The organism is Arthrobacter sp. RT-1 (assembly GCF_003367205.1).
In the GTDB taxonomy this organism is placed as follows: Bacteria; Actinomycetota; Actinomycetes; order Actinomycetales; family Micrococcaceae; genus Arthrobacter.
Map to the genome: position 1 here is coordinate 1 of NZ_QRGQ01000008.1, position 88,145 is coordinate 88,145.

An 88,145-nucleotide genomic window follows, 5' to 3' on the forward strand; every position below is an offset into this window, starting at 1 on the left:
ACAGCACCCGCTGGCCCCCTCGCCGGAAAAGTACCGGCCCCTCGGACGGACGTGCTGATCACCGTCCCGGTGTTCGCCCTACTTGGCCTCACCGATGAACCGGCCATGCTCGATGGCCACGGGCCCATCCCGGCCTCGATGGCACGGGAACTGGTCGCGGACGGGGCAACCTCCTTCTACCGGGTCCTGGTGGACCCGCGGGACGGAACGCCTTTGGAGATCGGCCGCACCAGCTACCGGCTCACGAAAGCCATGAAACAGGCACTCCGCCTCAGAGATGGCAGATGCACCTTCCCCGGCTGCAACAACCACACCCTGGACAACGAAGCAGACCACCTCACAGCATGGCAGCACGGCGGAACCACCGGAATCAGCAACCTGGCACAGCTCTGCCCCAAGCACCACCGGCTCAAGCACAACAGCGCCTGGACCCCCACACCGGCCACCAAAAAAGAGCCGCCCGGCTGGACCTCACCCACCGGCCGCAAATATCAAAGCGAACAACCTGACTGGGAACCACCCATCGGGCCCGACAAGCTGCAGGATCAGTCGCGGAGTGCCCTGCGGCATCCCCAAGAAGCAGGCGAGCCGGACCCCTCAACCGCCGACGGGTGGCCACCACAGGAATGGCTGGATTCGGCCCCGCCCTACTTCGAGCCACCCTGCGAAGAACCAGCAGGCGAAAACCTCATCGACCCTGACGACATCCCGCCCGACTCCCCCATATGGGATGAGCCCGTGTGGAACGACTTTTATGCCATGCCGTTCGTCCTCCCGCAGGACCCGGACAAGGACTGGGCCCTGAGCGGGTGGGCCCTGCTCCAGACCTGACCACGCCCGAGGACACTCAACGACGGCTGAGGACATGTCCAGCGCGGGACGTGGACAGTGAGTCAGGAACTACGGCTGGTGGTGCTCGATCAGCCAGCCAGCCATCTGCTGCGCACGCCTGTTGGCCTGCATGTCGCCTTCAGTAGCGGAGATGATGGACCCCTTCATGAGGATGTGCCATGAACGGGCGAACTCCTCGGGGCGCACCAGTCCTGCTTCTTCCGCCAGGACCTGCACATGTCCCCTGATTTTGGCCAGGTAATCAATGCTCGCCTGCCCCAGCGGGTGGGCGGGCCCCATCTCCAGCAGGATGTTGATGAAGGAACAGGCTTCGAAGTCCTCCCGGAGGAACCAATCACCAAAGACGTCGAAGATGGCCAGCAACTGTTCAGCAGGGGTGTTTCCGCGGCGCCGGGCCTCCGAAACAATCGCGTTGACGGTCCACTGCTTGTCACGCTGCTCAAGGAATGCCAGAACCAATGAGTCCTTCGAGGGGAAGTGCCGGTAAAAGGTTGCCTTGGCCACTCCGGACCGTTCGATCAGTTCGTTGACGCCGACGTCGCGGACACCGCGCCGCGAAAAAAGCTCGTATGCGACCGCCATGATGCGTTCCGCAGAACCGGCAGGAGTCATTGCCGCCACCGCCGGAGGAGACACGGGGGACGCTGAAAACTCTGACTCAGGATTCATCGCACTTTCAGTCTATCGCGGGGAAGACAGACCGGTCTTTCCCGCTGTAATGTTTTTCCTATGCGCAGTGCTTAGGACACCGTGGAGGCCATAAACCGGCCGCTTCGGATTGGTGCAAGGAGGCCCCGATGTCAGCAGAGCGGTTGTTCCAAAGCGTACCTTCGGACCCCGACCCTTGGATGGCCGGTGACACGCCTGCCGAAATCCGCGAGTTCGCCATCCAGTCCCTCCGCTGGCAAGCCCAGGAAATCATCGACGAGATCCTCCGCAGCAATGAACCCGCCGAAGAGCTCTCCCGTGCGAGGCTCCGCCGCTGCGTCGCCAAAAACCCGGGCCGGCCCGAACGGGCGCTCCTGGAACAGCTGATGACCAACCGGGACGTCCCGGGACTATAACAAAGGCCGGTCATGAACTCAGCGGCGCGTTGTCGATCAGCCGCACCGGCCCCACCTTGGCGGCGATAAGCGCCAGCCCCTCGCCCCGGAACGGCGTTTCGCGGCAGTTTTCGGCCAGCGGCTCGAGCGTGGCCGGATCCACCACGTCGAAGTAGTCCAGCGCCACCAGGGGCTGGGACTCCACCAAACGGACGGCTGACTCAAGATCCAGCGGCTCCCGTGCGGCAGCCCGCTCCCCAAGCAGCCGGAGGGCCCGGGACAGCACCAGCGCGGCCTCCCGCTCTTCGTCCGACAGGAAGCGGTTGCGGCTGGACAGGGCCAGGCCCTCCGCTGAACGGACCGTGGCAATCCCCACGATCTCCACCGGAAAATTCAGGTCCGCCACCATGCGCCGCACCAGCGCCAGCTGCTGGGCATCCTTCTGGCCAAAGTACGCACGGTAGGCGGGAAGGCCTGAACCATCCGAATCACCCCCGGCCAGCCCCGCGGCGGGCATGCCGTAATGCAGCAGTTTGGCCACCACCGTCAGGGCACCGTCAAAGTGCCCGGGACGGGAAGCGCCCTCCCACTTCTCCCCCAGCCGGCCGGACGTTACGCGCACCAGCGGCTCACCCCCTGGGTACACCTCCTCCACCGACGGCGCGAACGCAAGGTCCACGCCCTCGGCTTCCAGCAGCGCCAGGTCTGCCTCCAGCGTGCGCGGGTACCGGTCGAGGTCCACGGCGTCGCCGAACTGCAGGGGGTTGACGAAGATGCTGGCCACCACCACGTCGTTCTGTTCGACGGCGGTGCGCGCCAATGCGGCATGGCCTTCGTGGAGTGCACCCATGGTGGGCACCAGGCCCTGGGAAGCACCCTGCCTGGAAGTCAGCAGGCGTGCGCTTTCGGCGTGCAGATCGGCAACCGTCGTGACGAGTTTGATGGGCATGGTCAGTCCTCCCTCGGTTCGAGGGCCTTGCGCAGCCCCTCCAGCTGGTCAGCTTTCAGCAGGCCGCGCCCTTCGGCGCGCAGGGCTGTGGCGCGTGCCATCGCGAGGTAGGCCGCCAACACGTCACCTTGCCCGCCGCCGTCGAACTCCCGCAACGCCTCCGCATGCGCCTGCACTGTTCCCACATCGCCGCGCGCCACAGGGCCAGTGAGGGCGGATTCCCCGGAGGCCAGAGCGTTCTCCAAGGTTGCGCGCAGCAGCGGACCCAGCATGCGCCCGGGCAGGTCAACGCCCACCTCAGCCAACAGTTGCGAGGCTTGCGCCACCAGGGTGACCAGGTGGTTGGACCCGTGCGCCAGGGCCGCGTGGTACAGCGTCCTATCCGCTTCGGCGATGGCCACGGGCTCCGCGCCCATCTCCACCACCAGCGCCTGCGCGATGGGAAGCATGGCGGCGTCGGCCGTGACACCGAAGGTGCAATCCAGCAGGCGCGTCAGGTCAAGGCTCATCCCGGTGAACGTCATGGCCGGGTGCAGCGCCAACGGGACAGCGCCTGCAGCCCGCACCGGATGCAGGACACCCACCCCGAACCTGCCCGAGGTGTGGGCCACCAGCTGGCCTGGCTGCCAGGCGCCGAGCTTGGCCAGACCCTCCACCAGGTCCGGCAGGGCGTCGTCCGGCACCGCGAGCAGCACCAGTTCCGCCCGCTCCACAATGTCCTGCACCTCAAGGATGGGGACGCCGGGGAGCAGCGTTTCGGCCCGTTCACGGCTCGCGTCGGACACCGCTGAGACACCGACGACGGCGTGTTCCGCCGCGCGCAGGGCGGCGCCGAGGACCGCGCCCACTTTCCCGGCGCCAATGATTCCGACGCCGAGGCGTCCGGGTTTAGCCATGCTGCGGGCCTTCCTGGGTTGGGGCTTGCGGCGCCCGGGTTTCGACAGGCTCAACCACCGGGACCGCCACCTGCCGCAGCCACTGTTCCGTTGTTTGCCGTTTCCTGGCCAGCCGGGCGCGTGCCGACTGTTCGTTGAAGAGGGCCCGCGCCTCGTCCACGCCGGCCTGGGTCAGCCGCGGCGCGACAGGGCCGGCGGTGGTGTGAAGCACCAGGTCGGCAACCCTGAACCGCCGTGCCAGCGGCCCTTGGTGCAGTGCCATGGATTGGGTTCGCTGGTGCGGAACCACCACGAGCTCCCGCCACCAGCGGCCGGAGCGGATGAGCAGGGCGGTGTCCGTCGCGGCAAACCCGTTCCGGCGCCATCCCAGCGGGGCAAGTATCCGGGCCCGGCGCGGCGTGGTGACGAATCCGCCGTCGGAATCCAGGCCGGTGAGCCCGGCACCAAAAACGTTGGCAGGCTGGGCAGTGCCTGGATCCGGCAGCACCAGGGCGAGCATGTTCATGGCGTCCTCGAGCTTGCCGACGGGCAGCAGGGTGGTGCGGGAGGTGCCCTCTCCGGCGTTTTCCACCAGGCCGTAACCGGCGACGTTGACCTGCATCCTGTACCAGCCGAACGGACGCCACAGGGGCGGCTGGGCAATCTTGAGTGCCTGGATCCGGCCGGGCGGCAGCGTCTGCGCCTGCGTGTCCAGCAGCCCGTACCGCAGCCTGATGCCGTCCGGCGAAATGGCTGCCGTGAAGTTGTAGCCCTTGTTGAAGAGGGTCCAGTAGCTGGCCGCGAGGCCCAGCGCGGCCGGAATCAGGTAAAAGTAGAAGCTCTGGTTGTCCGTGACGGCGGAAAGAACCACGGAGGCCACACCGCCCACCGCCACGAAAAAGCTTTGTTCGCTCAGCAGCAGCGAACCGACAAGGCGCGACGGCGGCACCGACAGGACCGGGTATTCCGGCGCCTCGGGCGCGGCCTCGCCAGGGCCCTCGACGCCGGTGCTCACCCCGGCGGCCCGGGCCAGGATGGTGGCGCGGAGCTGCCGGGCGTCGTCCATCTTCAGGTAGGCCAGCCGCACGGCCGACTCCCCGGCGTCAGCAACCTCGAACTTGAGTTCGGCCAGGCCGAAGATGCGCGCGAGCAGGGGCTGGACGATGTCGATGGCCTGGACCCGGTCCAGCCGCGCCTGCCGTTGCTGGCGGAAGAGGAAGCCGGTGTTGACCCGGACGTAGCCGCCGGACACCTGGTACTTGGTGAAGTACCAGGTCAGGACGAAGCCCAGGACGGCGATCAGCAGCATGGCCGCACCGCCCGCCAGCAGCCACGGCGCCCGGCCTGCCAGCTCGTCCGTGAACACCGGCCGCCCCTGCAGCATCCGCTCGAAAATATCGCGGCCAAAGAAAAAGCCGATGGCGGCCAGCGCTACCCAGCCGCGGACAAAAGGCGACGCCGGGTGCACACGCAGCCACCCGTCGTCGGGCCCGGCACCGTCTGCGGCAGCCGATCCGGCGGGCAGCGGCGAACTGCCCGGCGCCCCCGTACCGGGGACCTGCCCGTCAGCGGTCACAGTCCTGCCAGCCTGGCTTCGCCGCGCGCCGCCAGCTGTTCGCGGAGCCGCGCGCCTTCGGCGGCGGGCAGGCCCGGGATCTTGGCATTGGTGCCCGGCGCGGCAGTGTGCAGCTTGAGCGTGCACAAACCCAGCCCCCGTTCCACCGGGCCCACACCGATGTCCACGTACTGCATCCTGCCGTAGGGAACGGCCATGGTGCGCTGGAAGAAGATCCCGGTCCTGACCAGGAGGTCGTCGTCGCGCTCGGCATAGCCGATGGCCCGGACCTGGCGCGGGATCAGCACGAGGCGCCAGAGAGCCAGCACCAGCATCCCCGCCGGAAGGGCGACGGCCAGCCACAGCGGCGGCCAGCGCCATACGCCAAGGAGGACAAAGAGCAATGGCAGGGAGAGCAGCAGTACCGCGACGAGGTTGCCCACGGCCCACTCCACCAGCCGGACGGTGATGTACTTGGGCGAGACGCGCTGCCAGGCGATGCCCGGCGGATCAATCGCCTCGGTATGCATATTCGCCTTCCCCCGCGGCTTCGCCACGGACCTGGCGCCCGGGCTTGCCGTCAACACCCTTGGTGTCGCCGTCCTCCGGGGGAATCTTGCAGAAGCGCTCCACCAGGAGGCCAACCACGATCATCACCAGTCCCCCGCCGGCCATGGCCAGGGCCAGCCAGGTGATGCCCTGGTCGCTGCGCAGGCTCCAGATCCGCAGCTGGTCCAGGAAGATGCCCACGTGCCAGCCCAGCAGCACGGTTCCGGCGTAGGCGCACGCCTGGGCCAGGACCAGGGTGCGGGCCGCCAGCAGCGGATCGAGCACCGTCTTCTTTTTGGCGTTCGCGTTCGTGATGCTGTTGCGCCACCTCAGGACCCGGATGCCCAGGATCAGGGTGATGGCGACGATCACGCCCATCGTGGCCAGCGCCGTAGCGGGCAGCACGGGAGTGGCCATGCTGTACCGGCTGGTCACCACGGTGGCCGCCCAGCCCGCGACTGCCAAAATGATGCCGATCAGCATGAGGCGCAGCGGGTTGATGGGCTTCATCGTTCTTCCACCGCCCCGGCAGTGGGCATGCCGTCGAAGTCGCCGAAGCCATCGAACGGAGCAAGATCGCCGTAGTCCGCCGCCCGGGCGGCCAGCGCGCTGATGCGTTCACCGTTCAGGGTTGCCGCGGGTTCGATCAGCGACCACGGGTACAGCACAAAGGCGCGTTCGGCGGCGCGCGGATGCGGCAGGGTCAGCACGGGGTCGTCGCTGCGGAGGTCGCCGTAGGTGATGACGTCGACGTCGAGCGTCCGCGGCCCCCAGTGCACCTCGCGGACACGGTGGTGCTTGTTCTCCACCGCCTGGCAATGTGCCAGCAGTTCCAGCGGAGCCAGGCTGGTTTCCGCGGTGATGACCATGTTCAGGAAGTCGGGCTGGCCTGCCGGGCCGCCCACCGCCTTGGTCTGGACCACCGGGGACACCGCCAGGAGGCGCACCTCCGGCGGGTCGACAAGATCTGCGACCGCCTCGGAGAGGGTGTCGTTCCGTTCCCCCAGGTTGCTGCCAAGAGCCAGCACTACCTTGGCATAACCGGCATTCACGGTGTCCCCCCGTTGAAGGTTGACTCCCGGCGGACGGAATTCCCGGGGACTGGATTCCCGCGGTGGACGGTGACGGCCACGTCGCCGAAGGGAACCTCGATGGGCGCCTGCGGTTTGTGCACGGTGATCTCCACGGCGTGGAGCCGGAATTCGGCCAGCAGGCTGTCCGCGATCCGGACGGCCAGGGCTTCGATCAGGTTCAGCGGCTCGCCCGAGACCCATTCGGTAATACGCTGGGCCACCTCGCCGTAGTGCGCGGTGTCGCGGACGTCATCGGACTCCGCCGCCGCGGCGAAATCCAGGTAAAGCACTGCGTCCACAACAAAAGGCTGGCCCTCGCGGCGTTCAAAATCAAACACTCCGTGATGGCCGACGGCGGTCACACCGGTCAGCGTAATTTTGTCCATGGGTCCCCCGGCCCTACTGAGTTTTGGGTACTGCGGCCATGCGGGCGGCAACCTTGACGGCGTCCAGGCTGGAGCCGACGTCGTGCACGCGGACGGCCCAGGCGCCGCGGTAGGCACTGATGGCGGTGATTGCGGCGGTGGCGCCGTCGCGCTCCTCCGGGGACGCGGACTTGCCGGCCACGGTGAGCAGGGTTCCAAGGAACCGCTTGCGGGACGCTCCCACCAGCACCTTGTGGCCCAGGCTGTGCAGCTGGTCCAGGTTCTGCAGGAGTTCCCAGTTTTGCGCATCGTTCTTCGCGAAGCCCAGGCCCGGATCGATGATGATCTGGTCCTGGCTGACGCCGGCGGCATAGAGCTTGTCCCGCACCCCGGCGAGTTCAGCCACTACGTCCCCAGCCACGTCCGTGTACTCGGCAAGGGAATTCATGGTGCGGGCGTCGCCGCGGCGGTGGGTCAGGATGTACGGAACCTTGGACGCTGCCACAAGCTCTGCCATTTCCGGTTCGATGCTGAGGCCGGAGATGTCGTTGATGATGGCGGCCCCGGCTTCCACAGCGGCCGCGGCGGTGGCGGCATGGGTGGTGTCGATGCTGACCAGCGCACCGGCCTTGACCAGCGCCTCAATAACGGGGATGACGCGGCGCTGTTCTTCTTCGGGGCTGACGTCTTCGGCGCCGGGCCGGGTGGACTCTCCCCCGACGTCGATGATGTCCGCACCGGCGTAGAACATGCGCAGGCCGGCGGCGATGGCGGTGTCGGACGTGGCGTGCTTGCCGCCGTCGCTGAAGGAATCAGGGGTGACGTTCAGGATTCCCATGACCAGGGTGCGGTCGGTGGGCAGGTCTTCGAAACGGGCGGCCGGCCGCGGTTTGCGCAGGATGGGCAGCGGCGAAGTTGCGGGCCCGGTTCCCGGGGCTGCAGCGAGTGAGTCCATGGTCTGTTTGTTACCTTCCGAGGATGAGGCTCATGGCTTCGGCGCGGGTGGCCGGGTCATGAAGCTGCCCGCGGACCGCACTGGTGACGGTCTTCGCTCCGGGCTTGCGGATACCGCGCATTGACATGCACATGTGTTCGCATTCAACAACGACGATGGCGCCCCGCGGCTTGAGGTAGCGGACCAGCGCCTCAACGATCTCAGTGGTGAGCCGCTCCTGCACCTGCGGGCGGCGGGCATAGATGTCCACAAGCCGGGCCAGCTTGCTCAGCCCGGTGACCTTGCCCTCATGCGAGGGGATGTAGCCGACGTGGGCCATGCCGTGGAACGGCACCAGGTGGTGCTCACACGTGGAGTAGAAGGGGATGTCCTTGACCAGGACCAGTTCCTCATGGTCAAGGTCGAACGTGGTGGACAGGACATCCGCGGGGTCATGGTGCAGCCCGGCAAAAACCTCGGCGTAGGCTTTGGCCACCCGTTTGGGGGTGTCCACCAGGCCGCCGCGGTCCGGGTCTTCACCGATGGCGAGAAGGATCTCCCGGACGGCCGCCTCGATCCGGGGCCGGTCCACTTTCTGGTGCTTGGAGTGGGAGGATCCGTCCTCCGCCGGGTATCCGGCGGAGGCGGGAACGTCGTCGTCGTCGAAGTGAGTCACAGAGAAAGCTTAGCCGCGAAGGGTGTCCGGCCCCGATTCGGGGACGCCGCCCTGAAACGGTGCGTCTTCCGTTACGCCCTGCGGATGCGGAGGGTTGGCGTCCAGCGGCTCGTCCAAACGGGCCTGCTTGGCTTCTTCCTGGGCCTCGCGCTCGGCCCTCTCCTGGCGGCTTTCCACGGGGCCGGCCATCTGGACGGGGCGGGTCTCCTTGGACAGCCATACCTCGCGGAAGTCGCGCTTGCGGATGTCGCGGAAGATGTCGGCGATCTCGGCCTGGTTCAGGGTCTCGCGTTCCAGGAGTTCGAGCGCCAGCCGGTCCAGGACCTCGCGGTTCTCGGTGAGGATGGCGTAGGCCTCGTCATGGGCCTGGTCGATGAGGCGGCGCACTTCCTCGTCCACCACGTAGGCGATCTGGTCGGAGTAGTTGCGTTCGTGGCCCGCATCGCGGCCAAGGAACGGCTCGCCGCCGCCCTGGCCGAGCCGGACAGCGCCCACCCGCTCGCTCATGCCGTACTCGGTGACCATCTTGCGGGCGGTTCCGGTGGCCTTTTCGATGTCGTTGGAAGCGCCGGTGGACGGATCGTGGAACACGATTTCTTCGGCCACGCGGCCGCCCATGGCGTAGGCCATCTGGTCCAGGAGTTCGTTGCGGGTCACGGAGTACTTGTCGTTGTCCGGAACCACCATGGTGTAGCCCAGGGCACGGCCGCGGGGAAGGATGGTGATCTTGGTGACGGGCGCGGAGTTGCGCAGGGCTGCCGCCACGAGCGCGTGTCCGCCTTCGTGGTAGGCGGTGATCTTGCGCTCGTGTTCCTTCATGACGCGGCTGCGCTTCTGCGGGCCGGCCATCACGCGGTCGATGGCCTCGTCCAGGGCGCGGTCGTCAATGAGGTTGGCGTTGGAGCGGGCCGTGAGCAGCGCGGCCTCGTTGAGGACGTTGGCAAGGTCGGCGCCGGTGTATCCGGGCGTCTTCTTGGCCACGGCCTTCAGGTCCACGCCGGGCGCCATCGGCTTGCCCTTGGAGTGCACCTGCAGGATCTGGTCGCGGCCGATCAGGTCCGGCGCTTCCACGCCGATCTGGCGGTCGAAGCGGCCCGGGCGCAGCAGTGCGGGGTCCAGCACGTCGGGGCGGTTGGTGGCGGCGATGAGGATGACGTTGGTCTTGACGTCGAAGCCGTCCATTTCAACCAGCAGCTGGTTGAGGGTCTGTTCGCGTTCGTCGTTGCCGCCGCCGATGCCGGCGCCGCGGTGGCGGCCGACGGCGTCGATTTCGTCCACGAAGATGATGGCCGGGGAGTTCGCCTTGGCCTGCTCAAAGAGGTCGCGGACACGGGAGGCACCCACACCGACGAACATTTCGACGAAGTCGGAACCGGAGATGGAGAAGAAGGGAACGCCGGCCTCACCCGCGACCGCGCGGGCCAGGAGGGTCTTACCGGTGCCTGGCGGGCCGTAGAGCAGCACGCCCTTGGGGATCTTGGCGCCGACGGCCTGGAACTTGGCCGGTTCCTGCAGGAATTCCTTGATTTCCTGGAGTTCCTCCACTGCTTCGTCAGAACCGGCGACGTCGGCGAAGGTCACCTGCGGCATGTCCTTGCTGACCATCTTGGCCTTGGACTTGCCGAACTGCATGATCTTGGAGCCGCCGCCCTGCATCCGGGTCATCAGGAACCAGAACAGCGCGCCGAGCAGGATGACCGGAATCAGGAGGGAGAGGAGGCCGGAGAACCAGTTGCTCTCGATGGGCTGGTCCGTGTAGCCGCCGCTGAGGTCAGAGGCGGTGACTGCCCTGACGATGTCCTCGGCGCGGGCGTCCACAAAGTAGAACTGGACGCTCTTGCCCTTGTCCTGCCCTTCCAGGTTCAGGTTTTCCTTCAGCGTCAGGTCAACACGGTTTTCACCATCGAAGATCTTTGCCTGCTCCACCTGGTTGCCGGAGAGCAGTTCGAGGCCCTTATCGGTGTCAATCCGTGCCGCACCGCCGGGAGCCAGCGTTGCAAAAGCCACAAGGAGCAGACCGACCACAACGACGATCCAGATGCCCGGGCCCTTGAAAAAGTTCTTAGCTTTCATCTGTTCGGGGGCTGGCCCCGTCCCTTCTGGTAGTGCTGCACGGCGAGTAGTTTGCGCGCGTGATGGTGCTGCGTCAGCTTCTAGCTATACACCGTCCGGAGTAGATCACGCATGATGGAAAGCAAAAGTTCCCTGTGGGCGTAGCTACACGGAGGGGTGGGGCCTGTGCGGTGGTCCTACTGCCGCGGCGGCGCAACGGACTCCCGGATGACCAGCGGACACTCCAGGGTGGTGGTTCCGGCGTCGGGGTCATCGCCGCCGGTTCTGCCTTCGAGGGTGTCGATCAGGTGGTTCACGGCCCAGGCGCCCATTTCGTAGTGGGGCAGCGCCACGGTGGTCAACCCGGGGTGGAGGCTGCCGGCAATCAGGGCCTGGTCGTCGAATCCGACGACCGACAGGTCGCCCGGGACGGACAAGCCCCAGCTCGGCTGCCGCTCGGTACGCCCCCATGGCCATGCGGTCGTTGTAGCAAAAAAGGCCCGACGGCGGGTTGCCACCGCTGAGGATCCGGCCGGCTGCCGTATATCCCCCGGCGGCATTGGACGAAACCGCCACAACAGGGGCGGCTTCGCCGTCGAGGCCTGCCCGGGTCAGGGCCTCCCGGAAACCGCGGAGCCGCTGCGAGGTGGAGGGCACGTCCTCCGTGTTGTTAATGAACCCGATGCGCGTGTGGCCGGCGGCGAGAAGGGCATCGACTGCAGCCGTGGCGCCGCCGTGCTCGTCCGGCACAACAGCCGGAAAGCCGCCGTCCGCGGTCACAGCATCCACAAGGACCGCAGGCACCCTGGCGAGGTTGGCGGGCGCCTCAAGGTACCGGTGGTACATGGTGGCGTAGAGGATCGCGTCCACCTGACGTTCCAGTACGGCCTCGACGTCGCTTTCCCGGGACGCCCGGCTCGCCGATCCCGCGGTGTTGATGACCATCAGGGTGTAGCCGCGGGCGCGGGCGGCCTCATCCGCGCCGAGGATGATCCGGCCGGCGTGCGGGGTGGTGGCGACGTCCTCGCTGACCAGCCCGAGCACCCCCGTGCGGCGGCTGCGCAGGGCCTGCGCCACGCGGTTGGGACCGTAGCCCAGCTCCAGGGCCGCGGCCTTCACCTTGCCGCGGGTTTCCGGGCTGATCCGCGCGTAGGAAACGTCGTTCAGGACGTGCGACACGGTGGTGGCGGACACCCCTGCCGCCAATGCCACATCCTTGATGCCGATGTTCCTGTTCAGCCGGCCTTCCCTTTCATACGACGCTTCGTAGGGCGCGGAAGGTGGCTTACTCGTAGACGTGCGGCGCGAGGGTGCCCACAAAGTCCAGGTTGCGGTACTTCTCGGCGTAGTCCAGGCCGTAGCCGACAACGAACTCGTTGGGGATGTCGTAACCGACGTACTTGACGTCGATCTCCACCTTGGCGGCCGTGGGCTTGCGGAAGGCGGTGCAGATTTCCACCGAGGCGGTGCCGCGGGATTCCAGGTTGGTCTTCAGCCAGGAGAGCGTGAGGCCGGAGTCGATGATGTCCTCGACGATCAGCACGTCCTTGCCCATCAGGTCCGTGTCCAGGTCCTTCAGGATGCGGACCACTCCGGAGGACTGCGTGCCGGAGCCGTACGAGGAAACAGCCATCCAGTCCATGGAAATGTGGCTGTGCAGCGCACGGGCCAGGTCAGCCATGACCATCACGGCACCCTTGAGCACACCGACAATGAGGATCTCGCGGCCTTCATAGTCCTTGTCGATCTGGGCAGCGAGTTCGGTGATCCGCTGCTGGATCTGTTCCTTGGTGTAGAGAACGTGCTTGAGGTCTGCCTGGACGTCGTTTGAATCCACCAATGGCTCCTGTGTAGATGCGGGGTGCGACTATTTTGTGGGCGGTTTTTGAGGCCGGAACACTAGCTTCCCACAGCGCGGCCCTTCACGGGGAACGGAGCCGGGGTTATCCGAGCCGGCAGGCCGGCCGGCGGCGGGCGACGCGTCGAGCTGCGCGAGGGACAGCCGGTAGGCGCTCACCCCGCCCGGAAGTTCAACGGGGCCCGCGGAGCCCTGCCTCCTCAGCAGCGCCTCCGCCGCCAAAAGGCGCTTGTAGCTGGGCTGCTGCCCGCCGACGTCGGCCGCTGCCTTGGCGATCACCCGGAACCTGATGGCGGGGGCCAGGGAGCGCAACGCCTCCTCGGGAAGGCTGACTTCCGGCCCGTTCCGTTCGGCCAGGGAGGCGAAGGTGGCTTCCGCCACATCCTCGAGGTAGTCGGCGTCCAGCTGCAGGATGGAAGCCGTCCGGGCAAGGGATTCGGCGACGCCGGGCCCCAGTTTTTCCTCCAGGTGCGGGAGGACTTCGGTGCGGGTTCGCGACCGGGCGAAGGACGGGTCCGTGTTGGTGGGATCGTGCCAGGGGTCCAGCTCCTCCACCTCGCAGATCTCTTCCGTGTCCGCCCGGCGAAGCCCCAGGAACGGCCGCAGCAGGATGCCCCGGGCTGGCCGCATTCCGGCCAGCGAACGGGTACCCGAGCCTCTTGCCAAACCCAGCAGCACCTGTTCAGCCTGGTCGTCCAGGGTGTGTCCGAGCAGGATGGCCTCCGCGCCCTGGCCGGCCGCAGCCGCTTCCAGTGCTTCATGCCGGGCGTCCCGGGCCGCGGCTTCCGGGCCCATGCCGGTGCCCGCCACGGTTACGGCCCGGATTTCCACAGGGGCCAGCCCGAGGTTCTGCAGCACCTCCGCGGTGTGCGCGGCCACTTGGCCTGAGCCTTCCTGCAGCTGGTGGTCCACCACCACCGCGCCTACCGTTACGGGGTGGCCATCAACATGGCCACGCCGTGCGAAGTAGGCCGCGACAGCGGCGAGCGCCAGGGAGTCCGGCCCGCCGCTGCAGGCCACCAGGACGTGATGCGGATAGCCGGCCCCGGCGAGTGCCTCCTGGACCATTTTCCGCGCGGTGCCGACGACGGGCGCCAGCCTCCCGGGCCGCCGCCGGCCGCTGCTTGCCGGGGAAGGAAGGGAAACGCGGGGAACGTCAGGCAATTACAGGCCCATCCGGTCCAGCCACAGCTTGGCGTCGTGGATCTCCGGTTCGGTGGGCAGGTGGTCAGCGGACTCCCAGACCCTGTTGAAGCCGTCCATTCCCGCAACGTCCACCACGGCGCGGACGAACCGGGCGCCGTCGGAGTACTGGCGCATCTTGGCGTCCAGTCCAAGGAGGCTGCGGATAAACTTCTCGATCACGCCGCGGTCCTTGCCGCGGTCGTTGAACCGCTGCCGGATGGTCTTGACGGACGGGACGATGCTGGCATCCACACCATCCATCACCACGTTGGCGTGGCCCTCCAGCAGGCTCATGACGGCGGTGAGGTGCGAGATAGCAGCCTTTTCCTCCGGGTCCTGCAGCAGGTCCAGGATGGCCCCGCGGCCGGGAGTGTTTCCGGTGGCGGAGCGGTCCTTGAGCGAGCGGGCTGCGGCGGTTGCCCGCTCCATCAGCGAATCGACATTGCCCAGCAGGTGTCCGCTCAGGTCGTCGATCTGCTGCAACATGTGGTGGCGTAGCCAGGGCGCGGCGGCGAACTGCACCCGGTGGGTCTGTTCGTGCAGGCACACCCACAGGCGGAAGTCCTCGGGCGCGACGTTCAGTTCGCGTTCCACGGAGATGATGTTCGGGGCCACGAGCAGGAGCCTGCCCCCGGCGGGCGCGTTGGAGCCCTCGGCCAGCGCGGCGAAGGGATCGTACTGGCCAAGGACCTTGCTGGACAGGAACGCCAGGACGGCGCCCAGCTGGCTGCCGGTGATGGCGCCGCTGACGCTGGCAGCTGCCGGGCTGAGGGAGCCGCGGCGGTTTTCCAGCATCTTTTCCATGGCGGGCTTCAGCATCACGGCGAAGCTCTGGGTGTTGGCCTTGGCCCACGAGGCACGGTCCACCACCAGCACGTTGGAGTCGCGGAGGTCCCTGGCAGCTTCCAGCCCGCTGATTTCGTGGACGTGCTCCACCGAGGCGTCCGCGAGCCGGCGCAGGCTGTCCACTGCCTCGCCGATAGCGGCATGGCCCAAATCAGGCCCGGCAGGAGCCAGCCGTGCCGCGGTGGACGCGGCAAGGTCCCAGTTGATCAGGGCCTGGGCCGGATTGGACAACGTTTGTGCTGACGACTCACCTGCAGTGGACTCCATAAGTCCCATCAGAACACAGCAGGCCGGGGATCGTCCTTAAGTTCGCTCACCGGCGAACCACGGCGGCGGCAACCACGCAGCTAGCGGCAGCCGCAGGCGGCGAGGGCTGTTGCGGCCCGGTCCAGGGCCACCCTGTTGCCCGCGGCACCCGGGGTGAGACCGTTTCCGATGAAGGAGAACACCAGGAGCCGCCCGTCCGCATCCACCACGTAACCGCTCAGCGCCAGCACCGTGTTCAAGGTTCCGGTCTTGGCGCGCACCAGCCCGGCGCCGCCCGCCGTCGATTCCTCCCCGTATCTCGCGTCCAGGGTGCCTGTCAGGCCGGCAACGGGAAAACCGTCCAGTGCCTCGCGGAGCCTGCTGTCCGTGCCGGACGTGATGGCGCGGACCACCTCAGCGAACTGGCGGGCCGAGACCTGGTTGCCCATGGCCAGCCCGCAGACATCCACAAGTTGCATGGAGTCCGAGGGGATTCCGGCCTCGGCAAGCTGCGCGCGGACGGCCGCCGTGGCGCCGTCGTTGCTGCCCGGCTGGCCGGCCGCGACAGCAGCCATCCGGCCCAAAGCCTCGGCCAGGTAGTTGTCGGAGACCTGCAGCATCAGGTCAACCTGCTCCGCGACGGTGGCCGACTGCACTTCCGCCAGGACCGGCGGGGTGGCAGTGTCACCTGCGGGCGCGGGTGCACGTTCGACGGCGGCGGCCACGGTCAGTCCCGCCGCGGCACCCGCCTCACGCAGCCGGGCGGCGAATTCCTCCGCTGCCGTGATGGCGGAATCCGGCGGGCGCGGCCCCGTAGTGACGGCAGGATCGAAGCGTGCCGAATGCAGCGCCAGCGGGTACAGCGGGGCCACCTCACCGGCAGCCACATCCCCGGCCTGCCACGCCGGATTAAGGACGGGGCCGGTGAAGAGGGAATCGTCCACCAGAACCTTGATCTCCCCCGCTGTTCCGGCAGCCTGCAGCGCCGCAGCTGTCTGGGCCGCCAGCGTGGCCAGGCCGCCGTGGCCCATCACCTTTTCACCGGCCGATTCACCGGCGCCGAGCAGGACGTCGCCGCCGCCCTTCAGGACCACCTGCCCGGCTATGGGGCCGGCGGTCACGGTGGTGCTGAACCGGCGGTCCGGGCCCAATGAGCGCAACGCGGCGACCGCGGTCAGCAGTTTCAGGTTCGACGCCGGCACGCGGCTTTCGGAGCCGCCCCGGTCAAAGAGAACCTGGCCGGTCACCGCATCCTGGACCAGCCCCGTGAAAGTACCGCCGCCGTCGGTCTTCAACACCGGGTCCAGCCGGGTGGTGACCGCCTCCGGGGACGGAATGTCCGCGGAGGCATCCAACGGGGCAAGCCCCTCAGGGGCTGACAGTGTGGCCGGAACCTGCTGCCATTCGGGAGCCGGCGGTGCGGGGGCAGGGGGCTCGGGTTCGAGGAAACCGGGGGCCACCAGCAGGGCCGCCGGGACGGCGAGGGCAACCAGGATCGCGGTGAGCAGGACCGCCGGCCAGGAGCTTTTCACGGCTGCCAGCCAGCTGTCCGCAGCCCGCCGGACGCGGTCCATCCACGCGTCCGTGACGGTTGTTTTGGTCATGCTGGTGCCGGTCCTCAAGTCCTGAAATATCCCCACAAGTTCCTGATTCCAGGGCCTCTCGCGATATCCTCAATAGTAGTCGGCGGCACGGACACTCCTTTTTGTGGGCCCGTCAGATGTGCCGCGCACCCCCTGCAATTGCCGAGGAGCATTCCATGAAGCATGACGTGACCATCGAGATCCCCAAGGGATCACGCGTCAAGTACGAAGTTGACCACGAGACCGGCCGCGTCCGCCTGGACCGCGTCCTCTTCACCTCCATGCAGTACCCCACGCACTACGGGTACTTCGAAAACACCCTCGGCGAAGACGGCGACCCCTTGGATGCACTGGTGCTCCTGCAGGACTTCGACCTGCACCCGGGCGTCATCGTGGAGTCCCGTCCCATCGGCGTCTTCAACATGACGGACGACGGCGGCGGAGACGCCAAGATCCTCTGCGTCCCGGTTGACGCCCGCTTCGACCACATCCAGGAAGTCAGCGACGTCAACGACTTCCTGATCAAGGAAATCGAGCACTTCTTCACCCGCTACAAGGACCTGGAGCCGGGCAAGTGGGTCAAGGCCGAGGGCTGGGGCGACCGCGCCGCCGCCGAAGCCGAACTGGAAGCCTCCATCAAGCGTTACGTGCCCACCGGCCACTAGTTTCCACCGTCTCCCTCATCGCTTCGCTCGGTCAGGGAACCCTGACGGCGTGGGCCCAGCCATCGACGCGGGGTCACTCCGCGCCCAATCCGCCGCCGGATTTGGGCCGGAAGTGACTCCGCGTTGTTGCTTAAGGGTTGTGGTTTAAGGTGGGTTCGGTGAACTCCGCACCTGTTTTCAGCCCGCCCTGCGGACCCGTCACCGGGTGGCGGGACGGGGATGTCCTCCGCGCCACCGGCATTCCCTATGCCACGGCCGCCCGGTTCCAGCCGCCCGTCCCGGTGCCGGACTGGAGCCAGCCTTTTGCTGCCACCTCGCCCGCACCGGCCTGCCCGCAGGGGCCAGTCCCGTTCCTCGATGACGTCCTGGGCACCCGGTACGGCGAGCTCCCCGGCAGCGAGGACTGCCAGAACCTGTCCATCACCTTGCCTGCGGACGTGTCCCCGGATGAACGGCTGCCCGTCATGGTGTGGATCCACGGCGGGTCCTACACCACCGGGTCCGGCGACCTCGCCATCTTCGATCCCGCAGTCCTGGTGGCCGAGAACCGGGTGGTGGTGGTTTCGGTAACCTACCGGCTGGGACTGTTCGGGTTCCTGGCCACGCGCACGGGCCGCCCGGGGAACCTGGGACTGCTGGACCAGCTCGAGGCGTTCCGCTGGGTCCGGCGCAACATCGCAGCGTTTGGCGGTGACCCCGGCCGGGTCACCGCATTCGGGCAGTCCGCCGGCGGCGACGCCATCGCCCACCTGATGGCCACCCCGGAAGCGCCGAAGCTCTTCCAGCGTGCCATCATCCAGAGCGCACCGCTGGGCATTGCACGCGGCCGGGCCAAAATGAACCATGCCATGGGGATCGCCGCGGAGGCCGTCACCGGGGAAACTCCGGCCATGGACGTAGTGGAACGGGAGAACCACGTGGCCCAGGTGGCCCGCAGGTTCGGGATGCTGGCTGCCATGCCGTTCGGGACCCAGTACGGGCATGAACCGCTGCCGGAGGAAGCCGGAATCGAGGAGGCCTGGAACCGCTCAGCTCCCGGGATCGAGGTGCTGATCGGGCACACGTCCGAGGAAGCCAGGCTGTTCCTGCCCCGCAGCCCGCACCTCAGCAGGCTCGGCACGGTGCCGGTGGTGGGTGATGCGGCGCTGCGGGCCATCAACTGGGTTGTCACAGAGACCGTCTACGGCTGGGCTGCGCGGAAGTTCGCCCGCCGGCACACCCGGGCGGGCGGGAATGCGCACCGCTACATCCTGCACTGGCACGCCCCCGGCAACATCTTCGGCGCCGCCCACACCATTGATCTCCCGCTGCTGTTCGGCAACCGGAGCACGTGGGACGGGGTGGGGCTGATCGCCGGCGCCGGCTGGGAGGACGTAAACGCTGTGGGCCGGCAGCTGCGGGCGCTCTGGGCGGGCTTTGCCCGGGGTGAAGACCTTGGTTCGGAGGGCGGGATTCCGGGCGCACTCACCTACAGGTCGGAGCACCGGCCACCCCACCCGCGTCAGCGGCCCCGTGTGCTGGCAGCCGTGCTGCGGATGGTTTCCACCAGGATGTCCTGGCGCTGGAAGTAGGCGTTGTGGCCGGCGTCCTGGACGACCACGAGGCGCGCGCCCGGCACCGTAGCGGCAACATGCTCTGCCCCGCGGCGGATGCGCGGCCTTTCCTCATCCCCGATCAGCAGCGCCAGCGGGCTGGAGATGGATTCCAGTCCCCGCTGGAACGAGTCCACGTCCTGCGGGTCGGCGCTGAGGAACTCGCCCTGGCTCTGTTCCAGGCTCCGCGGGTGGCGTGCCGCTTCAATGGCGGCACCGGTGGACCGGACCCGGATGTAGCGGGCGTAGTCCAGCGGGTTTTCCGCGATCCACCGCTCCGTGAAGGAATTTCCAACACCCAGCCAGATCCGTTCGTCTGCATCAAGTGAGCTGAAGACCTCGAACTTCTCCGGCTCGCCAGGCTGTCCCGGAGGCGGCACCACCAGCGGCCAGCCCATGCCGCACACCACCAGGGCAGCGGCACCGCCAGGGTTGCGGACGGCCCAGCGAAGCGTGGTCATGCCGCCCATGGATTGCCCCACAATAACCGGGTTCTCCAGGCCGAGGGAGCCCAGAAAGTGTTCAAGCTCTGCGGCCCGGTCAACCAGCGGGCCCTGCCGCGGGGAGTTCGAGGACCAGCCATGGTCGTAGGTGTCGTAGGACAGGACCCGGAAGTCCTGCTCGACTTCGGCGATGATCGGCTCCCAGCAGGCCGCCGCCGAGGCGTGGCCATGCAGGAGCACCACCGGCTGGCCCTTGCCTGAGTCCGTGTAGTGGATGTCGTTGCCGAGTACATCAAGCCATGGCATGGAAATGATCCTTTCGGGGCCGGTCAGCCGGGTGGCGCACCACCCACCAGCCTTTCAGAAGCGGGACAGGGCGTCATCCGGCGTCCACTGCGGTAGCGGGGTTCCCGGAGGTAGAGTCTGGTCACGTGAAAACGCTCGGAGTGGATCTGGCAGCCGCCACGAAGAAGACCGCGGCGGCGGTCATCGAATGGCTCCCGGGTTCTGCACGGCTGGTGCACCTGTCCCTGGACGTGGACGACCGGGAGATCGTGGAGCTGTTCGGCGCCACGGACATGACCGGCGTCGACTGTCCGGTGGGCTGGCCGGACGCACTCATTCCGTTCCTTACCGGACACCTCGCCCTCAACCCGGCGCCGGTTCTGGAGCATGACGGGATAGCGGGCCGGCGGCTGTTGGCGTACCGCGACACCGACCGGTTCGTGACGGGGCAAACAGGCCTCATCCCGCTGAGCGTTTCGGCAGACCGGCTGGCGCATCCGGCCATGCGGTGCGCGGTGATTCAGGCAAAAATCGCCGCGCTGCACGGGCCCCAGGCGAGGGATGGCTCCGGCCGCCTGGCAGAGGTCTACCCGGCCGCATCGTTGAAAATCTGGGGGCTCAACGGGCGCGGCTACAAGGGCCGCGCCGAGACAGAACGCCTGAGCCTGCTGCTTGACAGCCTCACGGCGCAGGCGCCGTGGCTGGACCTGGCCGGGTACGGGAACAAACTGGCCGGATCGGACGACCTGTTTGACGCCGTCGTCGCTTCCCTTACCGCCCGCGCGGTGGCCCGCCGGCTGACCCTGGTGCCGGACCGGGCCCACGCGGCCGCCGCCCGCACGGAGGGCTGGATCCACCTGCCCTCCGCGGGACTCGACACATTGGTGGGCTAGGACCGCGCTGCTCCGCTAGGAAAGCTGCCAGTTCCGGATCTCCTCCGGGTCCTCGCCGTCCGTCCGGGTGTGTTCAAAGGCCCGCATGCGGCGGTCCTGGAGGTCCTGCCGCAGGAGCGAGTGCTTCTCGGCCAGCCCCGGCACGCGGTCGATGGCGTCGATGGCCAGCTGGAAGCGGTCAAGGCCGTTCAGCATGGCCATGTCGAAGGGCGTGGTGGTGGTGCCCTCTTCCTTGTAGCCGCGCACGTGCAGGCCTTCCTGGTTGCTGCGCCGGTAGGCCAGCCGGTGGATCAGGGCGGGATAGCCGTGGTAGGCGAAGATGATCGGCTTGTCCCTTGTGAAGATCCCGTCAAAGTCGCGGGCCGGGAGTCCGTGCGGGTGCTCGCTCTCGTCCTGCAGCCTCATCAGGTCCACCACGTTGACCACGCGGACTTTCAGCCCCGGCGCACCTTCCCGCAGGAGTTCCGCGGCGGCCACGGTCTCCACGGTGGGCACGTCGCCGGCGCAGGCCAGCACGACGTCGGGCTCCTCGCCGGGCACCTCGGACCCGGCGAAGGTCCAGATCCCCAGCCCCCGCCGGCAGTGGTTCGCGGCGTCCGCCGGCCCCAGCCAGGTGGGTGAAGGCTGCTTCCCGCTAACCACGATGTTGACGTAGTCCGTGGACTCCAGGCAGTGCTCCATCACGGACAGCAGCGTGTTGGCGTCCGGCGGGAGGTACACCCGGATGACCTCCGCCTTCTTGTTCACGGCATGGTCGATGAACCCGGGATCCTGGTGTGAGAACCCGTTGTGGTCCTGCTGCCACACATGCGAGGACAGCAGGTAGTTCAGCGAAGCCACGGGCTGGCGCCACGGCAAGGTGCGGTGCACCTTCAGCCACTTGGCGTGCTGGTTGAACATGGAATCGACAATGTGGATGAAGGCCTCATAGCAGCTGAAGACGCCGTGCCGGCCGGTGAGGAGGTAGCCTTCCAGCCAGCCCTGGCACAGGTGCTCGCTCAGCACCTCCATGACCCTGCCGGACCGCCCAAGGTGCTCGTCGACGTCGTCAATCCGGTACTGCCACACCTTGTCCGTGACCTCGTAGACGTTCTGCAGCCGGTTGGACGCCGTCTCGTCCGGGCCGAAAAGCCGGAACGTTTCCTTGTTCAGCGAGATGACGTCCCGCATCCAGGAGCCCAGGGTGATCATGGGGCTGACCCGTTCGGTCCCCGGCTGCGCAACCTCGACGGCGTGGTCCCGGTAGGCGGGCAGCTTCAGGGCGCGCCGGAGCACGCCGCCGTTCGCGTGCGGCGTGGCGCTCATCCGGAAGTCCCCCGTAGGGGCACCCTCGGCGACGTCGGGCCGGAGCCGGCCGTCGCCGTCGAACAGATCTTCCGGCCGGTAGGACTGCAGCCACTCCTCAAGCTGGCCCAGGTGCCCACTGTTGGTGCGGACCTCGGAGAGCGGGACCTGGTGGCTGCGCCACGTGCCCTCCACCTGCAGCCCGTCCACGTAGCGCGGCCCGGTCCATCCCTTCGGCGAGCGCAGGACGATCATGGGCCAGCGCGGCGCGCCGTCTTCCCCTGCGTCCGGATCGGCCGAGGGGGACCGGTGCACGTCCTGGATGGCACGGATGTCCGCGAGGCACCGGTCCAGCGCCTCCGCGAAGTCCCGGTGCGCCTTTTCCGTGGCGGCCGGATCGTCCACCGTGACGAAGTACGGCTCGTGGCCGTAGCCCCGCAGCAGCTGTTCCAGCTGCTGTTCGGGCATCCGCGCCAGGACCGTGGGGTTGGCAATTTTGTAGCCATTGAGGTGCAGGATGGGCAGTACGGCGCCGTCGGCCGCGGGGTCCAGGAAGTTGTGCGAGTGCCAGCTGGCGGCCAACGGTCCGGTCTCCGCCTCGCCGTCGCCAATGACGACGGCGGTGACCAGCTGGGGATTGTCGAACACCGATCCGTAGGCGTGCGCCAGGGAGTACCCGAGTTCGCCGCCCTCGCTGATGGAGCCGGGGCTTTCCGGGGCGGCATGGCTGGGGATTCCGCCGGGGTAGGAGAACTGGCGAAAGAGCTCGGCCAGGCCCGCTTCGTCGTTGCCCACGTGGGCATAGATCTCCGAGTAGGTGCCTTCCAGCCAGGCATTGGCGACGACGGCGGGGCCGCCATGGCCGGGACCCGCCACGAAGAGCATCTCGGTGGAGTCGCGGCGGATGACGCGGTTCAGGTGGGCGTAGACGAAGTTCAGCCCCGGGGTGGTCCCCCAGTGGCCCAGCAGGCGGGACTTGGTGTGCTCAGCCTTGAGAGGTTCGCGCAGCAGGGGGTTGGCCCGGAGGTAGATCTGGCCCACCGAAAGGTAGTTGGCTGCCCGCCACCAGCGGTCGACGAGTTCGAGTTCTTCCTGCCCCATGCTGCCGGCCATAACCATCCTCACGTCGGGTGCGCCGCCCGTCAGCGGCCGTCCCTTCATCGCAACAGATGGACCGGGCTGAGGCAACCTCTGCCCATGCTTTGCTGCCACCATCTCCTATTTGACCAGCCGTAATACAGAGATTCCCTGATTCCTGCTTCCGGGTAGTGTGTACCCAGAATGTTCACGCTGACAATCAATCAAACGGACGTCCGGCGCGATGGGGACCGGGTACCGCAGTTGCTCAAGGACCTGCGGCACATCCCCGCGCGCCTGGACTTCGACCGCTCGGTGGAGGATGAAGTCCAGGGCATTGTTGACTCTCCGAACCAGGCGGTGGATGCCGCATTGATCGCGCTGCGCAGCGGTTCCTGGTATGTGGGGATCGGCGTTGGCCCTGTCAGCGAGCCGCTTCCCAACCAGATCAAGGATGCCTCCGGCCACGGCCTGGTCTATGCCCGGCGTGCTGTGGACCGGCTGCGCAGCAGCAAGGAGCGGGTTCCGGTGGCCGTGGAAGGGCCGCTGGCGGATATTGCCCATGACGCCGAGGCCGTGCTGCGGCTCCTGGGGCATATTGTCCACGACCGGTCCGAGGCGGAGTGGCGCGTCCTGGACCTGCTGACGCCCGGCGTGCGCGGGCAGCAGAAAGCCGTGGCGCAGGAACTGGGCATCACCACCCAGGCCGTCAGCAAAGCGGTGGCGCGGGCGCAGTGGAACGAGGAACACGCCGCCCGTCCCGCGGCAGCCAGGCTGCTGGGCTTGATCCTCGAGGTGCGCTAAGGCGTTACCCCGGTGCCTTGCAGTGTCCTGCGGAGGATCATGGGGATGACGCCGCCAACGACCAGCAGTTCACATTCGAGCCGGGTTTCCACGGCCGCGGCGGCTGTGAAGGCTTCTTCAGTCCCGTCCGCGCGGACAATTGTGGCCGGGATGCCCGCGCGGGGGCTGATCCGTTCTTCGGCGGCGTCCAGCATGATCCGGTCGCCGGGTTTCAGGCTGAAGAGCGCGTCCCGCATCGCCGCCGGCATCACGAGCGGGAGGATGCCCATGCCGATGAGGTTGGAGCGGTGGATCCGTTCAAAGCCGGCGGCGATGACTGCGCGGACCCCGAGCAGCCGCTGGGCCTTGGCCGCCCAGTCCCGCGAGGATCCCATGCCGTAGCGCTCGCCGGCCACCAGGACCAAGGATTCGCCCTCGGCCCGGTAGCGCTGCGCCGCGTCCCAGATGGGCATGCTGTCCCCGGAGGGCGCGTGGATGGTCTGGCCTACCGGAGCTTCCGGGTGCAGGAGGTTCCTGACGGACTTATTGTGGAAGGCGCCGCGGACCATGACTTCCCAGTTGCCGCGGCGGGAGGCGAAAACGTTCAGGTCGGCCCTGTCCTCGCCCCGGTCCACGAGGAAGTCCGCCACGCCGCTGGCGGGCGGGATGGCACTTGCCGGCGAGATGTGGTCCGTGGTGATGTCATCGCCCAGGACCAGCAGCGGGTGGGCCGTGTACTGCCCCAGGAGGCTTCCCTCGGAAAGCGCCGCGAAGGGCGGCCGGCGCAGGATGGTGGACATTTCCTCCCAGGGGTAGCGGGCGCCGTCGGGAGCCTCGACCCGCTGCCACTGCGGATCCTGGCTTGCGGCCAGGAAGTCCCGGCGGAAATCGCCGGGATGGTTGGCCATCACCACCAGGGCATCGATGTCTTCGCGGGCGGGCCACACGTCGCTCAGGTAAACGGGTGACCCGTCTGCCGCATGCTGCACGGGTTCGGTGCTGAGGTCGCGCTTCGCATCGCCGGCCAGGGCGAACGCCACCACCAGCGGCGGGGACATGATGAAGCCGAGTTCCACGTCGGGATGCACCCGGCCGGGGAAATTGCGGTTTCCGGACAGGATGGCCACCGGCTCACTGGTGCCCTCTTTCCGGGCTGTGGTGACGGCAGGGGTGAGCGGTCCTGGATTGCCGATGCAGGTGGTGCAGCCAAAGCCCACGATGTCGAAGCCCACGGACGCAAGGTCATCGACGAGACCGGCACGCCTTAAGTACGTGGCGGCCGCAGGGGACCCCGGAGCCAGGGATGTCTTGACCCAGTCCGGGACTGCCAGGCCCCTTTGGCGGGCATTGCGTGCCAGCAGCCCGGCGGCAATCAGCAGGCGCGGATCCGAGGTATTGGTGCAGCTGGTGATCGCGGCAAGGGCTACCGGGAAGTCCGGAAGCGGCCCGGCGCCCGGGCTGGCGGGCCCGCTCTCCTGCTGCAAGGCTTTGCGGATACCGCCGACGGGCAGGAGGTCCTGGGGCCGCCGCGGCCCGGCAGCGTGCATGTCAATGGTGGAGAGATCGATATCGACTACCCGCGTGTACACCGGGGCGGCCTGCGGATCGAACCAGATGCCTGCCTGCCGGGCGTACGCCTCAACCAGCCGGATGTGCTCTGCCGGACGGCCGGTGCCCCTGAGGTAGTCCAGGGTCATGTCGTCGATGGGGAAGTAGCCTGTGGTGGCGCCATACTCGGGTGCCATGTTCGCGACGACGGCCCGCTCCCCCGCCGTCAGGGTGGAGACGCCGGGCCCGAAGAATTCGACGAACTCGCCCGTAACACCGACTTCACGGAGACGGTGGGTGATGGTCAAGGCGAGATCGGTGGCCAGGGTGCCGGTCCTCAGCTCCCCGGTGAGCCGGACTCCGACGACGTCCGGGATGCGCAGGGTGGCGGGCATGCCGAACATAACGGTCTGCGCTTCCAGCCCGCCGACGCCCCAGCCCAGGACGCCCAGGCCGTTGATCATGGGGGTGTGGCTGTCGGTGCCCACCATCATGTCCGGAACCGCCCACCGGACGCCGTCTTTCTCAATCGTGGTCACCACGGTGGCCAGCTGCTCGAGGTTGATGGTGTGCATGATCCCGGTACCCGGCGGGTTGATGTGCACATCATTCATCGCCTTCGATGCCCATTTGAGGAACTGGTAGCGTTCCCGGTTCCGGCGGATCTCGTGCCTGAGGTTGCGGGCTGCCGCATCGGGGCGCCCATACTCTTCCACAGCCAGCGAATGGTCGATCGAGACGTCCACCCGCAGCAGCGGATTCAGGGCCATCGGGTCCTGCCCGTGCTCGGCCAAGGTATCCCGCATGGCGGCGATGTCCACCAGCGCCGGGGTGCTGGTGGTGTCATGCATCAGTACGCGGATGGGCAGGAAGTCGATCTCGGCGGTACTGCTTCCGGTGTCCAGCCAGCGGCGGAGGGCGCCCACTGCTTCCGCACGCTCGTCGCCGCGCATGTTCCGCTGGACGTTTTCAGCAAGCAGCCGCAGGACGACGGGCAACCTGCCGTAGTCCGGGCCGAAAGCGCCTTCAGTGTCGGTCATCCGGAGCACCTCGCCGTTCACGCGCACTTGGGTGAAGGGGCCGGAGTTCTGGGCTGACGTCACGGGTAGACTATAGCTTATAACCTAGCCCGCCTGAGGAGTTCACCCTTGCCTGTCCCGCCACCGATACTCACCAAGAACGCCTACGCCTACGAGGAACTGCGGCGCCGCATCCTCACGGGGGAAATTGAGGAGGGCTCCGTGTTGAGCCAGTCGAGGCTGGCCCAGGAAATAGGCGTGAGCACCACCCCTTTGCGGGAAGCCCTCCGCCGCCTGGCGGCCGAGGGACTGGTGGAACTGAAGTCACATTCAGACGCGCGGGTGGCCGCCCTGACCGCCGATGAAGCCAGGGACCTCTACCTCATCCGCGAAAACCTGGACCCCCTGGCGGCGGGCCTCGCCGCGGAGAGCCGGACGCCGTCGGACATTGACGATATCCAAGCCGCACTGGCGCAAGTGGTCCCGCTCCGGGATGCATCCGATCTTGCGGCGATGAGGGCCCACCGCGATTTTCACCGCGCCATCTACACCGCGTCCCACAACCCGCTGCTGACAGGCATCCTTGAGGGTCTGTGGGACAAGGCAGACCGCTACCGGCAGGTGGGCCTGAGGGGTCAGGAGGAGTCAGAAAAGGACCGGCTCCGGGTCCAGGAAGAGCATCAGCAGATTGCCGAAGCCGTCATTTCCGGCGACGCCGCCCGCGCCCGGGACATCATGCACCGGCACATCGTGGGCAGCTTGGGCCGGCGGGCAATCGCCGTGTTGAGTAAGGACTGACCCCGCCGGATCAGCGGCGGGGTCTGATCAACCCTGCGTCCGGCTCAGCCCTGGGTGGCAGCCAGAACAGGTTCGCCGTTGAAGTATTCGAGCTGCCAGCCTTCGATGGCGTGGTGGTGCGCCAGGTTAAGGACCGCGTTGTCCACACTCGTCAGCGTTCGGCCAATGGCGCGGCTCAGGCTCACGCGGAGCAGGGTGCCGTGCGTAACCACCAGGAGCCGCTGGCCGCGGAACTCCTCGGCCAGGGCCTCGAGCGCACCGAGTCCCCGCTCGGCTGCCTCGTCCTCGCTCTCGGCGCCCTGGAACCCGCCGGGGACGCGCAGCGCGTCCAGTTCGGGTCCGGCCTGCATTCCCTCTGCCGGCCCGAAGCTGCGCTCGGTGAGTTCCGGAACGCGGCGCACCACCTCCAGCCCGAGCCCTTCGGCAATCAGGTCTGCGGTTTCGGCCGCCCGGCTCAACGGCGAGGAGACGATCGCGTCCCATTCGTACGGGGCAAGGACGGCGACGGCGTCACGCGCCTGGCCGCGGCCGACGTCGTTCAGCGGGATATCAGTTGATCCCTGCAGCCGGCGCTCGGCATTCCAGTCGGTCTGGCCGTGGCGGACGAGGGCGAACGTCGTAAGGGTCATGCCTTCTATTCTGCCTTGACTGCAACGGGGCTCTGGCACCGGAGTATGCCGCGATGTCCGCGCCGGCGCATCAGCTAAGGGCCAGGACCAGGTAAAGCACGGCCAGGACAAGCGCGACGGGCGTCATGACCAGGCGCTCCGGCTTGCTCCTGGAGATGGCGTTCATGACGACGCCGAGCGCGAAGTACCCGGTCAGCACCCAGATGATGACGGCTGCGGCGGACTCGCCGCCCAGCGGCGGCACCGTACCGGCCCTGCCCAGCGCCGCGTATGCGAAAAGCGCATAGAGGACGATGGAAACGGCGCTGCCGATCCGCAACCTGGCCGGCAGCACGTCATGTTGCCCTCCCCAGGCAAGCCTGCCAAGCGGGGCACCGGCAATAAGGGCGGCCTGGAAGACGGCCAGGCCGGCCAAAACCACGCAGGCAGCAAGCGCTGCCAGCTGGACCCAGGCCATGCGGACCCTGGTCCTGCGCTACAGCAGGCTGCGCAGCACGTGGGCGGCGCCGTCGTCGAACACGGAGTGGGTGACCTCGTCCGCGGCGGCGATGACTTCCTCCGGAGCCTGGCCCATGGCCACTCCCCGCCCCGCCCATCCGAGCATCTCGATGTCGTTGCGGCCGTCGCCGATGGCCACCGTCCGGTCGGGGTCGATGCCCAGCTGGAGGCGGAGGTTTTCCAGCGCACTGGCCTTGGTGACGCCGGCTGCAGCGATGTCCAGCCAGGCGGTCCAGCCCACAGAGTACGTGACGCCGGCGAGGCCCACATGCTCAATCGCCTCGTTGAACTCCTCGGGGGTGTTTTCGGTGCTGAACACCACCACGCGGACGGCCGTGGCCTCAAGCATGGTGTGGAAGTCGACGCCCACGGCCTCGACCCCGAAGCTCGGGTCCTGGAAGCGCTCGGTGGAGAGGAAGTTGCCATCCTCATCCTCCAGCGCGTACTTGGCGGCGGGCAGCCTCTCTCGAAGGGCCCGGAGCGCGGGGGCAGGATCAAAGGTGGCCTTGTGCATGACCTCGTAGCCATTGTCCAGTTCGGGGTGGAGCCGCAGGGTCACGCCGCCGTTGCAGCACACTGCGTAGCCGCGCTCGATCCCGATGTTCTCGATGACGGGAAGCGTGGCGTTGAGCGATCGGCCGGTGGCGATCATGACCTCATGTCCTGCGGCCACCACAGCCTGTGCGGCTTCCCGCACGCCCGGTGACATGTGGCCGTCGTGGTCTACGAGCGTGCCGTCGACGTCCAGGGCGACCATCAGCTTCAGGCCATTGTTGTCGTTGTCGTTCTCTCGCCGGTCATCGTTGCCGGCGACTGAGGTTTCAGTCAGCGTTGTCATTCACATAGTGAACCAGACGTCCCTGAAGGACGCTAGGACGCGCGCCACAGAGTTATTGAACCGAAAGTGAACATCCCGTGCCGGCGGTTCCGTTTTCCCGGCCCACGCTGAGCGCGCCGCGCGTCTGGTCCTAAGCTTGTTCGCGGAACCGAGCCTTCACGGTCCGGATCCGCGGACTAGCTTCTGACATGTGGGCGCAAGCCAACCGCGAGAAGCTTGCGCCTCAGCCGTTCCGGGTTTTCCACATCCGCCCAACCCCACCGCACGAAGCCGAGGCCGAGCCCCCGGATCCGGTCCTCACGAAGCTTTTCACGGTACACAGCCTCTTCCGCCGACGTGTCACCACGGACGGCCGCGTCAAGGTACTTCGCCTTCCCATCGAATTCACCCCCAACGCGCTGTTGCGGCCACCAGCAGTCCGCCCTGCCGATAAAGCCGTCCCGGTCATGGAAAACGTGCTGGAGCACAGGTTGATCAAAACCCAGGAGCTCAAAGGCGGCACGGCTGTAGGACTCCCCGACTGATTCCGCCAAGGGACTGGCCAGGGCAGCCACCCGAGCCGCCCTGCGCTGTGCGGAGGCATGGGGGTGGGCTGAAATGCCGTCCACGATCTCGCTTACTGCCAACAAGTCGGAGTCGGCGGATAGCATGCCTTGCCGGTGCAGTCGTGCAGCCAGTCCGTCTGCTACGACCAAAGCCTCACTGAGTTTCCCGGTGACCATGAGGTCGAGGGTCGTCTGGACGGGGCTGGTGCACCGGAACTCACCATGGACCTCGGGCTTTATGCCGGGCTTCAGGCAGTATCGCAAGGGATACGAGCGTTTTGCCCGGACCTGCCGGGCTGCGTCGTCCTCGCCCAAAACCATGAGGGGAGACCGCCTTACTCCGCTCCGGCCGGATAGCGTGGTTGCCAGCTCCACGCATGGAGGTGTCCTCAACGTGGGCAATCCGATGACCACGGCTGCGGTTTCCCCGCATAAAACAGCGTCCTTGACAGACCTGGCCACTGCCGCCGTCGACCAGGCAAAACGCTCAGACGGCCGGGCCCGTAGCCAGTCCATGGTGCGGACGTAGAAACCGCGGCGAATCCGGACCAGCCTTCCCGCCCGGAATTCGCGGTGAATAGCGTCGGTGGACCCGTGGGTCCTCACGATGGCGGCGGAATCGATGAGCCCGGGCAGAATCTCCATGCCCCAAGGCTGGCTGGAAGGGACTGCGGAGTCAGCATGGGCCGGCGCCTATGTGGACAAAGCGGGCGCGGGAAGCTGCCCGGACCCCTCCCCCGTCCGGTCCTAAGCTTGTTCGCGAATCCGAGCCTTCAAGGTCCGGATTCGCGAACAAGCTTAGGAGAGCCGGCCAAAAGAGGCGCGGCGGGAAACTACAGGACCGGGAGGACCTCGAGGCCGCCCAGGTACTTCTGCAGGGCCTTGGGCACGTTCACGGAGCCGTCGGCGTTCTGGTGGTGCTCAAGGAGCGCCACGATCCAGCGGGTGGTGGCAAGGGTGCCGTTCAGCGTGGCCACTGCCCGGGTGCCCTTGGCGACGCCCTCCGAGTTCACCACACGCTCACGGATATTCAGGCGCCGGGCCTGGAACGTGGTGCAGTTCGACGTGGACGTCAGCTCGCGGTACGCGCCCTGGGTGGGAACCCATGCCTCGCAGTCGTACTTCCGGGCGGCGGAGGTGCCGAGGTCGCCGGCGGCGGTGTCGATCACGCGGTACGGCAGCTCGCACTTCGCCAACATTTCCTCTTCCCAGGCCAGCAGGCGCTGGTGCTCGGCGGCGGCCTCTTCAACGGTGGTGTAGATGAACATCTCCACCTTGTTGAACTGGTGCACACGGATGATGCCGCGGGTGTCCTTGCCGTGCGAGCCGGCTTCGCGGCGATAGCAGGAGCTCTGGCCGGCGTACCGGATGGGACCCTTGGAGAAGTCGAGGATTTCGTCGGCGTGGTACCCGGCAAGTGCCACCTCGGAGGTGCCCACCAGGTAAAGGTCGTCTTCGGCGAGACGGTAGATTTCGGCGTCGTGCTTTACATCGAAGCCGGTGCCCTGCATCGTCTCCGGACGCACCAGGGTGGGGGTGATCATCGGGATAAAGCCGGCCTCGATGGCCTGGTCCATCGCCATCTGCAACAGGGCCATCTCCAGCCGGGCCCCCACGCCGCGGAGGAAGTAGAAGCGGGCGCCGGACACCTTGGCACCGCGCTCCATGTCGATGGCGCCGATCAGCTCGCCGATTTCCAGGTGGTCCTTCGGCTCAAAGTCGGGGAACTCACGCGGCGTGCCCACGGTCTTGACCACTACATAGTCGTCCTCGCCGCCCTCGGGAACACCGTCCTCGATGAGGTTCGGGATGGTGCGCAGCAGCTCTTCCTGCTTGGTCTGCGCAGCGTCGGCTTCGGCGGACGCCGCCTTGACCGAGTTGGCCAGCTCCTTGACCTCGGCGAGCAGTGCCTGCTTCTCCTCACCCTTGGCCTGCGCCACCTTTTTGCCGAAAGCGTTCTGCTCGGCCCGGAGGTTTTCGAAGCGGATCAGCGCTGCCCGGCGGGCGGAATCCGCGGAAATGATCGCGTCCACCACTGATTCGTCCGCGCCGCGGGCGCGCTGGCTGGCACGGAACTTGTCCGGGTTTTCGCTGAGGTCTTTTACGTCGATCACCCCATAAGGGTATCCAATACCTCGCACGACGACGGGCGGGCCCCGGGCGTGCCGGATCGGCATCCGCCGCCGGGCTACTGTTGAAGCACCATGAGCGACCTGATTCTCTACCTGCTGATTGCGGTGGCGCTTGCCTTCGCCATCTCCAGCTGGTGGGGCGTGCGCAAGCTCAAGGCCCTGCATATCCGCAGCGCGGTGGGCGGGGACGCGCACGAGTCGGGACTCAGCCAGCAGCGCGTCGCCGTGATCCTGAACCCCATCAAGACGCGCTCCGGTGAGGCGAGGGCAGACATCCAGCGCGCCTGCGTCACGGCGGGCTGGGATGAGCCCGTCTTTTTTGAAACCACTGCGGAGGACCCCGGCTTCGGCCAGGTGCAGGCCGCGCTGGCGCACAAGCCCGACGTCGTCCTGGTGGGCGGCGGCGACGGTACCGTGCGGGTGGTGGCCGAGTCCCTTGCCCACACGGGAGTGGCCATGGGCCTGATTCCGCTGGGGACCGGCAACCTGCTGGCGCGGAACGTGGACCTGGACGTCAACGACCTGCACGCCAACGTCCAGACGGCGCTCTTCGGCCGGCAGCGTTTTATCGATACCGCCCGGATGGCGATCGAGAACTCCCGCACCGGACATTCCTCGGAGCATGTTTTCCTGGTCATCGCCGGCATCGGCATGGACGCCGAGGTGCTGGCAGATACAAACGCCGGCCTGAAAAAAGCCGTGGGCTGGCTCGCCTACACCGAGGCCGGTATGCGGCACCTTCCCGGCCGGCGGAAGAAGATCTCCATCTCGCTGGACGGCAGCCCCGAGCAGGCCCGGAACATCCGCAGCGTCCTTTTCGCCAACTGCGGCCTGGTGCCCGGCGGCATCGACTTCATCCCGCAGGCCATGATCGACGACGGCATGCTGGACGTGGTGGTGATGAGCCCGCGCAGCGCCCTGGGCTGGCTGCTGATGTACGTCAAGATCCTGTTCAAGCACAGCGGCAAGCTGCCCATCATGACTGTGTACCGGTCCGGCAGGATCGTCATCAAATGCCCTGAACCGATGCCCACACAGCTCGACGGCGACACATCAGGCGAGGCCACCCGGCTGACAGTCCAGGTGGATCCACGGTCGTTGCTCGTGCGGGTGAGAAGTCAGGTTTAGGACGGGCTGCAACTGTTCGATAAGGGGCGGCTGGCAGGGCACGGAACCTGTCAGGCGTGGGCTTCCTTCGCAGCCTGGGCTGCGGCCTTGGCGGCAGCGCGGGCTTCGGACTGCTCACGGATCATTGCCTGTTCCTCTTCGAAGCGCAGGCGGTCAGCACGGTCTGCGTCGTCGCCGTCCCAGTCCTGGTTGTCGGCAGTGGGCCGGGGGTTGACGATCATCCCCTGGCCATCGTTGTCTGTGCTGCTGGTAGTCATGACCCGCTCCCTTCGTTAGGGGCCATCCCCCATGTGGATCAAGTAAGCATACGCACTTGTCCACAGCCCCGGAAGTACCCGCGACGGCATTTACCTACGCTGTGGGCGAAGCGGCGGAAACGTTTTCTGCCGGTGAAGACCCGGGCTGCAGGATGGACGCCACCCACGACTTTGCCGCCGTGAACGCCTCATCCGATGTGTGGGACTCCACCGCTGTTTCCTGCATGTCCGCCCGGGGATATGAGCCAAGGAAGCGTGTGTTGGGGCTGATCCGGTGAAGGCCGGCCAAGGCATCCGCCACGCGCGCATCGCCCGCATGGCCATCGGCGTCGATACTGAAAAAGTAGTGGCCGAGGTACTGCCCGGTGGGGCGTGATTCGATCCGGCTCAGGTTCACGCCGCGGCTGGCGAACTGGTCGAGGATTTCCATGAGGGCGCCCGGCCGGTCCTCCGGGAGCGGAACCACCACGGTGGTCTTGTCCGCGCCTGTCCGCTCCGGCAGCCTGCCCGGACGGCTTACCAGGATGAAGCGCGTCACCGCGCCCGGGTTGTCGCCGATGTTCTCCGCGAGAACGGAGAGACCGGGCTGCTCCCGGGCCACGAGCGGCGCGCAGATGGCGGCGTCGTAGTGGCAGTCCTCACCCAGCAGGCCCATGGCCGACGCGGCGGTGGAGGATCCTGGAACGTATTCCGCAGCGGGAATATTCTTGTCCATCCACAGCCGGCATTGTGCCCAAGCATGCCCGTGGGTTGACACCCTCCGCACGTCTGCCAACTCCACGCCGGGTGGGGCCGCCAGGACGAAGCTGATGGGAACCAGGACCTCACGGATGATCCGCAGTTCCTGCCCGTTGGCGATCGCGTCGAGAGTGGCGGTGACGCCGCCCTCCACGGAGTTCTCGATGGGGACCATTGCCGCGTCAGCCGCACCGTCCCGGACCAGGTCCAGGGCCGCGTTGACGTTCGACGCCGGGATGCGGGTGGCCTGGGCAGCGTCCGGTACCTGCATCAGGGCGGCTTCGGTAAAGGTTCCCTCGGGGCCCAGGAAGGCGTAAGTGACGGCGGAGCCGGGCATCAGAGGACGATCGGCTTGAGACCGTTGTCCGAGACCAGCGGCTTGCCGAGCTCCAGCCACTGGTCCATGCCGCCGGCCACGTTGATCGCGGTGTATCCCTGGCCGTTGAGCCACTGCGCGACGCGGAAGGAGCGGCCCCCGGTGCGGCAGATGATGTAGAGGTCCTCGTCCGGATCAAGTTCGTCCAGGCGCGCCGGGATCTGGTCCATCGGAATGTGGACGGCATCTTCGGCGTGCCCGGCCACCCATTCGTAGTCCTCCCGGACGTCCACAATTACGGCGTCGGAAGGGATGTCCTGGACGGGAACGGTATCGAAATCACTCATGGGAAGTCCTGTCGTGGCGGATCGGATGCACCGTTAAGCCTAGTGCTTCCACCGCGGGCGGGTCCGGCAGCCAGGCAAGTTAGGCTTCTAGGAAACCCTGAGGAGGACGCGTGCCCGCAGAGCAGCCCACCATCCTGGCCACCTCGGGCGGCCTCAAGCCAGGCGCCCGGACGCGGCTGGAGTTTGACCTGCTCCTGCATCACGCCGTGGAGCTATCCGGCGTCAGCGGGCGCGCCCCAAGAGTGACCCACCTCGGCACAGCCGGCGGCGACCAGCGCGCGTTCAACGCGGAGCTGGATGAGGCAGCGCGCCTCGCTGGGATCCAGTTCAGCCACCTGAACCTGTTCACCATGCCCAACCACCCGGACCCGGCAGCGCATCTCCTGGAGCAGGACGTGGTCTGGGTCAGTGGCGGTTCGGTGGTCAACCTCCTGGCGGTGTGGCGCGCCCACGGGCTGGATAGCATCCTGCGCACCGCGTGGCAGGAGGGAGTGGTCCTGGCCGGAGTGTCCGCAGGCTCCATCTGCTGGTTCCAGGGCGGCACCACTGATTCTTTCGGTCCGGAACTGCGTGCCGTGGGCAATGGCCTGGGGCTGCTGCCGTACGCCAACGGTGTGCACTACGATTCGGAAGCGCGCCGGCGGCCCCTGGTCCATCGGCTCGTTGCGGACGGAACCCTCGGGGAAACGCATTGCACGGACGACGGCGTGGGGCTGGTTTACCGCGGCACGTCACTTGTGGAGGCCGTGTCCGAGGTCCGGGGCAAGGGCGCGTACAGGGTCACCCGCGGAGAAGGCGGCGACGTGCTGGAGGAGATGGTGGAGCCGCGGTACCTTGGCTGAGCTTCACGAGCTGTCGGCCGTCGCGCTGAGGGACGCCCTGCGTTCAGGGGAAGTCTCTGCAAAGGACGCCGCCGCCCACTTCCTGGCAAGGGTGGAGCAGCACAATCCGCTGCTGGGCGCATTTGTCACCGTCACAGCGGAACACGCCATGCGGCCGGCTCTGGCGGCAGATGCCCGGCGTTCCCAGACACCCGCTAACGCACTGCCCGTCCTGCACGGCATGCCGCTGGCCTTCAAGGACCTCACGGATGTGGCCGGGGTGGTGACCACCCACGGCAGCGCTGCCCTGGACCACAAGCCGGCGCCCGCGGACGCCCCGCTGGTGGCGCACCTGAAGGAGGCTGGTGGGATCTCCCTGGGAAAGACCCAGGTTCCCGAATTCGGCCTGACGGCCTACAGCGAAAACCGCATCGCACCGCCGTCGCGCAATCCCCATGCCTTGAGCCGGAGCTCCGGCGGCTCCTCGGGCGGGAGTGCGGCAGCGGTGGCGGCCAACCTGCTTCCCTTCGCCCCGGGCACCGACGGCGGCGGTTCAGTCCGGATTCCCGCGGCCGCGTGCGGACTGGTCGGGTTGAAGTCGGGCCGGGGCCTGGTGCCTGCCGGGGAAAGCCAGGGCGACCCCGCCAGGCTGGTGGTGGCGGGCCCGCTGGCCCGGAGCGCCGCCGACGCCGCGCTCATGATGGATGCCCTGGTCCCGGGCGCCGCGTTTTTGGATGCGCTGGCGCAGGAGCCCCCGCGGCTGCGGATCGGCGTCACGCTGGACAGCCCATGGTCCGGAACGTTCCCGTTCACCGCGGAGCCGGAAGCGCTGGAGGCGCTTGAGGCCGGCGAGAAGCTGCTGGAGCACGCAGGGCACAGCGTCACCGAGGCAAGCATCCGCTACGACAACCGGTACCCGGACGCCTTCACCACGGCCTGGACCGCCGGCGTGGGCGCCGCCAGGATCAGCCCCCAGCGGGAAGCGCTGCTGGCCCCGCTGACCCGCACCTTCCGCCGTCGCGCCCAGCATCGCAGCCCGGCCAAACTGGCCGAAGCGCTCGCGTTCCTGCGGCAGTTCCAGCAGGACACCGTGACGCAATATGCACAGTGGGACCTGATCCTGATGCCTGCACTGGCACAGACCCCACGCCCGGTGGGCTGGTTCACCGGGACGGCACACGGCGATGAACGCTGGCCTGCAACGCAGTGGCCGGGGGATGCCGACGGCGACTACCGGAAACAGTGCGAATACGCGCCGTGGTCATCCATGGTCAACGTCTGCGGCCTTCCCGCGATCACCGTTCCGGTGCACTGGACAGGCAATGCGGCGGGCAGCGGACTCCCCATGGGGATCCAGCTGGTGGGACCGATGGGCTCGGAGGCCCTCCTGCTGCGGGTGGCCCACCAGCTGGGATTCTAGCGGGACGGTAGTTGACCTGCGCCTAACGCCCCTTTAACCCTCCCGTAACCTGGCGGGAGCAGACTCTTATCAGCGCCTTTCCGCATCCTCCACCTGGCCAAAGCTCAACGAGGAGTTGCCCATTATGAACGCTGAATTCCCGAGTGCTGCCACTGGACAAGCCGGCGTGGGTGAAGAATTCCGACCGGACCTGAGCAATGCCACGGTCCGGGAAGACCTGGCAAAAACCGGCCGCTGCGCAATGGTGCACCTTCCCACCGGCAGGACCTGCCTCCGTCCCCTCCGCCACCTTGGCCCGTGCGATTTCCACGGGCCCGAAGAGGCCGAGACGGTCGCCGCCACGGCCCAATAACCGTGGCCCGGGGGGCCCGGCAGCGCAGCAGCCTCGCAGCCTCGCAGCCTGGACAGCAAGGGTGGTAGTGCCGGATTGCCTGCAGGGTGTCGACTCTTGGGCACATCGGGAGGACGATTAAGGGGCAGTCACGATAAGGAGGTCTGCGATGTGCTATTCATCCAGCAAGGACTTCGGGTGGGGCGTTAAGAAGGAAACCCACCGCCAGCCTGAAGCCAAGCAGGAAACCCCGGCGGAAACTCCGGAGCAGGAAGTCAAGGCACAGGACTACACGTTCTGGGCCTTCCCTAACTGGCGCAGGACGCCACGGCCCAGCACCCCCTCCGGTGAACGGAGCAAGGAAAGGGTCTGACACAGTGCCGGTTCAACATTGTGCCGGTCTGACGAAATGCCGGTCCGGCACAGTGCCGGTTTGACACAGTGCCGAAGTCTCGGAAGGGCCTCCCCGAGGGGCCCTTCCGTTGCGTCCGGGCTTGGCCAGGCAGGGCTTGGTCAAACGGAGCCTTCCGCCGCCGGGCCGCCTGTTGCCGGAGAATGGACGCATGCCCGGTTTCTACGTACACGAAGCCACCCTCCGGTTGGACCCCGCCGCCGACTCAGCGGCGCCCGGAGCTGCGATCACCGTAGCCCTGTGCGGCAGCTGGGAGCACCCCCCGCCGTGCCCGCTCGCCGCCCACCACACTGCCGTCCAACAGGACGGACAGTCCGTGAAGCTGCGGACCGTCTTCGCGGCCGATCCACGGCAGGAAGCCGAGGTCCGCCGTCGTATTGACGCTGCGCTTGCCAAAGGATCTCAGGCCAGCCCGGACGGCATCCTGTCCCGCTGGACGCTGGTGGGGACCAAAGCTGCCGAACTGACCTCGGCGGAGCTCGAGCGCGCGCAACGGATCGCCGGCAGTTAGCAGGCGCGGCGTTGTGCCAGCCGAAACCTCCCCGCTAAGGTGGCATTATAAGCATGCTTATCATCCTGGAAGGGGACGTGAATGAGTGCTGGACAGTACACGCCGGGGACTGACGGACCGATGGAGCCGCGCGACAATGGAACGCCGCCGGCCGACCGGACCGGCACGCCGGGGGTACCCGCCGCGCGCCCCGCAGACTCATCACCTGCCACAACCCCGCCCGCCACGGCAGGTGCCGGCGAACCCAAGGTGACCCGCGCCGGCGTGGTGTGGGCCGCGGTGGTAGCAGCCCTTGCGCTCCTGATCCTGCTGATTATCTTCATCCTGCAGAACCAGGACCTCGTGCTGGTCAGGTTCCTGGGCTTCGAAGGAAGCTTGCCGCTGGGCATGGCACTGTTTATCGCCAGCGTGACCGGCGGGGTCCTGGTAGCGGCGGCAGGCGGCGCGCGCATCCTCCAGCTCCGCGCCAATGCCCGTCGGGCACGGGCAACGCAGCGAAGGTAGAGCGCCCCGAAGCATCACAGAGCGGACAGCCACCGCAGGCTCAGAAGCTCCCGAGGGTGCGGTACTTCCCCGCCCGCGCTGCCACCAGCTCGGGAACGGGGATCCCGGCCACGGAACCCAGCTCGTATTCGATGGCGGAGGCCATCCGCCCGCAGAATTCACGGGGCTCCAGCGAGGCGTCGTCGCGTTCATCCACGATGTGGTCCACCAGGCCGTGGGCGTACAGCGACGCAACGTTCACGCCCTGTGCCTGGGCCATGGCAGGGGCAAAGGCCGTGGTCCGGTGGACAATCGCGCTGGCGCCCTCGGGAGGCAGCGGGGACAGCCAGCTGTGCTGGGCGGCGATGGTCCTGTCGGCGGGCAGCAGCGCCAGCGCCCCTCCCCCGGCCCCCTGGCCGAGCAGCACCGAGACCGACGGCGATTCCAGGCCGATCAGCTCGTGCAGCGAGCGTGCGATTTCGCCTGCCAGCCCGCCTTCTTCCGCTTCCTGTGAGAGGGCCGCACCTGCGGTATCGATGACCGTGAGCAGCGGCAGCCGAAGTTCCTCCGCGAGTTTCATGCCGCGCCGCGCCTCCCGCAGGGAGCCTGGCCCCATCCCGGCAGCGTCCTTCCGCAGCGGGCGGGCGTGCCCCAGGACGATGCAGGACTGGCTGCCGAAGCGGGCCAGGGCCAGCAGGAGCCCGGGGTCCTTTTCCCCTTGCCCGGTTCCGTTCAGGGGCAGGGCATCGGTGGCACCGTATTTGAGGAGCTGGCGCAGGTCGGGCCGCCGGGGCCGGCGGGAGATTTCGATCGACGTCCAGGCGTCCACGGGGGCGGGCCGGACGGCCAGGGTGGCAGGTGCGGCAGGCTGGTCAGCCGGCTGGGAGGACTGGTCCGGGCGGGGCGTCAGGATATCCAGCGCCCTGCCCACCAGGTCGGCCAGGTGGTCGGGTTCCACCACGCCGTCGATCAGCCCCTTGTTGAACAGGTTCTCGGCCACCTGCACGTTGTCCGGGAACGCTTCCCCGTGCAGCGCCTCATAGACCCGGGGGCCCAGGAAGCCCAGCAGTGCGCCGGGCTCGGCCACGTTGATGTGCCCCAAAGATCCCCACGAGGCCATCACCCCGCCGGTGGTGGGGTGGCGGAGGTAGACCAGGTAGGGAAGGCCTGCCTGCCGGTGCGCCCGGACCGCGCCGGTGATCTTGACCATGGACAGGAACGCGAGGGTCCCCTCTTGCATGCGCGTGCCGCCGGACGCGGGCCCGGCCAGCAACGGCAGCCCTTCGGCGGTGGCCCGCTCCACGGCAGCCACGATCCGTTCCGCTGCCGCGTGGCCGATGGATCCCGCGAGGAAGGAGAATTCACTGACGATGACCGCCACACGACGGCCGCGGATGAGGCCGGCGCCGGTGATGACGGATTCGTCGGTGCCGCTGCGTTCCCTCGCCTTGGCCAGGTCCCGGGCGTAGTCGTCGGACAGCGCCGGCTCCTGCGCCGGTGTGTCCCAGGAGATGAAGGAGCCCTCGTCCACCACAATGTCCAGCAGTTCCGCGGCGCTGAGGTGCCGCACCTTTTCGGTCGTCGGCATGCTATTTCACCCCTGCGGTGGCGGCAGTTGCATCGGCAGGGACAAGGCCCAGCCACTGCCGGATGGATTCGCCGTCGGCGTCCAGCAGCGGCGGGGCCGCATGCTCGGTGACCGTGGTTTCCGCGGTGTCGCCGGGTGCGAAGAACCGCAGCGGCGGGCCGGGCAGACTGACTTTGCCCAGCAGCGGGTGGTCAACATCCACCACCAGGCCCTGGGACGCCACTTGCTCCCAGGCGTACACCTCGTCCAGCGAGCGGACCTTCCCGGCCGGGATCCCGGCGTCGTTAAGCTTCTGCAGCAGCTCCGCCGCTCCATACTCAGCGAAGACACGCTCGACGGCGGCAATCACCCCGGCGCGGTTCCGCACCCTTTCAGCGTTGCTGGCAAAGCCCGGAGCGGCTGGATCCAGGCCGAAGGCGGCCGCGAAGGAGGCCCACAGCTTTTCGCTGCCGACGCTGATCTGCACGCTGCCGCCCTTGCAGTTGAACAGGCCGTAGGGCGCGATGGACGGGTGGTGGTTTCCCTGGGCCTGTGGCACTTCCCCGGCCACGGTGGTGCGGGTGCCCTGGAAGGCGTGGACCCCGATGAGTGATGCCAGCAGAGAGGTGCGCACCACCTGGCCGTGGCCGGTCCGGCCGCGTTCAACCAGCGCCGCCAGTACCCCGAACGCGCCGTTCATCCCGGCCAGCAGGTCGGCAATGGGGACGCCCACGCGCTGCGGATCGTCCGGACCGGACCCGGTGAGGGACATCAGGCCCGCCTCCCCCTGGAGGATCTGGTCGTACCCGCTGCGCTGCGACTCGGGACCGTCGTGGCCGAAGCCCGTGATGGACAGGATCACCAGCCGCGGGTTGAGTTCGTGCATGGCCGCGGTCGAGAAGCCCAGCCGGTCCATGACGCCGGGGCGGAAGTTCTCGATCACCACATCGGCCCGCTCCAGGAGCCCGCGCAGCACGGCCTGGCCGTCCCCGCTCTTGAGGTCCAGGCTGATGGATTCCTTGTTCCGGTTGCAGGACATGAAATAGGTGGACTGCAGGTCGCCCTCGGGTCCTACGAAGGGCGGACCCCAGCCGCGGGTGTCGTCACCGGTTCCGGGGTTCTCCACCTTGATGACGCGGGCGCCCAGGTCAGCCAGCATCATGCCGGCATGCGGTCCGGCCAGCGCCCGGCTCAGGTCAACGACCGTGTGCCCGGCCAGGGGGCCTTGGGGATTGTCAGCTCTGCTCATGTGCTGGTTCCTTTTCTGAATATGGGATGGGGCCGTGAAGCCGGCCGGTGCGGGGGGCTTGGGGCGGCTACAGCCAGCCGGGGACCACGAGCGCCAGCCAGGCCAGGGCGGGGCCGGCCACGATCACGATGCCGCTGTAGCCGAGGATCTGCTTGTAGAACCGGTCCTTGTCCACGCCCTCGGGCGCGTTGGCCAGGACCAGGGCGCCGTTGGTGGAGAAGGGCGAGACGTCCACGATGGTGGCCGCAACTGCCAGCGCGCAGATCACGCCGACGGCACCAATTTCACCGGTGGACAGGAACGGCACCGCGAGCGGGATAAGTGCGGCCAGGATTGCGGTGGAGGAGGCGAAGGCTGAGACCACGGCACCGATGTAGCAGATGAGGAGGGCCGCGAGGAGGGGCATGCCCATGCCGGCCACGCCGTTGGAGACGAACTCGATGGTTCCGGCTTCCTCCAGCACCCCGACGAATGTCAGCATGCCGCAGATCAGCAGCACCGTGGACCAGCTGATCTTGTTGATGGCACCCTTCTGGGCGGCAGGAGAGACCAGGGCCAGCACGATGGCGATGGTGATGGAGACAAACCCGACGTCAACCTTGAACCCGAGGGCGACGACGGCCAGGGCGATCAGGCCGCCGATGGTCACCAGCTGCGGGATCCGCTGGGACCGTTCCTTGGTGGCGACCACGCCGTCGCCTGCCGGGTCGCGGGGGCCGTACATGCCGGAGCCGAAGCCCTTGAAGGCAACGTCGCCGGCCTTGGCTCCGACGCTGACGGCCATCCGCGCTTCGGCGGCCTGTTCCACGAAGTGGCTCATCTTGGAGGACAGGAGCGCGCGCCCGCCCAGGACCACAAAGAGCACCAGGGCGATGATGATGTTGAAGACCAGGCTGGACAGGAACAGCGCGGTGGGGCTGAAGGCCAGGTCGGTTTTGGCGAGGATGCCGTTCACGGTGACGCCGTACACGGCGATGGGCGAGAAGCCGCCGGCCTGGGCGCCGTGGATGACCATCATGCCCATCAGCAATGGGCTGATCTTGTACTTCCCGGCGAAGCTGAGGGCGATGGGGGCAATGATTGCGACGGCGGCGGGAGACAGCGCGCCAACGGCGGTGATGACTGCGGTGATGGCGAACATCACCCAGGGAATCAGTGCCACCCGGCTTCCCACGAGCTTAACGGCAGCGCGCACCAGAAGGTCGATGGTTCCGTTGTTCTGGGCGATGGCGAACAGGTACGTGACCCCGACGATGGTCAGGAAGAGGCCGCCGGGGAAGTTGGCCAGGATGTCGTTGGTGGACATGCCCAGCACCACGGTGCCGAGCAGGAAGGCGCCAACGAAGGCGAGTGCGCCCATGTTCAGGGGCAGGACGGTGGCAAGCAGGAACATCGCCGCCAGGATGATGATCGACAAGACAGGAGCGGACATCGTTGGTCCTCCATTGGGGAAGAAGAATGTGACGTGAGTAACTGGCTCACTGGACTAGCCTCCTAGACAGTGAGTCTATCTGTCAATAGCTGCCCTGTACTCTTGAAGGAACGACAACGGAGCGAGGGCTTTGTGGAGAAGACATCACGGCTTGGACTGGAGCGGGTGACGCGTCCGCGGCTGTACGAACAGCTGGTGGAGCAGATCCTTGCCTATATCGAGTCAGCCCAGCTGGGGCCGGGCGACCTCCTGCCCGCGGAGCGGGACCTCGCCGAGCGGCTTGGGGTGTCCCGCGCCACCCTGGCCCAGGCCCTGGTGGCCCTTGAGGTCCTGGGCGTCATCGATGTGCAGCACGGCACGGGGGCGGTCCTTGCGCGCCGCCCGAGCGTTGCGTCCGTCATCAAAGGACTGCGTGAGCACCGGAGCCGGTTGCCGGAGATTGTGGAGGCGCGCAGCACCCTGGAGGTCAAACTGGCTGCGCTCGCAGCGGTCCGCCGCAGCGACGACGACCTGAAGGCGATCGACGAGGCCCTGGACGTCATGGCCCGGGAAATCAGCGACGGCGACCGCGGCACCCATGGCGACGAACTCTTCCATCAGGCCATCACGGCTGCGGCCCATTCCTCGGTGCTGGCCCAGCTCATGGCGTTTATCGCGGAGATGATCCTCGAAACACGCATGGAATCGCTGGGCCAGCCGGGCCGGCCCGAGCAGTCCCTTGCCTCGCACCGCAAGATCGCCGATGCCGTCCGGGCGCAGGATGCGGAAGGGGCAGCAGAGGCCATGCTGGCCCACATCGAGCTCGTTTCGGATGTGGAGCTGCTCCGCTAGACGGCGCCCCTCGACGCGAGAGCACAACTCCCCGCCAAACGGTCATTTCCCCCTGGAACGCGCGGGGGAATAGCCCATCCGGAGGGGAATTTTGCGCCGACACGCCGGGCAGTCTGGAGCACCGGACAGCCGAGGGCAATTTCCTGTTCTTATCGGGCCGCAAACCCAGTGTGATGGAACCTACGTTTTATCACCCAAGGAGTTTTGGCCATGGCCGCAGGAAGTACAGCCGTAGAGGCACGTTCAATCGAAATGATTCCGCCCGGCGAGCGCCACGGCAGCCCGCGTGGGCAGTTCACGCTCTGGTTTGGCGCCAATGCGCAGATCACGGCCATCGTGGACGGCGCGCTGGCAGTAGTGTTTGGCGCGGACGCGTTCTGGGCAATAGTCGGCCTGCTGGTGGGCAATGTGGTGGGCGGTGCAGTGATGGCGCTGCACTCGGCGCAGGGCCCCAGGCTGGGCCTTCCGCAGATGATTTCCAGCCGGGCGCAGTTCGGCGTCTACGGGGCGGTGATCCCGCTGGTGCTGGTCATCCTGATGTACATCGGATTCGCGTCGACGGGCACCGTCCTTTCAGGCCAGGCGATCAACCTGATGCTCGGGGTGGAGGCGCCCGCCGTCGGAATCCTGATCTTCGGCGCGGCCACCGCGCTGCTGGCCATCCTCGGCTACAAGTACATCCATGCCCTGGGCCGGATCGCCACGGTAGTGGGACTGGCCGGGTTCCTGTACCTGACGGTGGCGGTCTTCACGAAGTTCGACGTGACGCAGGTGATGATGGTCAAAGGCTTCGAATGGCCCACGTTCCTGACCGCGATCGCCCTCGGCGCCGGCTGGCAGCTGACCTTCGGCCCCTACGTCGCCGACTACTCCCGCTACCTGCCGGCCAGCACGTCCGAGCGGAAGACCTTCTGGTACACCTTCGCCGGATCGGTGGGCGGCGCGCAGTGGGCCATGACCCTGGGCGCGATCGCCGGCGGCCTCTCCGCAGCACAGCTGGGCGGTGACTTCCTGAAAAACCAGGTGGGCTACATGGGCGACCTTGCCGGCGGCGGGCTGATCGCCGTCTTTATCTACCTGATGATCGTCACCGGCAAACTCACGGTCAACTGCCTCAACGCGTACGGGGCCTTCATGTGCGGCGTCACCATCAGCACCGCCGTCAACCGCCGCGACTCGGTGTCCAAAACACTGCGGATCGTGTTCATTGTTGCGGTGATCAGCGCCAGCGTCCTCATCGCCCTCTTCGCCAGCAAGGATTTCCTGAACCTCTTCAAGAACTTTGTCCTGCTGCTGCTGATGGTGTTCACGCCCTGGTCGGTCATCAACCTCGTTGACTACTACAAGATCTCCCGCGACCGCCTGGACATCCCGGCGCTGTACAACCCGGACGGACGGTACGGCCGCTGGAACGCGGCTGCGCTGGTCTCGTATGGAGTCGGCGTCGTGGTCCAGATCCCGTTCCTGGCGCAGGCGCTGTACACCGGTCCCGTCACCAGGTTGCTGGGCGGCGCGGACATCTCCTGGCTGGTGGGGATCGTGGTCACCCTCGCCATCTACTACCCCTGGGCCAAGGCCACCAACCGGGCGCCCGCGGAGTCCATCTACCCGCCCGCTCCGGCGGAGGACAGGGTTCCGCTGGCAGCCGCGGGCAAAGCCTAAAAGCCGGATGCCCTGTCACCTTTGGTCCCTAAAACGGTGTCTTAGGGACCAGACGTGATAGGGCATCCGGGGGGGGTTAGAAGGTGTTCGTCGACGTGGTGCCGGCGTATGCCAGACCGATGATGAGCAGCAGCCAAAAGGCGCCGTAGCCAAGCAGGCACAGGTAACCCAGGACCAGGCCGGTGATGGACATGCCCTTGCCGGACGGCTCCCGCTTGAGCGCCATGTGGCCCGTGACGATCGCCGCGATCTGCGGCAGGAGCAGCCAGCCCATGATCACGGAGGCGATGCCGCACACCATGCTGGCGATGCTCAGGGTTTTGGGCTCGGCCGGCATCCCGTAATAGGCGGGCTGTCCGTACGGACTGGCGGGCTGTCCGTACGGACTGGCGGGCTGTCCGTACGGTGCCTGTTGCGGATAGGCGCCGGCCGGCTGCCCGTACGGATTCCCGCCGTACTGATCGCCACCGTAGTGATTTTCGGGGTACTGATTGCCGGGGTACTGGCTCCCGCCCTGGTTCTGCGCTTCCGAGCCGTAAGGCGGCACGAAGCGGGGCGGTTCATAGCCCGACGGCGGCACGTTGGGTTGCGGAGCTGCCCCCGAGTAGTCAGGCCCCGGATATTCAGGGCGCCGGGCAGGTTGGTCAGTCAAGGTTTCCCCCTAGGATTTTGATTCCCAGCCTACCGCCGAACCGTCCTCCGGAACCCGTCAGTGCACTACAAGCCTGATGGCGAGCACCAGCATCAACACCCCGATGGCCAGGTCCACCCAGCGCCAGGTCCGCGGGCTGCCGAGGACCCCCGCCAGCCTCCGCGCCCCATACCCCAGGGCGGAGAACCAGAGCACACTGCCGGTGACGGCACCGCCTGCGAAGATCCACCGCGTACCGGAGCCCTGCTGGTTAGCCAGGCTGCCCAGCAGCACCACCGTATCCAGGTAGACGTGGGGGTTCAGGAAGGTCAAGGCGACCGCAGTGGCAACCACCGAATGCTTCGATCGCGGAGGCTGCTCGGTCAGCGACGAGGGCTTCAACGCCGCCATGAAGGACCCGACCGCAAACCACAGCAGGTAGGCAGCCCCGCCCCAGCGCAGCACCTCCAGGGCCTCCGGAAAACGGGTGACCAGGGCACCGATGCCGGCAGTGCCGCCAAGAATCAGCAATGCATCGCCCGCCATGCACACGGCCACGACAGCACCGACGTGTTCCCGCCGGATTCCCTGGCGGAGCACAAAGGCGTTCTGCGCCCCGATCGCCACGATCAGCGCGAGGCCGGTCAGAAGTCCCGTTATCCCTACAGTCCACATGCTTCGACGCTAAAGGGACCGCTGGATGAAGACAAATAACAGATTCTACTGTTCCATTAGAATCTCTTCATGAACTTCGAGCACTTGAAGGCACTGACCGCAGTGGTTGACGAGGGGACTTTCGAGGCTGCAGCGGACGCGCTGCGGATCACCCCGTCCGCCGTGAGCCAGCGGATCAAGGCTCTGGAAGCCTCGGTGGGCCAGGTCCTGGTGCGCCGCCGGGTGCCGTGCACGGCCACTGACGCCGGCATGCTTTTGCTCCGCATGGCCCGCCAGGTGCAGGTGCTCGAGGCCGAGGCATCGAACGCCCTGGGCAGCGGCAGGTCGTCCCGGACCCACCTGCCACTGGCCGTCAATGCGGATTCGCTGGCCACCTGGTTCGTTCCGGTTTTGGCAGAGGCCGCCGAATGGGATGACACCACCATCGACCTCCATGTCGAGGACCAGGGATACAGCAGCCAACTCCTGCGGGAAGGGGAAGTGATGGGCGCAGTGACCTCCGATCCCGTTCCGGTGAGCGGCTGCCGGGTAGAGCTGCTGGGGCATATGCGCTACATCCCGGTGGCCGCCGCCGGTCTGCAGGGCCGCTTCACCACGCCGGAGGGCCTGGACTGGGCGGCGATGCCGGTGCTGAAGTTCAACGCCAAGGACACCCTCCAGCGCCAGCTGCTCGATGCCAAAGGTATCGGCCAGCCGCCGCCCACGCACACCGTTCCATCCTCGGAAGGATTCCTCGCCGCTGCCAGGGCCGGGCTGGGGTGGGGAATGATCCCCGAGCTGCAGCTCACCGGAGAGATCGCCGAAGGGTCCCTGGTCCGCCTGGAGGACAGCCATGAGGACGTGGCCCTCTACTGGCAGTCCTGGACATTGGACTCCGAACGGCTCAACCGCCTCACTGCGACCGTCCGGCAGGCCAGCAGCAAGCTGCTGGTTCCGGCCCGCTCCCGGCATGGCACGGAACAGCCGCGGTCACGTGCCGGCCGTGGGGCTAGTACCCCCAGTACGGCAGGATATAAACGGCGAAAATGACGAACGCGGCGAGCAGCGCCAGGCGTCCGGCACCGGCTCCCGCGTGCTGGTGGGCCTTAACGTTCCGGCCCTGCCGCACCCCGGCTGCCTTAAGGTGGCGGCCCGCCGGATGCCGGGCAGAGCTCCCGCTCCTGTTTGTGGTGTGCTTGCCCGCCGCGGGGCCACCTTGGGAAACGGAGTCCTGAGCCGTTGCCTGTTCAGTATCAGCGCCCTTGCCCGCTGGCCCACGTGGCGGGAGGGCCCCCGTTGGGTGGACCACGGTTCCTGGCCGGACGTTCCGGAAGGCCGTGATCCCCGGCTCCTGCTCATGCGTGAGCTCCTGGCCCAGGTGCTCGTACAGTCCCACCACGGCCTGCTGGTCCAGAACGGGCGGCAACGACTCGATGGCCCCCACCAAACGCTGGGATCCCGCGACGGCGACGTCGGAGCTGGTGATGCCGAAGAGGTCCGGCTGCGCGGCCATGCAGATGAGGGGGCGGACCAGCCTGCGATGCGGCGGGTCAACCACCGAGGCCACCGCGGCGCACTGGGCCAGCGCGCCTTCCACCGCCTGGGTCCGGGCGTAGCGTCCCTGCCACAGCACCCCGGAGGCAACGCGCACTTCGCCGGTCCAGTTTTTGGCGTCCACCACCACAACCCCGCCAGGCCCCACCAGGACGTGGTCAAGGTTCGCCTTCGGGCGCCCGGGCCAGTGCACGTCGTGCAGCACATACCAGCCGCGCGGAACCAGCTCGCTCAGCTTGTCCGCCACCACCTGTCCGCCCGCGGCCCCTGCATCCCACGCCTTTGTGGCATGCTCGGCCTGGTCGAGCCGGCGCTTGAGCCTGGCAACCCTCTCAGCGGCCAGCCTGGACTGCTCGGCTGCTCCGTCTCCTGCCCCCATGGCCGTCCCTGCTTCCCTGCCGGAGGGACGACGGCGGCGGGCCGCCGTCGTCCATTGCTTACGGATGTTTTTCCCGGTTTTTCGAACGTAACAGTGCCGGCAGGCCCCGGTATATAAGTACTTTGCGGGGCCTGTACTCAGGTCGGCTACTTGGTTAAAGTCCCACCGGTTCATGACGCGGCGCCGTCACAGGTGCCCGGATTCCGGGCGGTTCGTTTTGACTCCCGCGAGGTTCTGGCATGCTGGTGCCATGGCTAGCCGCGCGGGTACAGTTGCCCAACCCCAGGACCTTGTTGACATTACTGCGCTCCTTGACGCGTATTACGACCTCACCCCGGACCTGGGTGATCCAGGCCAGCGGGTGGTGTTCGGTACCTCGGGCCACCGCGGCTCCAGCCTCAAGGCATCCTTCAACGAGAAACACATCATCGCCATCACCCAGGCCATCGTTGAATACCGGGCGGCGCAGGGCGTCACCGGGCCGCTGTTCCTGGCCAAGGACACGCACGCGCTGAGCGAGCCGGCACAGAACTCCGCACTGGAGGTGCTTGCCGCCAACGGCGTCCAGGTCCTCATCGATGCCCGCCACGGCTACACCCCCACCCCGGCCCTGAGCCACGCGATCCTCACCTATAACCGCAACGCCGGACCCGGCGCTGCACAGGCGGACGGCATCGTGGTCACTCCCAGCCACAACCCGCCGGCTGACGGCGGCTTCAAGTACAACCCCCCGCACGGCGGACCCGCCGATTCCGACGCCACCGGCTGGATCGCCAACCGCGCCAACGAACTGCTTGAGAATGACCTGCGCGGCGTGAAGCGTGTCCAGCTGGCCGATGCGCTGGCCGCGGACACCACCGGCAAGTTCGATTTCCTCAGCAGCTACGTGGACGACCTCCCCTCCGTCCTGAACCTGGACGCCATCCGCGACGCCGGCGTACGGATCGGGGCCGACCCCATGGGCGGCGCAGCGGTGGACTACTGGGGCGAGATCGGCGAACGCCACCACCTGAACCTCACCGTGGTGAACCCCACGGTGGACCCGCAGTGGGCGTTCATGACCCTGGACTGGGACGAAAAGATCCGGATGGACTGCTCATCGCCGGCGGCCATGGCGTCGCTGATCAAGCGGATGTCCGACGGCGGTTCTGCCTTCGATGTGGCCACCGGCAACGATGCGGACGCGGACCGCCACGGCATCGTCACCCCCGACGGCGGGCTGATGAACCCGAACCACTACCTCGCCGTCGCCATTGACTACCTTTACCGGAACCGCAGCGGCTGGAACCCGGCCTCGGTGGTGGGCAAGACCCTGGTGTCCTCCTCGATCATCGACCGCGTGGCCGAAAGCCTGGGGCGCAAACTGGTGGAGGTGCCTGTCGGCTTCAAGTGGTTCGTGCCCGGGCTGCTCTCCGGCGAGGGTGCCTTTGGCGGCGAGGAATCCGCCGGCGCCTCCTTCAACAAGAAGGACGGCAGCGTGTGGACCACGGACAAGGACGGCATCCTGCTGGCGCTGCTCGCCTCGGAGATCACGGCTGTGACGGGCAAGTCCCCTTCACAGCTGTACAAGGGCCTGACCGACCAGTTCGGCGCCCCCGTTTACGCACGCATTGATGCAGCAGCCACCCGTGAGCAGAAGGCGGCGCTCGGCAAGCTGTCGCCGTCGGACGTTACCGCCACTGAACTGGCCGGCGAGGCCATCACCGCCAAGCTCACCGAGGCGCCCGGCAACGGCGCATCCATCGGCGGGCTCAAGGTGGTCACCGAGAACGCCTGGTTCGCGGCGCGCCCGTCCGGCACCGAGGACGTGTACAAGATCTACGCCGAGTCCTTCAAGGGCGAGGAGCACCTCAAGCAGGTCCAGGCCGAGGCCAAGGCGCTGGTGGACGGCGTCATCGCCTAACCGGCCTCCGGTTCCCGGCTCCACAGCCGGAGCACGCGCCGGATGGTGTGGTCACCATCCGGCGCCATGTCCACCAAGGCGATCCGGTCAAGCACGACGGCGTCTCCGGGGTGAAGGCGCTTTACTCCCGCTCCTGCAGCACCGTGGTGCGACACGTGCGGGCGGTAGCCGGAGAGCGTGTGGCGCGGGGTCAGGATGGTGGCGCCCAGGTCCGTGACCGCATGGACGAACTGCTCGTGCAGTGCCTGGAGGGCGGGGTGCGGGTCCACCAGGCTGACGGGCACGGTTCCGTTCCTGCCGAAGGCCGCGTCCTCCCCCACTGTCAGGCCGGCACCGAGGGCAGCGGATGCGTGCGGGCCGGCCTGTTCTGCCAGGCGGACGGCGTCGTCGGCACTGTCCGGAGAGCCGACGTCGAACCTCACCAAAGTAATGTGCAGCGGCCACGCGGACCGCAGGAACACCTGGCCTTCAGCCACCGGCTCGACGAACGCCACGAAGATGAGGTTCCGCATCTGCATAGGCACAGTTTCCCACTCCTTAACCACCGATGCTCTATCACTTATGGTCCTTTCCGGGCGGCCGGAAGGACCATAAGTGATAGAGCATTCGGGGTTTCGACAGGCTCAACCACCGCCTGGGGGGTTAGACGGTGCGGACGACGTCCTCGTAAGCGAACTTGGGCTTGGCTTCGCCCCAGGCGTCCTCGGCCGGCTGGCCGATGTTGACCACCAGGAAGCTCTTCTGGTCGCCGGCCGGGAAGAAGGCCTCGTCGATGGCACCGAAGTCCGCGCCGGTCATGGGGCCGGCCGCGAAGCCGAGCGAGCGGACCGCCAGGATGAAGTAGCCGGCCTGCAGGTGGGCGTTGTTGTTGCCCGTGGCCGCGGCGAGCTCAGGGTTGGCGTCGTACATTGCCTTGGGGGCGTTGTAGCCGGGGAGGAAGTTGTCCCACTGGCCGGCCCAGTCGGTGTCGTAGCTGAGGATGGCCACCAGCGGCGCGGACGCGGTCTTGGCTCGGTTGCCGGGCATCAGGGCGTCCACGAGCTTGGCGCGGGCCTCGTCGGAGCGGACGTAGGTGACGCGCAGCGGCTGGGAGTTGAAGGCGGTGGGGCCGAACTTGGTGAGTTCGTAGATGGCCTGGGCCTGCTCTCCGGTCACTTCCCCCTGGAAGGAGTTGGCGGTGCGGGCCTGGGCGAAAATGGCGTCGACGGCGGCCGGATCGATAACCGCTTCTTCGTGTGCAATGGTCATTGGCATACCTTTCGCTGCGCCGCCCCGCCTGCCGGAGTGGCCTCTCTGCTGTCCATAGTTGCAACTTCAAGTTCTCCCGTCCTCTTCCCGTGACGGTACGTGACCTTCGGCACAGCCCGGCCGGGCGGTATTCTGGTGGCAGTTCATCTTCGCCATCGGCGGCAACCCCCTGTGAAAGGCCCAGCCCATGAGCATGCTCGGAATCAAGTGGAAGCTGCACGGCACCGGCAAATCCATCAAGCCCGGCCACGTGGTGGCGCCTGACGAGCGGCTGGCCTGGCCGCTGACCATCGGCGTGGGCATGCAGCACGTGGTGGCCATGTTCGGCGCAACATTCCTGGTGCCCATCATCACCGGAATGCCGCCGGCCACCACCCTGTTCTTCTCCGGCATCGGCACGCTGCTGTTCCTGGTGATCACCAAGGGCCGCGTGCCCAGCTACCTCGGCTCCAGCTTCGCGTTCATCGCCCCCATCATGGCGTCCCAGCAGCAATTCGGCGTGCCCGGCGCCCTGGGCGGAGTGGTGCTCGCCGGCGCGGCGCTGGCCCTCGTGGGCGCCATCGTGCAGAAGTTCGGCGCAGGCTGGATCAACCGCCTCATGCCGCCCATCGTCACCGGCGCCATCGTGGCGCTCATCGGCCTTAACCTTGCCCCCGCCGCCAAGCAGAACTTCGACGCCGCGCCCGTCACCGCCGTCGTCACCCTCGCCACCATCATCCTGGTCAGCGTCCTCTTCCGCGGGATCCTCGGCCGGCTCAGCATCCTGGTGGGCGTGGTGGTCGGATACCTTGTGGCCATGCTGCGCGGCGAGGTCAGCTACGACAAGATGGAGGCCGCCGCCTGGGTGGGCCTTCCGCAGTTCCAGACCCCCGAGTTCCACATCGGCGTCCTTGGCCTGTTCGTGCCCGTGGTCCTGGTGCTGGTGGCCGAGAACATCGGCCACGTGAAATCAGTGGCCGCAATGACAGGGCAGAACCTCGACGGCGTCTCCGGACGTGCGCTGATGGCCGACGGCGCCGCAACCGTCCTCGCCGGCTTCGGCGGCGGCTCGGGAACAACCACCTACGCTGAAAACATCGGCGTTATGGCCGCCACCAAGGTCTACTCGACGGCGGCCTACTGGGTGGCGGGCATCTTCGCCATCCTGCTGAGCTTCTCCCCCAAGTTCGGCGAACTCGTTGCCACCGTCCCGCCGGGCGTCCTGGGCGGCGCCGCCACCATGCTGTACGGCATGATCGGCATCCTGGGCGTCAAGATCTGGGTCCAGAACAAGGTGAACTTTTCGAACCCCGTGAACCTGACCACGGCAGCCGTGGCCCTGATTATCGGCATCGCTGACTACACCTGGACCATCGGCGAGCTGACCTTTACCGGCATCGCGCTGGGGTCGGCCGCGGCATTGGTGATCTACCACGGAATGAAGGCCATCGCGAAGGCCCGGGGCACTGTAGCTGAGCCGGAGTCCGAACAGGCAGGCCTGCCGCCGGCGGCCAAAGCCGCGGCCAACGCCGCCCCCAAGCGGGCGCCGAAAAAGCGCTAGGCGCTAACTCTGGCAGGCTGCGGAGCGGCCACGGTTAGGCCACTTCGTCCGATTCCTCCCCTTCGACGTTGCGGTCGACGGCGGCGCCTTTCGCGGCGCTGCGCCCGGCCGGGTGGCCCGGGGGGAACGGTCCCGGCCGGCCCAGGCCGAAGATGGGTCCCGGCTGTGGCCGTTTTGCCACCAGGGAATCATCGTCGGGACGGGGGTGCAGGCGCCGCAGCACCCAGGGAAAGAAATACTGCCGCGCCCAGATCAGGTCCTCCGCCCGGGCCTGGGTCCAGCCCTGGGCCGGCAGCGGCCGGGGCTGGAGGGGCTTGAGGGTGTGCGGAACGCCCAGCGCGTTGAGCGTTGCAACCGCTACGGCATGGTGGCCCAGCGGCGAAAGGTGCAGCCGGTCCCGGTCCCACATCCTGCCGTCCTGCAGCTCCGGCAGGCACCACAGGTCCACCACGATGGCGTGGTGCCGCAGGCCAATCCTGTGAAGATGCTCGTTGTAGATGGCCACCCTTCCGCGGATTTGGCTGAACACGGGAATATCGCCCCAGTCCGGCCCCGCGAAAAGGAGGACTGTGGCGCCGGTTCCGGTCACCAGGCCCACGGCCTCATCCATCTTTTCCGCGAGCTTGTCCGGATCGCCGAGCCGGAAGATTACGTCGTTTCCACCCCCGGACATGCCAATCAGGTCCGGCTTCAGGGCCAGCGCGGGAGCCAGCTGGCGGTCCAGGATCTGCCCCAGCAGCATGCCCCGCACGGCAAGGTTGGCGTACGCAAAGTCCGGCTGCCCGTCGCTCAACTCCTCCGCCACCCGGTCCGCCCAGCCCCGGAGGCCGCCCTGGCTGCGCGGTTCAGGGTCTCCCACGCCCTCGGTATAGGAATCGCCGATCACCACGAAGCGGTGCCAGGGGTGCCGTTCCCCCGCCCCGGTGCCGGCCCGCAGGTCCTGCTCTTCGGTCGTCATGCCGTCCTCCTTCGTGGACGCGACGGCGGGCGCTGCTTCTTTGCGGCCCCCGCCCCGGGTGGCATTTGTGGCTGTTGATCCAGCTCGGCCGGCGCAGGCAGGCGCCAGTCCACCGCGCCGTCGGGTATGTCCTGCTGCGGCTGTGGAGGCTCTGCGGCGGGCCGGTCTGCCAGGGGCAGGTCCATTGCCGGCCCGCCCATTCCCGCTGCCGCTCCGGGCACCACCACGTTCAAGGCGGCGTCCCGCAGGTCCAGTTCATGGTGCAGCGCCTGCGTCTGCAGGAACCGGAGGGCACCCTCCCGGCTGAGGCCGTACTCGTTCATCAGGCTGCGCACGGCCAGGTCCACCAGCACCAGCGAGCTCTGCACCACGGCGATTCCCGCCGTCGCTTCCGCCCGCTCGGCCACCCTGACCACCACGCGCAGGGCGCGGGCCACCTGCTGCACGTAGTTGCGGCTCCGCAGGAGGTCGTCGCTGGTGAACGTGTGGGGCTCGGAGCCGTAAAGGTTGATGGCCGCGCTCGCCCCGCCTTCGGAGACGATGGGCGCGGACAGGAGCGACTGGACGCCGTGGCCCGCGGCCGCACTGGAGTACCCCGGCCAGCGCCTGTCCCGGCTGAGGTCGGAGAGCAGGACGAATTCGCCCGTCCGCAGCGCCTCCATGACCGGGCCGTCCGCAAAGGAGCACTGCTCCCGGTCCGCCTCGCGCGCCTGGTCGGTACTGGCGGCAAGCGTGTGCGCCTTACCCAGGCGGAAGAGGGTGGCCGCCCAGCTGATGCCGCGGCTTTCACCCTTGATGTCCGTCATGAAGTCACGGGTGACTTCCCAGAGGTAGGTCTCGACGTCCTTGCTGTCGAATACCGGCTCCGGTGGCATTGGAAGAGGTCCCCAGCCAACCTGCCCCGAGGGTTCAGCGGCCATACTCCATGCCTTGCTTGAAGCGCTTCGGCCTACTGCAAAACCTTGTTCTAAGAATACGTCCCCCAGCCACGATGGCGGGAGCCCGGCGGGACTTTGGCTGCCTCAGACCCACACTTGGTAGCCGGTGGACTTGTCGAAGAGCCGGCGCGTACTGATGCCCGCACCGGCTATCCACAGGACCGAATCGTCTTCCGAGGCCTGGTCAACCACCCCGGTCATGACGTGCTCGCCCAGCAGCCACACTTCAACGGTGTGGCCGGTCAAGCGCGCCCAGTCACCGCGCATTCCACGTCCGTTCTGGCTGCCGGACGTGCCCTTCTTCGTCCTGGTGAGGCTGCCGCCTGCGGAAACCGTGTCTGCGGATGCGCCTGGTTTCATATGTTCCTCCACCGTCCGGGCGCCAGGCTTCGTCATCCTGGGCACCATACGAGCTGATATTTCATTGATATATCAAAAGTCAGCTCAAGTATGTTGCAGGTCACATTTCCTGTCAATGAGGCCCCGGCGTCCGGAGTGCGGCGGCGGCGAAACCTAGGCGCTGAAAAGCGCCTCCCGGACCGCATGCTCGAATCCGCTCACGTGCACCCGCGCCAGGTCGGCAGCCCTGGCCTCGTCACCCTCGATGACGGCGCGGAGCAGGTCGAGGTGTTCGTGCACATGGAGGGAAAGATCCGGAAGTCGGTCGATGACCATGCACCAGATCCTGGTCGCCAGGTTGTCATAGCGGATGAGGATGTCCTCAAGGTGGGGATTCGCTGCTGCCGCGTAGATGCCCTGGTGCACGCGGGCGTCCAGCCTCAGCGTTTCAGTCACCGAGGCGGCGCCGGCATCAAAGGCCTCAACATCTTTGAGGATGGCCCGCAGCTGTGCCCGGACGGCTTCAGTTGCCACCCGCGCAGCACGCGAGGCCGCAAGGGGCTCAAGCTGGGCGCGTATTTCCGAGATGAACGAAAGATCCGTGACGTCCACGCGGGTGGCGAACGTGCCGCGCCGCGGGTAGGTGACCACCAGGCGGTCCAGCTCCAGCCGCTTCAGGGCTTCGCGGATGGGCGTGCGGCCCACGCCAAGGGCTTTGGCAAGAGAGTCATCATTGAGGAGTTCACCGGGCTTGATGTCCAGCATCAGGAGCCGGTCACGGATGCTCTTATACGCCACATCCGCAAGGGACTTCCTGCTGACATCATCAGCCACCGCCAAAGTTTCAAACGCCACGCTAGGACCCCTTCCTCGGGCCAGAAATGACTATTGACCTCACTCATGGACCAGTATACGCTGATCTCCAACCTAATATATCAGTCCGATACACAGGGATATATCTTGAAGGAGGAGGGGACATGACCCTCATGCAAACAGAGTCGTCAGCTGCTGTACTTGCGGCACCGGTCCAGGAGCAGGCGCAGAAATTCGTGCTCACACTGTCGTGCCGCGAGCGCGCCGGGATCGTCCAGGCCGTAACCACCTTCCTGTTCGAGCGGGGCTTCAACATCGACGAACACCAGCAGTTCGACGACAGCCTGCGTGAGACCCTGCACCTGCGCACCGCGTTCTCAGGTTCCCCCGACTACACCCCGGACATGCTCGAAGAAGAGTTCCGTTCCATCGCCGACCGTTTCGACATGAAGTTCAGCTTCCATGACCAGACCAAGCAGCGCGTCCTGGTGATGGTCTCCAAGTTCGGCCACTGTCTGAACGACCTCATCTTCCGTTGGCGCGGCGGCACCCTGGGCGGTGACCTGGTCCTGGTGGTTTCCAACCACGAGACCCACCGCGCCATGGCGGAAGCAGCCGGCCTGCCGTTCATTCACATTCCCGTGACGGCAGACACCAAGGCCGACGCCGAGCGCCGGCTCCTGGACCTGGTGGAGGAGTACAACGTGGACCTGGTGGTCCTGGCCCGGTACATGCAGGTGCTTTCCAACGACCTGTGCCGGTCACTGGAAGGCCGTGCCATCAACATCCACCACTCCTTCCTCCCTGGCTTCAAGGGCGCCCGCCCCTACCACCAGGCCTATGACCGCGGCGTCAAGCTGGTGGGCGCCACCGCCCACTACGTCACCGCAGACCTGGATGAGGGACCCATCATCGAGCAGGAAGTGATCCGCGTGGACCACAGCTATGGTCCGTCGGCATTGTCCACGGTGGGGCAGGATGCGGAAGCACTCGCGCTGTCCCGGGCTGTGCGATGGCACTGCCAACACCGCGTGCTGCTGGATGAGTCCAGCACGGTCGTGTTCCGGTAACCGGCCGCGCCCCATCAACAGACTTAGACACGAACAGCAGCAGGAGCAACCACATGGAATCGTCGCCACGCATTGTCATCATCGGAGCCGGCATCGTCGGCACCAACCTCGCCGATGAGCTCGTCACCAGGGGCTGGAACAACATCACGGTCCTGGACCAGGGCCCGCTCAACATGCCGGGCGGGTCAACCTCCCACGCCCCCGGCCTGGTCTTCCAGACCAACCCGTCCAAGTCCATGGCACTGTTCGCCAAGTACACGGTGGAAAAGCTGCTGTCCCTGACCGAGGACGGCGTCAGCTGCTTCAACCAGGTGGGCGGCCTGGAAGTCGCCACCACGGAGACGCGCCTTGCCGACCTTAAGCGCAAGCTCGGCTACGCACAATCGTGGGGCATCGACGGCAGGATCCTCTCCCGTGAGGAGTGCAAGGAGCTCTACCCGCTGATCAATGAGGAAGACATCCTGGGTGGCCTCCACGTCCCCACCGATGGCCTGGCACTTGCAGCCCGTGCAGTGCAGTTGCTGATCAAGCGCACCGAAGCCGCCGGCGTGAAGTACATCGGCAACACCGAGGTGACCGGTATCGAGCAGGCAAACCGCCGCGTGACCGGCGTCGAGACCTCCGACGGCGTGATCCCTGCGGACATCGTGGTTTCCTGCGCCGGCTTCTGGGGCGCCAAGGTGGGCGAGTTGATCGGGATGTCCGTTCCGCTCCTCCCGCTGGCACACCAGTACGTCAAGACCACCCCGGTACCCGCCCAGAAGGGCAAGAACGAGCTGCCCAACGGCGCCCAGCTGCCCATCCTGCGCCACCAGGACCAGGACCTCTACTACCGCGAACACGGTGACCGGTACGGCATCGGCTCCTACGCCCACCGCCCCATGCCGGTGGACCTCGACGAGCTTGGAAGCTTCAAGCCGAACGAGATCAGCGAGCACAACATGCCCTCACGCCTGGACTTCACGCTGGAGGACTTCCTGCCAGCGTGGGAAGCAAGCAAGCAGATCCTGCCGGCACTGCGGGAAAGCGAAATCGAGGATGGCTTCAACGGCATCTTCTCCTTCACCCCCGACGGCGGTTCGCTGGTGGGCGAATCCAAGGAACTGGACGGCTTCTTCGTTGCCGAGGCCGTGTGGGTTACGCACTCCGCAGGCATCGCCCGCGCCGTGGCCGAACTCCTCGTGGAGGGCAAGTCCCGCATCGACCTGGGCGACTGCGACATCCACCGGTTCGAGGACGTGCAGCTCACCCCCGAATACGTCAGCGAGACCTCGCAGCAGAACTTCGTGGAAATCTACGACGTCCTCCACCCGCTGCAGCCCAAGCTCTCCCCCCGCAACCTGCGGGTCAGCCCCTTCCATGCCCGGCACAAGCAGCTGGGCGGGTTCTTCCTGGAGGGCGCCGGATGGGAGCGTCCCTACTGGTTCGAAGCCAACGCAGACCTCCTCAAGGAGATGCCCGCCGACTGGCAGCCGCCCGCCAGGGATGCCTGGTCCGGAATGTTCAGCTCCCCCATCGCCGCAGCCGAAGCGTGGAAGACCCGTACCGCCGTCGCCATGTACGACATGACCCCCCTCAAGCGCCTTGAGGTTTCCGGCCCCGGAGCCCAGAAGCTGCTGCAGGAACTGACCACCGCGGACATGTCCAAGAAGCCCGGCGCCGTCACCTACACCCTCCTGCTGGACCACGCAGGCGGCATCCGCAGCGACATCACCGTGGCCCGCCTGAGTGAAGACACCTTCCAGCTCGGAGCCAACGGCAACATCGACACCGCCTACTTCGAGCGGGCAGCCCGGCACCAGACCGAAAACGGCACGGCCAGCGACTGGGTCCAGGTCCGCGACACCACCGGCGGCACCTGCTGCATCGGCCTCTGGGGCCCGCTCGCACGCGAAGTGGTGGGTGCGGTCAGCAGCGACGACTTCTCCAACGACGGGCTGAAATACTTCCGGTCCAAGAATGTGGTCATCGGCGGCGTGCCGGTCACGGCCATGCGCCTGTCCTACGTTGGCGAACTGGGCTGGGAGCTCTACACCAGCGCGGACAACGGCCAGCGCCTCTGGGACGCGCTGTGGAAAGCCGGCCAGCCCTTCGGCATAATTGCAGCCGGCCGGGCAGCTTTCAGCTCCCTCCGCCTGGAAAAGGGCTACCGCTCCTGGGGCACCGACATGACCACCGAACACGACCCCCTCGAAGCAGGCCTGGGATTCGCCGTCAAGATGGCCAAGGACAACTTCGTGGGAAAGGCAGCCCTGGAAGGCCGCACCGAGGAGAACTCCGCCCGGCGCCTGCGGTGCCTCACGGTCGACGACGGCCGGTCCATCGTGCTGGGCAAGGAACCTGTGTTCTACAAGGACCAGGCAGTGGGCTACGTGACGAGCGCCGCGTACGGCTACACCGTGCGCAAACCGATCGCCTACGCCTACCTCCCAAGCGCCGTGTCAGTGGGCGACTCCGTGGAGATTGAGTACTTCGGACGGCGCATTGTTGCCACCGTCACCCAGGATCCGCTGTACGACCCCACCATGACCCGGCTCCGCGGCTAAGCCATGATCAGCGAAGAGACGATCGGCAGCTACCTCACGCGGCTCGCCTCACGGCAGCCCACCCCGGGCGGCGGCGCGGCAGCCGCGCTGCACGCCGCCCAGGGTGCAGCCCTGGTGGCCATGGTGGCCCGCTACACCACAGGCGGCAAGTACGAGCAGCACGCCGCCCTGGTGCAGCGGATCACGCAGGCCGCGGACGATCTGGTCAATGAGGCAGTGGGCCTGGCCGACGCCGATGAGCAGGCCTTCCAGGCTGTGATCGACGCCTACAAGCTCCCCGCGACGACGGACGAACTCAAGGCCGCGCGCGCCGCCACTATTGACGCCGCGCTCGTCCAGGCGGCACAGACACCGGCGCACCTCGTCACGGTTGCCGGTGCCGTAGTGGAGCTCGCAACGGAACTGTTTGACGTCGCGAACGCGAACGTCATCAGCGACGTCGCGGCCGCCGCGGACGCCGCCCGCGCAGCCGCAACCACCGCACGGGTGAATATCGACATCAACGTGGTGGCCATCAAGGACCCCGGGGCACGCGCAGGGCTGGTCCAGCGGACGGACGGCCTGGAGGACAAAGTGGTCATGGCCGCCGACACCCTTGCGGCACGCGTACGTGAAAGGATCCTTCGTTGAGCACTGAAACCGCGACATTGTCGGGAACGTCCCTCGCCGGGATCATCCGCGAAAGGACGCAGGACGAGGCCCGGACCCTGGAACAGCACGGCGTGCGTCCCGTCCTTGCGGTGGTTATGGCCACCGATGACGAATCGACGCGCTGGTACGTGCGCTCCATTGAGCGCGCGGCAGAACGCGCCGGCATTGGCTGCCGGGTCCTCGACCTGGGCCATGACGCCACCGAGCAGGTGCTGGCCAGCGTCCTGCGGGACCTGGCCGCCGAGCCATCCGTGAACGGCATCATCCTGCAAACGCCGCTTCCCGCGGGGGTGCAGGCGGACGCCCTGGTGGGACTCATCGCGCCGGAGAAGGACATTGACGGAGCCAACCCGCTGAGCCTCGGCAGGCTGGCCGTGGGCCAGCCCGCGTTCGCACCGGCCACCGCCCGGGCCGTCGTCGAGATCCTTGACCACTACGCCGTCCCGGTGGCGGGCCGGAACGCCGTGATTGTTGGCCGGTCCGCCGTGGTGGGAAAGCCGCTGTCCCTGTTGCTGCTGGAACGCGACGCGGCGGTCACGGTCTGCCATTCCAGGTCGGGTCCGCTCGGGACCTACACCAGGGAGGCGGACATCGTGGTGGTGGCCGCCGGACGGACAGGCCTGCTGACGGGCAGTGACGTTTCCGAGAAGACGGTAGTGGTCGACGTCGGCACGAACGTCCTTGCCGACGGTTCGCTGGTAGGCGATGTGGACGGGAACAGCGTCCGCGGCGTCGCGGCTGCGCTGACCCCTGTCCCCGGAGGTGTTGGCTCGGTGACCACCGCCCTGCTGCTCCTGCACACGGTGGAAGCAGCCCGGAACCAGTCAGGGTCGCTGATTGCCGAATCCGGCGTCCTCCAGGCGGCCGGCTAAAACACATGGACCTGATGGTCCCGTTTCCGTAAATGGTGCTTCGGTGGGCCTAAAACCTGGGGAGGTATTCCTCATCGAAGCACCACTTTCGGAAACGGGGCCATTTTCCGTGCCTGCCGATATTCAGCGCAATGAGAGGGAGCACCGATGCTCACCGAGGAACTCGTATTCCAACCTTCTGATTCCCGCGCAGCGGTTGTCCGTAATGGGTCTCCCACCTGGGCTGAAGCCCGGCAGCTCGCCTTCGACTGCGCCAGGCCGCTCCCGCCGGCGAGCCTGCCCCTGGCTGACGCAGCCGGCCGTGTCCTCACCCGGGATGTCACTGCACTGCAGGACCTTCCGCACTATGCATCATCAGCCATGGACGGCTGGGCCGTGAACGGCCCGGGCCCCTGGCTTCTTCCGGAGGACAACCCTTCACCGCAGCACGCGACGCTGCCGGCGGACCAGGTGCTCTTACCGAACCGGGCACGCGTCATTGCCACCGGGGGACTGGTACCGGACGGCGCCGGCGCCGTCCTGCGCAAGGAAAGCGGCCAGGTATCCACGGACGCCGCAGGCAGGCACGTTCTCACGCTGCGTCTAGATGCGCGCCAGGGAGAGCCGCATCCCGGCCAGCACATACGTCCGGCCGGTGAGGAGGCAAGGGCAGGCAACGTGCTGCTGCCAGCCGGTACTGTCCTCAACCCTGCGCACCTCGCCCTGGCGGCCGTAGCAGGCCACGACGAAGTCCCGGTCCACGCCCGGCCCGCAGTCGCCGTCGTACTGACGGGGGCGGAAGTGGTGACGCACGGCGTTCCTGCACCGGGACAGGTCAGGGACACCTTTGGCCCGCAGCTGGGCACGGTAGTCGGGCAGCTCGGAGGTACTGCCGGCCCTCCCGTGAGGATCGGCGACTCGTTCAGCGAGTGGCTCGCCGCCCTGGCGGACGGTGCCGCGCCGGCCGCTGAACGGCCCGACGTTATCATCACAATAGGCGGGACCGGCAAGTCCGGGACGGACCACTTCCGCGCGGCCATAGCCGCGCTGGGCGGCGAACTGCTGCTGGACGGGATCGCCATGCGCCCCGGCCACCCCGCCGTGCTGGCCGGACTCCCGGACGGCCGCTTCGTCGTCGGACTGCCCGGAAATCCCCTGGCGGCCATGATGGCGCTCCTGACCATCGGTGCACCGCTGCTGGCTGCCCTCGGAAACCGGCAGCTGCGGCCGCTGGACCAGGTGCTGTCCGGCAGTGACATCGAACCGGACGCGGGACGTACCCGGCTCATCCCCTGCAGATACCTTTCCGGGCTGGCGTTTCCGCTCCAACACACGGGTCCGGGCATGATGCGCGGCCTGGCATGGGCGGACGGCGTTATGGCCGTTCCCCCATGCGGTGTTCAGTCAGGCGAACCTGTCCCCGTCCTCCCTCTTCCCTGGACACAGCCAGGTGAGACCATAGATTCCACGAACAGTCAGGGATACACGCCATGGCCCGTATGACCCAGCGCCGGAAGATCCACCGTTTCCACCTGGATGGATCAGCCACCGAGTTCCCCGTCCGGTTCAAGGAGGATGTCCTCGCCGCCGAGGAGCCACTGGAAATCCGGCTGGCAGGACAGTCCTTTGCCGTCACCATGAGGACTCCCGGCGACGACTTTGACCTCGTGGCCGGTTTCCTCGTCTCGGAAGGCGTCATCCGCCAGCAGTCAGACCTGGTGTCGCTGCGCTTCTGCGCCGGCAGGAACGGGGATGTGCAGACCTTCAACGTGGTGGATGCCCAGCTGGGACCTGGCGCGGCCATTCCGGACACCATGCGGCACGTCTACACATCAAGCTCCTGTGGCATCTGCGGGACCGAATCCATCGACGCCGTCCGCAAGACCCTGCACTTCGACCCCTCCGGGGACGGGCTGCGGGTTCCCGTGGACCTCCTGGCCGGGTTGCCGGAAAGGTTGCGGGAGGCCCAAGCCGTGTTCGACAAGACCGGCGGCGTCCATGCAGCGGGCCTGTTCAGGATGGACGGGGATGAACCTGAACTGCTGTGCCTGCGCGAGGACGTGGGCCGCCACAACGCGGTGGACAAAGTAGTGGGCTGGGCGCTGCGGGAGGGGCTGCTGCCGCTGCGGGGCACCGTCCTGCAGGTCTCGGGCCGCGCCTCGTTTGAGCTGGTCCAGAAGGCCGCCCTGGCGGGAATCCCGGTCCTGGCTGCCGTTAGCGCGCCTTCCAGTCTTGCCGCGGACCTTGCTGCCGAGACCGGGGTGACCCTGGTGGGATTCAGCAGAGGGCACAGCCTCAATGTTTATGCCGGCCGGGAACGGATCGGACGTCCCGGCAGGGTGGCCGTTGAGGCGGCGTCCTGCGCAACATGAATCACGACATGCAACAGTGTGTTTCGGGCGTTTAACGTGTCAAGAGTTACAGGGCGCCTCCAGAAAAACCTTGACTTTGAATGTGGTCTAGCGCACTCTGTTGCTTAGCGCGAATTCTGTTGATTCTTGCGGAACACCTCCCCCAGGGCTTCCCGGCCCTTCCTATGTGAATAAGAACCCTGAACCTAAAGAGGTGCGACACCACAGTCAGCGAATCGGGCGTGGACCCCAACCTTCCGCCCGGACTATCGCCCCAAGGGCATGCATCAATGCCTGCCCGTGACTCGCCGAGCAAAGGAACCCGCTCATGGCTATCAACAGCGAAATATCATCCCCCAAACCGAACGGCCTTCCCGTGGACAGCGATCCACTGGAAGCCCCTGTCAGGCCGAACCCGGACGTGAAGGACAGCACCGTCCCGGCAGCCGGAGCTGCCGCCGCCGGCACGCCGGCAGAAACTGCCCCGGCCGAAAGCGAGACCGCCATCCTTCCGGAGACAGAAGAATACGAGCAGATCCTCGAGGAGCTGCGCCAGAGCAAGACCGAGCAGGCAGTCTCCGAACGCCGCAACCGCAAGCTCATCCTCGACAAGACCACGTTCGGCATCACGGGCGTCCTCGCCCTGGCCTTCGTGGTCTGGGGGTTCGTTGGCAAGGAAAGCCTTTCCACAACCTCCACCGCAGCCCTCGACTGGGTAATGGAGTACACGGGCTGGCTCTTTATGGTCCTGGCCTCCCTCTTCGTCGTTTTTGTCCTGTGGCTGGCCCTGGGCAAGTTCGGAAACATCCCGCTGGGCAAGGACGGCGAAAAGCCCGAGTTCCGGACCGTGTCCTGGGTGTCGATGATGTTCGCCGCCGGCATGGGCATCGGCCTGATGTTCTACGGTGTCGCAGAGCCCCTGTACCACTTCATCACTCCCCCGCCCGGCACCGTGGACGGCCGCACGCCGGACGCCATCCAGACAGCGATGGCCACGTCCATCTTCCACTGGACCCTCCACCCCTGGGCCATGTACGCAGTGGTGGGTATTGCCATGGCGTACGGCACCTACCGGCTGGGCCGCAAGCAGCTGATCTCGGCTGCCTTCACCTCGCTGTTCGGCATCAGGACGGTGGAAGGCCCGGTGGGGAAGTTCATCAACATCCTCGCCATCTTCGCCACGCTTTTCGGCACGGCCGCGTCGCTGGGCCTCGGAGCACTGCAGATCGGAAGCGGCCTCACCTCCAACGGTTACGTGGGTGAAATCGGGACTCCCGTCCTGGTGGCCATCGTCGCCATCCTGACGGCGTGCTTCGTCGCCTCGGCCGTGTCCGGCATCAGCCGCGGCATCCAGTGGCTGTCCAACACCAACATGGTCCTGGCCGTCATCCTTGCTTTGATCGTCTTCATTGCCGGGCCCACCCTGTTCATCCTCAACCTCATCCCGTCGGCTGTGGGAGATTACGCCCGTGACCTGGCAGAGATGTCCTCCCGCACCGAGGCCGTGGGTGACGAAGCACTCCGTACCTGGATGTCAGGCTGGACCATCTTCTACTGGGCATGGTGGATTTCCTGGACGCCCTTCGTGGGGATGTTCATTGCCCGCATCAGCCGTGGCCGGACCATCCGGCAGTTCGTGACCGGCGTCCTGCTGGTCCCGAGCATCGTGAGCGTCATCTGGTTCGGCATCTTCGGCGGTACTGCCTTCAAGATCCAGCAGGACGCCGACAAGGCAAACCTGCCGGGCCTGATGACGGTCACCGACGGAACTGCCAGCATTGATTTCGACGGCGCCCTGTTCAACCTGGTCAAGAACCTGCCCCTGCCGGCCTGGCTGATCGCCGCCGTCGTGGTCCTGGCCATGGTGTTGGTTGCCATCTTCTTCATCACCGGCGCGGACTCGGCGTCGTTGGTTATGTCCTCGTTGAGCTCCAACGGCTCATCGGAGCCGAAGCGCGGCCTGGTCATCTTCTGGGGAACGCTCACCGGTGCAGTGGCGGCAGTCATGCTCCTGGCCGGCGGTGACGAACCTTCCGAAGCGTTGTCGGGCCTGCAGCGGATCACCATCGTTGCGGCGCTGCCGTTCGTCGTCGTGATGCTGCTGCTCTGCTTCGCCCTGGCCAAGGACCTGCGCCGGGACCCGCTCTCGCTGCGCCGCCGCCTGGCCACCTCCGTGGTGGAGCGGGCCATCCGCACCGGCGTCGAGCAGCACCGCGGGGTCCAGTTCGACCTCGTCACCAAGCACGAATGCGCGGAAACCTGCCCTGACCCGGAGTCCTGCTCCGGGGGAAGCTCCGGGGGAAGCTCCGGAGGCGGCAGCTCTGCAGTCAGCTCCGGTCCGGAGACCGACAGGAAATAGCTTTACGTACTGGCCCTGGTGATCCCATCACCAGGGCCAGTTTTTTGTCCGGGAGCTTAGCCGGCAATAGCGCTTCCGGCGAGTGTTGCCTCGACGACGTCGGGCGACAGGACGTGCTGGGTGACCATCTGGCTGGCCCCGAGGATTGCCGCGCGGTGCCCCGCCATCGAGATGCCGATCCGCAGGTGTGCCGTGGCCAGCGGCAGCGAGCGGCGGTACACCACCTCGCGGATCCCGGCCACAAGGTGCTCCCCCGCCTCCCCGATGCTGCCGCCGATGATGACCATGGACGGATTGAGCAGGTTGACGGCGGCGGCCAGGACGTCGCCCACATCGCGCCCCGCCTGGCGCAGCGCCTGGACGGCCTGCGGGTGCCCCTCCCGGACAAGCCGAAGCACGTCGGCGCCCGTTGCCGCATCCAGGCCCTGCGCGTGGAGCTGCCGGGCGACGGCGGGCCCGGACGCGAGCGCTTCGAGACAGCCGTAGTTGCCGCAGCGGCACAGGACGTCATCGCCCCGCGGCACGCGGACATGGCCCAGGTCACCGGCCGTCCCGTTTGCCCCGCGTTGCAGCTGTCCGCTGCTGATGATGCCCGCGCCAACGCCCGTGGCGACCTTGATGAACAGGAAGTTGCTGTGCTCGGGCCAGTAGGCGGTCCGCTCCCCGAGGGCCATGATGTTGACGTCGTTGTCCACCAGGACAGGGACCGGCAGCGAGCGCTGGACATACGGGACCACGTCGAATCCGTCCCACCCCGGCATGATGGGCGGCTTAACGGGCCGCCCCGTGTCGTGTTCAACCGGGCCGGGCAGGCCGATGCCCACTCCGGCAAGGTCCTTGAGCGGGCGGCCGGCCTCGGCGAGCAGCTCTTGTGCAAGGGCAAGGATCCGGCCCAACACGGCTTCCGGCCCCTCAGCCACTTCCTGCTCCAGCCGGCGCTCCGCCACAATGCTGCCGGCAAGGTCAGTGACGGCCACCACCGCGTGGGTGGCCCCGACGTCGACGGCCAGCACAACGCGCGCGGCCGGGTTGAAGGCAAAGCGCGACGGCGGCCTGCCGCCGCTGGAGCTTGCCTCCCCCGCGGGCCCAACCAGGCCGGAGCTGATGAGGGCATCGATGCGGGAGGCAACGGTGGAGCGGGCCAGCCCGGTAGTGATGGCAAGTTCGGCGCGCGTCCGTGCCTGGCCGTCACGCAGGAGTTGGAAGAGATCCCCGGCACGCCCCTGCAGCCCCTGGATGTCAGGCGGAGCAAATCGGCCGGCGGTTTTGGTCATACGAAATTGATAGCACGCCCACTTACTTCTGTCACGCGCACAACTTTTGCTTGACCTTCGGCAAAAGTCCTTCTAGCTTTGCACTAAGACAAACTGCCGGCGGGACACTGCCACATGCCGAAGAAGCCAGGAGAACCATGCCGTATTCAGTCCAGCTCTACACCCTGCGCAACGCCATCGAGGACGACCTGCCCGGAACCATCAGGAAGGTGGCGGAGATCGGCTTCACGCAGGTGGAGCCCTACAACTTTGTGGCCACCGCCAGGGAGCTGGGCGCCGCGCTGAGGGAAAACGGCCTGGCCGCACCTTCCGGCCACGCTCCGCTGCTCAGCCAGGACCAGGACGAAATTTTCGCAGCGGCCAAAGAACTCGGCATTGCCACCGTCATCGAGCCCTTCATCCCTGCCGATCACTGGCAGAATGCGGAGGACATCCAGGCCACGGCGGCCAGGCTCAACGCAGCAGCCAAAAAGGGCGCCGAATACGGCATCCGCGTGGGCTACCACAACCATCAGTGGGAGCTGGAGTCCACCATTGAAGGCCGCACCGCCCTGGAATACTTCGCAGGCCTGCTGGATCCGGAACTGGTCCTGGAGGTGGACACGTACTGGGTGGCTGTCGGCGGCCATGACCCCGTGGACATCCTTGCCAGGCTGGGTGACCGGGTGAAGCTCATCCACATCAAGGACGGCCCCCTGACCACGGACACCAAGGCGCAGCAGCCCGCAGGGCAAGGCAAGGTCCCGGTCCTGGACGTCATCGCAGCGGCGAAGTCCCTGGAGACAGGCGTGGTGGAATTCGACGACTATGCCGGCGACATCTTCGACGGCATCGCCCAAAGCCTGGCCTTCCTGAACAGCAACACCGCCGGCAACCCTGCAGAAGGAGCAACGGCATGAGTCCCCTTTCCGCACGCAAAGGCCCGGTAGGCGTCGGCGTCATCGGCGCCGGCAACATCAGCAAGCAGTACCTGGACAACCTCACCGTGTTCCCCGACCTCAAGGTCCACGTCATCGCCGACATGTTCGAAGAGGCGGCCGAGGCCCGTGCCAAGGAGTACGGCATCCCGGAATGGGGCGGCGTGGACAAGGCACTGCACCACCCGGACGTGGAGATCATCGTCAACCTGACCATCCCGGCCGCGCACGTTGAGGTGGCCACAGCCGCCGTAAACGCCGGCAAGCACGTCTGGACGGAGAAGCCGTTCAGCCTGGACCGGGAATCCGGGCTCGGGCTCCTCAAGACCGCCGACGCCGCAGGCATCCGCCTGGGCTGCGCACCGGACACCTTCCTCGGCGCCGGGCTGCAGACGGCCCTGCGCCTGATCCAGCGCGGAGACATCGGCACGCCCCTGACCGCGATGACCACGTTCCAGACCCCCGGCCCGGAGTCCTGGCACCCCAACCCGGCGTTCCTGTTCCAGCATGGCGCCGGCCCGCTGTTCGACATGGGCCCGTACTACCTCACCACCCTGGTCCAGGCATTCGGCTCCATCCGCAAGGTGGCCGCCGTCGGGTCCAAGGCCAAGGAAGTCCGCGTCATCGGTTCCGGGCCCAAGGCCGGCGAGGAATTCACGGTTGAGGTACCCACCCACGTCTCAGCGATGGTGCAGTTCGAGTCCGGCGCCTCCTCCCACAGCGTGTTCTCCTTCGAATCCCCCCGCGCACGGGTGGGCTTTGTGGAGATCACCGGCACCGAGGCCACCATTTCCCTGCCGGACCCCAATTACTTCGACGGCGATATCAGGCTGTGGCGTGCCGGAGACGAGGACTGGACCACCATCCCGGCCACCGGCCCGGCGAACGGCCGGGGCATGGGCGTGCTGGACATGGCCCGGTCCATCCGGGCAGGTGTCCCGCACCGCGCCACCGGGGACCTTGCCTACCACGTCCTGGACAGCATGGTTTCCATTTCCGAATCCATCGATGCCGGCACATTCATCAACGTGGAAAGTTCCGCTCCGGCTTCCGCAGCCCTCCCCGAGGACTGGGCACCCGAAACCGCCACTCTCTAGGAAACCCCGACCATGACACAGCAGACACAAACCAGCGGCGCCCGTTCCCTCGGCGTTGCCGCCATCGGCTACGCCTTTATGGGAAAGGCCCACTCCAACGCGTGGCGGAACGTGGCCAGCTTCTTCGACGTTCCGGCCTTCGAGCAGAAAGTACTCGTGGGGCGTGATGCCGGGCAGGTGGCACAGGCGGCAGCCACGTACGGCTGGGCTGAGTCCGCCACCGACTGGCGCTCCGTCATCACCCGCGACGACATCCACATCGTGGATATCTGCACACCGGGCTGGATGCACGCCGAGATCGCCGTCGCCGCCCTCGAGGCCGGCAAGCACGTCCTCGTCGAAAAACCCCTGGCCAACACCCTGGCCGAAGCTGAACTCATGACTGCCGCGGCGGCAAAGGCCCGGGCCCGCGGCGTCCAGTCGATGATCGGCTTCAACTACCGCCGGGTCCCCGCACTTGCCCTCGCCAGGGAACTGATTTCCGAGGGCCGAGTGGGCACGGTGCGGCATGTCCGCGCCGCCTACCTGCAGGACTGGCTTGCCGATGACCAGGCCCCCATGACCTGGCGGCTGCGAAAAGAAACAGCAGGCTCGGGTGCCCTCGGCGACATCGCCTCACACGCCATCGACCAGGTCCTCTACCTCCTGGGCGACCAGGTCACCGAGGTCAGCGGCCGGCTCCACACCTTCGTGGACCGCCGCCCAGGCACCAACGGACCGGAGGACGTCACGGTCGACGACGCCGCCTGGGCAACACTGTCCCTCGCCTCCGGAGCCATCGCCTCGGTGGAGGCCTCCCGGGTGGCCACCGGGCGGAAGAACTCCCTCCAGATTGAGGTCTACGGCGATAAGGGCAGCATCCTCTTCGACCTGGAAAACCTCAACGAACTCGGCTTCCTGGACGCCACCGCGCCCGCCCGGGAGCAGGGCGTCCGGCGTATCCTCGTCAGCGAACCGGACCACCCCTACCTTGATGCGTGGTGGCCGCAGGGCCACATCATCGGCTGGGAACACACCTTCACCCACCAAATCCGCGACTTCCTGCTGGCCGTGCGGGACGGAACCCAGCCGTCGCCGTCGTTCGAAGAAGGACTGAACGTGCAGTACATCCTGAACGCCGTCGAGGAATCCGCCGGCAACAAAAGCGCCGCCACGCCCGTCCACGCACCGCTTTCCACCGAAGGAGCCTGACATGCCCCGTCCGTTCACCCTTTTCACCGGCCAGTGGGCCGACCTGCCCTTCGAGGAAGTTGCCAAGCTGGCCTCCGGCTGGGGCTACGACGGACTCGAGATCGCCGTCTCCGGCGACCACCTGGACGCCTGGCGCTGGGACGAACCCGGCTACGTCGAGTCCAAACTGGAGATCCTCAAAAAGTACAACCTCAAGGTCTGGGCCATCTCCAACCACCTCACCGGCCAGGCCGTCTGCGATGACCCCATCGACTTCCGGCACCAGGGCATCGTCCGGTCCAAGGTCTGGGGCGACGGCGAGCCCGAAGGCGTCCGCCAACGCGCCGCCGAGGAAATGAAGCACACCGCCCGGCTCGCGAAGGCACTGGGCGTGGACACCGTCGTCGGCTTCACCGGCTCCTCCATCTGGCAGTACGTCGCGATGTTCCCGCCCGTCCCCGAGAAGGTCATCGACGCCGGCTACCAGGACTTCGCCGACCGCTGGAACCCCATCCTGGACGTCTTCGACGAATGCGGCGTCCGCTTCGCCCACGAAGTCCACCCCTCCGAAATCGCCTACGACTACTGGACCACCGTCCGCACCCTCGAAGCGATCGGCCACCGCGAAGCGTTCGGCCTGAACTGGGACCCGTCCCACATGATGTGGCAGGGCATCGACCCCGTCTCCTTCATCTGGGACTTCAAGGACCGGATCTACCACGTGGACTGCAAGGACACCAAGATCCGCCAGACCGGCCGGAACACCGTCATGGGCTCCCACCTGCCCTGGGGCGACCCGCGCCGCGGCTGGGACTTCGTCTCCGCCGGCCGCGGTGACGTCCCCTGGGAAGCGTCCTTCCGCGCCCTCGCGGCCATCGGCTACAACGGACCCATCAGCGTCGAATGGGAAGACGCCGGCATGGACCGCCTCCACGGCGCGCCCGAAGCCCTCGCTGCGCTGAAGAAGTACGATTTCCCTGTTTCCACCGCTTCGTTCGACGCCGCCTTCAGCAGCAAGGACTGACATGCCCCACGCACTGCTTGCCCTGAACGCGGGCAAGCACGTGCTGGTGGAGAAGGCCTTCACCATCAATGCCCGCGAAGCGCAGGACATCGTGGAGCTCGCGAAGGCCAAGGGGCTGGTGGCCCTGGAGGCCATGTGGACCAGGTTCCTCCCGCACAAGGTCCGCCTCCGGGAGATCATCAGGGAGGGCACCATCGGCGAGGTCAGGAAGGTCATCGCCAGCCATAACCAGGACCTCCCCAAGGACCCGGCCCACCGGCTTAACGATCCTGCCCTGGGTGGCGGCGCGCTGCTGGACCTTGGCATCTACCCCGTCTCGTTCGCGTTTGATGTGTTTGGCGCACCGGAAACCATGCGGGCCAGCGCTGCCATGACGGCGACGGGCGTGGACCGCCAGACGGCAGTGGTTTTCGAGTATGCGCAGGGACAGCAGGCCATCCTCGACTGTGAACTGGATGCCGCCGGCCCCAACCGGGCAGTGGTGATCGGCACGGGCGGCTGGATCGACATCGAACCCACCTGGTACAACCCCACACCCTTCACCGTTTACGACACCCTGGGCAACGTCGTGGAACGGTTCGACCAGCCCGTGAAGAGCAGGGGCATGCAGTACCAGGCAGCCGAGGTGGAGCGCCTCGTCAGCGAGGGGCTCACCGGAGGCACGGTGCTGCCGCCGGCTGAGAGCGTGGCCGTGATGGCTGCCCTGGACGGAATCCGCCGCCAGATCGGCCTGGCGTACGACGCCGACGGACGGCTTTAGCGGCCGGCCCGCCTTAGGCGGGACCGCGGTTCAGGACCACCTCGTAGGCTTCCACGCGCCGGTCCGTCACGGTGGTGGGCGATTCCAGGTGGACTGCCCCGGAGGGCAGGATGCCGGCCCCGCCGAAGCGTTCCATGACCTGCCACTGGGCCATGACGTCCTCCCCCGCGTGATCCGGCGGCAGGTCGGGCCAGAAGGTGAACCCACCGGCGTCGTTCAGGGCTTCGCGCCGGTACATCACGCACCCGCCCAGCCACGCCACCCGGTAGGGCACCCATTGTCCCGGCTCAAGGGACAGGTCGGCGCTGAGGTGGCTAAGGTTGGCGGCGCTGTGGAGCGGCCAGCGCTCGAACGCGGGGTCCCCCGGGCGGATGCGCTCCGGCATCACCCCGCCTTTCCACGCTTCGAAGTTCGCGGTCTGCCCGGGCCGCCGGTCGTCCAGGTAGGACAGACCCTGCGGGGCCATCCCTACAAAGCCGCACCCAAGCTCGTGGAGCGCACGGCTGAGCAATTCCACAGCACCCGGCTCCAGCCAGATGTCGTCGTCAAGGAAGAGGCACTGGTCCGCCGTGGACTGCTCCAGCAGGAACTGGCGGTGTTCCGCCAGCCCGCGCCGCGGCAGGTGGCGAAGGAGCGTGACCGGCCGCCCCTGGGCTTCCAGGACCCGCACCATGGCGGCAGCGGCGGGGTGCTCCCAGCCGGGCCCGTCCGTGGACTGGTCGCTGACGACGACGGCGAAGGCCGGGTCGGTTTGTCCGGCAAGTCCCGCGAGGGTGACGGCGAGTTCCGCCGGCCGGTCGCAGGTGGGTACAAGAACGTCCACTGCAACCCGTTCCGGCCTCTCAGCCGGCCGCGCCCACTGTCCTGATGGTCTCCTGCTCACAGTTCCTCCTGGCACCGGCGGGAAAGTGCCGGCAACTGGCGAATTGGTTTCGCATGGTCCGTACCCCGCCGGGAGCCATGTATGCCGGACACGGTGAAGGCCCCCGTCCCGGCATGGAGCCGTGGCGGGGGCCTTCAGCGGATCAGGACCGCTTATCCGGCGTCGAAGCTCTCGCCGCCGCCGTCTTTGGGCGACTTTTCCTGCGGGAGATCATTGCCGCTGCCGTCCGGAATGCCGGTGGCTTCCTGCCCGGGCTCGGAGGAGACCGGCGCGGAGCCCTGGGAATCGTCGTTGAACTCGTTGATCTCAGCCTCGCCGGAGGGAAGGTCCATGTCACGCGGAACCTGTTCCTCCCCGACGCCGGACTGCGGCTCGTTGGTGTCAGCCCCGCCGGCACCCGAGGTGGTGCCGCCCTGGCTTGCGCCCTGGTTGCCGCCAAGCTCCTGCTCAGCCGTCGGAGTGCCGTAGCCGCCCGGGTCCTTTTCCGGCTCGGCGTGCTGGTTTTCCTGCGTCATGGTTCCTCCTGTGTGCGATGGGATGAAACTGGTGTGCAAAATCCGGTTGCTCAGAGCCCCTTGCCGCCCGTCACCGGCAGCACCGCGCCGGAAATGTAGGACCCGTCTTCGGAGGCCAGCAGAACGTACGCCGCGGCGAGCTCAGCAGGCTGGCCGGCACGTTCCAGCGGGGTATCCTGGCCAAACTTCGGGAGCTTGTCCGGCCATTCGGTGGCGGGGATAAGCGGCGTCCAGATGGGGCCGGGGGCCACCGCGTTGACGCGGATTCCCTTGGACCCCAGTTCCTGCGCGAGTGCCTTGGTGAACGCCACCTGCGCGGCCTTGGTCATGGCGTAGTCGATGAGGCCCGGCGAGGGATTGAAGGCCTGGATGGATGCCGTGGTGATGATCGAGGCGCCCGGTTTGAGGTGCGGGACCGCCGCCCGTGCGGTCCAGAGCAGGGAGTACAGGTTGGTCTTGAAAACCCGGTCGAACTCCTCCGTGGGAAGGGTCTCCAGGCTTTCGCGGTTCTTCTGGTAGGCAGCGTTCAGCACCACCACGTCCAGGCGGCCGAATCCGGCCACGGTTTCCTCGACGATCCGGGTGCTGAAGTCCTCTTCACGCCCGTCCCCGGCGAACAGGAGGACGCGGCGCCCCGCCTTTCGGATCCAGTCCGCAGTGTCCTGGGCGTCGTCTTCCTCCTCGGGAAGGTAGGAGATGGCTACGTCGGCTCCCTCACGGGCAAATGCGATGGCCGCCGCCTTGCCGATGCCGGAATCGCCGCCGGTGATGAGTGCCGCCTTGCCCTCCAGCTTCCCGTGTCCCTCGTAGCTGAGTTCTCCGTGGTCAGGTTTGGGATCCATGGGCGCGGTGAGGCCCGGCTGCTTCTGTTCCTGCTCGGGGAAGGGGCCTGCGTGGTAGCCGCCCCGGGGGTCCTTTGGCTGGTCCGTCTGCTTGTCTGTGCCGCTCATAGTCCACCTACTCGCTGTGTCGGTTTTCGAAGAGCCCTGCCGCCGGCCCTTCGACGCTATCCCGGCCGGCGGAACAAAGTCCACCCGTTCGGAGCCGATAATCAGTAAACTTATCAAATGTTGATACCGGCGCAAGATCGGCCTTGTTTCTGGGTATGTGAAGAGTAGAAAGGGAAACAGGGCCGGCCAGGCAGCCAAGGAAGGAGCAGCGATGTCCGAGGTGGAGGATTACACCGGCAGAACCGGGCGGAACGAAACCCGCGAGGAGCAACTGGACCGGAACTGGGCGGAACTGCTCCAGGAGATGCGCGTGCTGCAGATGGGCGTCCAGATCCTGGCAGGCTTCCTCCTGACCCTGCCCTTCCAGGAACGGTTTGAGGACCTGGATGACTTCCAGGTGAACCTGTACCTGACCAACGTGGTGATCGCCGCACTGACCACGGCGTTGATCCTCCTGCCGGTCAGTGTGCACCGGAGGCTTTTCCGGAAGCGCCTCAAGGAAACTCTGGTGTCCAGCGGCGACACGATCGCCAAGATCACCCTGGCCGGCATCGCGCTGCTCAGCGCCGGCACTGCAGCCCTGGTTTTCGACGTCACCGCGGGCCGCTCGGCCGGGCTGACGGCCGGCGCGGCACTGCTGGCCGTGATGGTGGTCCTGCTGGTCTATGTCCCACTGCACCTTAACAAGCGCGCCGCCGCAGGAATGACGGCCCGGGCAAACAAGGAGTGACAATGCGCAAATGGGCCAAGGAACACGGGCTGCTGCTGGCGAACGCAGCCCTGTTCCTGATCTTTTTCGGAGGGATGATCCTCTCCGGAGCAGCGTCGTACAGCGAAGAGCAGCAGGCACACGGCGAACCCGGGGTTTCAGTCCTGCAGTTCATGGGCACCGGGGAGTTTGTCGAGGCCACCTTTGAGAACTGGGAATCGGAGTTCCTGCAGATGGCCCTGTACGTGGTGCTGACGGTTTTCCTGTTCCAGAAGGGATCGTCGGAATCCAAACCGATGGGCAAGGAAGCCCCGCAGGACGAGGATCCCCGCGAGGCCGCCATCAAGAAGGCAACGCCGTGGCCGGTCAAGCGCGGCGGTGCCGCATTGAAGTTCTACGAGCACTCGCTGTCCATCCTGCTGTTTGTGCTGTTTTTGGCCTCCTTCACGGCGCACGCCCTGGGCGGCACTGCGGCGTACAACGAGGAGCAGCAAAGCCACGGCCAGCCCACAGTCACGTTCCTGCAGTACGTGGGGACCAGCCGCTTCTGGTTCGAGTCTTTCCAGAACTGGCAGAGCGAGTTCCTGGCCATCGCCGTCCTGGTGGGCGCGTCCGTCTACCTCCGGGAAAAGGGCTCCCCGGAGTCCAAGCCTGTGGCCGAACCCCATTACGAAACCGGCGCCTGAGCCGGTTCCTGTCGAAAGGAATCCATGCGAACTGTTGTGAAATCCGTCCTTCTGGCCCTCCTGCTCCTGGCTGCGCCGGCACTTTCGGTGGCACCGGCCTCAGCCGCACAACATCCGGCGGTCGCCGCCGGCGACGCAATCGTCCAGGCGGCTGCGGGATCTTCCGGAGGGGTGTGGGCGCCGGCAGGCAACACTCCCACGCCATCTCCCGGGGATACCGCCTCCAGTGGGCCTGCGAACCCCGGGACGGGCGAGTCGGCGCAGAATGAGTCCACCCGGCTGGACTTCGCTCCCTGGGTGATCGGGGCAATCGCCCTGGTGACAATCATTGTGGTACTGATCTGGCGGCGACGCCGGAACACCACCATCGTGGGCTGAGCGGCGCATGATTACCCCAAACGTGGCCGACGGCATCCATCTCATCACGCACGCCCACGTCAACTGCTATCTCGTGGAGGACCAGGACGGGCTGACCCTGGTGGACGCCGGGCTCCCGAGCATGTGGTCCATGCTGCTGGAGCTCCTGGAGGACCGCGGCAGGCAGCCGGAGGATATCAAGGCACTGGTCCTCACGCACGGACACTTCGACCATGTCGGGTTTGCGCTGCGGGCCCGCCGGGAGTGGAACATTCCGGTGCTGGTCCATCCGCGGGACGCGCACCTGGCTGCCCATCCGTACAGCTACAAGCCCCAGCGCAACCGGTTCCTCTATCCCTTGAGCCACCCGCGGTCCATGCCGCTGCTGGGACGGATGGCGGCAGCCGGAGCGCTGGCCGTCAAGGGAGTGTCAAGCACCCGGCCGCTGCCCATCGGCGCGGCCTTGCCGGTGCCGGGAAGCCCTACGGTTGTCCACACTCCGGGCCACACCGACGGGCACTGCATCCTGCATTTCGCGGACCGGGACGCCGTCCTGAGTGGCGACGCCCTGGTGACCCTGGATCCCTATACGGGCAAGGCGGGGCCGCAAATCGTTGCCTCTGCGGCGACCAAGGACACGAAACAGGCCCTGGCGTCCCTGGAGGCGGTTGCCGCCACGGGTGCCGCAACCGTGCTTTCAGGCCACGGGGAGCCATGGACGCAGGGCGCCGGCGCAGCAGTGAGCCATGCACTCACGGTCGGGGCGCACTGACGGTCGGGGCCCACTGACAGTCGGGGCGTATTGAGGCCGTCTTTTCCGGTAATGCCCAGGGGCTTTAGGCCCCTTCGAGTACCTGGCTCGTTGCCCAGGCCAGGTACTTTCCGGCATTGGCAACAGCATCCTGCGGGCTCGACGCCACGTCCAGCAACTGTGCCGCAGCCACCACACCGTGCCGGGCGAGGTCTTCGGGTGTCACCAGGATCCGGCCGGCCACAACGATGACCGGTATGCCCCGCTCGCGGGCGGCGTCGGCGAGCGCAATGGGCGCCTTGCCGGTGAGCGACTGGGAATCCATGGACCCTTCGCCGGTAATCACCAAATCCGCGCCGCCCAGTTGCTGTGCCAGGCCGGTGAGTCCGGCTACCAGCGCGAAGCCGCCTTCCAGCATGGCGCCCGTAAAGGCAAGGAACGACGCCGGGAAGCCGCCGGCGGCGCCGGCGCCGGGGACGTTCACGTCCCGGCCCGTGGCTTCCCGCAGGACGGATGCCCAGTTGCGGAGGCCGGCGTCGAGCTGTTCCACGGCGTCCTGGTCTGCACCCTTTTGCGGGGAGAAGACGTGCGCGGCGCCGGACGGTCCGTAGAGCGGGTTGCGGACGTCAACAGCGATCCGGAAGGTGGTTGCCGCAAGCCGCGGGTCCAGGCCGCTGATGTCCAGTGCGGCGACGTCGGCGAGGGATCCGCCGCCCAGGGGCACCACGTTGCCGGCGGAGTCCAGTGGCTTCAGGCCGAGGGCGCGCAGGGCTCCGCTGCCGCCGTCGGTCATTGCTGATCCGCCCAGGCCCAGCACGATTTCCGTAGCACCTGCTTCCAGGGCGGCCGCGATGAGCTGTCCGCAGCCGTAGCTGTGGGCCCGCAGGGCGTTCTCCGGCGTGGGTTCCATGCTGGCGAGGCCCGATGCCTGGGCAGTTTCGATGACGGCGGTGACCTTGCCATCGCTGCCCTTGCGGATGGCCCAGGCGGCACCGAGGGGTGCCAGAATCGGGCCCACCACGGCGTTGAGCCGTTCCTCGTAGCCGGCGGCGACGGCCGCTTCAAGGGTGCCCTCGCCGCCGTCGGCGATGGGGAATTGGGTGGCCACGGCGTCGGGGTAAACGCGCAGGGCGCCTTCAGCGATCGCGGCGGCGGCTTCGGCTGCCGTCAGGGAGCCCTTGAACTTATCCGGAGCAATGAGGATGCGCATGCGCTCCATCATGCCAGCACCGCGCGGGAAAGCGCTTGCCAGATCCGGTATGCGGACAAACCCCGCCGTTTAGGAAAAACCTCAGCCTTCGCGCCACTCGTGGCTGGTGATGTGCGAGCCCGCCTGCGGGCCCATCAGGAGCATGCCGCCGTCCACGGGCCAGGACGCGCCGTTCACGTAGCTGGAGGCAGGCGAGGCGAGGAAGGCGATCACGGCAGCAATCTCCCGGGCGTCACCTGGCCGGCCCAGGGGCACGCCCGGGCGGTCCTTCGCGGTGGGGTCCTCGTCCTCCTGGCCGGTCATGGGAGTGGCAATCTCGCCGGGGGCCACGGTGTTTGCAGTGATTCCGTGCTCAGCCAGTTCCAGGGCAAGCGTCTTCATAAGGCCGGCAAGCCCATGTTTGGACGCGTCATAGGCGGAGGATCCCACCCGGGGCTGGAACTCGTGGACGCTGGTGACGGCGATCAGCCGTCCGCCCCTGCCCGCGTGGACCATACGGCGGGCTGCTGCCTGCAGGCAGACAAACGCGCCGTTGAGGTTGGTGTCGAGTGTCTGCATCCAGCGGTCGATGTCCATGTCCAGGAATTTGGTGCTCTCGCCGGTGCCTGCGTTGTTGACGAAGACGTCCACGCCGCCGAGCTCGTCAGCGAGTTCGTCGATCACGGCGCCTGCCGCCCGGAGCTCCGTGGTGTCCAGTTGCCGGATCACCGCCTTGCGGCCCAGAGCTCGGATTTCCTCGGCGGTGCCTTCGGCCCCGGCTTTGTCGGAGTGCCAGGTGACACCAACATCCAGTCCGGCGCGGGCCAGGGCCACCGCAGTGGCCTTGCCGATGCCGGAATCGGATGCGGTGACGATGGCGGTGGCGGGCGTGAAGTTGCTGGTGTCCTGCATCGAGGCAGCCTTTCGGGTGGGTCAGGGTGCGTGGATCATCTTGGGTCGAACTGGTCGCGGCGGTCAGGCGGGACGGCGAAGTTCGGCCTCCGGCGGGTAGCCGCCGTGTGCTGTGGCGGGTTCCTCGGGAACGGCCATCAGCGGGACGGCGAAGGTGACCACCGGCCGCGCTTCCGGGTCGTCCGCCGACCTCACGGTCAGGCTCCGGGTGCCGGGCGGCACCGAGGGGGTGAAGACCTGAAGGTTCCGGGAGCCCAGGACCGCGGAGTCCCGCAGTGAGTACTCGGTTCCAAAGTGGTCCTGGAGGATAATCCGGGGTTGCGGCCCGCCCTCGGACGCCATCTGGATATTGACCACCAGCCCGGTGGCCCAGATTTCCACCGACAAGACGGTGAATTCATTTGAGTCCGTGACGTGGCGTCCATACGTGGGCGGCAGCAGCATCCTGCGAAGGGAGCCTGACGGTATGAGTTTGCGCATTGTTGTTCCTGTGGGTCTTGCGTCCGCGGTCGCCGAAGTGGCGCCGGATGCAACTCCGGTGCTGCCGAAACGATGGGGGCGCGGGTGCGGCTTAGGCGTCTTCGCGGTTGGGATTTTCCAGCCGGAAGAAGTTGGATTGCTGCCCGTCGCTGCGCTGTTCCTGATAGATGAAGTTCAGTCCCCGGGAGTCGAAGGTTTCAAACCATTCCTCCCAGCTGATGTGGCGAAGCTTGTCGTTTTCGCCGCCAAAATCGATTCTCAGCACTCCGAGGTGGTCTCCGTGTTCGGTGCCTTCCACCGTGGCGGGAACGCCGTCGCGCTCCTCCGCCCACTGCCTGATGACTTCGTGGTGGGTGGTGGCGAGGCTGCGTCCCTCACGCTCCGGCTCGTCGTCCGGCGAGGTGACTTCCTGTGAGTACTTGAGGGATTTGGAGGAGTCCGGCCCACGCCGGATCTTTCCGCCGTCCGGGCCGGGGCCCAGGTCCTCTTCATCCGTGTCCGCGCCGGAATCGCGGGCGTTGTTTCCCTTGTCCTGTGCCATGGCGGCCATCCTTTCCCCAAGGTCCTAACTAGTAAGGCTACTTACTATGTAGCCTCCGGATTGGCCCTTGTGTCAAGGGGTTTGGCGGCTTTCTGCGGCTTCCCGCAATGGCGCCACTGCCGGGCGCGGGCCGCTAGGTCCGGGGGCGCAGCACCGCGTAATATCCGGGAACGCGGCCCTGCCCGCTGATGCCGGTTGCGGGATTCGTTTCGATGGCCACGGGTCCGTCCTCCACGAGTTGCCAGACGGTGGGGGGCAGTGCCCGGGAGCGCTCCTCCGGGCCGAAACGGCCGGGCATCGGCAGGCCGCGGATGGCCCGTTCGAGTGGAGCAGGAATGCTGCGGGATGTGGCGCCCAAATGGGACACGTACTCCACCGGGTTTCCCTGGAAGTTGGTCTCCGCAAGGAATACGCTCCCGCGCTGCCCAACCAGCAGGCGCAGGTTTTCCGCGAGGGCCGCCTGGTCTGCCGCGCCCAGGACATGGAGAACGCCCCGGATGAACACGTTGGCCTCCCGCGGGAGGTCTTTCTCTGCGCCCGGCGCCGTCATGTCCCTGACCTGGAACCGGACGTTGCGGAATTCAGCGGATTCGGCCTCGGCCCGGTTCACCGCGTGCGCGGACACGTCCACGCCGATGACCTCGGGGAAAAGTCCGGCTAGGGCCCTGCTGAAGCTGCCGTGCCCGCAGCCGATGTCAACGACGGGAAGCTCCGGGTCCAGATGTCTGAGGAGGACTTCCTTGTAACTGAGGAATTCCTGGTCCGTTCCGGAATCCCACAGGACCTCACCGGCCGCCCCGGTGGCCCTGATGCCGGCCCAGTAGGTGTCCCAGGCCAGCGGCCGGTCCTTCGGCGCAGAGCGCGACAGCCGGACAAGCTTGGGGATCATCAGGTACTTCTGCAGGGCGGATGCCACCGATTTCGCTGGGGAGGACTTTGAGGGGGAGGACACCGCTCCAATATATGTCCCGGAGCTGTTGCCCGCGGGCGCGGCACGGGGTTTCGCGGATGGGCCTCTCCCCCCGCCGGTCCGCAGAACGCCGGGTCAGGCCGCCGCACCCTCCAGCTTCAGCCAGGCCATGGCTTCCTCCCGGGATGTGAAGAAGCGGGTGGGACACGGCAGTTTGTTGATGCCCAGGATGAAGTTGGCCATCACTTTGTCCACCGGCGAGGCACCCAGCAGTGCGATGCGTGAAGCCTGGCAGGGGCGGCCAAAGACGGCGCGGGCGCCCCGGCTGACCTTTTCGGTTGTGGCCATGTCCACCAGCATCGGATGCCGGTTCTCTCCGCAGAGTTCGTTCACCCTGCTCATGGCATTCTCTGCATCAGCCTCGCTGATGGCCGCACCGCGCGGCCAGCGCAGGTGCAGGACGCCGCCCTCGAGGGTGAGGTGGCCCTTTTCGCGTTCTTCCGGCTGGTGCGTCACTTTGTCCTCCCAGTGAATATTCATGGAGCCGCCCGCCCCGCATCCCCCTACAATGTACTCAACTGGGAGGAAAGTGAGCATTGTGGCAGCTGATTTGCCGTGTGACTTGCGCATGCCCCGCAGCGCGGTGGTGGCGGACGCCAACGCCGGGCGGCTGGCGCTGAACGCCGCCGCCCTCCGTGATGCCGGATATACCGTCCACTCCACAACGGACGCCGCCGGGCTGGCTGCCCTGCTGGACGGCTGCCAACCAGCTGTCATGGTGGTGGATGCCCCGCTGCTGCCCGCCGCCGAGTCGGAAGTGCCGGTCCTGGTCATGGTGGACCTCGACAACATCGCCGAGTGCACCGTCCGCCCTCCGGGCATCCACGACTGCATCGCCAAACCGCCCTCACCCCGGGAACTGGTCCACCGCGCTACGGCGCTCATCGATCTGGTGTCCCGCCGCAATGCCTCGCGGCAGGAGGCCGAGGCGCTGCGCGGGCAGCTCCGGCAGGTGTCCGCAGCTGTACGGGCAACGAACGATCCGCAGGAAATCGCGGACCACGTGGTTGCAGGATTCGGCCGGACGTTCAAGGCCGACCATGTCTGCCTGGCCACCTTTGAGGACCATCGGGTCCCCCCGATCACGGCCGCCTGGAGCAGGCCGGGACTGGATCCGCTCCCGGCCGATGCGCTTCCGGACGAGGAGGAAGCACGCCGGACGGCCGACCTCCTGTGGGCCGGGGCAGAGACCCTGTCCTCGGACGGCGCCGAGACGGACGACGCCGAACCGGGAACCGCCGCAACTGACGGGGCCATGCAGGGCAAAGGCGGGCACGCGGCGGCAGGCGAGGCGCCGGCGTCGGGCATTGCCAACGCTGCCTCGACGCTGGCCATCCCCATGGGCGAAGGAAGCTCGTCGCTGGGCATCATCTGGATCGCCAGTGTTGACCGGCCCCGGACATGGTCCCGTGCTGAACTGGGACTCATCCAGCACGTTGCCGGCAACGCCGCACACGGACTGATCCAAAGCCACCTGATCAGCAGCCAGCAGCAGGTGGTCAAGCAGCTCCAGCAGCTGGACAAGGCCAAGACGGACTTCCTGGCCACCGTCAACCATGAACTGCGCACGCCGCTGACGTCCATCATGGCCTACCTGGACATGATCCAGGAGAGCACGGAGCAGCCCGTCTCCGCCGAAGTCCACCAGATGCTGGACATCGTGGTCCGGAACACGGAGCGGCTCCGGACCCTCATCGAGGACATGCTGAGTGTGTCGCGCAACGGCCTTGACGACAGCCTGATGCACCTCACCCCGGTGCGCCTGGGCCAGACCCTGGACCTGGTGGCGGCAGCGCTCCGGCCGCTGGCGAAGCTGCAGAACGTGACCATCGCCGTGGACCCGGTGCCGGAAGACCCGGAAATCCTCGCCGATGAGGTGCAGCTGCAGCAGGTGTTCACCAACCTGGTGTCCAACGCCATCAAATTCACCCCCAGCGGCGGGCGGATCGAGGTGGGCAGCGAATCGCACGCGGAGGCGGACGGCACCCGCTGGGCCACCGTGAGCGTCGCGGACACGGGCATCGGCATTTCCAGCGAGGAAATCGACCATGTCTTCACCCGGTTCTACCGTGCTTCCAACGCCATGTCCGGCGCCATCCCCGGCACGGGCCTGGGACTGGCCATCACCAAGGACATCGTGGCCCGCCATGGGGGACACATCGATGTGGCCTCCACGCTTGGCGCGGGCACCACCGTTACGGTCAGCCTCCCCCTGGATGCCGACCGGTCCCGGTCCAACTAGCGGGGAGGAGCACTTTCGATGTTTGCGGATGACGATCCCCGCCTCTCCCACCTGCTGGAAGGCATTGTGCGGCTGGCCTCGGGAGACCTCAGTTCCCGGATCGAGGTCTCTGATGCCCGCGACGAGCTGGATGCCATCATCATGGGCACCAACCTGCTGGCCGAAGACCTGCAGATCATCTACGAAGAGCTAGAGCAGCGCGTCCAGGTGCGGACCCAGCTCCTGCACGAGGCCCACCTCGAAATGCAGAAGATGGCCATGCAGGACCCGCTCACCGGCCTTGCCAACCGCTCGGCCCTGATCGAGGCTTTGCGGACAGCGCTCGACGCCGGCAGCGCAACGGGCGAGGGCCCCGCCATCCTGCTGATGGATCTGGATGCCTTCAAATCCATCAACGACAGCATGGGCCATACGGCCGGCGACCAGGTCCTCATCACCGTGGGGGAACGGATCCGCAACGCGGTACGCTCCACCACCGACGTCGTCGCCCGCCTGGGCGGGGACGAATTCGCCATCGTTATGCCGGAGGCGTCACCGGACCAGGCAGTCATCGTGGGGCACCGCATCCTGGCGGCCCTCAAGCGGCCCATCGAGCTCCCCGGCCGCAGCGTGCGCTGCGGCGCCAGCATGGGGCTGAGCGTTGGCAGCGCCGGCCAGGCCCCGGAGGACATGCTGATGGAGGCCGACGTCGCCATGTACGCCTCCAAGGCGGAAGGGCAGAACCGGCTGCACCGTTTCGAGCCGGCGCTCCTGCTGATGCGCAGGCTCCGCAGCCAGCTGGTGGACGACCTGCGCGCCGCGATCAAGACCGATGGCCTGATGCTCCACTACCAGCCCGTGGTGGAGCTCGCCACCGGCCGGATCGAAGGGGTGGAGGCGCTGGTCCGGTGGAACCACCCCACCCGCGGGTTCATCATGCCCGATGAGTTCATTCCCCTTGCCGAGGAAGCCGGGCTGATCTCCGAACTGGGGCTCTGGGTGCTCCGGACGGCAGTGCACCAGCTCCGCGACTGGATCGACGCCTCCCTGGTGGACAGCCGGTTCTCCGTGCGCATCAACATCTCCGCGACGGACCTGCAGAGCCTGCAGTTCATCGAGGACGTCCGGAACGTCCTGAAGGAAACCGGCGTACGGCCGGAGCAGGTGGTCCTGGAACTGACGGAAGTCGCCATCGTCAAAGGCAACGAGCTGGACCGTTATTCGCTGGGAGGCCTCCGCGGCCTGGGAGTGGGCATCGAAATCGATGACTTCGGTACCGGGTACTCCTCCATCAGTTACCTCCGCCGGCTTCCCGTGGACCGGGTCAAGGTGGACCGATCGCTGATCAGCGGGCTGGGCACCGACCCGGGCCAGCCTGAGCTGGTGGCCGCCGTCCTGCAACTGGTCCGGGCATGCGGGCTGGAGGCCGTGTGGGAGGGCGTGGAAACAGCGGAGCAGGCAGAGATTTTGCGCGGGCTGGGCTGCCTCAGCGCCCAGGGGTACTACTTCAGCAGGCCGGTCCCGCCCGAACAGATCCCCCTGCTGCTGGCAGACCGGGCGGAAAGCGCTAACCCTTAGGGGCGAAAAGTACTGCGCTTTTGTTCACGCCGATATACGATCATCGTGCGGTGTCTGGCTTTCGTCGCCGCGAAAACAGGGAAAAACAGAAACACCTGACCTTAAAAGGCGTTTAGAAATTGAACATTAATGGGCCACTGGGTCATTACTTCGTCAACTGGGGGGCGTAGCTAATGTCGGTTCGTGTACAGGCATGGGGAATTATTGCCGCGGTGTTGGCGGATACCGATCCGTCCGGAGCCGCCGTCCGTCAGCGCCTTAGCAACAGCCTCGACGAGAACCCGGGCGTGCCGGAACGTGCGCTGCTGGAATACCTGCTGGAAACGCGGCGCAGTGAAGCCAATACGGTGGAAACCCTGGAAAGCGCCAGGGAGATGCGCCTGACGCCCCGCGCCATTCCGCCAAAGCTTGCCGAACACATCGACGCCATCCGCAGCATGTCGCGCATCAGCGCCCTGCTCGAAAGCCAGATGCTGATGACGGCTTTCCAGCCCATTTACGGGCTGGCGGGGAAAAACGTGGTGGGCGTGGAAGCACTCTCACGCTTTGTCAGTGACGACGGCGCTGCCGCGGAACTGTGGTTCGCAGAGGCCAGGGCGGTCGGCCTGGGCGCCAACCTTGAGTTCTCGGCACTGGGATCCGCCGCAGCCGCTGCCAAGGACCTTCCGCCGCATCTTTTTGTGTCCCTGAACATTTCGCCCACGTCATGCCTCGATCCGCGGCTGCCAGAGTTGTTCGAGCACATCGACCTTCCCGTCAGCCGCGTGGTGCTCGAATTGACGGAAACCATCGCGGATGAGCAGTACGCGCAGTTTATTGCCGCGGTCACTCCCCTGCGCGACAAGGGCCTGCGGATTGCGGTCGACGACACCCATTCGGGCGCCGGCGCCCTGAGCCGCATGGTGCACCTGCGGCCCGATTTCCTCAAAGTGGGCCGGGACGTGATCGGCGAGGTGGACAGCGACGGCATCCAGCGTGCCCTGGCTGCCTGCCTGGTGGACTTCACGCGGCAGATCGGCACCACCCTGGTTGCGGAAGGCATCGAAACGGTCGGCGAACTCAAGGTCCTCACCGAACTCGGGATTGACGCCGGCCAGGGCTACCTCCTGGGCCGGCCCTCCGTCCGGCCGCAGGACTGGGCGTCCTGGAACACCCGCCTTGACGTGGACGGCCTCAACCGGCAGCTGGTCGGCACCGAGCAGTCCGGCCGGGATTCCCAGCCCACCGATTCCCCCTAGCTCCGGACCGGCGCCACCGGGACGTTTACAACCAACGGCTGATGGGCGGGCACCGTGCCCGCCCATCAGCCGTTGGTTTGTGTTCGCGCGCCTTACTCGTCGTGGCCCTGGTCCCCGCTCATCTGGTCCTCGGCCGGCGGCGTCTCTCCGGGAGGAACTCCCCCGCCGGGCTCCAGGCCCGTGATGTTGCCTTCGGCGGGATCGGGGTTCGGGGTGCGGGCCGAATCCTCGCCTCCGCCGGTGCCCGTGCCGGTGCCCGTGTGGCCTGCCCGCGGTTCCTTGCCCGGCTGATCAGGGTTCGCGGGATCATTTTCCGGATGGTAGCTGCTCATCATGCGTGTCCTTTCCTGCCCGGCCGTGGTTCTTTGCCCCAGCTCTGGACTAATTGTAAGCATGCTGATAATTCTGGAAGGGAAGAGCGGGGCGGCCGCTGGGGCGCCCCGCATACGATGTCAGGAGGAGCAGTCATGGGAATCGGCGACAGCATCGGCAAGGCAGCAGAGAACGCCATGGAGGATCTGGCGGGAACATCCAAGCCCACGGAAAAGCTGAATGTTCCCGACCCCACGGACCCCAACGACGATGTGGAGGTCCACTCCTCCATCAGCGAAGGCTCCAACGCCATGGAGGCCGAAAAACAGAAAGCCCCGGGGCTCAAGACCGGCGCCGCACCCGGGCCGGTTTCCGAAAGTCCCTTTGGCGGGGATATAGACGAAACCAACAATGACAGGGCGGAAGCAGGGCGCGGAACGGGCGACGACGGCCTGGCAGGCGATGCGTCTGCGCCTACCGGCGGGACGGGGGCGGCAGGCAGCGGAGGTCCCAGTGGTGTAAAGGGCGGACTGCCGGACAGCAACCCGGACGAGCTGCGGGCCGACCCGACCGAAGGCGACCAGGACCCGTCCACCAGCACCGGCCGCGGCTAGAACCACCACAGCGGATCAGGCGGTTGGCCCCGGCGGCCAGCCGCCTTTTTCCGTGAGGACCTCCTTGAGCAGGTCCGCGCGGTCGGTGACGATCCCGTCGACGCCCATCTGCAGGAGGCGGCGCATCTCGGTGGGGTTGTTGATGGTCCAGACGTGGACCACCAGCCCCAGGGCATGGGCCCGCCGGACGGATCCGGGCGTCACCACCCTGATGACCCCCCGGCGTACCGGAACCTGCAGCGCCTGCACGTCGCGCAGGATCCGGCGCATCAGCCAGCGGAACACCGGGCCGGGCAGCACCGGGCCCAGCAGGGTGAAGAGGCCGCTGGACAGAACGCCGGCGGAGGCGGCCACCGGACGGCTGAGCAGCTTCAGCACCGCCCGCCGTCGCCGGTCCGAGAAGCTTGTCACCAGCACCCGGTCATGCACCTGGTGGCGTTCGATGGCGGCCGCGGTGCTCTGCACCGAGTTCCAGTCCTTGACGTCCAGGTTGAGCCGGACATTGGGTAGCCCGGCGACCAGCCCGTCGAAAGTAGGGATCGGCTCGCGGCCGCCGATCCGGAACTTCGCAATCTCAGCGGCGGTAAGATCCGAAACCTTGCCCCTGCCGTCGGTGACCCGGTCCAGCGTGTCGTCGTGGAAGAGAAGCAGCACGCCGTCGGAGGTGGTGTGCACGTCGGTTTCCACGTACCGGTAGCCAAGGCTCGCGGCGGCACGGAACGCAGCCATGGAATTCTCCAGGCCGTCCACGGAAAAGCCGCGGTGCGCCATCGCAATAGGCAGCTGGTTCCCGGCGTCGTCCGGGTTGGCGAAGAACGGCAGGGTCACAGTGCGAGCGTACCTGAGCGCCCTGCCGGCAGCGGTCCGCCTGGGGCGCGGCGCCTGTTCCCGCTAGCGATGCCGCGTCGCTGTCGCTCCGTGATGGGAGAAAGTATGCCCTCGCCTCACCGGAGCTCTGGCTTGGGCTATGGGTTTGGGTTGATCATGGTGGTGTCTGCCACGGTGGACGCCGGTTTGCCTATGGTGCTGTAGTTGAG

Annotated in this window: 88 protein-coding genes and 2 pseudogenes; 39 read left to right on the forward strand and 51 right to left on the reverse strand. The window is 67.0% G+C overall.

What is annotated here, in order from left to right; translation table 11 throughout:
* On the forward strand, positions 1–831 hold an 831-nt coding region (locus DXK94_RS21635), incomplete at its 5' end, for an HNH endonuclease signature motif containing protein (protein WP_258868492.1).
* 69 nt (positions 832–900) lie between these two features.
* Here DXK94_RS21635 and DXK94_RS09005 read toward each other — a convergent pair.
* Positions 901–1,521, reverse strand: coding sequence for a TetR/AcrR family transcriptional regulator (locus DXK94_RS09005; RefSeq protein ID WP_079596861.1), 621 nt, complete (start codon positions 1,519–1,521; stop codon positions 901–903).
* A 128-nt stretch (positions 1,522–1,649) separates the two neighbouring features.
* Here DXK94_RS09005 and DXK94_RS09010 point away from each other — a divergent pair, with 128 nt between their 5' ends.
* A complete protein-coding gene (locus DXK94_RS09010) occupies positions 1,650–1,916 on the forward strand; it encodes a hypothetical protein (protein ID WP_079596862.1) in 267 nt (88 codons plus the stop codon).
* A 10-nt stretch (positions 1,917–1,926) separates the two neighbouring features.
* Here DXK94_RS09010 and panC read toward each other — a convergent pair whose 3' ends face one another.
* From panC to dacB, 15 genes and pseudogenes are all read right to left on the reverse strand, one after another.
* Complete coding sequence (panC, locus tag DXK94_RS09015) at positions 1,927–2,844, reverse strand: pantoate--beta-alanine ligase (protein WP_115524704.1); 918 nt, start codon at positions 2,842–2,844, stop codon at positions 1,927–1,929.
* 2 nt (positions 2,845–2,846) lie between these two features.
* Positions 2,847–3,740, reverse strand: coding sequence for a Rossmann-like and DUF2520 domain-containing protein (locus DXK94_RS09020; protein WP_079596864.1), 894 nt, complete (start codon positions 3,738–3,740; stop codon positions 2,847–2,849).
* Positions 3,733–5,295, reverse strand: a complete 1,563-nt coding sequence (locus tag DXK94_RS09025; RefSeq protein WP_395928720.1) for a PH domain-containing protein — start codon at positions 5,293–5,295, stop codon at positions 3,733–3,735. Before DXK94_RS09025 ends, DXK94_RS09020 begins: the two co-directional genes overlap by 8 nt.
* Entirely contained in the window at positions 5,292–5,804 is a 513-nt protein-coding gene (locus tag DXK94_RS09030) for a PH domain-containing protein (protein WP_115524705.1), read from the reverse strand. Before DXK94_RS09030 ends, DXK94_RS09025 begins: the two co-directional genes overlap by 4 nt.
* Positions 5,785–6,333: a DUF3180 domain-containing protein gene (locus DXK94_RS09035; protein WP_079596867.1), complete on the reverse strand. Its 549-nt coding sequence runs from the start codon at positions 6,331–6,333 to the stop codon at positions 5,785–5,787. Before DXK94_RS09035 ends, DXK94_RS09030 begins: the two co-directional genes overlap by 20 nt.
* Positions 6,330–6,875, reverse strand: a complete 546-nt coding sequence (gene folK, locus DXK94_RS09040; protein WP_115524706.1) for a 2-amino-4-hydroxy-6-hydroxymethyldihydropteridine diphosphokinase — start codon at positions 6,873–6,875, stop codon at positions 6,330–6,332. Before folK ends, DXK94_RS09035 begins: the two co-directional genes overlap by 4 nt.
* Positions 6,872–7,282, reverse strand: a complete 411-nt coding sequence (gene folB, locus DXK94_RS09045; protein ID WP_115524707.1) for a dihydroneopterin aldolase — start codon at positions 7,280–7,282, stop codon at positions 6,872–6,874. Before folB ends, folK begins: the two co-directional genes overlap by 4 nt.
* A 13-nt stretch (positions 7,283–7,295) precedes the next feature.
* A complete protein-coding gene (gene folP, locus DXK94_RS09050) occupies positions 7,296–8,216 on the reverse strand; it encodes a dihydropteroate synthase (protein WP_115524708.1) in 921 nt (306 codons plus the stop codon).
* Positions 8,217–8,226: 10 nt separating this feature from the next.
* Entirely contained in the window at positions 8,227–8,871 is a 645-nt protein-coding gene (gene folE / locus DXK94_RS09055; protein ID WP_079596871.1) for a GTP cyclohydrolase I FolE, read from the reverse strand.
* Positions 8,872–8,880: 9 nt separating this feature from the next.
* On the reverse strand, positions 8,881–10,944 hold the full coding sequence (gene ftsH / locus DXK94_RS09060; protein ID WP_079596872.1) for an ATP-dependent zinc metalloprotease FtsH: 2,064 nt from the start codon (positions 10,942–10,944) through the stop codon (positions 8,881–8,883).
* Between the two features lie 176 nt (positions 10,945–11,120).
* Positions 11,121–12,162 (reverse strand): annotated as a pseudogene (locus tag DXK94_RS09065) (LacI family DNA-binding transcriptional regulator).
* 46 nt (positions 12,163–12,208) lie between these two features.
* Positions 12,209–12,760: a hypoxanthine phosphoribosyltransferase gene (hpt, locus tag DXK94_RS09070; protein WP_041651844.1), complete on the reverse strand. Its 552-nt coding sequence runs from the start codon at positions 12,758–12,760 to the stop codon at positions 12,209–12,211.
* Positions 12,761–12,790: 30 nt separating this feature from the next.
* Positions 12,791–13,849 carry a tRNA lysidine(34) synthetase TilS gene (gene tilS / locus DXK94_RS09075; RefSeq protein ID WP_115524765.1) on the reverse strand — a complete coding sequence of 353 codons (1,059 nt, stop codon included), beginning with the start codon at positions 13,847–13,849 and terminating at the stop codon, positions 12,791–12,793.
* Between the two features lie 96 nt (positions 13,850–13,945).
* On the reverse strand, positions 13,946–15,079 hold the full coding sequence (locus tag DXK94_RS09080; protein WP_115524709.1) for a zinc-dependent metalloprotease: 1,134 nt from the start codon (positions 15,077–15,079) through the stop codon (positions 13,946–13,948).
* 80 nt (positions 15,080–15,159) lie between these two features.
* On the reverse strand, positions 15,160–16,662 hold the full coding sequence (gene dacB, locus DXK94_RS09085; protein WP_115524766.1) for a D-alanyl-D-alanine carboxypeptidase/D-alanyl-D-alanine-endopeptidase: 1,503 nt from the start codon (positions 16,660–16,662) through the stop codon (positions 15,160–15,162).
* Positions 16,663–16,817: 155 nt separating this feature from the next.
* On the opposite strand from dacB, the gene DXK94_RS09090 reads away from it, so the two are divergent.
* Positions 16,818–17,306: an inorganic diphosphatase gene (locus DXK94_RS09090; RefSeq protein WP_079596875.1), complete on the forward strand. Its 489-nt coding sequence runs from the start codon at positions 16,818–16,820 to the stop codon at positions 17,304–17,306.
* A gap of 158 nt (positions 17,307–17,464) precedes the next feature.
* Positions 17,465–18,877, forward strand: a complete 1,413-nt coding sequence (locus DXK94_RS09095) for a carboxylesterase family protein (protein ID WP_115524710.1) — start codon at positions 17,465–17,467, stop codon at positions 18,875–18,877.
* Here DXK94_RS09095 and DXK94_RS09100 read toward each other — a convergent pair.
* Positions 18,808–19,647, reverse strand: a complete 840-nt coding sequence (locus DXK94_RS09100) for an alpha/beta fold hydrolase (RefSeq protein WP_115524711.1) — start codon at positions 19,645–19,647, stop codon at positions 18,808–18,810. The two genes, DXK94_RS09095 and DXK94_RS09100, sit on opposite strands and share 70 nt — an antisense overlap.
* Positions 19,648–19,772: 125 nt before the next feature.
* Between DXK94_RS09100 and DXK94_RS09105 the strand changes: the two genes are divergently transcribed.
* Positions 19,773–20,519, forward strand: coding sequence for a DUF429 domain-containing protein (locus tag DXK94_RS09105; protein WP_115524712.1), 747 nt, complete (start codon positions 19,773–19,775; stop codon positions 20,517–20,519).
* Between the two features lie 15 nt (positions 20,520–20,534).
* Here the strand turns inward: DXK94_RS09105 and DXK94_RS09110 are convergent, their stop codons facing one another.
* Entirely contained in the window at positions 20,535–22,916 is a 2,382-nt protein-coding gene (locus DXK94_RS09110) for a phosphoketolase (protein ID WP_115524713.1), read from the reverse strand.
* A 168-nt stretch (positions 22,917–23,084) separates the two neighbouring features.
* Between DXK94_RS09110 and DXK94_RS09115 the strand changes: the two genes are divergently transcribed.
* Positions 23,085–23,684 carry a hypothetical protein gene (locus DXK94_RS09115; RefSeq protein WP_115524714.1) on the forward strand — a complete coding sequence of 200 codons (600 nt, stop codon included), beginning with the start codon at positions 23,085–23,087 and terminating at the stop codon, positions 23,682–23,684.
* On the opposite strand, the gene acnA is transcribed toward DXK94_RS09115, so the two are convergent.
* A complete protein-coding gene (acnA, locus tag DXK94_RS09120) occupies positions 23,681–26,314 on the reverse strand; it encodes an aconitate hydratase AcnA (RefSeq protein WP_258868496.1) in 2,634 nt (877 codons plus the stop codon). The two genes, DXK94_RS09115 and acnA, sit on opposite strands and share 4 nt — an antisense overlap.
* A gap of 45 nt (positions 26,315–26,359) precedes the next feature.
* Here acnA and DXK94_RS09125 point away from each other — a divergent pair, with 45 nt between their 5' ends.
* Positions 26,360–27,028: a GntR family transcriptional regulator gene (locus tag DXK94_RS09125; protein WP_115524715.1), complete on the forward strand. Its 669-nt coding sequence runs from the start codon at positions 26,360–26,362 to the stop codon at positions 27,026–27,028.
* 44 nt (positions 27,029–27,072) lie between these two features.
* Here the strand turns inward: DXK94_RS09125 and DXK94_RS09130 are convergent, their stop codons facing one another.
* From DXK94_RS09130 to serS, 5 genes are all read right to left on the reverse strand, one after another.
* Positions 27,073–27,657 (reverse strand): histidine phosphatase family protein, encoded by a 585-nt coding sequence (locus DXK94_RS09130; protein ID WP_115524716.1) that lies wholly within the window; start codon positions 27,655–27,657, stop codon positions 27,073–27,075.
* A gap of 70 nt (positions 27,658–27,727) precedes the next feature.
* The gene (locus tag DXK94_RS09135) at positions 27,728–28,114 is read right to left on the reverse strand and encodes a hypothetical protein (RefSeq protein ID WP_115524717.1); all 387 of its coding nucleotides are present in this window, start codon (positions 28,112–28,114) and stop codon (positions 27,728–27,730) included.
* Between the two features lie 18 nt (positions 28,115–28,132).
* Positions 28,133–28,993, reverse strand: coding sequence for an HAD family hydrolase (locus DXK94_RS09140; protein WP_115524718.1), 861 nt, complete (start codon positions 28,991–28,993; stop codon positions 28,133–28,135).
* Between the two features lie 176 nt (positions 28,994–29,169).
* Positions 29,170–30,183 (reverse strand): hypothetical protein, encoded by a 1,014-nt coding sequence (locus DXK94_RS09145; protein WP_115524719.1) that lies wholly within the window; start codon positions 30,181–30,183, stop codon positions 29,170–29,172.
* Between the two features lie 188 nt (positions 30,184–30,371).
* Positions 30,372–31,652, reverse strand: coding sequence for a serine--tRNA ligase (serS, locus tag DXK94_RS09150; RefSeq protein ID WP_115524720.1), 1,281 nt, complete (start codon positions 31,650–31,652; stop codon positions 30,372–30,374).
* 90 nt (positions 31,653–31,742) lie between these two features.
* Here serS and DXK94_RS09155 point away from each other — a divergent pair, with 90 nt between their 5' ends.
* Positions 31,743–32,798: a diacylglycerol kinase family protein gene (locus tag DXK94_RS09155; protein WP_079596885.1), complete on the forward strand. Its 1,056-nt coding sequence runs from the start codon at positions 31,743–31,745 to the stop codon at positions 32,796–32,798.
* A gap of 50 nt (positions 32,799–32,848) precedes the next feature.
* Here the strand turns inward: DXK94_RS09155 and DXK94_RS09160 are convergent, their stop codons facing one another.
* The 3 genes from DXK94_RS09160 to DXK94_RS09170 form a co-directional block, all read right to left on the reverse strand.
* Positions 32,849–33,055 carry a hypothetical protein gene (locus DXK94_RS09160; RefSeq protein ID WP_079596886.1) on the reverse strand — a complete coding sequence of 69 codons (207 nt, stop codon included), beginning with the start codon at positions 33,053–33,055 and terminating at the stop codon, positions 32,849–32,851.
* 94 nt (positions 33,056–33,149) lie between these two features.
* Positions 33,150–34,130, reverse strand: coding sequence for a prephenate dehydratase (gene pheA, locus DXK94_RS09165; protein ID WP_115524721.1), 981 nt, complete (start codon positions 34,128–34,130; stop codon positions 33,150–33,152).
* Positions 34,130–34,456 (reverse strand): rhodanese-like domain-containing protein, encoded by a 327-nt coding sequence (locus DXK94_RS09170; RefSeq protein WP_115524722.1) that lies wholly within the window; start codon positions 34,454–34,456, stop codon positions 34,130–34,132. Before DXK94_RS09170 ends, pheA begins: the two co-directional genes overlap by 1 nt.
* A gap of 110 nt (positions 34,457–34,566) precedes the next feature.
* Between DXK94_RS09170 and DXK94_RS09175 the strand changes: the two genes are divergently transcribed.
* From DXK94_RS09175 to DXK94_RS21390, 6 genes are all read left to right on the forward strand, one after another.
* Positions 34,567–35,298, forward strand: coding sequence for a peptidase E (locus tag DXK94_RS09175; protein WP_115524723.1), 732 nt, complete (start codon positions 34,567–34,569; stop codon positions 35,296–35,298).
* Positions 35,291–36,697: an amidase gene (locus tag DXK94_RS09180; RefSeq protein WP_115524724.1), complete on the forward strand. Its 1,407-nt coding sequence runs from the start codon at positions 35,291–35,293 to the stop codon at positions 36,695–36,697. Before DXK94_RS09175 ends, DXK94_RS09180 begins: the two co-directional genes overlap by 8 nt.
* A gap of 124 nt (positions 36,698–36,821) precedes the next feature.
* Positions 36,822–37,049, forward strand: coding sequence for a hypothetical protein (locus DXK94_RS09185; RefSeq protein ID WP_079596891.1), 228 nt, complete (start codon positions 36,822–36,824; stop codon positions 37,047–37,049).
* Positions 37,050–37,197: 148 nt separating this feature from the next.
* On the forward strand, positions 37,198–37,401 hold the full coding sequence (locus tag DXK94_RS09190; RefSeq protein ID WP_115524725.1) for a hypothetical protein: 204 nt from the start codon (positions 37,198–37,200) through the stop codon (positions 37,399–37,401).
* Positions 37,402–37,591: 190 nt separating this feature from the next.
* On the forward strand, positions 37,592–37,951 hold the full coding sequence (locus DXK94_RS09195) for a hypothetical protein (protein WP_115524726.1): 360 nt from the start codon (positions 37,592–37,594) through the stop codon (positions 37,949–37,951).
* Positions 37,952–38,032: 81 nt separating this feature from the next.
* Entirely contained in the window at positions 38,033–38,455 is a 423-nt protein-coding gene (locus DXK94_RS21390; protein ID WP_181884784.1) for a lipopolysaccharide assembly protein LapA domain-containing protein, read from the forward strand.
* Positions 38,456–38,495: 40 nt separating this feature from the next.
* On the opposite strand, the gene DXK94_RS09205 is transcribed toward DXK94_RS21390, so the two are convergent.
* From DXK94_RS09205 to DXK94_RS09215, 3 genes are all read right to left on the reverse strand, one after another.
* Positions 38,496–40,022 carry a carboxyl transferase domain-containing protein gene (locus DXK94_RS09205; protein WP_181884785.1) on the reverse strand — a complete coding sequence of 509 codons (1,527 nt, stop codon included), beginning with the start codon at positions 40,020–40,022 and terminating at the stop codon, positions 38,496–38,498.
* Position 40,023: 1 nt separating this feature from the next.
* Positions 40,024–41,250, reverse strand: a complete 1,227-nt coding sequence (locus tag DXK94_RS09210; protein ID WP_115524727.1) for a CaiB/BaiF CoA-transferase family protein — start codon at positions 41,248–41,250, stop codon at positions 40,024–40,026.
* A gap of 67 nt (positions 41,251–41,317) precedes the next feature.
* Complete coding sequence (locus DXK94_RS09215) at positions 41,318–42,682, reverse strand: SLC13 family permease (RefSeq protein WP_115524728.1); 1,365 nt, start codon at positions 42,680–42,682, stop codon at positions 41,318–41,320.
* A gap of 132 nt (positions 42,683–42,814) precedes the next feature.
* Here DXK94_RS09215 and DXK94_RS09220 point away from each other — a divergent pair, with 132 nt between their 5' ends.
* Together DXK94_RS09220 and DXK94_RS09225 are read left to right on the forward strand one after the other, a co-directional pair.
* Positions 42,815–43,513 (forward strand): FadR/GntR family transcriptional regulator, encoded by a 699-nt coding sequence (locus tag DXK94_RS09220; protein WP_115524729.1) that lies wholly within the window; start codon positions 42,815–42,817, stop codon positions 43,511–43,513.
* A gap of 210 nt (positions 43,514–43,723) precedes the next feature.
* A complete protein-coding gene (locus tag DXK94_RS09225; RefSeq protein WP_115524730.1) occupies positions 43,724–45,175 on the forward strand; it encodes a cytosine permease in 1,452 nt (483 codons plus the stop codon).
* Positions 45,176–45,251: 76 nt separating this feature from the next.
* Here the strand turns inward: DXK94_RS09225 and DXK94_RS09230 are convergent, their stop codons facing one another.
* Together DXK94_RS09230 and DXK94_RS09235 are read right to left on the reverse strand one after the other, a co-directional pair.
* Positions 45,252–45,827 carry a DUF4190 domain-containing protein gene (locus DXK94_RS09230; RefSeq protein WP_115524731.1) on the reverse strand — a complete coding sequence of 192 codons (576 nt, stop codon included), beginning with the start codon at positions 45,825–45,827 and terminating at the stop codon, positions 45,252–45,254.
* A gap of 57 nt (positions 45,828–45,884) precedes the next feature.
* Entirely contained in the window at positions 45,885–46,481 is a 597-nt protein-coding gene (locus tag DXK94_RS09235) for a LysE/ArgO family amino acid transporter (RefSeq protein WP_115524732.1), read from the reverse strand.
* A 69-nt stretch (positions 46,482–46,550) separates the two neighbouring features.
* Between DXK94_RS09235 and DXK94_RS09240 the strand changes: the two genes are divergently transcribed.
* Positions 46,551–47,510, forward strand: a complete 960-nt coding sequence (locus DXK94_RS09240) for a LysR family transcriptional regulator ArgP (protein WP_115524733.1) — start codon at positions 46,551–46,553, stop codon at positions 47,508–47,510.
* On the opposite strand, the gene DXK94_RS09245 is transcribed toward DXK94_RS09240, so the two are convergent.
* Positions 47,470–48,393 (reverse strand): NERD domain-containing protein, encoded by a 924-nt coding sequence (locus DXK94_RS09245; RefSeq protein ID WP_115524734.1) that lies wholly within the window; start codon positions 48,391–48,393, stop codon positions 47,470–47,472. The two genes, DXK94_RS09240 and DXK94_RS09245, sit on opposite strands and share 41 nt — an antisense overlap.
* A 250-nt stretch (positions 48,394–48,643) precedes the next feature.
* On the opposite strand from DXK94_RS09245, the gene pgm reads away from it, so the two are divergent.
* Complete coding sequence (gene pgm, locus DXK94_RS09250; protein ID WP_115524735.1) at positions 48,644–50,296, forward strand: phosphoglucomutase (alpha-D-glucose-1,6-bisphosphate-dependent); 1,653 nt, start codon at positions 48,644–48,646, stop codon at positions 50,294–50,296.
* Here pgm and DXK94_RS09255 read toward each other — a convergent pair.
* Both DXK94_RS09255 and DXK94_RS09260 read right to left on the reverse strand, forming a co-directional pair.
* Positions 50,293–50,814 carry a 2'-5' RNA ligase family protein gene (locus tag DXK94_RS09255; RefSeq protein ID WP_258868501.1) on the reverse strand — a complete coding sequence of 174 codons (522 nt, stop codon included), beginning with the start codon at positions 50,812–50,814 and terminating at the stop codon, positions 50,293–50,295. The two genes, pgm and DXK94_RS09255, sit on opposite strands and share 4 nt — an antisense overlap.
* Before the next feature lie 124 nt (positions 50,815–50,938).
* On the reverse strand, positions 50,939–51,544 hold the full coding sequence (locus tag DXK94_RS09260) for a malonic semialdehyde reductase (protein ID WP_115524736.1): 606 nt from the start codon (positions 51,542–51,544) through the stop codon (positions 50,939–50,941).
* 187 nt (positions 51,545–51,731) lie between these two features.
* Here DXK94_RS09260 and DXK94_RS09265 point away from each other — a divergent pair, with 187 nt between their 5' ends.
* A complete protein-coding gene (locus DXK94_RS09265; RefSeq protein WP_115524737.1) occupies positions 51,732–53,084 on the forward strand; it encodes a uracil-xanthine permease family protein in 1,353 nt (450 codons plus the stop codon).
* Between the two features lie 34 nt (positions 53,085–53,118).
* On the opposite strand, the gene DXK94_RS09270 is transcribed toward DXK94_RS09265, so the two are convergent.
* The 4 genes from DXK94_RS09270 to DXK94_RS09285 all read right to left on the reverse strand — a co-directional run bounded on the left by DXK94_RS09270 (position 53,119) and on the right by DXK94_RS09285 (position 56,174).
* A complete protein-coding gene (locus DXK94_RS09270) occupies positions 53,119–54,042 on the reverse strand; it encodes an SGNH/GDSL hydrolase family protein (protein WP_115524738.1) in 924 nt (307 codons plus the stop codon).
* A complete protein-coding gene (locus DXK94_RS09275) occupies positions 54,039–54,962 on the reverse strand; it encodes a GAF domain-containing protein (RefSeq protein WP_115524739.1) in 924 nt (307 codons plus the stop codon). The genes DXK94_RS09270 and DXK94_RS09275 overlap by 4 nt, the downstream gene beginning before the upstream one ends.
* Positions 54,963–55,064: 102 nt before the next feature.
* Positions 55,065–55,340: a hypothetical protein gene (locus DXK94_RS09280; RefSeq protein ID WP_258868497.1), complete on the reverse strand. Its 276-nt coding sequence runs from the start codon at positions 55,338–55,340 to the stop codon at positions 55,065–55,067.
* A gap of 153 nt (positions 55,341–55,493) precedes the next feature.
* A complete protein-coding gene (locus DXK94_RS09285) occupies positions 55,494–56,174 on the reverse strand; it encodes a GntR family transcriptional regulator (protein ID WP_115524740.1) in 681 nt (226 codons plus the stop codon).
* A gap of 122 nt (positions 56,175–56,296) precedes the next feature.
* On the opposite strand from DXK94_RS09285, the gene purU reads away from it, so the two are divergent.
* The 7 genes from purU (at position 56,297) to DXK94_RS09320 (ending at position 65,960) form a co-directional block, all read left to right on the forward strand.
* On the forward strand, positions 56,297–57,202 hold the full coding sequence (purU, locus tag DXK94_RS09290) for a formyltetrahydrofolate deformylase (RefSeq protein WP_115524741.1): 906 nt from the start codon (positions 56,297–56,299) through the stop codon (positions 57,200–57,202).
* Positions 57,203–57,255: 53 nt separating this feature from the next.
* Complete coding sequence (locus DXK94_RS09295; RefSeq protein ID WP_115524742.1) at positions 57,256–59,748, forward strand: FAD-dependent oxidoreductase; 2,493 nt, start codon at positions 57,256–57,258, stop codon at positions 59,746–59,748.
* A 3-nt stretch (positions 59,749–59,751) separates the two neighbouring features.
* Complete coding sequence (locus DXK94_RS09300; RefSeq protein WP_115524743.1) at positions 59,752–60,378, forward strand: cyclodeaminase/cyclohydrolase family protein; 627 nt, start codon at positions 59,752–59,754, stop codon at positions 60,376–60,378.
* A complete protein-coding gene (locus DXK94_RS09305; RefSeq protein ID WP_115524744.1) occupies positions 60,375–61,271 on the forward strand; it encodes a bifunctional 5,10-methylenetetrahydrofolate dehydrogenase/5,10-methenyltetrahydrofolate cyclohydrolase in 897 nt (298 codons plus the stop codon). Before DXK94_RS09300 ends, DXK94_RS09305 begins: the two co-directional genes overlap by 4 nt.
* A gap of 147 nt (positions 61,272–61,418) precedes the next feature.
* Positions 61,419–62,753 (forward strand): molybdopterin molybdotransferase MoeA, encoded by a 1,335-nt coding sequence (locus DXK94_RS09310; RefSeq protein ID WP_115524745.1) that lies wholly within the window; start codon positions 61,419–61,421, stop codon positions 62,751–62,753.
* The gene (gene fdhD, locus DXK94_RS09315) at positions 62,741–63,622 is read left to right on the forward strand and encodes a formate dehydrogenase accessory sulfurtransferase FdhD (protein ID WP_115524746.1); all 882 of its coding nucleotides are present in this window, start codon (positions 62,741–62,743) and stop codon (positions 63,620–63,622) included. The genes DXK94_RS09310 and fdhD overlap by 13 nt, the downstream gene beginning before the upstream one ends.
* A gap of 307 nt (positions 63,623–63,929) precedes the next feature.
* A complete protein-coding gene (locus DXK94_RS09320) occupies positions 63,930–65,960 on the forward strand; it encodes a BCCT family transporter (protein WP_258868498.1) in 2,031 nt (676 codons plus the stop codon).
* 56 nt (positions 65,961–66,016) lie between these two features.
* Here DXK94_RS09320 and DXK94_RS09325 read toward each other — a convergent pair whose 3' ends face one another.
* A complete protein-coding gene (locus DXK94_RS09325; RefSeq protein WP_115524747.1) occupies positions 66,017–67,234 on the reverse strand; it encodes an ROK family transcriptional regulator in 1,218 nt (405 codons plus the stop codon).
* A 137-nt stretch (positions 67,235–67,371) separates the two neighbouring features.
* Between DXK94_RS09325 and DXK94_RS09330 the strand changes: the two genes are divergently transcribed.
* The 5 genes and pseudogenes from DXK94_RS09330 to DXK94_RS09350 all read left to right on the forward strand — a co-directional run.
* Entirely contained in the window at positions 67,372–68,133 is a 762-nt protein-coding gene (locus DXK94_RS09330) for a sugar phosphate isomerase/epimerase (protein WP_115524748.1), read from the forward strand.
* Positions 68,130–69,248, forward strand: a complete 1,119-nt coding sequence (locus DXK94_RS09335) for a Gfo/Idh/MocA family protein (RefSeq protein ID WP_115524749.1) — start codon at positions 68,130–68,132, stop codon at positions 69,246–69,248. Before DXK94_RS09330 ends, DXK94_RS09335 begins: the two co-directional genes overlap by 4 nt.
* Positions 69,249–69,260: 12 nt before the next feature.
* Positions 69,261–70,439 carry a Gfo/Idh/MocA family protein gene (locus DXK94_RS09340; RefSeq protein ID WP_115524750.1) on the forward strand — a complete coding sequence of 393 codons (1,179 nt, stop codon included), beginning with the start codon at positions 69,261–69,263 and terminating at the stop codon, positions 70,437–70,439.
* A gap of 1 nt (position 70,440) precedes the next feature.
* Positions 70,441–71,442 carry a sugar phosphate isomerase/epimerase gene (locus DXK94_RS09345; RefSeq protein ID WP_115524751.1) on the forward strand — a complete coding sequence of 334 codons (1,002 nt, stop codon included), beginning with the start codon at positions 70,441–70,443 and terminating at the stop codon, positions 71,440–71,442.
* Between the two features lie 7 nt (positions 71,443–71,449).
* A pseudogene (locus tag DXK94_RS09350) lies at positions 71,450–72,202 on the forward strand (Gfo/Idh/MocA family protein); the annotation flags it as partial.
* A gap of 13 nt (positions 72,203–72,215) precedes the next feature.
* Here the strand turns inward: DXK94_RS09350 and DXK94_RS09355 are convergent.
* From DXK94_RS09355 to DXK94_RS09365, 3 genes are all read right to left on the reverse strand, one after another.
* Positions 72,216–73,085 (reverse strand): glycosyltransferase family 2 protein, encoded by an 870-nt coding sequence (locus DXK94_RS09355; RefSeq protein ID WP_115524753.1) that lies wholly within the window; start codon positions 73,083–73,085, stop codon positions 72,216–72,218.
* 152 nt (positions 73,086–73,237) lie between these two features.
* Positions 73,238–73,600, reverse strand: a complete 363-nt coding sequence (locus DXK94_RS09360; protein ID WP_115524754.1) for a hypothetical protein — start codon at positions 73,598–73,600, stop codon at positions 73,238–73,240.
* Between the two features lie 50 nt (positions 73,601–73,650).
* Entirely contained in the window at positions 73,651–74,550 is a 900-nt protein-coding gene (locus DXK94_RS09365; protein ID WP_079596923.1) for an SDR family oxidoreductase, read from the reverse strand.
* A gap of 211 nt (positions 74,551–74,761) precedes the next feature.
* On the opposite strand from DXK94_RS09365, the gene DXK94_RS09370 reads away from it, so the two are divergent.
* Genes DXK94_RS09370 through DXK94_RS09385 form a run of 4 tightly spaced genes read left to right on the forward strand, consistent with a single transcriptional unit; the run spans position 74,762 to position 77,074 of the window.
* Positions 74,762–75,280 carry a DUF6328 family protein gene (locus DXK94_RS09370; RefSeq protein WP_079596924.1) on the forward strand — a complete coding sequence of 173 codons (519 nt, stop codon included), beginning with the start codon at positions 74,762–74,764 and terminating at the stop codon, positions 75,278–75,280.
* Between the two features lie 2 nt (positions 75,281–75,282).
* The gene (locus DXK94_RS09375; RefSeq protein WP_079596925.1) at positions 75,283–75,945 is read left to right on the forward strand and encodes a DUF6766 family protein; all 663 of its coding nucleotides are present in this window, start codon (positions 75,283–75,285) and stop codon (positions 75,943–75,945) included.
* Between the two features lie 24 nt (positions 75,946–75,969).
* Positions 75,970–76,323 carry a LuxR family transcriptional regulator gene (locus tag DXK94_RS09380; RefSeq protein ID WP_115524755.1) on the forward strand — a complete coding sequence of 118 codons (354 nt, stop codon included), beginning with the start codon at positions 75,970–75,972 and terminating at the stop codon, positions 76,321–76,323.
* A gap of 7 nt (positions 76,324–76,330) precedes the next feature.
* Positions 76,331–77,074: an MBL fold metallo-hydrolase gene (locus DXK94_RS09385; RefSeq protein WP_115524756.1), complete on the forward strand. Its 744-nt coding sequence runs from the start codon at positions 76,331–76,333 to the stop codon at positions 77,072–77,074.
* 64 nt (positions 77,075–77,138) lie between these two features.
* On the opposite strand, the gene DXK94_RS09390 is transcribed toward DXK94_RS09385, so the two are convergent.
* The 6 genes from DXK94_RS09390 to DXK94_RS09415 form a co-directional block, all read right to left on the reverse strand.
* The gene (locus DXK94_RS09390; RefSeq protein WP_115524757.1) at positions 77,139–78,263 is read right to left on the reverse strand and encodes a glycerate kinase; all 1,125 of its coding nucleotides are present in this window, start codon (positions 78,261–78,263) and stop codon (positions 77,139–77,141) included.
* An 81-nt stretch (positions 78,264–78,344) separates the two neighbouring features.
* The gene (locus DXK94_RS09395) at positions 78,345–79,154 is read right to left on the reverse strand and encodes an SDR family oxidoreductase (protein WP_115524758.1); all 810 of its coding nucleotides are present in this window, start codon (positions 79,152–79,154) and stop codon (positions 78,345–78,347) included.
* Positions 79,155–79,217: 63 nt separating this feature from the next.
* Positions 79,218–79,634 carry a hypothetical protein gene (locus DXK94_RS09400; RefSeq protein ID WP_079596929.1) on the reverse strand — a complete coding sequence of 139 codons (417 nt, stop codon included), beginning with the start codon at positions 79,632–79,634 and terminating at the stop codon, positions 79,218–79,220.
* 91 nt (positions 79,635–79,725) lie between these two features.
* On the reverse strand, positions 79,726–80,175 hold the full coding sequence (locus DXK94_RS09405) for a hypothetical protein (RefSeq protein ID WP_220272967.1): 450 nt from the start codon (positions 80,173–80,175) through the stop codon (positions 79,726–79,728).
* A gap of 133 nt (positions 80,176–80,308) precedes the next feature.
* On the reverse strand, positions 80,309–81,064 hold the full coding sequence (locus tag DXK94_RS09410; RefSeq protein ID WP_181884786.1) for a class I SAM-dependent methyltransferase: 756 nt from the start codon (positions 81,062–81,064) through the stop codon (positions 80,309–80,311).
* A 156-nt stretch (positions 81,065–81,220) separates the two neighbouring features.
* Positions 81,221–81,625 (reverse strand): STAS/SEC14 domain-containing protein, encoded by a 405-nt coding sequence (locus DXK94_RS09415; protein ID WP_115524760.1) that lies wholly within the window; start codon positions 81,623–81,625, stop codon positions 81,221–81,223.
* A gap of 88 nt (positions 81,626–81,713) precedes the next feature.
* Between DXK94_RS09415 and DXK94_RS09420 the strand changes: the two genes are divergently transcribed.
* From DXK94_RS09420 to DXK94_RS09430, 3 genes are all read left to right on the forward strand, one after another.
* The gene (locus tag DXK94_RS09420; protein ID WP_258868499.1) at positions 81,714–83,387 is read left to right on the forward strand and encodes an ATP-binding protein; all 1,674 of its coding nucleotides are present in this window, start codon (positions 81,714–81,716) and stop codon (positions 83,385–83,387) included.
* Positions 83,388–83,405: 18 nt separating this feature from the next.
* Positions 83,406–84,944, forward strand: coding sequence for a bifunctional diguanylate cyclase/phosphodiesterase (locus DXK94_RS09425; RefSeq protein WP_115524762.1), 1,539 nt, complete (start codon positions 83,406–83,408; stop codon positions 84,942–84,944).
* Positions 84,945–85,117: 173 nt separating this feature from the next.
* Positions 85,118–86,182 carry an EAL domain-containing protein gene (locus tag DXK94_RS09430; RefSeq protein WP_079596934.1) on the forward strand — a complete coding sequence of 355 codons (1,065 nt, stop codon included), beginning with the start codon at positions 85,118–85,120 and terminating at the stop codon, positions 86,180–86,182.
* A gap of 92 nt (positions 86,183–86,274) precedes the next feature.
* Here the strand turns inward: DXK94_RS09430 and DXK94_RS09435 are convergent, their stop codons facing one another.
* Entirely contained in the window at positions 86,275–86,514 is a 240-nt protein-coding gene (locus DXK94_RS09435) for a DUF6480 family protein (RefSeq protein ID WP_115524772.1), read from the reverse strand.
* A 135-nt stretch (positions 86,515–86,649) separates the two neighbouring features.
* Between DXK94_RS09435 and DXK94_RS09440 the strand changes: the two genes are divergently transcribed.
* Positions 86,650–87,108, forward strand: coding sequence for a hypothetical protein (locus DXK94_RS09440; protein WP_115524763.1), 459 nt, complete (start codon positions 86,650–86,652; stop codon positions 87,106–87,108).
* Positions 87,109–87,123: 15 nt separating this feature from the next.
* Here the strand turns inward: DXK94_RS09440 and DXK94_RS09445 are convergent, their stop codons facing one another.
* On the reverse strand, positions 87,124–87,936 hold the full coding sequence (locus DXK94_RS09445) for a glycerophosphodiester phosphodiesterase (protein WP_258868500.1): 813 nt from the start codon (positions 87,934–87,936) through the stop codon (positions 87,124–87,126).
* Positions 87,937–88,145 lie beyond the last annotated feature (209 nt).

Bases quoted from the DNA above. Each gene is read 5' to 3' on its own strand.
- DXK94_RS09140 (WP_115524718.1), bottom strand. From the start codon at position 28,993: ATGACAACGCTGACTGAAACCTCAGTCGCCGGCAACGATGACCGGCGA.
- DXK94_RS09265 (WP_115524737.1), top strand. From the start codon at position 51,732: ATGAGCATGCTCGGAATCAAGTGGAAGCTGCACGGCACCGGCAAATCC.
- DXK94_RS09320 (WP_258868498.1), top strand. From the start codon at position 63,930: ATGGCTATCAACAGCGAAATATCATCCCCCAAACCGAACGGCCTTCCC.
- folB (WP_115524707.1), bottom strand. From the start codon at position 7,282: ATGGACAAAATTACGCTGACCGGTGTGACCGCCGTCGGCCATCACGGA.
- DXK94_RS09130 (WP_115524716.1), bottom strand. From the start codon at position 27,657: ATGACCCTTACGACGTTCGCCCTCGTCCGCCACGGCCAGACCGACTGG.
- DXK94_RS09360 (WP_115524754.1), bottom strand. From the start codon at position 73,600: ATGACGCAGGAAAACCAGCACGCCGAGCCGGAAAAGGACCCGGGCGGC.
- ftsH (WP_079596872.1), bottom strand. From the start codon at position 10,944: ATGAAAGCTAAGAACTTTTTCAAGGGCCCGGGCATCTGGATCGTCGTT.
- DXK94_RS09240 (WP_115524733.1), top strand. From the start codon at position 46,551: ATGAACTTCGAGCACTTGAAGGCACTGACCGCAGTGGTTGACGAGGGG.
- DXK94_RS09395 (WP_115524758.1), bottom strand. From the start codon at position 79,154: ATGCAGGACACCAGCAACTTCACGCCCGCCACCGCCATCGTCACCGCA.
- DXK94_RS09370 (WP_079596924.1), top strand. From the start codon at position 74,762: ATGTCCGAGGTGGAGGATTACACCGGCAGAACCGGGCGGAACGAAACC.
- DXK94_RS09385 (WP_115524756.1), top strand. From the start codon at position 76,331: ATGATTACCCCAAACGTGGCCGACGGCATCCATCTCATCACGCACGCC.
- purU (WP_115524741.1), top strand. From the start codon at position 56,297: ATGACCCTCATGCAAACAGAGTCGTCAGCTGCTGTACTTGCGGCACCG.
- DXK94_RS09245 (WP_115524734.1), bottom strand. From the start codon at position 48,393: ATGGGGGCAGGAGACGGAGCAGCCGAGCAGTCCAGGCTGGCCGCTGAG.
- DXK94_RS09005 (WP_079596861.1), bottom strand. From the start codon at position 1,521: ATGAATCCTGAGTCAGAGTTTTCAGCGTCCCCCGTGTCTCCTCCGGCG.
- DXK94_RS09430 (WP_079596934.1), top strand. From the start codon at position 85,118: ATGTCGGTTCGTGTACAGGCATGGGGAATTATTGCCGCGGTGTTGGCG.
- DXK94_RS09185 (WP_079596891.1), top strand. From the start codon at position 36,822: ATGAACGCTGAATTCCCGAGTGCTGCCACTGGACAAGCCGGCGTGGGT.
- DXK94_RS09030 (WP_115524705.1), bottom strand. From the start codon at position 5,804: ATGCATACCGAGGCGATTGATCCGCCGGGCATCGCCTGGCAGCGCGTC.
- DXK94_RS09340 (WP_115524750.1), top strand. From the start codon at position 69,261: ATGACACAGCAGACACAAACCAGCGGCGCCCGTTCCCTCGGCGTTGCC.
- DXK94_RS09145 (WP_115524719.1), bottom strand. From the start codon at position 30,183: ATGGAGATTCTGCCCGGGCTCATCGATTCCGCCGCCATCGTGAGGACC.
- DXK94_RS09225 (WP_115524730.1), top strand. From the start codon at position 43,724: ATGGCCGCAGGAAGTACAGCCGTAGAGGCACGTTCAATCGAAATGATT.
- DXK94_RS09155 (WP_079596885.1), top strand. From the start codon at position 31,743: ATGAGCGACCTGATTCTCTACCTGCTGATTGCGGTGGCGCTTGCCTTC.
- DXK94_RS09260 (WP_115524736.1), bottom strand. From the start codon at position 51,544: ATGACCATTGCACACGAAGAAGCGGTTATCGATCCGGCCGCCGTCGAC.
- DXK94_RS09275 (WP_115524739.1), bottom strand. From the start codon at position 54,962: ATGGCCGCTGAACCCTCGGGGCAGGTTGGCTGGGGACCTCTTCCAATG.
- DXK94_RS09210 (WP_115524727.1), bottom strand. From the start codon at position 41,250: ATGAGCAGAGCTGACAATCCCCAAGGCCCCCTGGCCGGGCACACGGTC.
- DXK94_RS09365 (WP_079596923.1), bottom strand. From the start codon at position 74,550: ATGAGCGGCACAGACAAGCAGACGGACCAGCCAAAGGACCCCCGGGGC.
- tilS (WP_115524765.1), bottom strand. From the start codon at position 13,849: ATGGTCCAGGAGGCACTCGCCGGGGCCGGCTATCCGCATCACGTCCTG.
- DXK94_RS09100 (WP_115524711.1), bottom strand. From the start codon at position 19,647: ATGCCATGGCTTGATGTACTCGGCAACGACATCCACTACACGGACTCA.
- DXK94_RS09090 (WP_079596875.1), top strand. From the start codon at position 16,818: ATGAAGCATGACGTGACCATCGAGATCCCCAAGGGATCACGCGTCAAG.
- DXK94_RS09080 (WP_115524709.1), bottom strand. From the start codon at position 15,079: ATGGAGTCCACTGCAGGTGAGTCGTCAGCACAAACGTTGTCCAATCCG.
- DXK94_RS09035 (WP_079596867.1), bottom strand. From the start codon at position 6,333: ATGAAGCCCATCAACCCGCTGCGCCTCATGCTGATCGGCATCATTTTG.
- DXK94_RS09295 (WP_115524742.1), top strand. From the start codon at position 57,256: ATGGAATCGTCGCCACGCATTGTCATCATCGGAGCCGGCATCGTCGGC.
- DXK94_RS09115 (WP_115524714.1), top strand. From the start codon at position 23,085: ATGTTCACGCTGACAATCAATCAAACGGACGTCCGGCGCGATGGGGAC.
- pheA (WP_115524721.1), bottom strand. From the start codon at position 34,130: ATGCCCGGCTCCGCCGTCACTTACGCCTTCCTGGGCCCCGAGGGAACC.
- DXK94_RS09335 (WP_115524749.1), top strand. From the start codon at position 68,130: ATGAGTCCCCTTTCCGCACGCAAAGGCCCGGTAGGCGTCGGCGTCATC.
- DXK94_RS09135 (WP_115524717.1), bottom strand. From the start codon at position 28,114: ATGGCCTGGGTCCAGCTGGCAGCGCTTGCTGCCTGCGTGGTTTTGGCC.
- DXK94_RS09110 (WP_115524713.1), bottom strand. From the start codon at position 22,916: ATGGCCGGCAGCATGGGGCAGGAAGAACTCGAACTCGTCGACCGCTGG.
- DXK94_RS09160 (WP_079596886.1), bottom strand. From the start codon at position 33,055: ATGACTACCAGCAGCACAGACAACGATGGCCAGGGGATGATCGTCAAC.
- DXK94_RS09190 (WP_115524725.1), top strand. From the start codon at position 37,198: ATGTGCTATTCATCCAGCAAGGACTTCGGGTGGGGCGTTAAGAAGGAA.
- DXK94_RS09435 (WP_115524772.1), bottom strand. From the start codon at position 86,514: ATGAGCAGCTACCATCCGGAAAATGATCCCGCGAACCCTGATCAGCCG.
- DXK94_RS09310 (WP_115524745.1), top strand. From the start codon at position 61,419: ATGCTCACCGAGGAACTCGTATTCCAACCTTCTGATTCCCGCGCAGCG.
- DXK94_RS09195 (WP_115524726.1), top strand. From the start codon at position 37,592: ATGCCCGGTTTCTACGTACACGAAGCCACCCTCCGGTTGGACCCCGCC.
- DXK94_RS09270 (WP_115524738.1), bottom strand. From the start codon at position 54,042: ATGACGACCGAAGAGCAGGACCTGCGGGCCGGCACCGGGGCGGGGGAA.
- panC (WP_115524704.1), bottom strand. From the start codon at position 2,844: ATGCCCATCAAACTCGTCACGACGGTTGCCGATCTGCACGCCGAAAGC.
- DXK94_RS09235 (WP_115524732.1), bottom strand. From the start codon at position 46,481: ATGTGGACTGTAGGGATAACGGGACTTCTGACCGGCCTCGCGCTGATC.
- DXK94_RS09215 (WP_115524728.1), bottom strand. From the start codon at position 42,682: ATGTCCGCTCCTGTCTTGTCGATCATCATCCTGGCGGCGATGTTCCTG.
- DXK94_RS09390 (WP_115524757.1), bottom strand. From the start codon at position 78,263: ATGCGCATCCTCATTGCTCCGGATAAGTTCAAGGGCTCCCTGACGGCA.
- DXK94_RS09330 (WP_115524748.1), top strand. From the start codon at position 67,372: ATGCCGTATTCAGTCCAGCTCTACACCCTGCGCAACGCCATCGAGGAC.
- DXK94_RS09325 (WP_115524747.1), bottom strand. From the start codon at position 67,234: ATGACCAAAACCGCCGGCCGATTTGCTCCGCCTGACATCCAGGGGCTG.
- DXK94_RS09345 (WP_115524751.1), top strand. From the start codon at position 70,441: ATGCCCCGTCCGTTCACCCTTTTCACCGGCCAGTGGGCCGACCTGCCC.
- dacB (WP_115524766.1), bottom strand. From the start codon at position 16,662: ATGACCAAAACAACCGTCACGGACGCGTGGATGGACCGCGTCCGGCGG.
- DXK94_RS09410 (WP_181884786.1), bottom strand. From the start codon at position 81,064: ATGATCCCCAAGCTTGTCCGGCTGTCGCGCTCTGCGCCGAAGGACCGG.
- DXK94_RS09425 (WP_115524762.1), top strand. From the start codon at position 83,406: ATGTTTGCGGATGACGATCCCCGCCTCTCCCACCTGCTGGAAGGCATT.
- DXK94_RS09375 (WP_079596925.1), top strand. From the start codon at position 75,283: ATGCGCAAATGGGCCAAGGAACACGGGCTGCTGCTGGCGAACGCAGCC.
- DXK94_RS09415 (WP_115524760.1), bottom strand. From the start codon at position 81,625: ATGAATATTCACTGGGAGGACAAAGTGACGCACCAGCCGGAAGAACGC.
- DXK94_RS09420 (WP_258868499.1), top strand. From the start codon at position 81,714: ATGCCCCGCAGCGCGGTGGTGGCGGACGCCAACGCCGGGCGGCTGGCG.
- DXK94_RS09380 (WP_115524755.1), top strand. From the start codon at position 75,970: ATGCGAACTGTTGTGAAATCCGTCCTTCTGGCCCTCCTGCTCCTGGCT.
- fdhD (WP_115524746.1), top strand. From the start codon at position 62,741: ATGGCCCGTATGACCCAGCGCCGGAAGATCCACCGTTTCCACCTGGAT.
- DXK94_RS09010 (WP_079596862.1), top strand. From the start codon at position 1,650: ATGTCAGCAGAGCGGTTGTTCCAAAGCGTACCTTCGGACCCCGACCCT.
- DXK94_RS09280 (WP_258868497.1), bottom strand. From the start codon at position 55,340: ATGAAACCAGGCGCATCCGCAGACACGGTTTCCGCAGGCGGCAGCCTC.
- DXK94_RS09440 (WP_115524763.1), top strand. From the start codon at position 86,650: ATGGGAATCGGCGACAGCATCGGCAAGGCAGCAGAGAACGCCATGGAG.
- DXK94_RS09020 (WP_079596864.1), bottom strand. From the start codon at position 3,740: ATGGCTAAACCCGGACGCCTCGGCGTCGGAATCATTGGCGCCGGGAAA.
- folP (WP_115524708.1), bottom strand. From the start codon at position 8,216: ATGGACTCACTCGCTGCAGCCCCGGGAACCGGGCCCGCAACTTCGCCG.
- pgm (WP_115524735.1), top strand. From the start codon at position 48,644: ATGGCTAGCCGCGCGGGTACAGTTGCCCAACCCCAGGACCTTGTTGAC.
- DXK94_RS09300 (WP_115524743.1), top strand. From the start codon at position 59,752: ATGATCAGCGAAGAGACGATCGGCAGCTACCTCACGCGGCTCGCCTCA.
- DXK94_RS21390 (WP_181884784.1), top strand. From the start codon at position 38,033: ATGAGTGCTGGACAGTACACGCCGGGGACTGACGGACCGATGGAGCCG.
- DXK94_RS09205 (WP_181884785.1), bottom strand. From the start codon at position 40,022: ATGCCGACGACCGAAAAGGTGCGGCACCTCAGCGCCGCGGAACTGCTG.
- DXK94_RS09170 (WP_115524722.1), bottom strand. From the start codon at position 34,456: ATGAGTGATTTCGATACCGTTCCCGTCCAGGACATCCCTTCCGACGCC.
- DXK94_RS09255 (WP_258868501.1), bottom strand. From the start codon at position 50,814: ATGCAGATGCGGAACCTCATCTTCGTGGCGTTCGTCGAGCCGGTGGCT.
- DXK94_RS09405 (WP_220272967.1), bottom strand. From the start codon at position 80,175: ATGGCACAGGACAAGGGAAACAACGCCCGCGATTCCGGCGCGGACACG.
- DXK94_RS09400 (WP_079596929.1), bottom strand. From the start codon at position 79,634: ATGCGCAAACTCATACCGTCAGGCTCCCTTCGCAGGATGCTGCTGCCG.